The following is a 92,098-nucleotide window of genomic DNA, read 5'->3' on the forward strand; positions in this document are numbered from 1 at the left end:
CGTCGCGACCGGTCTTCATCTGGCCGTCGACCTGCACGACCACGCGATCGCGCATGCCGTTGAGCATCAGCGTCTGCTGGGTCTCGGCCAGGCCGAGCTCCCAGGGCGTGCCCGCGTGCTTGAGCGAGTTCACCGGGCTCGCGCCGGTGCCGCCGTCGTGACCCGAGACGAGGATCACGTCGGCGAGGGCCTTCGCGGTGCCGGCGGCGACCGCTCCGATGCCCGACTGGCTGACCAGCTTCGCGTGGATGCGCGCCGACGGGTTCGCCCGCTTGAGGTCGAAGATCAGCTGCTTGAGGTCCTCGATCGAGTAGATGTCGTGGTGCGGCGGCGGCGAGATCAGGCCGACGCCGGCGGTCGCGTGCCGGGTGCGCGCGATCCACGGGTACACCTTCGTCGGCGGCAGCTGACCGCCCTCGCCGGGCTTGGCGCCCTGGGCGAGCTTGATCTGGATGTCGTCGGCGTGGGTGAGGTACATGCTCGTGACGCCGAAGCGGCCCGAGGCGACCTGCTTGATCGCGGAGCGGCGCTCCGGGTCGAGCAGCCGCTCGGTGTCCTCGCCGCCCTCGCCCGTGTTCGACTTGGCGCCGAGGCGGTTCATCGCGATGGCGAGCGTCTCGTGCGCCTCCGGCGAGATGGAGCCGTAGCTCATCGCGCCCGTCGAGAAGCGCTTGACGATCGCCTCGACCGGCTCGACCTCGTCGATCGGGATCGGCGTGCGCCCCGCGGTGTCGAGCTTGAACATGCCGCGGAGGGTCATCAGCGAGCTCGCCTGGTCGTCGACCATCTTCGTGTACTCGCGGAAGACGTCGTAGCGGCGGTTGCGCGTCGAGTGCTGCAGGCGGAACACCGTGTCCGGGTTGAACAGGTGCGGGGCGCCGTCGCGGCGCCACTGGTACTCGCCGCCGACCGCCAGGCGCTCGTGCGCGACGATCGCGCCGTCCTCGGGGTACGCGGCGCGGTGACGCGCGGCGTTCTCCTCGGCGACGACGTCGATGCCGATGCCGCCGAGCTTCGAGACGGTGCCGGTGAAGTACTGGTCGACGAACGCCTGGCTGAGGCCGACGGCCTCGAAGGTCTGCGCCCCTGCGTAGCTCGACACGGTGGAGATGCCCATCTTGGACATGATCTTCAGCACGCCCTTGCCGAGCGCCTTGATCACGTTCTTCACGGCCTTCTCCGGCGAGACGTCCGACAGCATGCCGCTGCGGACGAGGTCCTCGCAGGTCTCCATCGCCAGGTACGGGTTGACCGCGGAGGCGCCGTAGCCGATGAGCGTCGCCACATGGTGCACCTCGCGGACGTCGCCCGCCTCGACCACGAGCCCCACTCGCATCCGGTTCTCGGTGCGGATGAGGTGGTGGTGCACGGCGGCGAGCATCAGCAGCGAGGGGATCGGCGCGAGGTCCTTGGTGGAGTCGCGGTCCGAGAGCACCAGGAACTGCGCTCCCGCGGCGATGGCCTCGTCGGCCTCATCGCACATCTCGTCGATGCGGTCCTGCATCGCGCGGGGTCCCGCGTCGACGCGGTAGAGGCCGCGGATCGTCGTGGTGATGTGGCTCAGCGGGCGCGGCGCGATGTGCTGGATCTTCGCGAGCTCGTCGTTGTCGATGACCGGGAAGTCGAGGACGACCTGGCGCGCGTGCTCGGCACCGGCGGTCAGCAGGTTGCGCTCGGGGCCGAGGCCCAGACGGAGCGAGGTCACGACCTCCTCGCGGATCGAGTCCAGCGGCGGGTTCGTCACCTGCGCGAAGGCCTGCGTGAAGTAGTCGAAGAGCAGGCGGGGGCGCTTGGACAGGACGGCCACGGGGGTGTCCGAGCCCATCGCTCCGAGCGGCTCCGCACCGGCGCGCGCCATCGGCAGCAGGAGGAGGCGGACCTCCTCCTCGGTGTAGCCGAAGGTGCGCTGGCGGCGGTTGACCGAGGCGGGCGTGTGCACGATGTGCTCGCGCTCGGGGAGGTCCTTGAGGTTGATGCGGCCCTTCTCGAGCCACTCCTCGAACGGACCGGAGGCGGCGAGCTGCCCCTTGATCTCCTCGTCCTCGACGATGCGGCCCTGCTCGGTGTCGACCAGGAACATGCGGCCGGGCTGCAGGCGTCCCTTGCGGACCACCTTCGCGGGGTCGATGTCGAGCACGCCGATCTCGCTGGCGAGCACCACGAGCCCGTCGTCGGTGACGACGTAGCGGCCGGGTCGGAGCCCGTTGCGGTCGAGGGTGGCGCCGACGAGCTCGCCGTCGGTGAAGACGATCGCGGCCGGGCCGTCCCACGGCTCCATGAGCATCGAGTGGTACTCGTAGAACGCGCGGCGCTTCGGGTCGAGCGCGCCGTCCTGGTTCTCCCAGGCCTCCGGCACCATCATCATGATCGCGTGCGGGAGCGACCGGCCGGCCAGATTGAGCAGCTCGACGGTCTCGTCGAACGAGGCGGAGTCGCTGCGGCCGGGCGAGACGATCGGGAACAGCGGGGCCAGGTCGCCCAGCTCGCGGCTCTTCAGCTGCGACTGGCGCGCGCGCATCCAGTTGCGGTTGCCCTGCACCGTGTTGATCTCGCCGTTGTGCGCGATCATCCGGAACGGCTGAGCGAGCGGCCACGAGGGGAAGGTGTTGGTGGAGTACCGGGAGTGCACCAGCGCGAGCTTCGACGCGAAGCGCTCGTCGGACAGGTCCGGGTAGAACGGCTCCAGCTGGAGCGTCGTCACCATCCCCTTGTAGACGAGCGTGCGGCTCGAGAGCGACATGAAGTAGACCTCGAGCTCGCGCTCGACGCGCTTGCGCAGGCGGAAGGTCAGGCGGTCGAGGCGCACGGAGGAGAGGGGCGTGCCGCTCTCGTCGGTCAGCTCGCTCCGGATGAACAGCTGCTCGATCGCCGGCATGGCGGCCCGGGCGAGCGTGCCGATCTCGTCGGGCTGCACGGGCACGGAGCGCCAGCCGACCACGGCGAGGTTCTCCTCGCGGGCGATGTCGGCGATCGTCGACTTGACCCGCTCGCGCTCGAACACGTCCACCGGGAGGAAGGCGTTGCCCACCGCGTACTGGCCCAGCGGCGGGAGCTCGAAGGGAGCGACCGCGCGGAGGAACTCGTCCGGGATCTGCGTGATGATCCCCGCGCCGTCGCCCGTTCCCGCGTCGGAGCCGACGGCGCCGCGGTGCTCGAGGTTGCGCAGCGCGTTCAGCGCGGCGTCGATGATGTCGTGGCCGGCGGTGCCGCGCATGGTGGCGACCATCGCGAGACCGCACGCGTCCTTCTCGGCGGCCGGGTCGTACATCCCCTGCGCCGGCGGCATGCCCAGGAAGGGCACGGCGCGGGCCGGGGTCGAGGGCTGGGCGGAGGCCATGGGAACCGTCCTCACGGGGGTGATGGCTGATCGGGACGTCGCTGGCCCGCGGTGGTGGAGGAGGAGCGGCTCCCCGATCGGGAGGGCCGCAGGGTTCTGCCGTGGCGCGAGCGTCGCGCGCCGCCGGCGGTGCCTGCACGACGACCCGCCCGCGGCAGCGCTCGTGGCTGCGCCGCGATGGGGCGGTCGTGGAGGTGTCGGGCACCCGGGAGGCGGTCGCGGAGGCTCCGCGACCTCCGTCAGGTGCGGGAGACCGTCGGCTTCTCGGCGTCGGTGCCGGAAGCAGGGGTGGTGGTGTCGTCGGAGTCGGACTCGACGTCCTCGAATTCTACCGCAGCCGGGGCGGGCGTCCACTCGCGACCCGGCCGGTAGGCCGAGGGCTCGGCGCCCGGGTGCTCGCGCTTCTGGATCACCACGAGGACCAGGCCGATGACCACGGCGATGAGCGCGGCCCAGACGTTGGTGCGGATGCCCCAGAAGAACTCGCTCGGGTCGATCCGGATGGACTCGAACCAGACGCGGCCGATCCCGTACCAGATCAGGTAGGCGGCGAAGACGGTGCCCCACTGCAGCTTGAGACGGCGCTCGAGCAGGAGGATGACCGCGATGCCGACGACGTTCCAGAGGATCTCGTAGAGGAAGGTCGGGTGGAAGAGCGTGCCCGCCGGGAGGCCGACGGGGAAGGCCGGGTTGGTGGTCTCGATCTCGAGGCCCCAGGGCAGGGTCGTGGGCAGGCCGAAGAGCTCGTGGTTGAACCAGTTGCCCAGACGCCCGAGCGCCTGCGCGGCGAGCATGCCGGGGGCGAGGGCGTCGGCGAAGGTCCAGAACCGCACTCCTGTCCAGCGGCAGCCGATGAACGCGCCGACCGCGCCTCCGATCAGCCCGCCGAAGATGGCGTTGCCGCCGTTCCAGATGCGGACGACCTCCCACGGGTCGGCGCCGTCGTAGAAGTAGTCGCCGGGGTGGGTGAGCACGTGGTAGGCGCGGGCGCCGACGATGCCGAGCGGCACAGCCCAGATGATGATGTCGAGCACGACCCACGGCTCCGCGCCGCGGCGCTTGAGCCGCTGGTTCGTCATGATCGTCGCCACGATGATCCCCGCGAGGATGCAGAGCGCGTAGGTGTGGATCGCGAGCGTGAAGGTGCCGATCGTGAGGTCGTACTGACTCCACGCGTCGGGGGGGCTCGGAATGCTCAGCGGTACGGACACCGGTACTCGACCTTTCGAAGGAGGGGGTCCCCCGGGCGCGGCTCGGCCGCGCCCCGGTGGGCATCCCGATTGTAGCGGGAGGGTGTCAGCGCGCGGAGCGCAGGCGGGTGCCCTCGGCGAGGCCGCGGGAGGTCTCGGCGACCGCGTCGACCCCGCCGGACGCCAGCGCCCGCACCAGGGCGGATCCGACGATGGCGCCGTCCGCGTAGGCGAGGATCTCGGCGACCTGCTCGCCGGTCGAGATGCCCAGGCCGACGCACGCGCTCTCGGAGCCGGCGGCGCGGAGGCGGTCGACCAGGGTGCGGGCCGCGGAGTCGACATCGGTGCGCGCGCCGGTGATGCCCATCGTTGAGACCGCGTAGACGAATCCACGGCTCGAGTCGACGGCCTGGCGCAGGCGCGTGTCCGTCGAGGACGGTGCCGCGAGGAACACGCGGTCGAGTCCGAGCCGCTCGGAGACGGCGAGCCACTCGGCGCCCTCGTCCGGGATCAGGTCGGGCGTGATGAGGCCGGACCCGCCGGCCTCGGCCAGATCGGTGGCGAAGCGCTCGACCCCGTACTGCAGGACGGGGTTGTAGTAGGTCATCACCAGGACCGGCACGTCGACGCGCGCCCGGATCTCGCGGACGGCCTCGAAGCCGTGGCGGAGGCGGAAGCCGCCCGCGATGGCGGCCTGGGTCGCCTCCTGGATGACGGGCCCGTCCATCACCGGATCGGAGTAGGGCAGACCGAGCTCGATCGCGTCGACGCCGTTCTCCGCCATGGCCACGGCGGCGTCGATGCTGGTCGGCAGGTCGGGGAAGCCGACGGGGAGGTAGCCGATCAGGGCGCCCGCCGCCTCCTCGTTCCGGCGCCGGACGGTCTCGGCGACGCTCGGTCCGCGGCCGCTCACGACTGCACCGCGCCCTGGTCCATGAGGCCGAAGTAGTGCGCAGCGGTCGTCATGTCCTTGTCGCCGCGGCCCGAGAGGTTGACCAGGATGGTGGCCTCGGGGCCGAGCTCGCGCCCGAGCTCCAGCGTGCCGGCCAGCGCGTGCGCGGACTCGATCGCCGGGATGATCCCCTCGGTGCGGCTGAGCAGCATGAGCGCGTCCATCGCGGCCGAGTCGGTGACCGCGCGGTAGTCGGCGCGGCCGATGCTCGAGAGCCATGCGTGCTCCGGGCCGATGCCCGGGTAGTCGAGGCCGGCCGAGATCGAGTGCGACTCGACGGTCTGGCCGTCCTCGTCCTGGAGGAGGAAGCTGCGGGCGCCGTGCAGGACGCCGGGGCGGCCCTTGCTGATGGTCGCCGCGTGGCGGGGGGTCTCGATCCCGTCGCCGCCGGCCTCGAAGCCGACGAGGCGGACCTCGGGGTCGTCGAGGAAGGCGTGGAAGATCCCCATCGCGTTGGAGCCGCCGCCGACGCAGGCGGTGACCGCGGTGGGCAGCGAGCCGGTGAGCTCGAGGACCTGCTCGCGCGCCTCCTCGCCGATGATCTTCTGGAAGTCGCGGACGAGGGCCGGGAACGGGTGCGGGCCCGCGACGGTGCCGAAGATGTAGTTCGTGGTGCCCACGTTCGTCACCCAGTCGCGCATCGCGTCGTTGATCGCGTCCTTGAGGGTGCGCGAGCCGGTCGTCACGGGGATCACCTCGGCGCCGAGCAGGCGCATGCGGGCGACGTTGAGGGCCTGGCGCTCGGTGTCGACCTCGCCCATGTAGACCACGCAGTCGAGGCCGAACAGGGCGGCGGCCGTGGCGGTCGCGACGCCGTGCTGGCCCGCTCCCGTCTCGGCGATGACGCGGGTCTTGCCGATCCGCTTGGTGAGCAGCGCCTGGCCCAGCACGTTGTTGATCTTGTGCGAGCCGGTGTGGTTGAGGTCCTCGCGCTTGAGGATGATCCGCGCACCGCCGGCGTGCTCGGCGAACCGCGGCACCTCGGTGATGATCGACGGACGACCGGTGTAGCTGCGGTGCAGCTCCATCAGCTCGGCCGCGAACGCGGGGTCGACCTTCGTGCGCTCGTACTCGGCGCTCAGCTCGTCGAGGGCCTCGACGAGGGACTCGGGGACGTAGCGTCCGCCGAACTCGCCGAAGTAGGGGCCGAGTTCATCCCGGAGTGCCATGGGGGTACCGCCTATCGGTGTGGTCAGTGCGCCAGGAAGCCGGCGAGGGTGGAGACGGGGTCGCCGCCGGTGACGAGAGCCTCGCCCACGAGGACGACGTCGGCTCCGGAGCCGCGGTAGTGCGCGACGTCGTCGGCGGTGAGGACGGCCGATTCGGCCACCTTCACCGCGTCGTCGGGGAAGCGCTCGGAGAGGCGGCCGAAGAGGTCGCGGTCGAGCTGGAAGGTGGAGAGGTCGCGGGCGTTCACGCCGATGAGCCGCGCGCCGAGGTCGGCGGCCCGCTCGAGCTCGTCGGCCGAGTGCGTCTCGACGAGCGGGGTCATCCCCAGCTCGAGGACGAGGGCGTGCAGCTCGGCGAGCAGGGGCTGCTCGAGCGCGGCGACGATGAGGAGGACCAGGTCGGCTCCGGCCGCGCGGGCCTCGAGGACCTGGTACGGCTCGGCGACGAAGTCCTTGCGCAGGACGGGGATCGACACGCGCTCGCGGACCGCCTCGAGGTCCGCGAGGGACCCCTTGAAGCGGCGCTCCTCGGTGAGGACGCTGATCGCGCTCGCTCCCCCGAGCTCGTACTGTCCGGCCAGCTCGGCGGGGACGGGGATGTCGGCGAGGGCTCCGCGCGACGGGCTGGCGCGCTTCACCTCGGCGATGATCCTGACGCGCTCGGCGGGGGCCAGAGCGGCCAGGGCGTCGAGGGCGGGCGCCTGGGCGAGCGCGCGGCGCTCGACGGCTTCGAGCGGGGCACTCTCGCGGCGCCGGGCCGCGTCGGCCAGGGCGCCGGCGGTGAGGTCGGCGAGCACCTAGGCGCGCGCCTTCGGGTTCGCCTTCGCACCGTTGACGCCGTAGCCCGCCTTGGCCATGCCCATGCCCACGAGCAGACCCACCACGACCAGGCCGGCCGAGAGCCAGACCACCAGGGGCACGTCGAACCAGAACGCGATCGTGCCGATCGTGAATCCGACCAGCATGATGACGACGGCCGTCCACGCTGCGGGCGAGTGGCCGTGGTTGTCGTCGTCGTGCTCGGTGCTCATGGGTCTCCTCCTGGGGGTGCATCGGGACCAGAGCAGTCTAGCGTGAGGCGCCTGAGCGCCCGGCCCCGGACTCGCCTGCGCAGCCGCCTGCAGGAGGCGGGGATGCCGGACCGCCGGACACGACCGCGGCCGGTGTCAGCGGCCCGAGGTGGGGTCGTCGCCGCGCGAGAGCTCGTCCCACGAGACGACCGGATCGATGTCGCCGTCGTCCGTCTGCACGGTCGACGCGCCGTGGCCGTAGCCGTCGGCGGGCTCGAAGCGGGAGGCGCGCTTCCGCGCCGCTCCCGGCCAGCGGCGCGAGGTCGCGAGGACGCCGATCCCGAGCAGCGCGGTGAGCACGCCGCAGACCAGGGCGACGACGGGCCAGGCCGTCGCGGAGGACGAGGCCACGAGCGCCGCGACGGACTGCTCCCCCGCGATGGCGGTCGCCTCGGTGACGAGCGAAGCGCCGGCGCGCACGGGGTCGCCCAGTGCCGTCGCGGCCGCGAGCACCACCGAGGCGCCGAGGACGGCCTGGAGCACACCGAGCACGATCCGGAAGACGGGGCCGGCGATGGCGAGGGCCGCGGCGAGGGCGAGGCCCGCGAGCGCCAGGGCGGAGAGCGCGGGCGCGGCGACGGTCCCGGCCACGTCGATCCGCTGGCCCTCCCCCTCGATCGCGGCCAGGGTCAGCGTGGACCAGGTCTGGGTGGAGGAGGTCAGCTCGAGCGCGGCGAGCAGCACGACCCCGAGGATCGCCGTGTACTTCAGCCGCCGTCCGCTCATGCTCACTCCGCCGGACCGAGGCCGGTGAACGGCACGAGGGGGTCGACGTCGAAGCAGGCGTGCTCGCCCGTGTGGCAGGCTGCGCCGATCTGCTCGACCTGGACCAGCAGGGTGTCGGCGTCGCAGTCGAGGGCGGCACCCCGCACGTACTGCGCGTGCCCGGACGTGTCGCCTTTGCGCCAGTACTCCTGGCGCGAGCGCGACCAGAAGGTGACGCGGCCCTCGGTGAGGGTGCGCCGGAGAGCCTCGCGGTCCATCCAGCCCATCATGAGCACCTCGCGGGTGTCGTGCTGCTGGATGATCGCGGGCAGGAGCCCGGTCGGATCGAAGGCGGCGCGATCCAGGACGGCGTCGAGCTCGGCGGGGGTCATCGGATCTCGATCCCGGAGGCGGCGAGCGAGCGCTTGACGTCGCCGATCGTCAGCTCGCGATTGTGGAAGACGGAGGCGGCGAGCACGGCGTCGGCCCCCGCGTCGACGGCCGGAGCGAAGTGCTCGACGGCGCCGGCGCCTCCAGAGGCGATGACGGGCACGGAGCTCAGCTCGCGCATCGCGGCGATCAGCTCGAGGTCGAAGCCCTGCTTGGTGCCGTCGGCGTCGATGGAGTTGACCAGGAGCTCCCCGGCGCCGCGCTCGACGGCCTCGGCCGCCCAGGCCAGGGCGTCGAGCTCGGTCTCGCGGCGTCCGCCGTGAGTGGTGACGACGAAGCCGGACGCCGTGGCGTCGCTCCGCTTGACGTCGAGCGAGAGCACGAGCACCTGCGCGCCGAAGACGTCGGCGATCTCGCCGAGGAGCTCGGGCCGGGCGATCGCGGCGGAGTTGACGCCCACCTTGTCGGCGCCGTGCGCGAGCAGTCGCGAGACGTCCTCGGCGCTGCGCACGCCTCCGCCGACCGTGAGCGGGATGAAGACCTGCTCGGCGGTCGCCCGCACCACGTCGTAGGTGGTCGAGCGGTCGTCGACCGTGGCGGTGACGTCGAGGAAGGTCAGCTCGTCGGCGCCCTGCTCGAAGTAGAGGCGGGCGAGCTCGACGGGGTCGCCCGCATCGCGCAGGTTCTGGAAGTTGACGCCCTTCACGACGCGGCCGGCGGCGACGTCGAGGCAGGGGATGACGCGGACGGCGAGACTCATCGGCTCCCCCTCTACAGGCGCGCGGCGTGGATGGAGGTGACCAGGATCGCGCGGGCGCCCAGGTCGTACAGGCGGTCCATCACCTGGTTCATGTCCGAGCGCGGCACCATCACGCGGACGGCCACCCACTCGGCGTCGTGCAGCGGCGAGACCGTCGGCGACTCGAAGCCCGGGGCGATCGCCGTGGCGCTCTCCAGGAGCGCGACGGGGCAGTCGTAGTCGAGCAGCACGTACTCGCGGGCGACCAGCACGCCCTGCAGGCGGCGCAGCAGCACCGGGATGCCCTCGGGCTCCCCCGCGGCGGAGACCAGGACGGCGGTCGAGTCCAGGATGACCGGCCCGAAGATCTCGAGGCCGGCCTTGCGGAGCGTGGTGCCGGTCTCGACGACATCGGCGATGACGTCGGCGACGCCGAGCTGGATCGCGGACTCGACCGCGCCGTCGAGGCGGATCAGCGTCACCTCGACGCCGTGCTCCCGGAGGAAGCGGCCCACGAGGCCCGGGTAGCTGGTCGCCACGCGGAGGCCGTCGATCTGCGCGAGCTCGTCGTAGCGGCCTGCGGGCCCGGCGAAGCGGAAGGTGGAGTTGGCGAAGCCGAGGCTCGCGATCTCGCGCGCCTCGGAGCCGGAGTCGATCAGGAGGTCGCGGCCGGTGACCCCGACGTCGAGAGCGCCGGAGCCGACGTAGGTGGCGATGTCGCGCGGGCGCAGGTAGAAGAACTCCACCCCGTTGCGCTCGTCGACGACGTGCAGCTCCTTCGGGTCGCGGCGGCCGGTGTAGCCGGCCTCCGCGAGCATCTGACCGGCGGTCTCCGAGAGGGAGCCCTTGTTGGGGACGGCGACGCGCAGGAGCGCCGGGGCGGGGGTGGTGGTCACGGGACGTCCTTCATGACTCGACGGCTGTTCAGGGGGCGGCACGGCTCCTCGGGGAGCGTGCGGGCGCGACGGCGCGGAGCGGAGGCGCACCCCGGCGAGCGGGGCGGGGCTCACAGATGCCGGTAGACGTCGGCCGTCGTCAGTCCCTTGGCGAGCATGAGCACCTGCAGGTGGTAGAGCAGCTGCGAGATCTCCTCGGCGGTGCGCTCGTCGCCCTCGTGCTCGGCGGCCATCCACACCTCGGCGGCCTCCTCGACGATCTTCTTGCCGATGAAGTGCACGCCGGCGTCGAGCTCGCGGACGGTGCCCGAACCCTCGGGACGGGCGGCGGCCTTCTCGCCCAGCTCAGCGAAGAGGTCGTCGAAAGTTTTCACCGGGGAAGTCTATACGGCGGCCGGGCGCGGGCCGCCTCAGTGCCGGTGCAGGTGAGCGGTCGCCGTCTCGCGCAGCGACGCGATCGCGGCCTCCGGGTCGTCCGCGCCGAAGACCGCGGAGCCCGCGACGAAGGTGTCGGCTCCCGCCTCCGCTGCGATCTCGATCGTGCCGGGAGCGATCCCGCCGTCGACCTGGAGCCAGACGTCGAGCCCGGTGCGGTCCACCACGTTCCGGAGGGTGCGCAGCTTGGGCATCGTCTCCTCCATGAAGGACTGGCCCCCGAAGCCGGGCTCGACCGTCATCACGAGGACCTGGTCGAACTCGGGCAGGAGGTCGAGGTAGTCGTCCACCATCGTGCCCGGCTTGAGCGCGATCCCCGCCCGCGAGCCGATCTCGCGCAGGCGCCGCGCGAGGGCCACGGCGTCGCGCGCGGCCTCGGCGTGGAAGGTCACGGAGTAGGCGCCGGTCTCGGCGTAGTCGGGGGCCCACCGGTCGGGGTCGTCGATCATCAGGTGCAGGTCGAGTGGCCGGGGCGAGACGTCCTGGAGGCGCTGGACCATGGTCAGCCCGAACGTGAGGTTCGGCACGAAGTGGTTGTCCATCACGTCGACGTGCACCAGGTCGGCTCCGGCGATGCGCTGCAGCTCGGCCTCGAAGTTCACGAAGTCGGCGGAGAGGATGCTGGGGTTGATCCGTGCGGGCATGCGTCCAGCCTAGATCGGAGCGTCCTCCGCGTCCGCCCGGCCGAGCGCGTTCCCGCTCCGGAGGGTTCAGGCGTCTCCGGACGCCGCCTCGAGGGGCCGGCGGCGGAGGAGCTGGACGAACATGGCGTCGGTGCCGTGCCGGTGCGGCCAGAGCTGCACGTGGAGGGGGCCGTCCGGCAGCGGGAGCGGGTCCGCCGTCACCGCGCGCAGCACGGCCGGCGTGTCGACGAGCTCGAGCTCGTGCCGCTCCTGCGCGAGGGCGAGCACGCGCCGGGTCTCGCCGAGGTGCGGCGAGCAGGTCACGTAGGCCAGCAGACCGTCGGGAGCGAGAGCCCTCACCGCGGAGTCGAGCAGCTCGCCCTGGAGTGCGGCCAGCGGCTCCACGTCGGCCGCGGACTTGCGCCAGCGCGCCTCCGGCCGCCGCCGCAGCGCACCGAGACCGGTGCACGGCGCGTCGAGGAGGATGCGGTCGAACGATCCCGGCTGCTCGTCGCCCAGGTCGCGCCCGTCGCCGGTGCGCACCTCGACCGACGGGTCGACGGCGGCCAGCGCCTGCCGCACCAGGCCCGCGCGGCCCGGGACCACCTCGTTGGCGAGCAGCGCCGCCCCTCCTGCGCGCGCCTCCGCCGCGAGCAGCGCCGCCTTGCCGCCGGGTCCCGCGCACAGGTCGAGCCAGCGCTCGCCCGGGCGGACCGGCCGTGCCCGGGAGAGCGCCAGAGCGGCGAGCTGGGAGCCCTCGTCCTGCACGCGCACGCGGCCCTCGTGCACCGCGGGGAACGCCTCCGGGTCGCCGCCGGTGCTGGTCATGCCGACCGGCGAGAACCGGTCGGGTTCGGCGTCGGCGATCTCGCCGGGAGACGCCAGGCCCGGCAGAGCCACCAGGTTCACCCGCGGAGCCGCGTTGTCGGCGGCGAGCAGCGCGTCGAGCTCGTCGGCCGCCCCCTCCGCCGCCAGCGCCCGTCGCAGGGCGCGCACGATCCACACGGGGTGGGAGCTCAGCGCGGCGATCCGGTCGTCGCCGGAGACCGCGGCCGCGGAGACCCGCTCGCGCCACTCGCCGGCGCTCGAGCGCGAGACCGCGCGCAGCACGGCGTTGGCGAAGGCCACCGCTCCCCGCGAGGAGCCGGCCGCGACGAGCGCGACGCTCTCGTTCACCGCGGCGTGCGGGGCCACGCGGGTCGCGAGCAGCTGGTGCACGCCCAGGCGCAGCGCGTCGAGCACCGGCGCATCGATGCTCTCGACGGACCGGCCGGCCGCGAGGGCGATCACGCGGTCGTAGTAGCCGGACATCCGCAGAGTGCCGTAGCAGAGCTCGGTGGCCAGTCCCGCGTCGGCGGGCGAGAGGCCGGCGGCGCTGATCCGCGCGGGCAGGACCAGGTTGGCGTAGGCGTCCGACCCGCTCACCGCGAGCAGGACGTCGTAGGCGACCCGGCGGGCGGGAGCGGCCTCGCGCCGGGCGCTCACGCGAGCACCGTGCTCTCGCGCAGGCCGCGGGCCCAGGCGGCGCCGGCCATCGGGGTCCTGCCGGCGGGCTGGACGGTGACCAGCTCCACCGCTCCGTCCGCGGTGCCGACGAGGGCGCGCCCCGAGTCGAGGCGGACGACGCCGGGAGCGAGGTCCCCCTCGGCCGCGCGGACCGCGAGCACCTTGAGGCGCGCGTCCCCCACCGCGGTCGAGGCTCCGGGCTCGGGAGTCGTTCCGCGCACGAGCGCGAGGACCCGCGCGGTCGGGAGGCTCCAGTCGATCCGGCCGTCGGCGGCGTCGAGCTTGGGAGCGGGGGTCGCCTCTCCGGTCTGCGGAGTCGCGACGGCCGTGCCCTCCTCCAGCGCGTCGACCACGCCGAGGGTGAGGCCGGCGCCGCTCCCGGCCAGCTCCGTCAGCAGCTCGCCCGCGGTGCGCTCCCCCGCGTCGACGGCGAGCTCGGCGTACACGTCACCGGCGTCGAGCTCGGCGACCAGCTGGAAGACGCTCGCGCCGATCCGCGTGTCGCCCGCCATCAGCGCCCGCTGGACGGGAGCCGCCCCGCGCCAGCGCGGCAGCAGGGAGAAGTGCAGGTTGATCCAGCCCAGGCGCGGCACCGCCAGCAGGCGCTGCCGGACGAGGCCGCCGTAGGCCACGATCACGCCGAGGTCGGGGGCGAGCTCCGCGATCCGGTCGGTCACGTCCTCGTCGAGGCGGTTCGCCCGGATCACCGGGATCCCCAGCTCCTCGGCCGCGACGGCGACCGGCGAGGGGGTGAGCACGCGCTTGCGGCCCACCGGGGCGTCCTCCCGGGTGACCACGGCCACGACCTCGTGCGCGGAGGCGGCGAGGTCGCGGAGGGTCGGAACGGCGGCGGCGGGCGTGCCGGCGAAGACGAGGCGCACGGGGGTCTCCTGGGGAGTCAGAGGATGTCGGGGTCGTCGAGACGGACCCGGAGCCGGGGGGCCGGCCGGAAGCGGCCGGGCGTGGTCGGCGGGCGACGACGGCGCGTGGCGTTGCGGATCACGGCGGAGCGGAGGCGCGCGGCCACATCCGCACCGCGAGCGTAGTCGAACCGGACGATCGCCCGGACGGAGCCGTCCTCGAGCCCGACAGGACCGAGGACCTCGTGCCGGTCGTCCTCGTCGAGCGCGTCGAGCGCCTCCTCCACCGCGTGCGCGTCGCCGCTCACCGTGGCCAGGCGCACCGCGGGCGGGAAGCGCAGAGCGCGCCGCTCCTGGAGCTCGGCCCGGAGGTACTCGGCCTGCCGCCAGGTCGCCAGGGCGGTCGCGAGCCGGCCGCCGACCCCGACCAGGAGGACCGGCGCGCCCGGGCGGGCCAGCGCCGCGGCGTTCGACCAGGTGCGGAGCGCGTCGTCGGCGACCCGCAGGCTCTCGCGGGCCAGCATCCGCTCGCCGTCCAGCAGCAGGACGGCGTGGTAGCCGCCGTCGGCCCGCGGCTCCGCCCCGCGCGTGGCCACGACGAGCGCGGGCTCGTCGGGGAGGGTGAGCACGGGGCGCTGCCCGTCGGCGACGATCACCTTGGCACCCGGGAAGGCGCGTCCGAGCTCCTCCGCGGTGCGGCCCGCGCCGAGGGAGACGAGGCGCAGAGCCGTCGCCTCGCAGACGGAGCAGGTCCAGTCGGCCGCGATCAGGCCGCACCAGCCGCAGCTCGGCCGCCCGCCCTCGGAGTGCACGCCGAGCGGACCCTGGCAGCGGTTGCAGCGTGCGACGGTCCGGCAGCGGGCGCAGGCGACCACCGGCGCGTAGCCGGGGCGCGCGACCTGGACGAGCACGGGACCGGAGTCGAGGGCCTTCCGCGCCTCCCGCCAGGCGGAGGAGGGGATGCGCGCTGCCGCGTCGTGCTCGTCGGCCGCCCTTTGCTGGGCGGTCGGCACGACGTGCGGGCGGCGGCTCGGCCGCGGCTCCACCTCGGTCGCGAAGCCGATCTCGACGAGCCGCTCGACCTCGACCGTGCGCGTGTTGCCGAGCAGGACGAGGCCGGCGCCGCTCTGCTCCTGCCGCACCAGGGCGACGTCGCGGGCGTGCGCGTAGGGCGCGAGCGGCTCGGCGAAGAGCGGATCACCGTCGTCCCAGAGCGCGATCAGGCCGAGGGCGGAGGAGGGCGCGTAGAGGACGGAGCGGTTGCCGACGACGACCCGCGGCCCGGGATCGAGGCAGCGGACGAAGGCGGAGTAGCGCTCGGCGCCCTTCTGCCGCGCATCGAGGCGCACCACCGCCTCCGCGGGGACGAGGGCGGCGAGAGCGAGCTCCAGCTGCTCCTGGTCGCGGTAGTCGGGGACGGCCAGGATCGCGTCGCGGCCCGCGGCGAGCGTGTCCCGGGCGAGCTCGGCGAGCGTGACGGCCCAGCCGCCGACCCACGCGCCCGAGTCGAGCCTCACCGGAGCCGGCACGGCGCCGACCGCCAGCCGGGCCCCTTCGGCGAGTCCCGCGAAGGAGGCGTCGGGGTAGCCCGTCACGCCGCCCACCTCGACCGCGGGCGCCGCAGGAGCGGGACCCGCGGCGAGTCGCGCCTTCTCGACGCGGACGTGGCGGCGCGGCACGGCCAGGCGCAGCACGTCGCTCGCGCCTCCGGAGGCGCGGTCGGCCACCCGGCGGGCGAGGGCCCAGACCTCCGGGGTCAGCACGACGAGCGGCGAGACCAGCTCCTCGATGCCGCTGAGCGCTCCGGCGTGCTCGGTCCCCTCCCCCGTCTCGACGACGAACGCGTCGGCGATCCGGCCTCCGGTCCGCAACGGCACCCGCACGCGCACGCCGGGGACCACCTCGCCGCGCAGCGCCTCCGGCACCGCGTAGTCCAGGAGCCGGTCGAGCTGCGGGAGGGGCGAGTCCAGGAGCACGCGCGCGACGGCTCCGCTCGTCGCCATCGCCGCCGCGCCCGCTACGAGAGGCCCGCGGCGGAGCGCAGGTCGTCGACCCGGTCGAGGCGCTCCCAGGTGAAGTCGGGGAGCTCCCGGCCGAAGTGGCCGTAGGCCGCGGTCTGCGCGTAGATCGGGCGGAGCAGGTCGAGTGCGTGGATGATCGCGGCCGGGCGCAGGTCGAAGACCGAGCGGATCGCCTCGGTGATCGTCTCGTCGGAGACGGTGCCGGTGCCGAAGGTCTCGACGTAGAGGCCGACCGGGGCCGCCTTGCCGATGGCGTAGGCGACCTGCACCTCCAGCCGCGAGGCGAGCCCCGCGGCGACCGCGTTCTTGGCGACCCACCGCATGGCGTAGGCGGCCGAGCGGTCCACCTTCGACGGGTCCTTGCCCGAGAACGCGCCGCCGCCGTGGCGGGACGCTCCGCCGTAGGTGTCGACGATGATCTTGCGGCCGGTGAGCCCGGCGTCGCCCTGAGGGCCGCCGATCTCGAAGCGGCCCGTCGGGTTGATCAGCAGGCGCACGGCGGAGGAGTCGAGGTCGACCGTCTCGAGGACGGGGCGGATGACGTGCGCCGCGATGTCCGCGTGGATCGTCTCGGTGCTGACGTGCTCGGCGTGCTGGGTGGACAGGACGACGGTGTCGATGGTGGACGGCGTCGTGCCGTCGTAGCCGATGGTGACCTGGGTCTTGCCGTCGGGTCGGAGGTAGTCGAGCTCGCCCGACTTGCGGACGGCGGCCAGGCGCTCCGCGAGGCGGTGCGAGAGCCAGCTCGGCAGCGGCATGTACTCGGGGGTCTCGTCGGTCGCGAAGCCGAACATCAGGCCCTGGTCGCCCGCGCCCTGGCGGTCGAAGGCGTCCTCGCCCGCCTCGGAGGAGCGGACCTCGAGCGCCGTGTCCACGCCCGCCGCGATCTCGGGCGACTGCTGGCCGATCGAGACCGAGACGCCGCAGGAGCGGCCGTCGAAGCCCTTATCCGAGGAGTCGTAGCCGATCTCGACGATCGTGTCGCGCACGATCTTGGGGATCTCGACGTAGCCGCTCGTGGAGACCTCGCCCGCGACGTGCACGAGCCCCGTCGTGACCAGCGTCTCGACGGCGACCCGGCTGTGCGGGTCCTCGCGGAGCAGGGCGTCGAGGATGCGGTCCGAGATCTGGTCGCAGATCTTGTCCGGGTGGCCCTCGGTGACGGACTCGGAGGTGAACAGGCGGAGGGGACCGGAGGTCATGCTTCTCTTCTCGTCCCGGCTCGTGCGGACCGGGGTCGTTCGTACCGGGAGTGGCCTGGCGGGCGCGATGCCGGGCGGCAGGCGATCGGCGCCTGGGCGGGCGGACCGGCGGGGCTAGCGCACGACCGCGTCGAGGACGCGATCGGCCACCTCCGCCTTGCTGCCCGAGGCCTCGCCAACTATATCGCCGGCCCGATCGAGGACCACGACGGCGTTGCTATCGCTCTGGAAACCCTCGGCCCAGCCCACCCTGTTGAGGACGAGCAGGTCGCAGCCCTTCCGGGCGATCTTGGCGCGGCCGAGGGCGAGCATCGCGTCCCGGTCCGGCTCGGTCTCCGCGGCGAAGCCGACGACGATCTGCCCCTCCCGCCGGGAGGCGGAGATCTCGGCGAGGACGTCCGGGTTCTTGACGAGCTCGAGGACGAGACGGTCGCCCTGCTGCTCCTTCTTGATCTTCGCGTCGGCGACCGCGGCGGGCCGGTAGTCGGCGACGGCCGCGGCCATGATCACCACGTCCGCGCCGGGGGCCGCGGCGAGGGCGGCCTCGCGCAGCTCGAGCGCGGTGCCCACCGGGAGGACCGTGACGCCCTCCGGCGCCGGCACGTCGAGGTTCGCGGCGAGGAGGGTGACCTCCGCGCCCCGGGCCGCAGCGGCCAGCGCGAGCGCGACGCCCTGCCTGCCGCTGGAGCGGTTGCCGACGAAGCGCACCGGGTCGAGGGGCTCGCGGGTGCCGCCGGCGGTCACGAGGACGCGCACGCCCGCGAGGTCGCGGCGGGCGGAGGCTGAGCGGGCGTGGACGGCGAGGGCCTCCGCCACGATCGTCTCGGGCTCCTCCATACGGCCGGGGCCCGAGTCGGCGCCGGTGAGGCGGCCGACCGCGGGGCCGACGACGTGCACGCCGCGGGAGCGGAGCACCGCCGTGTTCGCGACGGTGGCGGCGTTCGCCCACATCTCGGTGTGCATCGCGGGGGCGACCACGAGCGGGGCGGTGCTCGCGAGCACCGTGTTGCCGAGCAGGTCGTCGGCGAGGCCGGCAGCGAGTTTGGCGAGCGTGTGCGCCGTCGCGGGCGCGATCACGATGAGGTCGGCGGCCTGGCCGATGGCCACGTGCCGGACCTCGGCGACGCCCTCGTAGAGCTCGGTGTGCACCGGGTTCCGCGAGATGGCCTCGAGGGTGGGCTTCCCGACGAAGCGCAGCGCGGCCTCGGTCGCGACGACGTGCACGTCGTGCTCCGCGAGGACCAGCGCGCGGACGACTCCGACGGCCTTGTACGCGGCGATGCCGCCGGTGATGCCGACGACGACGTTGAGCCGTCGGCCGGCCTCGAGAGAGGAGCCCACCCGGAGGGGACTACTCGGCGAGGGGCTTGGCGACGAGCTTGTCCTCGTTGATCTCGTGCAGTGCGACCGAGAGGGGCTTGTCGTCGATGGTGGAGTCGACCAGCGGGCCGACGTTGTCGAACAGGCTGCCCTCGTGGAGGTCGGCGTAGTAGTCGTTGATCTGGCGGGCGCGCTTGGAGGCGAAGATCACCAGCGCGTACTTGGAGTCGACCTTCGAGAGGAGCTCGTCGATGGGCGGGTCGATGATGCCGAGGTTGTTGGCCATGGGTGTCTCCTTGCAGGCGCATCAGCGCCGATCTGCGGCTCCGGAGCAACACGGCGCGCGGGCTCCGAGGGGCGTGTGCCCGGTGGGACCCGGGGCGTCGGCCCGGAGGTGGTCGGTGGCCCGGTGTCAGCGGCCCGGGTCAGCGGGCGCGCCGTCGGCACGAGGCGACATCAATTCTACGACCTCGCGGGCCGCTTCGGGCACGGTGCTGTTGACGACGGCGAAATCGAACTCGTCCTGCGCGGCCAGCTCCACCTTCGCGGTGGCCAGGCGGCGCTCCTGCTCCTCCGCGCTCTCGGTGCCGCGGCCGACCAGCCGGCGGACCAGCTCGTCCCAGGTCGGCGGCAGGAGGAAGACCAGCCGCGCGTCCGGCATCCGCTCGCGCACCTGGCGGGCACCCTGGATGTCGATCTCGAGCATCACCTGCCGGCCCTGCTCCAGCGCGGCGTCGATGGGGCCGCGGGGCGTCCCGTAGCGGTGCGCGTTGTGGACGACGGCGTACTCGAGGAACTCCCCCGCCGCGACCATCCGGTCGAACTCGGCGTCGTCGACGAAGTAGTAGCTGACGCCGTCCACCTCGCCCGGACGCGGGGCCCGGGTGGTGGCCGAGACCGAGAGCAGGACGTCCGGGTAGTTCTCGCGGATGTAGGTCGACACGGTGCCCTTGCCGACCGCGGTCGGACCGGCGAGGACGAGCAGGCGGTTGCGGCCGGGGCGGCGCTGCCGCGACTCCCGCTCCTCGAGGAACGACGCCAGGCCCTCGACCTGGCGCCGGCCGAGCCCGCCGAGGCGCTTCGACTCGGCGATCCGCAGCTGGTCCATCACCCGGGGCGTCTTCACCACGCCGAGTGCGGGCACGGCGCGGAGCAGCTCGCTGACGCGCATCCGCCCCTCGACTCCGAGCGGCTCGGCCTGGGCCGCCGCGAGCACGGCGGTCGCGGGGCGGCGTCCGGCGGCGACGGCCTTCTTGACGGCGGCGCGGGCACGGCGCGCCGCGATCGCGGCCTCGGAGGCGGCGCGCCGGTCGACCTCAGGCGGCGAGGGACGGCGCACGGCCTCCGGGCGCGAGGAGGCGCCGGGATCGGGGCTGACGGTTTCAGCGGACAAGGGTCTCCTGGATGTCGGTCGCGCGGCGGGTGATCTCGGCCGCGATCCCCGAGGGGCCGGCGCCGAGCACGCTGCGCGACTCGCTGACGATGGTGGCGGCGCTCAGCGCGCCGAACAGCCGCGGCGCGTCCGCGACGGCTGCGCCCTGGTGGCCGAAGCCGGGCGCGAGCACCGGAAGTGCGGGGTGCAGCGGCTCGTCGATGCCGATGCCGAAGTCGCCCAGGGCGACAGTGGCGCCGAGCACCACGCCGACCGAGCCGATCGACGCGCGAGCGTGAGCGTCGTTCCAGGATGCCACGTCCGCCACGACCGCGCGTGCCACGGTGGATCCCGCCCGGCCGCCGTCCTGCACGAGGGCGCGCTGCACGGGGCGGGCCTCGGGGTTGGAGGTGGCTGCGAGGACGAACACGCCCTTGCCCGCCTCCTCGGCGAGGGTCAGCATCCCCTCGAGGGAGCCGAGCCCCTGGTAGGCCGCCGCGGTCATGGCGTCCGCCTCGAGCGGCGAGCCGGGCCGGAGCCACGCCTCGGCGTAGGCGGTGACGCTCGTGCCGATGTCGCCGCGCTTGACGTCGGCGATCACCAGCAGTCCGGCCTCGCGGGCGTCGGCGAGCACGCGCTCGAGCGCGGCGTAGCCCGCCGAGCCGTGCCGCTCGAAGAACGCGATCTGCGGCTTCACCACGCCCGCACGGCCGGCCGCCGCCTCGACGACCGTTCGGCCGAAGCTCTCGAGCCCGGCCGCGTCGTCGGCGAGGCCCCACGCGTCGAGCAGGTACGCGTGCGGGTCGATCCCGACGCAGAGCCGGCCGTGCGCGGCGAACGCCGCCTCGAGGCGCGAGCCGAAGGAGGCGGTGCCCGCCGCGCCGCCGCTCACGCGGTGCGCTCCGCGCGGCGCAGGGCGTAGTCCTGCAGGCTCGTCACCTCGAAGGGCTCGTTCGCCGCGTCGAGCGAGGCGACCGCCGCCGCGAGCTGGGCGATCGTGGTGAACAGCGGCTTGTCCGCGGCGACCGCGGCGGCGCGGATCTCGTAGCCGTCGGCGCGGGTCGCTCCTCCGCTGGGCGTGTTGATCACCACGTCGACCTCGTCGCGGGCGATCAGCTCGACGATGGAGGGCGCGTCGCCCTCGGCGGTCTCGCTGTACTTGCGGACCACGCGGGCCTGGATCCCGTTGCGGTTCAGCACCTCGGCCGTGCCCTCGGTCGCGAGGATGTCGAAGCCGAGCTGACGCAGGCGCAGCGCGGGCAGGACGATCGAGCGCTTGTCGCGGTCGGCGACCGAGATGAAGACGGTCCCGCTCGCCGGCATGCCGCCGTACGCGGCGTCCTGGCTCTTCGCGAAGGCGCGCGGGAAGTCGCGGTCGATCCCCATGACCTCGCCAGTGGAGCGCATCTCGGGCCCGAGCAGCGAGTCGACGATCTGGCCCTCCTTGGTGCGGAAGCGCTTGAACGGCAGGACCGCCTCCTTCACCGCGATGGGAGAGTCCATCGGGACGTCGGAGCCGTCGCGCTCGGGCAGCAGGCCCTCGGCCTTCAGCGCGGCGATGGTCTCGCCCACCATCAGGCGCGACGCGGCCTTCGCGAGCGGGATGCCCAGCGCCTTCGACACGAACGGCACGGTGCGCGAGGCCCGGGGGTTCGCCTCGAGCACGTAGAGCACGCCCTGGCCGATCGCGAACTGGACGTTCAGCAGTCCTCGGACGCCGACGCCCTGCGCGATCGCGAGGGTCGCCTCCCGCACCTGGTCGATCTGGCGGCGGCCGAGCGTCACCGGCGGGAGCGTGCACGCCGAGTCGCCGGAGTGGATGCCGGCCTCCTCGATGTGCTCCATCACTCCTCCGATGTAGAGCTGCTCGCCGTCGAAGAGCGCGTCGACGTCGATCTCGATCGCGTCGTCGAGGAAGCGGTCCACCAGCAGCGGGTGCGCCTCGTCGATGATCCCCTCGCCGGCCATCCGCTCGAAGTAGTCCTCGAGCTGGGGCGTGCCGTAGACGATCTCCATGCCGCGCCCGCCGAGGACGAACGACGGACGGACGAGGACCGGGTAGCCGATCTCCACCGCGACCTCACGGGCGCCGTCGAGGTCGGTCGCGGTGCCGTTGCGCGGAGCGAGAAGCCCCGCCTCGTCGAGGATCCGCGAGAACGCGCCGCGCTCCTCCGCGAGGTCGATGTTCGCGGGGGTGGTGCCGAGGATGGGCACGCCGGCCGCCTCGAGGCCCGCGGCGAGCCCGAGCGCCGTCTGGCCGCCCAGCTGCACGACGACGCCGACGAGCTCGCCGGACTGCGACTCCGCGTGGATGACCTCGAGCACGTCCTCGAGAGTCAGCGGCTCGAAGTAGAGGCGGTCCGAGGTGTCGTAGTCGGTCGAGACCGTCTCGGGGTTGCAGTTGATCATGATCGTCTCGAAGCCCGCGTCCGAGAGCGCGAACGAGGCGTGCACGCAGGAGTAGTCGAACTCGACCCCCTGGCCGATGCGGTTGGGGCCGGAGCCCAGGATGACGACCTTGCGGCGGTCGGCGGCGACGACCTCCGTCTCCTCGTCGTACGAGGAGTAGTGGTACGGCGTGAGCGCCGGGAACTCGCCCGCGCAGGTGTCGACGGTCTTGTAGACCGGGCGCACGTCCAGCGCGTAGCGGGTGCGGCGGACCTCCGCCTCGTCGAGCCCGCGGAGCTCGGCGATCTGCGCGTCCGAGAAGCCGTGGTCCTTCGCCAGGCGGAGGAGTCCGGCGTCGAGGCCGTCGTGCTCGCGCACCAGGTCGGCGATCTCGTTGATCAGCACGATCTGGTCGAGGAACCAGGGGTCGATCTTCGTGGACTCGAACGCTTGCTCGACCGTGGCTCCCAGGCGCAGCGCCTGCTGCACGGTGACGATGCGGCCGTCGGTCGGGGTCCTCGCGATCTCGAGGAGCTCCTCGACCGAGCGCTCCTGCGCGCCCCAGTGGAACGACGAGCCGCGCTTCTCGAGCGAGCGGAGCGCCTTCTGCAGCGCCTGCGCGTAGTTGCGGCCGATCGCCATCGCCTCGCCCACCGACTTCATGGTCGTGGTCAGCGTCTTGTCGGCGGCCGGGAACTTCTCGAACGCGAACCGCGGGACCTTCACGACCACGTAGTCCAGCGTCGGCTCGAAGCTCGCCGGCGTCACCTTGGTGATGTCGTTCGGGATCTCGTCCAGGCGGTAGCCGATGGCGAGCTTCGCGGCGATCTTGGCGATCGGGAAGCCGGTCGCCTTGGAGGCGAGGGCGGAGGAGCGGGAGACGCGCGGGTTCATCTCGATCACGATGATCCGGCCGTCCGCCGGGTCGATCGCGAACTGGATGTTGCAGCCGCCGGTGTCCACGCCCACGTCGCGGATGATCCGGATGCCGATGTCGCGCAGCTTCTGGTACTCGCGGTCGGTGAGGGTCAGCGCCGGTGCGACGGTGATCGAGTCGCCCGTGTGCACGCCGACGGGGTCGACGTTCTCGATCGAGCAGACGACGACCGTGTTGTCGGCCGTGTCGCGCATGAGCTCGAGCTCGTACTCCTTCCAGCCGAGGATCGACTCCTCCAGGAGCACCTCGGTGGTGGGGCTCTGGTGCAGGCCGTCGCCGACCATCCGCACCAGCTCCTCGCGGGTGTAGGCGAAGCCGGAGCCCAGGCCGCCCATGGTGAACGACGGGCGGATGACGAGGGGGTAGCCCAGGTCCTCGGCGTACTCGATCGCCTCGTCGACGGTGTGCGCGATGTAGGACTTCGCGACGTCGGCGCCCGCGTCCAGCACCAGCTGCTTGAAGATCTGGCGGTCCTCGCCGCGGTTGATCGCCTCGAAGCTCGCGCCGATGAGCTCGACGCCGTACTTCTCGAGGATCCCGAGGTCGTGCAGCTGGATGGCCGCGTTCAGGGCCGTCTGCCCGCCGAGGGTCGGCAGGATGGCGTCCGGCTTCTCCTTGGCGATGATCGCCTCGATCGCCTTGGGCGTGATCGGCTCCACGTAGGTGGCGTCGGCGAAGTCGGGATCGGTCATGATCGTCGCCGGGTTGGAGTTGACGAGGATCACGCGCACCCCCTCGGCGCGCAGCACGCGGCAGGCCTGGGTGCCGGAGTAGTCGAACTCGACGGCCTGTCCGATGACGATCGGGCCGGAGCCGATGACCAGGACGCTCTGGATGTCTTCCCTGCGCGGCATTACTTCTGCTCTCCGATGCTGCTGATCGTGGGGATGTCGGTGGGCTCCGAGGCCCCGCGCCCGGCCGTGCGCTGCACGACCATCTCGCGGAAGCGGTCGAAGAGGTGGTTGGAGTCGTGCGGGCCGGCCGCCGCCTCCGGGTGGTACTGCACCGAGAAGGCGGGGATGTCGAGGCAGCGCAGGCCCTCCACGACCGAGTCGTTGAGGGAGTAGTGGCTGACCTCGACGCGGCCGAAGCCCTCGGGCGAGTCCAGCTCGCCCTCGATCGGCGCGTCCACGGCGAACCCGTGGTTCTGCGAGGTGATCTCCACGCGGCCGGTGAGCTTGTCGAGCACGGGCTGGTTGATCCCGCGGTGGCCGAACGGGAGCTTGTAGGTGCCGAAGCCGAGAGCGCGCCCCAGCAGCTGGTTGCCGAAGCAGATGCCGAAGAACGGCAGGTCGGCGCGCAGGGTGGTGCGCAGCAGCTCGACGTGGCGGTCCGAGGCCTCGGGGTCGCCGGGGCCGTTGGAGAAGAAGAGCGCGGACGGGTCGAGCGCGAGCACCTGCTCGGCGGTCACCGACTCGGGCAGCACGTGGACGTCGAAGCCGCGCTCCGCGAGGTAGTTGACCGTCGAGGTCTTCACCCCCAGGTCGATGACCGCGACCGAGCCGACGCGCTCGCCGCGGGCAGGCACCGTGTACTGCTCGTCGGTCGAGACCGAGGAGGAGAGGTTGAGCCCCTGCATCTGCCGGCCGCCGAGGACCAGCGCGAGCTGCTCCTCCTCGGGGAGGGCGAGGTCCTCGCCGGAGAACACGCCGGCGCGCATCGAGCCGGCCGAGCGGATGTGGCGGGTGATCGCCCGGGTGTCGACGCCGGAGATCCCGACGATGCCGTCGGTCTCCAGGTCGTCGCCGAGGGAGCGCTGCGCGCGGAAGTTGGAGACGACGCGGGAGGGGTCGCGGACGACGTAGCCGGCGACCCAGATGCGGCGCGACTCCTTGTCCTCGTCGTTGGTCCCGGTGTTGCCGATGTGGGGCGCGGTCTGCACGACGATCTGGCCGGCGTAGCTCGGGTCGGTCAGCGTCTCCTGGTAGCCGGTCATGCCGGTGGCGAAGACGATCTCGCCCAGGGTGCGGCCTCGGGCGCCGTAGGCCTGTCCCCGGAATCGTCGTCCGTCCTCGAGGACGAGGACGGCGGTGGGTTCGGTGCTGAGGCGTGTCGTTGGCACGGACTAGGAGCCCTTCTGGGTCGTGTCGGGGCCGCCGTCGGCGGCTCCGGGGTGGGAGGGGGAGGAACGGGGGCCGGCGAGGCGCTGCAGCTCGGCGACCAGGTGCGCCCGGAGGGCGGGCTCGGCCACGCGGAGGTAGCTGTCGACGGTCTCGTCGCCGCGGGGCGACCAGGAGATCACGAGCAGGCCGCCCTCCTCGACGACGCGGTCGATCACGTAGCTGCCCTGGCCCGCTCCGCGCAGGAGGGAGGCCGGGATCACCGTCTCGCGCTCGCCGACGGGGGCGATCACGACGCCGCGCTCGTGGAGGCGCAGCACAGCGTTGCCGCGGAAGCCGAGCCCCGGCAGCACGACGCGCTCGAGCGGCTGCTCGAAGCGGGTCGTGGCCACGTACGGGAGGTCGACGCGCTCGACCTCGGCGCCCAGCGAGGACGCGGGCACGGGCTCCGGCGCGAGGGCGGCCGAGCGGCGGCGCCGCGCGCGCCAGGAGAGCAGCATGCCGACGAAGACGAGGACGACGACCGCGGCGATGACGATCGTGATCGCGGCCCTATCCACGGGAGGCCTTCGCGGAGGCGGCGACGACCGCCGCGTCGACGAGCTCGCCGTCCAGCACGGTCGGGAAGCCCCGGTGGAGGGTGGCGACGACGCGGCCCGGCAGCTCGCGACCGAGGTACGGGGAGTTGCCGCTGCGGCCGCGCAGGTCCTCGACGGAGAAGCGGCGTCGCGCCTCCGGGTCGTAGAGCACGACGTTCGCGGCGGCCCCGACGGCGAGGCCGCGGTCGTAGCCGTCGAGCCGGCCGATGCGGGCGGGGGCGGAGGAGAGCACGCGCGCGACGTCGGACCAGCTCATCCGCCCGTCCTCGACGACGGCGGCGTGCACCACGCTCAGCGCGCTCTCGAGGCCGACCATGCCGAACGCCGCGGCGTCCCACTCGCAGTCCTTCGCCTCGACCGGGTGCGGCGCGTGGTCGGTGGCGACGATGTCGATGGTGCCGTCGGCGAGGGCCTCGCGGAGGGCGAGCACGTCCTCGTCGCGGCGCAGCGGCGGGTTCACCTTGAAGCGGGCGTCGTAGCTCGGCCCGTCCTGGCCGGCGACGGCCTGCTCGGTGAGGAGCAGGTGGTGGGGGGTGACCTCGGCGGTCACGTCGATCCCCCGGGCCTTCGCCCAGCGGATGACGTCGACCGAGCCCGCGGTCGAGACGTGGCAGACGTGCAGGCGGGAGCCCACGTGCTCGGCGAGGAGCACGTCGCGGGCGATGATCGCCTCCTCGGCCACGGCGGGCCAGCCCTGCAGGCCGAGGGCGCTGGAGACGGCGCCCTCGTTCATCTGCGCGCCGACGGTGAGCCGCGGCTCCTGCGCGTGCTGGGCGACGACTCCGTCGAACGCCTTGACGTACTCGAGAGCGCGGCGCATCAGCAGCGCGTCCGAGACGCACTTCCCGTCGTCCGAGAAGACCCGCACGGCCGCGCGGCTGCGGGCCATCGCGCCGAGCTCGGCGAGCGACTCCCCCGCCAGACCCACGGTCACCGCGCCGATCGGGCGGACCGTCGCGTAGCCGGCGTCCTCGCCCAGGCTCTGCACCTGCTCGACCACGCCCGCGGTGTCCTGCACCGGCGAGGTGTTCGCCATCGCGAAGACGGCGGTGAAGCCTCCGGCGGCCGCAGCTCGCGTGCCGGTGAGGATCGTCTCGCTCTGCTCGAACCCCGGCTCGCGCAGGTGCGTGTGCAGGTCGACCAGGCCGGGCAGCGCCAGCAGGCCGTCGGCGTCGATCACGCGGGCCCCGCGCGAGTCGAGGTCGGCGCCGATCTCGACGATCACGCCCCCATCGATCAGCAGGTCGGCGGTCGACTCGTCGGCGAGCGTCGCTCCCGAGATCAGGATCCGCTCCGGCGCCGTGCTCTGAAGCGGCTGGGCAGTGCTCATCAGTGGACCTCCCGTTCGCCGGACAGCAGCAGGTAGAGCGCGGCCATCCGGACGGACACTCCGTTCGTGACCTGTTCGAGCACCGTGGAGCGGCTCGAATCGGCGGCCGCCGAGGAGATCTCGACGCCCCTGTTCATGGGTCCGGGGTGCATGACGATGGTATCGGGACCCAGCCGGGCGAGCCGCTCGTCGTCGAGGCCCCAGATCCGCGCGTACTCCCGGCCGTTGGGGAAGAACCCGCTCGACATCCGCTCGAGCTGGATGCGCAGGAGCATCACGACGTCGGGGAGCCCGGTGTCGATCGCCTCGTCCAGATCGAAGCGGATGGTCGCGGGCCAGTCGCGCGTGTCGACCGGCACGAGGGTCGGCGGTGCGACCAGCGTCACCTCGGCGCCCAGCGCCGTCAGCAGCCAGACGTTCGAGCGCGCCACCCGCGAGTGCAGGACGTCGCCCACGATCGTGACCGCGACGCCGTCGAGGCTCTTGCCGCGGGACGCGGAGGCGCCGTGCAGGCGCCGGCGGATGGTGAACGCATCCAGGAGCGCCTGGGTCGGGTGCTCGTGGGTCCCGTCGCCGGCGTTGAGGATCGACGCGTCGATCCAGCCGCTCGCCGCCAGAACCGCGGGGGCTCCGGAGGCGCTGTGGCGGATGACCACGCCGTCGGCGCCCATCGCGGCGAGCGTCTGCGCGGTGTCCTTCAGGCTCTCGCCCTTGGAGACGCTGGAGCCCTTCGCGCTGAAGTTGATGACGTCGGCCGAGAGCCGCTTCGCCGCCGCCTCGAACGAGATCCGCGTGCGGGTGGAGTCCTCGAAGAAGAGATTGACCACGGTCTTCCCGCGCAGGGTCGGCAGCTTCTTGACCTCGCGGTTCTGCACGTCCGCCATGTCCTCGGCGATGTCGAGGAGTGCGATCGCGCTCGCGCGGTCGAGGTCCCGGGTCGAGAGCAGGTGCTTCACGGAGCCGTCTCCTCGCCGGTGGCCTGCGACTCGATCGCGACCAGGTCCTCACCGTCCGTCTCGACGAGCCGGACGTTGATCCGCTCGCTCAGGCTGCTCGGCAGGTTCTTGCCGACGAAGTCCGCCCGGATCGGGAGCTCGCGGTGTCCGCGGTCGACCAGCGCGGCCAGCCGCACGGCTCGCGGACGGCCGATGTCGCTGAGGGCGTCCAGGGCGGCGCGGATGGTGCGGCCCGAGAAGAGGACGTCGTCGACGAGGACCACGGTCCGGCCGTCGATGCTCGCGGGGACGGCGGTGCGCGCGGGGGTGCGGACCGGGTGCCGGGAGAGGTCGTCGCGGTACATCGTCACGTCGAGGGAGCCGGCGAAGACGGGGGGCCCGTCCGGCTCGATCCGCGCGATCGTCTCGGCGATGCGCCTCGCGAGGGCGACGCCGCGCGTCGGGATGCCGAGGACGACCAGCGACTCGGGGCCGCGGTTCGACTCGAGGATCTCGTGGGCGATGCGCGTGAGCGCTCGCGTGATGTCAGCGCCGTTGAGCACGATTCGTGCCGTCACACCGACCTCCTTCCCCGCCTCACAGGACGGCTGTTAAAGGAAAAGCCGTGTCGAGTATAGGGGCCGTCGCGCGGCCCGCCGGACGGGCAGCCCGGGAACGACCGCGGCCCGCCCGATCACGGGGATCCGGCAGGCCGAGCAGGTCTCCGGGGCGGGTCAGGCCGTCGTGCGGGACTCCGCGACGGAGGCGAGGAGCCCGTTGATGAAGCCCGCCGAGTCGTCGGTCGACAGCGACGTGGCGGCCTCGACGGCCTCCGAGATGGCGACGCCGTCGGGCACCGCGTCGTTGTGCAGGATCTCCCACACCCCGATCCGGAGGATCGCGCGGTCGACCAGCGGCATGCGCGAGAGTGTCCAGCCCTGGGCGAGCCGGGCGATCAGCTCGTCGATCTCGTCGGCGTGGTCGATGACCCCGTCGACGATCTCACGGGCGTAGAGCCACGAGGCCTCACGGGCCGGCTCGTTCGCCGCCCGCTCGGCCTCGGCGCGCAGCGACTGGGCGAAGCTGATCTGCCGGACGTCGGCGTTGTAGAGGATGTCGAGGGCGCGCTTGCGCGCCTTCGTGCGAGCACTCACGGGAGGCCCGGCTCAGCTGACGCGGCCGAGGTAGTCGCCCGTGCGGGTGTCGACCTTGACCTTCGTGCCCTGCTCGAGGAACAGCGGGACCTGGATCTGGTAGCCGGTCTCGACCGTCGCGGGCTTGGTGCCGCCGGTCGAGCGGTCGCCCTGGAGGCCCGGCTCCGTGTACGTGATCTCGAGGACGACCGAGGCGGGGAGGTCGATGTAGAGCGGGTCGCCGTCGTGCAGGGCGAGGGTCACGTTCTGGTTCTCGAGCATGAAGTTCGCCGCGTCGCCGACGACCGCCTCGGGGACGGTGATCTGGTCGTAGTCGCTGGTGTCCATGAACACGAAGTCCGCGCCGTCGCGGTAGAGGTACTGGAAGTCGCGGCGGTCGACGTTGGCCGTGTCGATCTTGGCGCCCGCGTTGAAGGTCTTGTCGACGACCTTGCCCGTGAGGACGTTCTTCATCTTGGTGCGGACGAAGGCGCCGCCCTTGCCCGGCTTGACGTGCTGGAAGTCGATGACGTTCCAGAGCTGGCCGTCGATGCTGAGGACGGTGCCGTTCTTGATGTCGGTGGTAGAGGCCATGCGAAGGGGGATCCGTTTCGGTGGAAGTCTGCGCCGGCGAGCCCGGTACGCGGGCGCGGCGATATCGGCCGGTCCGGCTGACCCGTCGAGTGTAGTCGACGCGGCCCCGTCGGCAGAGGAGTCTGGACGCCGCGTGCGAATCGCCCCACCGGTCCGCGGGAGCGCGAGACGGTGGAGGACCGACCCCGAGGAGGAGCACAGGGACGCCGTTCCCGCCGACACCGTCGTGCCGCCCTGGTACTCGATCGCGTTCATCGCCGTGCCGATCGTCATCGCCGTCGTGATCGTGCTCGTCGTGGTGCTGATCGTCGTGAACGTGCGCCGGGCGCGCTCGCTCGGAGTGGATCCGCTGACCCTGCGGACCGACGTCGCGGCCCGCTTCGCGCGCGAGGGTCCCGGCTCCGCCCGCCCGCTGGCGGACCGGCTCGCCGAGCTGGAGGCGCTGCGAGCGGCGGGCACGATCACCGAGGCCGAGTACGCCCAGGCGCGGAGGGCCGCCCTGGGTGGAGGCTGACGGCGCCGCCCGGGCTCAGCCGAGCCGGACCTACGATCCGATCTCCTGATACGCCGCGAACAGCAGCGACGTCTCCGGCCCCTGCAGGATGCTCGGGCGGGCGATGTCGTCGAGGACCACGAAGCGGAGCATCCCCGCGCGGGTCTTCTTGTCGCGCTGCATCGCGGCGAGGAGCGTCTCCCATCGTCCGAGCGGGTAGCTCGTCGGCAGGGTCAGCGATTCGAGGACCCGGCGCTGGCGGTCCACGACCGCGTCGCTGAGCGATCCGGTCAGGCGCGAGAGCTCCGCCGCGAACATCATCCCGACGGAGACGGCCGCGCCGTGGCGCCACTGGTAGCGCTCGGCGTGCTCGACCGCGTGCCCGAGGGTGTGCCCGTAGTTCAGGATCTCGCGCAGGCCCTTCTCGGTGAAGTCCTCGCCGACGACCCGCGCCTTGATCCCGATCGACAGCTCGACCAGGCTGCGGAACTCCTCCGACGTCGGGTCGGTGGCCAGGTCGATGTCGGACTCGATGATGTCGAGGATGCGCGGCTCGGCGATCATCCCGTACTTCACGATCTCGCCGAAGCCGGCCAGGATCTCGTTGCGCGGGAGGCTGGTCAGCACGTCGAGGTCGGCGACGACCGCCCGCGGCGCGTGGAAGGCGCCGACGAGGTTCTTGCCCTCGGCCGTGTTGATGCCGGTCTTCCCCCCGACGGCCGCGTCGACCATCCCGAGCACGGTGGTCGGCACCTGCACCAGGTCGACCCCGCGGAGCCAGGTGGCGGCGACGAAGCCGGCCAGGTCGGTGATCGCGCCGCCGCCGAAGCCGACGACCGCGTCCGTGCGGGTGAAGTCCGACTGCCCCATCACCTGCCAGCAGAAGGCCGCCACCTCCACGCGCTTCGCGGCCTCGGCGTCCGGGACCTCGGCGAGCAGCACCTCGTAGCGCTCGAGCAGGCTCTCGCGGATCTCGGCGGCGAGGACCGCGAGGGTCGGCGGGTGCACGATGAGCACCTTCGCGGCCCGGGGGCCGATCGCGTCGGCGAGGCCGTCGAGGAGTCCGCGCCCGACGTGGATGTCGTAGCCGTTCTCTCCGGCGACGGGGATGGCGGTGGTGCCGTCGTTCATGACTGTCTTCCGCTCGGGCGGCTCGCGGCCGCCGGGTCCGATGGTGCAGGGGTGGCGGAGGGGCGCTGCGCGCGCACCCACTCCGCGATCTCGGCGGCGATCAGGGTGATCGGCCGCCGGGAGGTGTCGACCACGGTGTCCGCGAGGGACTCGTAGACCGGGCGCCGCTCGTCGAAGATGCGGACCCAGTCGCCGACCCCGCCGCGCACCAGCGGGCGGGAGCCGGAGCCGAGCCGGTCGCGGACGGCCTCGGCCGTGGTGGTGAGGAGCACGACGGGGACGTCCGCGAGGTCGGCGCGCGTCGCGGGATCGAGCACCGCTCCCCCGCCGAGGCTCAGCACCACGTCGCGGCGGACGGCGCGCTCGACGACGCGGCGCTCCTCCCGGCGGAAGGCCGGCTCGCCGTGGGCGTCGAAGTAGGGGGCGATCGGGCCGTGGGTGCGCACGAACTCCGCGTCGGAGTCGACGAACCCGGCGCTCAGCGCCTTCGCGACCCGCTTGCCGATCGTCGTCTTGCCGGCCCCCATCGGGCCGATCAGGACGAGGCGGGCGCGGGCCGCGCCGGTATCGTGACCCGCCATCAGCGGGCCGCCGAGGACGCGGCCATCAGGCGAGCCCGAGACCCGGGTCGCTCGCGGCGGCCGTGCGGAGCTCGTCGGGGATGGCGGCGAGGTAGCCCTGCAGGTTGCGGCGGGTCTCGGTGACGCTGTCGCCGCCGAACTTCTCGAGCACGGCGTTCGCGAGCACCAGGGCGACCATCGCCTCCGCGACGACACCGGACGCCGGCACCGCGCAGACGTCGGAGCGCTGGTGGTGAGCGCCGGCTGCCTCGCCGGTGGCGACGTCGACGGTGCGCAGCGCGTGCGGCACGGTCGCGATCGGCTTCATGCCGGCGCGGACCCGCAGCACGGTCCCCGTGCTCATCCCGCCCTCGGTGCCGCCGGCCCGGTCGCTGGACCGGGAGATTCCGGCGGCGGACTGGAAGAGCTCGTCGTGCGCCTCCGAGCCGCGGCGGGTGGTGGTGAGGAAGCCGTCGCCGACCTCGACGCCCTTGATCGCCTGGATCCCCATCAGGGCCGCCGCGAGCTGGGAGTCGAGACGACGGTCCCAGTGCACGTAGGACCCGAGTCCGGGCGGGAGACCGTACGCGAGGACCTCGACCACGCCGCCGAGGGTGTCGCCGTCGTCGTGGGCGCGGTCCACCTCGGCGACCATGAGGGCGCTGGTCGCGGCATCGTGGCAGCGCAGCGGATCCGCGTCCAGGGCGGCGACGTCGGCCGGGCCGGGCAGCGGCGAGCCCTCGGGCACGCGGACCGGCCCGATGGCGAGGGTGTGGCTGACGAGCGAGACGCCGAGCTCGCCGAGGAAGCGGCGGGCGACGGCGCCGAGGGCGACGCGGGCCGCGGTCTCGCGGGCGGAGGCGCGCTCGAGCACGTTGCGGGACTCGGGGAAGCCGTACTTCTGCATCCCGACGAGGTCGGCGTGGCCCGGGCGGGGCCGTGTGAGCGCGGCGCCGCGGCCCTTGGGCAGGCTCTCGGGGTCACGGGGCTCCGCCGACATGACGTCGACCCAGCGCGGCCACTCCGTGTTGCCGATGCGCAGGGCGATGGGGCTGCCCATCGTCGCTCCGTGCCGGACGCCGGAGGAGATCGTCAGCTCGTCCTGCTCGAAGTTCATCCGGGCTCCGCGGCCGTAGCCGAGCTTCCGGCGCGCCAGATCGGCGCGGATGTCGTCGAGGGAGACGGGGACGCCCGCCGGCAGTCCTTCGAGGACGGCGACGAGTTCGGGACCGTGGGATTCCCCGGCCGTGAGCCAACGGAGCATCCTCCGATTCTGGCACACGAGGTCAGTGCGCCGGACCCGCCGAGACGGCTCGGCGCATCGCCGCGAGCACCTCGTCCTCGCGATCGAGAGGCAGGACCGGGTCGCCGCCGACGAAGATCCGCACCTGCACGAGTGCCTGGTGGAGCAGCATCCCGAGCCCGGAGACGACCGGGGAGCCGCCCTGCTCCCAGCGCCGGGCGAGCGCGCTCGGCCACGGGGAGTACGCCACGTCGAACAGGGTCGAGCCCGCGACCGCCGCGTCGGGCACGTCGAGGCCGTCCGCCGCCCCGCCGGGGAGCGTCGAGATCACCAGTGGCGCTCCGGTGGACCAGTCGGCGAAGGAGCGGACCGAGAGCGGGACGCCGAGCGACTCCGCGAGCGGAGCGAGCTCGACGGCCCTCGACGCCGTCCGCAGGACGAGGTCGACCCGCGCCGCGCCGAGCTCGGCGGCGGCGGCCAGGGCGGAGGCGGCGGTCGCTCCCCCGCCGAGCACCTGGACGCGCTCCGCCGAGACGACGCCCGCCTCGGCGAGGGCGCGCACGATGCCCGCGACGTCGGTGTTGAACCCGCGGAGGCGGGGTGCCGGACCGGAGCGGTCGACCAGCACGGTGTTGACCGCGCCGGTGACCCGGGCGACCGCGTCCTCCTCCGCCAGCAGCGGGCGCACCGCGTGCTTGAGCGGCATGGTCAGCGACAGTCCGTGCCAGGGCTCACCGGACACGACCTCGGAGAGGGTCGCCTCCGTCGTCTCGACGGCGCGGTAGCTCCAGTCGAGTCCGAGCACCCGGTAGGCGGCCGCGTGCAGCGCGGGCGACTTCGAGTGCGCAATCGGCGCGCCGAGGACCGCGAGGCGGTACCCGGCGGCCGTCACTGGTACTCCGGGTGGTCCCGCATCCAGGCCTGCCACTGGTCGACGGCCGCGTTGTGCTCGGCGTCGGTGGTGGAGTAGACCGTCTCGCCCGTCTCGAGGTTCACCGTGACGAAGTACATCCAGGTGCCGTCCGCGGGGTGCATGACCGCGTCGATCGCCACATCGCCCGGGTTCGAGATCGGCGCGGGCGGCAGGCCGTCGCGCTGGTAGGTGTTGTAGACGTTGCCGGCGTCGTTCCGCTCGGCGTCCGTGGTCGAGACGCGGTCGGTCGCGCCGGTGCCGTACGCCACGGTCGCGTCCGACTGCAGGCGCCACCCCTGGTCGAGGCGGTTCTGGAACACGCGCGCGACCTTCGGGAAGTCCTCGGCGACGCGGGCCTCGCGCTGCACGAGGGACGCGAACACCACGACGCGGTAGCGGTCGTCCACCGGCACGCCGGCCTGGTCGAGCGACTGGTACATCCGGTCGACCAGCGTCTTCAGGATGTCGTGCGCCGGCGTCGACGGGTCGATGTCGTAGGTCGCGGGGAACAGGAACCCCTCGAGGCTCGTCGCCCCGGCCGGGAGCCCGAACGAGCCCCAGTCGGCGGCGGCCGCCTCGAGGTCCGTCAGCGCGACCCCGGTGCCGTCCGCGATGAGCGGCAGCGCCTCCTTGAGCGCCGTCCCCTCGGGGATGACGAAGGTGTTCGCGAGGCGCGTCGACTCGGAGTCGAGCAGCGCCGACAGTGCGGCCTTGGCGCTCATCTCGGCCTTGAGCGAGTACGCGCCGGGCTGGAAGACGGGCTCCGGGCTCTGGGCGAGGAGCAGGTCGTAGAAGGGGTCGTACGACTTGATGACCCCGTCCGAGACGAGGTTGTTGGCGATGTCGCTGCCGCCGTCGCCTTGGTGGATCGTGAACAGCACCTCGCTCGAGCCGGTGCCGGTGAAGTCGGTCGGCTCGGGCTCGGCGAACAGGCCGCGCACGGGCTCGAGGAAGATCGTCACCGCGATGGCGACGAGCGCGGCGAAGACGCCGAAGGCCAGAAGCCCGCCGATGAGCCCGCGGCGGCTGCGGCGCTTCTTCGCGCCACCCGTCGCGCGAGCCGCGCGGCGACGCTTCGGGCGCGCGTCCGGGTCGAACGCGGCCGCGTCGTCGCGGCCGCGGGGCTCGGGCACGTCGGGCCCGGTGAAGAGGCGGCCCAGAGGATCGTGCGCCTCAGTCGGCGCGGGCTGCTGCTCCGGAGTCGGGTCGGGCGGAGTCGGCTGCGCCTGCTCGGCGGCGCGGGCGTCGCGGCGGCTCGGGGGGACGTCGGTCACGGGGAGGTCCTTCGTTCGGTTCGAGCAGGACTCCGGCCGGGGTGCCGGCCGAGCGCTCGGAATCGATGGCGTGCTGCAGGATCACCACGGCGGCGACCTGGTCGATCACGGCTCGGGAGCCGCGGGTGGTGCGTCCGGAGCGGTGCAGGGCGCTCTGAGCGGTGACCGTCGACAGCCGCTCGTCGACGAGCCGCACCGGAGCGGTGGGCACCGCCTCGGCGAGCAGTCGAGCGAATCCGCGCGCGTCCTCCGTCGAGGCCGTCTCGGCCCCCGACAGCGACAACGGCAGTCCGACGATGATCGCCTGGGCATCGTACTCGGCGGCGAGGTGCGCGATCCGGGAGACGTCCGAGGATCCGCCGTCAGTGCCCGCCCGCGCGACCGTCTCGACGGGCACCGCGAGCAGGCCGTCGGCGTCGCAGCGGGCGACCCCGATGCGGGCACGGCCCACATCGATGCCGAGCCGGACGCCGAACCGGCTCATTCAGCTGGTCGCTTCCTGCACCACGGCCTCGAGCGCCGCGCCGATGGCGGAGACGTCGGAGCCGCCGCCCTGGGCGAGGTCGTCCTTGCCGCCTCCGCCGCCACCGAGGATCCCGGCGGCGCGCTTGGCGAGCGCACCCGCGCGGCGGCCCTGGTCGCGGGCGGCCTGGTTGGTGGCGACGATCACCGCGGGCTTGCCCGAGACGTCGGCGGCGAGCGCGACGACGGCCGGCTCCTGGCCGAGCCGCTCGCGGACGGAGGTCACGAGGGAGCGCAGCTCGTCGGTCGATCCCGCGGTGCCGATGCTCTCGGCGACGACGGTCGTGCCGCCCACCGTGCGACGGGTCGCGGCGAGGGCGGGCACCCGGTCGGCGAGGGCCTTGGCCTCGAACGCGGCGATCCGCTTCTCAGCGGCCTTGAGGCTCGCGACGAGCTCGCCGATCCGCTCGGGGAGCTGCTCGCGCGGGGTCTTCAGCGAGGACGAGATCGTGCTGACGAGGGCGCGCTCGGCGGCGAGCTCCTGGAAGGCCTCGCGGCCCACGAGCGACTCGACGCGGCGGTTGGTCGATCCGACCGAGGACTCGCTGACCAGGCTGATCACGCCGACCTCGGACGAGCGCCCGACGTGGGTGCCCGCGCAGAGCTCGCGCGACCAGGGCCCGCCGATGTCGACCACGCGGACGACGTCGCCGTACTTCTCGCCGAAGAGGGCCATCGCGCCGAGCGCCTTCGCCTCGTCGATCGGGAGCTCGCGCGTGACGACCTCGAGGTTGTCCCGGATCGCCGTGTTGGCGATCTCCTCGATCTCGCTGCGGGTCTCGAGCGAGAGGGCCTGGTTCCACGAGAAGTCCAGGCGCAGGTAGCCCGCCTTGTTGTAGGAGCCGGACTGGTGCGCCTGCGGACCGAGCACCTGGCGCAGCGCGGCGTGGATGAGGTGCGTGCCCGAGTGCGCCTGCGTGGCGCCCCGGCGCCAGTCGCGGTCGACGACGGAGGTGGCGGCGTCGCCCACTCCGACCTCGCCGCTGGCGACCTGGACCTTGTGGCTGATGAGCCCCTTGACGGGCTTCTGCACGTCGAGGACCTCGAGATCGAAGCCGGAGCCGACGATACGGCCGGCGTCGGCCTCCTGGCCGCCCGACTCCGCGTAGAGGCTGGTCGCCTCGAGGATCACCTCGGCGATGTCGCCCGCGACCGCCTTCGTGACGGAGTGCCCGCCGACGATGAGGCCGAGGATGCGCGTCTCGGTGTCGAGCACGTCGTAGCCGGTGAACAGCGTCTCGCCGTGGGCGCGGAAGTCGGCGTAGACCGAGAGATCGGCCAGCGCCGACTTCTTCGACTTCGCGTCGGCCTTCGCACGCGTGCGCTGCGCGGTCATGAGGGAGTCGAACGCCTCGCGGTCGACCGTCAGACCCGACTCCTCGGCGATCTCGAGGGTGAGGTCGATCGGGAACCCGAAGGTGTCGTGCAGGAGGAACGCGGTGTCGCCCGGCAGCGTCGGCGACTCGGCCTTCTTCGTCTTCAGGACCGCGAGGTCGAGGATCTCGGTGCCGGCTGCGAGGGTGCGCAGGAACGCCTCCTCCTCGCCGTAGGCGCTGGTCGAGAGGCGCTCGAACTCCGTGGACACCTCGGGGTAGGCCGACGCCATCGCGTCGCGCGAGGCGGCGAAGAGCTCGGGGAACGTCGCGGTGTCCACTCCGAGCAGGCGCATGGCGCGCACCGTGCGGCGCATCAGGCGGCGGAGGATGTAGCCGCGCCCCTCGTTGGACGGCGTCACGCCGTCCGACAGCAGCATCAGCGACGAGCGCACGTGGTCGGCGATGACGCGCATGCGGACGTCGTCCTCGTGGACGGCTCCGTAGCGGCGGCCCGAGAGCTCGGCGGCGCGATCGAGGACCGGACGGACCTGGTCGATCTCGTACATGTTCTCGACGCCCTGCTTGAGGAAGGCGACGCGCTCGAGGCCCATGCCGGTGTCGATGTTCTTGCGCGGCAGCTCGCCGAGGATGTCGAAGTCGACCTTGCTCGTGCCCTCGCCGCGGAGGTACTGCATGAAGACGAGGTTCCAGATCTCCACGTAGCGGTCGTCGTCCGTCGCCGGGCCGCCGTCGATCCCGTAGGCGGGTCCGCGGTCGAAGAAGATCTCGGAGCAGGGGCCGGCGGGGCCGGGCTGGCCGGTCGACCAGTAGTTGGTGTCCTTGTCCAGGCGCTGGATGCGCTCGTCCGGCAGTCCCGCGATCGTCTTCCAGAGCGCGATCGCCTCGTCGTCGTCCTTGTAGACGGTGACCCAGAGGTCCTTCTCGTCGAAGCCCAGTCCCCCGTCGCTCTCGGCGCCGGTGAGCAGCTCCCAGGCGTAGCCGATCGCCCCCTCCTTGAAGTAGTCGCCGAAGGAGAAGTTGCCGTTCATCTGGAAGAAGGTGCCGTGACGAGGCGTCTTGCCGACCTCCTCGATGTCGTTGGTGCGGATGCACTTCTGCACGCTGGTCGCACGCGGGTACGGCGCGGGGACCACTCCGGTGAGGTAGGGCACGAACGGCACCATGCCGGCGACGGTGAAGAGGAGGCTCGGGTCCTCGCTCACGAGGGAGGCGGAGGGGACCACGGTGTGGCCGCGGCTCCCGAAGAAGTCGAGCCAGCGGTTGCGGATGTCTGCGGTCTGCATGGGTTCCGTTACGGTTCGGTCGGTGACGACGCGGATGTCGGGCGGCGGGGCGTCAGCCCTCGCCGATGGCGGCCTTCAGTTCGGCCTCGCGCTGGTGGTAGCCCTCGGAGACGGCCTCGCCGAGCTCCTTCGCGGTGCGGTTGAGGTCGGCGAAGAGCCGGGCGCCCGCCTCGGTGCGCGAGACCTGGTGGGCGACCGCGAATCCGAGGCCGATCCCGATGACGATCAGGAGGATGTTCTTCACGGGGTGTCCTTCCACAGCGGCGGGGCGGGCGCGACGGCGCGACGACCCGTTCGATTCTAGGGCGCGGGCGCGGCGCTACTTCGAGCGCGGGCGCTTCGTGCGCTTCGCGGCGGAGCGGCCGACCGCGGCTCCGGCCTTGTCGGCCGTCCGTCCGGCGACGAGCACGGCGCGGACTCCGGCGGTGAAGCCGGCGAGCTTGATGAGCGGACCGCCGACGGTCGCGGCCGTGAGGGCGACGAGCGCGTTGACGTTGCCGGTGACCTCGGCGACGTCCTTGGTGATCGTGTCCACCCGCGCGAGCTGGTGGTTGGCCTCGCGGAGGGTGGAGGCCGACTCGTCGAGGATCGGCGTCAGGCCGTCGCTGGCCTGCTTGATGGCCTCGCTCGTGCTGTCGAAGACGCGCCCGAGCTTCCAGAGCGGGACGGCGGTGATCGCCACCAGGATCGCGAACACCCCCGCGGCGATGAGCCCTGCGATGTCTCCACCGGTCACGGTGACCTCCGTTCGATGCCGCCCAGCGCGGCACTCCAGCCTACCGACGGGCCGCGACAGGGGCGGGCGCTCGGCTCGGGCGCGACGGCCGGATCGGGCGCAGCGCGGGACTCTCGGAGCGCGGCGGGCACTCCGGATCGCGACCCCGGGAACGGGAAAGGCCCCGGTGCGCACACCGGGGCCTTTCTCTGCGGGGCTGGACTCAGCGGGCCGCGTAGTACTCGACGACGAGCTGCACTTCGCAGGTCACGGGGACCTCGGCGCGCTTCGGGCGGCGCAGGAGCGTCGCCTGCAGCTTGTCGATCTCGACCTCGAGGTAGCCCGGGGTCTTGGGGAGGACGTCGACGTGTCCACCGGCGGCGGCGACCTGGAAGGGCTCGGTGCCCTCGGAGCGGGTCTTGACGTGGATGACCTGGCCCGGCTTCACGCGGAAGGAGGGGCGGTCGACCGTCTTGCCGTCCACCATGATGTGGCGGTGGGTGACGAACTGGCGGGCCTGCGCGGTGGTACGGGCGAAGCCCGAGCGCAGGACGAGGGCGTCGAGGCGCATCTCGAGGAGCTCGACCAGGTTCTCACCGGTCAGGCCCTGGGTGCGGCGCGCCTCCTGGAAGGCGATGCGGAGCTGCTTCTCGCGGATGCCGTACTGGGCGCGCAGACGCTGCTTCTCACGCAGGCGGACCGCGTAGTCGGAGTCGGCCTTGCGCTTCGAGCGGCCGTGCTCGCCGGGAGCGTAGGGACGCTTCTCGAGGTAGCGGGCGGCCTTCGGGGTCAGGGGGATGCCGAGGGCGCGCGAGAGGCGCGTCTTCGAGCGGGTACGGGACGTGGTCGACACAGTGGTCCTTCCAAGGTCTGAGAGGTTCGGTCGCAGCTCTCGACCGCCGGCTCCGGGAGGAGGGCGGACGCCGCGGTCGTGTCCTCCGCGGGTGCGGGGGAAGGGTGACCGCAGTGGCGGGCTGCGCGATTCAGAGGGATGCGCTGCTCCGCTCGGCTACAGAGCGGTGGGCAACCTCGCAAGACTATCAGGCCACGGCCTCCCGTGCGGGTCGCGCGAGTTCGCGGTCGGCGCGGTCAGCCCCGGTCGCCGCGGATGATGCGCAGGAGCTTCGCCAGTCGTGCGGAGACGTCGCGCTCGTTGCCGTGCTCGGTGGGCCGGTAGTACCGCGCGCCCTGGAGCGGGTCCGGGAGGTACTGCTGCTCGAGGACGCCGAGGTCGGCGTCGTGCGGGTACCGGTAGCCCTTCCCGTGGCCGAGCTTCTTGGCGCCGGGGTAGTGCGCGTCGCGCAGGTGCGCCGGCACCCGACCCGCGCGGCCCGCGCGCACGTCCGCGATGGCCGCGTCGATGGCGGAGTAGGACGCGTTCGACTTCGGGGCGGTCGCCAGGTGCACGACCGCCTGGGCGAGCGGGATGCGCCCCTCCGGCATGCCGATGAACTGCACGGCGTCGGCCGCGGCGATCGCGACGACGAGCGCCTGCGGGTCGGCCATGCCGATGTCCTCGGACGCGGAGACGATGATGCGGCGGGCGATGAACCGCGGATCCTCCCCCGCCTCGATCATCCGGGCCAGGTAGTGCAGCGCCGCGTCGACGTCCGAGCCCCGGATGGACTTGATGAAGGCGCTGATGACGTCGTAGTGCTCGTCGCCGTTGCGGTCGTAGCGCAGCAGGGCGCGGTCGACGGCGCGCGCGACGACCTCGGTCGTGATCACGGGGAGCGCGGGCTCCTCGGCGGCGGCCTCGACGGGAGCGCCCTCGTCGTCCTCGTCCTCCTCGTCCGGGTCCTCCGCGGCGGCGGCGCGGGCGACCCGGTCGGCCTCGCGGGCCTCCGAGCGGGCGGAGGTGGCGGCGGCCTCGAGCGCGGTCAGCGCCCGCCGGGCGTCTCCGGAGGCGAGCCGCACGATGCTCGCCCGGGCCTCCTCCTCCAGCGTCACCGAGTCGCGCAGACCCCGCTCGTCGTGCAGGGCGCGGTCGACCAGGACGCCCAGGTCGTCGTCGCTGAGCGGCTCGAGGGTCAGCAGGAGCGAGCGCGAGAGCAGCGGCGCGATCACCGAGAACGAGGGGTTCTCGGTCGTGGCCGCGATGAGGATGACCCACCCGTTCTCGACCCCGGGCAGCAGCGCGTCCTGCTGCGCCTTGGTGAAGCGGTGGATCTCGTCGAGGAAGAGCACGGTGGACGTGCCGTAGAGGTCGCGGGTGGAGAGTGCCTCCTCCATCACCTGCCGCACGTCCTTCACGCCCGCCGTGACGGCGGAGAGCTCGACGAAGCGGCGGCCGCTGGAGTGGGCCACCGCCTGCGCGAGCGTGGTCTTGCCCGTGCCGGGAGGGCCCCAGAGGATCACGGACACCGCTCCCCGCTCCCCCGTCGTGTCGGCGGCGAGGGCGACCAGGGGCGAGCCGGGCGTCAGGAGGTGGCGCTGGCCGGCGACCTCCTCGAGGCTGCGCGGCCGCATCCGCACGGCGAGCGGAGTCGCCCCGGAGCGGAGTCCGGCCTGCTGCATGGTCATGCCCTCAGCGTAACGACGGCCTCCGACAGAGCCCCGGCCCGACTGCCCGGCGCGACGGAGCGGCGTTTGTCGCGCCTCCGGCGGTTCTCGTAGGCTCGACGCGGCCTGCGTGCGCGGGCCGCCGCGCCGAAGCCGCGCGGACGAGGACGTCGGAGGATCACGTGGCCCAGGGCAAGTCGAACGACCGCGAGGCGCGCACCCGGCTCCGGGCCTACCAGGCCCGTCAGAGCCTCCACCGCTCGAGGCAGAAGCGGCGCGTGCGCGACAACGTGATCGCGGCGATCGCCGCCGTCGTCGTGATCGGGCTCGCCGTCGTCGCACAGATCCTCTACTTCTCCGGCGGCCCCGGCACCCCGGTCGCCGAGCCGACCTCCTCCTCCGCGACCCCGACACCCGAGGCGACGGGGTCGAACACCGGCGACGTCCCCTCCTCCGACATCGCCGAGGGCCGCGACTGGACGGGCACGCTCACGATCGGGGAGGACCCGCTGGGCATCACGCTCGCCGGCGCCGCCGCCCCGCAGGCGGTGTCCTCCTTCATCTCGCTGACGCGGTCCGGCTTCTACGACGGCGTCTCCTGCCACCGCCTCACCACGGAGGGCCTCTACGTCCTCCAGTGCGGCGACCCGGACGGCGACGGCACCGGCGGACCGGGCTACAGCTACGGTCCCGTCGAGAACGCGCCCGAGGACGGCGTCTACCCGGCCGGGACCATCGCGATGGCCCGCCAGGGCGGCAACGGCTACAGCCAGGGCAGCCAGTTCTTCGTCGTCTACCAGGACACGACCCTGCCCGCCGACGCGGCCGGCGGGTACACCGTGCTCGGGCAGGTCACCTCGGGACTCGACGCCCTCGTCAGCGACGTCGTGTCGAAGGGCACGGCCGACGGATCGGGTGACGGCGCCCCCGCCGAGCCCGTGACCATCACCTCCGTCTCCGTCGAGTAGCCGCACCCGCGGCGTCGTCACGGTCCGCCCGCGCGGGGAGTGCAATAGGCTTGTCGTCACTGCCCGTTCGCGGCCGAGCGCGGTCTTCGGCCCTCCGGCCGTCGAGCCCCACCGGCCGACGACGCGACGGGCACCGAGAAGCACGACATCGAACAGCAAGGTGAGGCTCCGAGCGATGAGTGACCAGCAGCCGTGGGGACGGGTCGGCGACGACGGGACGGTCTACGTCCGCGTCGGCGACGGGGAGCGAGAGGTCGGCCAGTACCCCGATGCGACTCCCGAGGAGGCGCTCGCCTACTACGAGCGCAAGTACACGGAGCTCGCCGGGCAGGTCTCCCTGCTCGAGCAGCGCGCCAAGCGGGGCGCGCCCGCCGGAGACGTCGCCCGCACGGTGCAGTCGCTGTCCGCGGCCATCGCGCAGGCGAACGCGGTCGGCGACCTCGAGTCGCTGCAGACCCGGGTCGACGCGCTGAGCGGCTCCGTCGAGGATCTGACCGAGCAGCAGGCGGCCGAGTCGAAGGCCGCGCTGTCCGAGGCCCTCGCCTACCGCGAGGCCATCGTCGCCGAGGCCGAGGCCCTGGCGGCGGTCGACCCGGCGAAGACGCAGTGGAAGCAGGCCAGCGCCGCGATCGACGACCTCTTCGCCCGCTGGCAGAACCACCAGCAGCAGGGCCCGCGCCTTCCCAAGAACGACGCGAACGAGCTGTGGCGCCGGTTCCGCGGAGCGCGCACCACGATCGAGCAGAACCGCAAGGCGTTCTTCGCCGACCTCGACTCCGCGCACCGCGAGGCCAAGCAGGCCAAGCAGGCGCTCATCGACCAGGCCGAGGCGCTGGTGCCGCAGGGCGCCGATGCCATCCCGGACTACCGCGCGCTCCTGGAGCGCTGGCGGGTCGCAGGCCGCGCAGGCAAGCGGTTCGACGACGCGCTCTGGGCGCGCTTCAAGGCCGCCGGCGACGCGATCTACGGCGCCAAGGCCGAGATCGTCGCGCAGGAGAGCGTCGAGTACACCGAGAACCTCGACCTCAAGCTCGCCCTCCTCGAGGAGGCGGAGCCGCTCCTGCAGGAGCAGGACCGCGAGAAGGCCAAGCGGGTGCTGCTCTCGATCCAGGAGCGCTGGGACGCCGTCGGCCGCGTGCCGCGCGAGCAGGTGCGCACCGTCGAGGACCGCCTCCGCAAGGTCGAGGCGCACGTCCGCAAGCTCGACGAGGAGCACTGGAACCGCAGCAACCCGGAGCGCAAGGCCCGCTCCGAGGGTCTCGCCTCGCAGCTGACCGCCGCGATCCAGAAGCTCCAGGACGAGCTCGACGAGGCGAAGGCGCGCGGCGACCGCGACGCGATCGCCCAGGCTCAGGAGGCGCTCGACGCCCGCAAGGTCTGGCTCGACGCGATCGGCTAGACCCGCTCCGGCGGATTCCTCCACAGATCCGCTCGCGACGCTCCGGAGGGGAGGTGCATCGGCCAGCATGGCCGGATGCGCCTCCCCTCCGTGCTCCTCCCCGGGCACCTTCCTCTCGCGGAGCTGTGCGCCGCCCGCCTCGACGGCGAGCTGGTCGCGCTCGACGAGGGCTTCCTCGTCGCGGACCTGCCCCTGGGGGCGTCCGAGCGGGCCGCCTCCCTGCGCTCGCTGCTCCCCCGCGGCGCCGTCGCCGATCGTCTCTCCGCCGCATGGGTGCACGGAGCGACGCACCGTCCGCCGCCTGTGCACAGCGGCTCGATCGACCGGCGGAAGCGCCGGCAGGCGCCGTCGAACCCCCGCCTGCGCTGCCACGAGGTCCTGCTCGACGAGGACGACGTCGTCCTCCTCGGCGGCGCGCCGGTCACGTCGCCTGCTCGCACGCTGATCGACCTCGCCCGGACGGAGGACGCGAGCGCGATCCTCCGAGCGCTCTCTCGGAGCACCCGGACCGGCCTCGACGCCGTCCTCGCGAGGCTGGAGGAGGGCAGCGCCGTCGCCGGACGGAGGATCGTCGGACGACGGCTGCGGGCGGCGCTCGGCGAGGCGCCGCCCGGGGATCAGCCCCCGTTCACCCGGTAGACGTCGTAGACGGCGTCGATCCGGCGCACGGCGTTCAGCACGCGGTCCAGGTGGGTGGTGTCGCCCATCTCGAAGACGAACCGGCTGATCGCCAGCCGGTCGCTCGAGGTCGAGACCGTCGCCGACAGGATGTTGACGTGGTGCTCCGAGAGCACGCGCGTCACGTCGCTCAGCAGGCCCGAGCGGTCCAGCGCCTCGACCTGGATCTGCACGAGGAAGATGCTCTTGGAGGACGGCGCCCAATCGACATCGACGATCCGCTCCGGTTCCTTCAGCAGCTCCTGCACGTTGTGGCAGTTCGCCTGGTGCACGGAGACGCCGGCTCCCCGCGTCACGAATCCGACGATCTGATCGCCCGGAACCGGAGTGCAGCACTTCGCGAGCTTCACGAGGATGTCCGGCGCGCCCTTCACGAGGACGCCCGACTCGCTGCTCCGGCTCCGCGGCCGGGGCGAGCGCGGGAGGGTGACCTCGTTCTCGTCCGACTCCGGATCGCCCTGGATGGAGGAGACGACCTTCTCGAGCACCGACTGGGTCGAGACGTGGCCCTCGCCGACGGCCGCGTAGAGCGCCTCGACGTCGTTGTAGCGCAGCTGGCTGGCCACCTCGGTGAAGGTGTCCTGGCTCATCAGCTTCTGCAGCGGCAGGTTCTGCTTCCGCATCGCCCGGGCGATGGAGTCCTTGCCCTGCTCGATCGCCTCGTCGCGCCGCTCCTTGGTGAACCACTGCCGGATCTTGTTGCGGGCCCGGGGGCTCTGCACGAAGTGGAGCCAGTCCTGGCTCGGTCCCGAGTCGGGGTTCTTCGAGGTGAAGACCTCGACCACGTCGCCCGTCGTCAGAGCCGACTCCAGCGGCACGAGGCGCCCGTTGACCTTGGCGCCCATCGTCCTGTGCCCGACCTCGGTGTGCACCGCGTAGGCGAAGTCGACCGGGGTCGCACCGGTCGGCAGGCCGATCACGCGTCCCTTCGGGGTGAAGACGTAGACCTCCTTGGCGCCGATCTCGAAGCGGAGGGAGTCGAGGAACTCGTTCGGGTCGGTGGTCTCCGACTGCCAGTCCGAGAGATGCGCGAGCCAGGCGAGGTCGGTGTCGTTCGATCCGGAGGTGGGCACCTTGCCGGTGGCCATCTGCTCCTTGTACTTCCAGTGCGCCGCGATGCCGAACTCCGCGTGCTGGTGCATCTCGTTGGTGCGGATCTGGATCTCGACCGCGCGGCCCTTCGGCCCGACGACCGTCGTGTGCAGCGACTGGTAGAGGTTGAACTTCGGAGTGGCGATGTAGTCCTTGAACCGGCCCGGCATCGGCGTCCAGCGGGCGTGGATCGAGCCGAGCACGGCGTAGCAGTCGCGCACCGAGTTCACGAGGACGCGGATGCCGACCAGGTCGTAGATCTCGTCGAACTCGCGACCGCGGACGACCATCTTCTGGTAGATCGAGTAGTACTGCTTCGGCCGGCCGACGACGCGACCACGGATCCGCCCGGCCCGCAGGTCCTCGCTGATCAGGTCGATGACGTTCTGCACGAACTCCTCGCGCTGCGGCGTCCGCCGCTTCACCAGGCTCTCGATCTCGTTGTAGATCTTGGGGTAGAGCACCGCGAAGGACAGGTCCTCGAGCTCCCACTTGATGGCCTGGATGCCGAGGCGGTGCGCCAGCGGCGCGTAGATCTCGAGGGTCTCGGTGGCCTTGCGGGCCGCGGACTCGGCGGGGACGAAGCCCCAGGTCCGCGCGTTGTGAAGGCGGTCGGCGAGCTTGATGATCAGGACGCGGATGTCCTTCGACATCGCCACGATCATCTTGCGGACGGTCTCGGCCTGCGCGCTGTCGCCGTACTTGACCTTGTCGAGCTTGGTGACGCCGTCGACGAGCATCGCGACCTCGTCGCCGAAGTCCGCGCGGAGCTCGTCGAGCTGGTAGTCGGTGTCCTCGACGGTGTCGTGCAGCAGCGCGGCGGCGATAGTCTTCGAGCCGATGCCGAGGTCGGCGAGGATCTGCGCGACGGCCAGCGGATGCGTGATGTAGGGCTCGCCGCTGCGGCGCTTCTGGTTCGCGTGCGCCCGCTCCGCGACCGAGTACGCGCGCTCGATGAGCGCGATGTCGCTCTTGGGGTGGTGCATCCGGACGGTGCGGACGAGGGTGTCGACAGCACCGGAGGGCTGCGCGCGCGAGAAGATCCGCGGGACCAGTCTGCGCAGGGCAGCGGTCGAGGACGTCGTCGTCGTTTCCGTCACGCGAGGATCTCCATCGCCCCATTATCGCCCGTGCGGACGGTGCCGATGACCGTTCCGCCCGGGGCGGACGGCGCCGGCGTCAGCCGATGCGTCCCGGGCGCCCCTCGCCGTCGACCACGTCGCCGCCCGCCGCGGCCCAGGCGGTCATGCCGGCGTCGACGTTGGCGACCTCGTAGCCGGCGCCGTCGAGGGCCTGCGTCACCATCGCGGAGCGGACTCCGGAGTGGCAGACCACCAGGATCGCCGTGTCGGCCGGGAGCTCGTCCTGCCGGGCGCCGATCTCCCCCATCGGGATGTGGTGGGCGGCCGGAGCATGCCCCGCAACCCACTCGTGCGGCTCCCGGACATCGAGCAGCCAGACCTCGTCGCGCGCGACGAGTCCGACGGCGTCGGCCGCGGTGACCTGTGCGTAGTCGGCCACGGCTCAGCCCTGCACGGCCGGCGCGGCCGGCGAGGTCGCCTTCGCCCGGGCCGACTCCACGCGCTTGTCGTGCTTGGAGATCTCGGGCTCCCGGCTGCGCAGCTGGGCGTACAGCGGCGCCGCGACGAAGATCGTCGAGTACGTGCCGACGATGATGCCGATCAGCAGGGCGAGGGAGATGTCGCGGAGAGTGCCCGCGCCGAGGACGAACGCGCCGATCACGAGGATCGCGGCCACCGGGAGGGCGGCGACGATCGAGGTGTTGATGGAGCGCACGAGAGTCTGGTTCTCGGCCAGGTTCACCGTCTCGGAGAAGGTGCGGGTCGTGCTGCCGAGCGCCTCCACGGTGTTCTCGCGGATCTTGTCGAAGACCACGACCGTGTCGTAGAGCGAGTAGCCGAGGATCGTCAGCAGTCCGATCACCGCCGCCGGCGACACCTCGGTGCCGGTGATGCCGTAGACGCCCGCCACGATCACGAGGTCGTGCAGGAGCGCGACGATCGCCGCGAGCGACATCTTCCAGGTGCGGAAGTACGCCCACATGGCCAGGGCCGCGAGGACCACGAAGATCACCAGGCCGCGCAGGGCCTGCTGGGTCACGTCGTTGCCCCACGCCGCTCCGATGAAGGAGGAGGCGACCTGGTCGGTGGGCACGTCGTACGCCTCCGACAGGGCGTTCCGCACCGCGGTCGACTCGTCGGTCGAGAGCTGGCCGGTCTGTACGCGGATGGAGTCGTCGCCGACGATGGACACGCGCGGCACGGTCTCCGGAGCGACCGAGGTCACCGCGTCCGTCGCCGTCGCCTGCTCGAGACTCGACGGCGAGGACACCGTGAACTGCGAGCCGCCGGTGAACTCGATGCCGAAGTTGAAGCCGCCGCGGGCGACCGTACCGAGCAGCGTGATCAGGATCAGGGCGAGCGAGACGAGGTACCACGTGCGGCGCCGGCCGACGAAGTCGATCGATCGCGCACCGGTGTAGAGGTCGTTTCCGAACTGCGAGAAGCTGGCCATCACGCGTCCTTCCCGTTCGAGTCGTTGGAGTCGCGCAGGCCGGCCGCCTCGGCGGCCTTCCGCTCGGCGATGGTCTGGCGCTTGGCCGCCTCACGGGACGCGGAGGCGCGCTTGCCGGCGACCACCTGGTCCTGCGGACGGAAGGCGGCACGGCCGCGGTAGACGGCCCCGAGCGCCCGGGGATCCAGGCCCGAGGCCTTGTGCCCCTCGGCGAAGAACGGTCTCGTGGCCATCAGCTGCAGGATCGGGTGGGTGAACAGCGCCACCACGATCAGGTCGATGATCGTCGTGATCCCGAGGGTGAGCGCGAAGCCGCGGACACTGCCGACGGCGAGGAGGAAGAGGACCACCGCGGCGAGCAGGTTCACCATGTCGGACGCGAAGATCGTGCGCAGCGCGCGCCGCCAGCCGGACTCGACGGCGGACTCGAGGCCGCGTCCGTCGCGGAGCTCGTCGCGGATGCGCTCGAAGTACACGATGAACGAGTCGGCCGTGATGCCGATCGCGACGATGAGACCCGCGACTCCTGCGAGCGAGAGGCGCAGTCCCTCCCGCCAGGACAGCAGCGTGACGACGAGGTAGGTGACGATCGCCGCGACGAGCAGCGAGGCGATCGTGACGGCTCCGAGCACGCGGTACTGCGCGATGGAGTAGACGATGACGAGGATCAGGCCGATGAGGCCGGCGAGCAGGCCGCTGGCGAGCTGGGCGGAGCCGAGCGTCGCCGAGATGCTGTCCGAGCTCTGGACCTGGAAGCCGATCGGCAGCGCGCCGTACTTGAGCTGGTCGGCGAGCGTCTTCGACGACTCCTGGGTGAAGGAGCCCGAGATCTGCGCGTTGCCGTCGGTGATGGCGGCGTTCGTCGACGGGGCCGAGATGACCCGGCCGTCGAGGACGATCGCGAACTGGTTCTGCGCACCCTGCAGCGCCACGAGGCGCGAGGTCACGTCGCCGAAGGCCTGCGTGCCCTGGTCGTCGAACGAGAGGTTGACGGCCCAGGTGCCGGTGCTGGCGCCGGAGGAGGTCGTCATCAGGCCGTTCGAGGCGTCCGAGATGTCCTCGCCGGTGATCTCCACCGGGCCGAGGACGTACTTCACCGTCCCGCCGTCGTCGCAGGTGATGAGCGGCTGGTCGGCCGGGGCGAGGTTCGGGTCCTGGCCGTTGAGGAACGCGCAGTCGAACGAGGTGTACTGGGCCTCGAGCGCCGGCGTGAGGTAGGCGAGGTCGCTCGCGTTCGTCGGCGAGGCGGTCGGCTCCGTCGCGAGCGACGGGTCGACGGGCGTCGGCGTGGGCGAGGACGTCGCGTCGCCGCCGACCGAGCTGTTGGTGGCCTGGCTCGCGACGAGGACCGGGCGGAAGTCGAGCTTCGCCGAGGCCTCGATGCGCTGGAGCGTCTCGTCGTCGGGCGTGCCCGGGATCGAGACGACGATGTTGCTCGAGCCCTGGGTCGTGATCTCGGCCTCGGAGACGCCGGACGCGTCGATGCGCTGGCGGATGATCGAGACGGCCTGCGTCAGCTGCTCCGACGAGACGGTGTCGCCGTCGTTCAGCTGCGGCTGCAGGACGATCTGCGTGCCGCCCTCGAGGTCGAGGGCGAGCTTCGGCGTCCAGGAGCCGCCGCCCCAGAGGACGGCCGCCGTGTTGAGTCCGACGAGAGCGAGGATCAGGACACCGAGCCAGCTCAGGGAGCGGCGGGCCTTCCGGACGGGGGTTGATGCGGCCACCCAGGGCTCAGCTTTCTCTTCGGTCGACGGTGATCGGCCCGGGGTCGCCCGGGCGTGGAGAAGGGCGGGCGGGCGCCGATGCGCCCGGCCCGACCAGGAGACTACTGCGCGTCGGGGCGGCGGTCGCGCTCGACCGGGTCCACCAGCGGGTCGCGGTGCGCGGAGTCGCGCTCGCCGAACTCGGGCGAGCCGGTCGCGGTCAGCGGGTCGGCCTCGTCCTCGGTGTCGACGGCGACGGCGTTCTCGCTCGGGTCGATGAGGCGGGCGATCGCCTGACGGTGGATGGTCAGCAGCGTGCCGGGGGTCGACTCGATGACGATCTTGTTCGCCTCGTCGTCGATCGACACGACGGTGCCGAAGAGGCCGGAGCCGGTCATGAGCTCCACCCCCGGCTGGAGGTTGTTCTTCATGCTCTCCGCGTCGCGCTGGCGCTTCTTGTTGTTGCGGAACATGAAGATGATCATCACGGCGAGCAGCAGGACGAGCAGGATGATCGTCGGATCCATGGGTGGGCCTTCCGGAGTGGATGGGCGATCCGCCGCGCGGCCTCAGGTCGAGGCGGAGCGGATCGAGCGGCCCGTCGGGCCTAGAGAATCATAGATCATCGGGGAACAGGGGCGGCTGAGCCGCCGTCCCCCGGGGGTCGATGCCGAAGTGGCGGTAGGCGGCGGGGGTCGCCACGCGGCCGCGCGGCGTCCGGGTCAGCAATCCGATCCGCACGAGGAACGGCTCGACGACGGCCTCGACCGTCTCCGCCTCCTCCCCCACCGACACGGCGAGGGTGTTCAGGCCGACCGGCCCGCCGTCGAAGCGGGTCAGCACGATCTCCATCACCGCGCGGTCGAGCCGGTCGAGTCCGAGCGCGTCGACGTCGTAGAGCTCCAGCGCCGCGCGGACGGCGGTCACGTCGGCCCGTCCGCCGTGGACCAGGGCGAAGTCCCGCACCCGCCGGAGCAGGCGGTTGGCGATGCGCGGGGTGCCTCGGCAGCGGCCGGCGATCTCGGCGATCGCGTCCGCGTCGATGTCGAGCTCGAGCAGCCGTGCCGCCCGGGCGAGCACCTGCCGCAGCTCGTCCTCCGCGTAGAACTCGAGGTGCGCGGTGAAGCCGAAGCGGTCGCGGAGCGGATTGGGCAGCAGGCCGGAGCGGGTCGTGGCGCCGACGAGCGTGAACGGGGCGAGATCCAGCGGGACGGACGTCGCTCCCGCCCCCTTGCCGACCATGATGTCGATCCGGAAGTCCTCCATCGCGAGGTAGAGCATCTCCTCCGCGGAGCGCGCCATGCGGTGGATCTCGTCGATGAAGAGGATCTCGCCGGGCAGCAGCGAGGAGAGGACGGCGGCGAGGTCGCCCGCGTGCTGGATCGCGGGGCCGCTGGAGAGCCGCAGGGGCGAGGAGCTCTCCTCCGCCACGATCATCGCGAGGGTCGTCTTGCCGAGCCCGGGCGGGCCCGCGAGCAGGATGTGGTCGGGGGTCCGGCCCTGCATGGCCGCGGCCTTGAGCAGCAGCTCGAGCTGGCCGCGCACCTTGCGCTGGCCGACGAACTCGCTGAGGTTCCTGGGCCGCAGGGCGCCCTCGAAGGCGACCTCGGCCTCCGACGCGACCTCGGCGCCCAGCACCTCGTCGCTCACGAGCGGGCCGCCGGACCGAGGCGGGCGAGGGCGAGCCGGAGCAGCGCCTGCACGTTCGCGGCGTCGGAGGCCTGCGCGTCGAGCAGGATCTCGTCGACCACATCGGCCGCGGTGCGCTCGGGCCAGCCCAGGCCGACGAGCGCCGCGAGCACGTTCTGCGCGGCGGTGGCGGCGGGACCGGAGCCGCGGGCGGCGCGCGGACGGACGGTCACCTTGCCGGCGAGGGACAGGATGATCAGCTTGGCCGTCTTCGGGCCGATGCCGCTGACCTTCCGGAACACCCCGTCGTCCTCGTCGGCGACCGCCTGCGCGATCCGGTCCGGCTCGACCGCGCCGAGAACGCCGAGGGCGGACTTCGGGCCGACGCCGGTCACGCCGATCAGCAGCTCGAAGATCTCGAGCTGCTCCTCGTCGGGGAAGCCGTAGAGGGTGAGCGAGTCCTCGCGGACGACGAGCACGGTGCTGACCGTGGTCTCGTCGCCGACGCGCATCTCGAGCGCGTGCTGCGGGGTCACGTTCACCGCGTAGCCGACGCCGTGGACGTCGAGGACGGCGAGGCTCCCGCGGGCGGAGAGGACGGTGCCGCGGAGGGAGGAGATCACCGCGTCAGTCTAGATGCTCGAACAGGCGTTCGACTCGCGGCCTCGGCGGCGCGCCACGCCCGCTGCGCTGCTGTGCCGCCCGCCGCTCCGTCGGCACCGGCTCCCGCCGACCCGGAGGAGGGCGCGAGAGGGGCCCGCCAGGCGTGGCAGACGGCCAGGGCGAGAGCGTCGGCCGCGTCGGCCGGCCGCGGCGGGGCGTCGAGCCGGAGGACGCGCTGGATCATCGCGGTGACCTGGCGCTTGTCCGCGGCTCCGTAGCCGGTGACGGCGGCCTTCACCTCGCTCGGCGTGTGCATCCCGACCGGGAGCCCGCGACGGGCCGCCGCGACGAGGGCGACGCCGCTGATCTGCGCGATGCCCATCACGGTGCTGACGTTGTTCTGAGCGAAGACCCGCTCGATCGCGACGGCGTCGGGGCGGTGCTCGTCGAGCAGCGCCTCGAGTCCGTCGCCCAGGGCCAGCAGGCGGCGCTCCAGCGCGTCGTCGGGCGGTGTCCGGAGGACCGTCACGTGCACGAGGGTCGCGCGGCGGTCGCGCGAGACGTCGACGATGCCGACGCCGCAGCGGGTGAGCCCGGGGTCGATCCCGAGGACGCGCATCAGGCCGCCCTCCGGGATCGGGCCGGGCTCACCGCGTCACTCCTCGTTCTCGAGCTCGGCGCGCACCTCTGCCGTGATGTCGAGGTTGGTGTAGACGTTCTGCACGTCGTCCGAGTCCTCGAGCGCGTCGATCAGGCGGAAGACCTTGCGGGCCGTCTCGGCGTCGGCCTCGACCTGGAGGGAGGCGACGAACTCGATGTCGGCGGAGTCGTAGTCGATGCCCGCCTCCTGCAGGGCCGAGCGGGCCGGGACGAGCTCGCTCGGCTCGACGCGGACCTCGAAGCTCTCGCCGTGGTCGAGCACGTCGTCGACGCCGAAGTCGAGGACCGCGCCGAGCACGTCGTCCTCGGTGACGCTCTCTCCGTGGGGCACGGAGATGACGCCCTTGCGCGCGAAGTTGTAGGCGACGCTGCCCGGGTCGGCCATGGTGCCGCCGTTGCGGGTCATCGCGGTGCGGACGTCCGCCGCGGCGCGGTTCTTGTTGTCGGTGAGGCACTCGACGAGCAGGGCGATGCCGTTGGGGCCGTAGGCCTCGTACATGATCGTCGTGTAGTCGATGACCTCGCCGGTGAGGCCGGCGCCGCGCTTGATCGCGCGGTCGATGTTGTCGTTCGGCACCGAGGTCTTCTTCGCCTTCTGCACGGCGTCGACGAGCGTCGGGTTGCCGGAGAGGTCGGCGCCGCCGATCTTGGCGGCCACCTCGATGTTCTTGATCAGCTTGGCGAAGGACTTCGCGCGGCGCGAGTCCTTGATCGCCTTCTGGTGCTTGGTCGTGGCCCACTTGGAATGCCCGGACACGGTGCTCCCTCGGAAATCTCGTTGCGTGCGGCCCCCGAGGGCGCCGCTGATGGCAGGGGCCAGTCTATTCGAGAGCCGGTCCGCGCCCGTCTCGGCCCGAGCACCGAGCCTTCCGCGCCCGTCTCGCCGGCGACGAGCCGCCCTCCCCACGCGCCCCCCGCACCGCCGAACGCACGGTCCGCGTGCCAGCGGATCGCTGTAGGCGAACGCGACCCGCTCCACCCGCCCCGCCATCTCCGGAAGCCGACCGCGGCGAGCCGGGCAGGGACCGGCTCGCTATTTGATCAGCCGCGACAGCAGCCGGTCGGCGAGGATCCTGCCGTCGGTCTGGCAGGTGGGGCAGTACTGGAGCGTGGAGTCGTGGAAGACCACCTGGCGGATCGTGTCGCCGCAGACGGGGCACGCCTCTCCTGTGCGGCCGTGGACGCGCATGCCGAGCTTCTTCTCGCGCTTGAGGTCGGCCGCGTGCAGGCCCTCGGCGCGAGCGAGCGCCTCCTCGAGTGTGTAGCGGAGGGCCGCGTAGAGGCGGTCCAGCTCGTCGGCGGTGAGCGCGGCGGGCTTGAAGGGCGACATGCGCGCCACGTGGAGGATCTCGTCCGAGTAGGCGTTGCCGATGCCGGCGATGCGGGACTGGTCGCGGAGGACGCCCTTCACCTGCGCCCGGCCCGCCGTGGCGAGGATCGCGCCGAGGATCTCCTCGGTGAACTCCGGGTCCAGCGGATCGGGACCCAGCCGGGCGACGCCCGGGACGTCGAGCGGATCGGCGACGATCGAGAGCGCGAGGCTCTTCTTGGTGCCGGCCTCCGTCACGTCGAATCCCGACCCGTCGTCGAGGACGAGCCGCGCGGCGAGCGGTCCCCGGCCGGGCTTCGCCGGCGCCGTCGGCCGCTCGGGCCGCCAGCGGACCCAGCCGGCGCGGGCGAGGTGCAGGAGGACGTGGGCCTCGCCGACTGCGAGGTCGAGGAACTTGCCGTGCCGCGACACTCCGTGGACGGTCTCGCCGGAGAGAGCCGACGGCGGGATGGCCACGGTCTTGAGGGCGGAGATCGCGAACACGTCGAGCCGCTCGAGGACGCGTCCGCCCAGGCGCGCGTCGAGATCGAGAGCGAGGGCCTGGACCTCGGGGAGTTCGGGCATGCGACCACCCTGGCCCGCGGTTCCCGCACCGTCCACCCCTGGCGGAGGGGACGGCAGCGGGTCAGTCGCCGAAGCGCGTCGCCGCGACCTTCCGCAGGAACAGCTCGTGGAACCGGTAGTCGCCGGTGATCTCGGGATGGAACGCCGTCCCGAGGAGGTTGCCCTGCTCGACCGCGACCACCCGCCCGTCGGCGACGCTGGCGAGCGCGGTCGCCCGCTCGCCCAGCTCCTCCACGACCGGTGCGCGGATGAAGACCGCGTGCACCGGCGGATCGCCGATGGCCGGCACGTCGAGATCGGTCTCGAAGGAGTCGAGCTGGTTGCCGAACGCGTTCCTCCGGACCGACACGTCCAGGCCGCCGAAGCTGCTCTGGCCGTCGATGCGGTCGAGGACCCGGTCGGCGAGCATGATCAGCCCGGCGCAGGTCCCGTAGACGGGCATCCCCGCACTGATCGCCTCGACGACCGGCTCCGCGAGGCCGAAGAGGCGCGACAGCTTGTCCATCACCGTGGACTCGCCGCCCGGGATGACCAGCCCCGCGACGGTGGCGAGCTCCTCCGGGCGTCGCACCAGCACCACCTCGGCGCCCAGCTCGCGCAGGACGTGCGCGTGCTCGCGGAAGTCGCCCTGCAGCGCGAGGACCCCGACGCGGAGCCCCTCGAGGGACTCCCGCGTCGGTCCTGTGCCGGCGAGCGGCGCGTCGGCGCTACCAGCCACGCTCGGCGAGGCGGTGCGGCGCGGGCACGTCGGCCACGTTGATGCCGACCATCGCCTCGCCCAGGCCGCGCGAGGCCTCCGCGACGACCTTCGCGTCGTCGAAGAAGGTGGTCGCCTTCACGATCGCGGCCGCGCGCTTGGCGGGCTCGCCCGACTTGAAGACGCCGGAGCCGACGAACACGCCGTCGGCGCCCAGCTGCATCATCAGCGCCGCGTCGGCCGGGGTCGCGACCCCGCCGGCGGTGAAGAGGACGACGGGGAGCTTGCCGGTCCGGGCGATCTCGACGACCAGGTCGTAGGGGGCCTGCAGCTCCTTCGCGGCGACGTAGAGCTCGTCCTTGGTCATCGCCTTCAGGCGGTTGACCTCGCCGGAGATCGTGCGGATGTGCTTGGTCGCCTCGGAGACGTCGCCGGTGCCGGCCTCGCCCTTCGAGCGGATCATCGCTGCGCCCTCGGTGATGCGGCGCAGCGCCTCGCCCAGGTTGGTCGCTCCGCAGACGAAGGGGACGGTGAAGTTCCACTTGTCGATGTGGTTCACGTAGTCGGCGGGCGAGAGGACCTCGGACTCGTCGATGTAGTCGACGCCGAGCTCCTGCAGGATCTGCGCCTCGACGAAGTGGCCGATGCGCGCCTTCGCCATGACGGGGATCGACACGGCGGAGACGATGCCGTCGATCAGGTCGGGGTCGCTCATGCGTGCGACGCCGCCCTGCGAGCGGATGTCGGCGGGGACGCGCTCGAGCGCCATGACGGCGACCGCGCCGGCGTCCTCCGCGATGCGGGCCTGATCGGCGTCGACGACGTCCATGATGACGCCGCCCTTGAGCATCTCGGCGAGACCGCGCTTGACGCGGCTCGAGCCGAACTGCTCGGGAGCGGACGAGGACGGAGTGGTGGTGTCGGTCATGTTCGCGAGTCCTGTTCTGTGCGGCGACTTCCGCCGACGGCAGCTCCGAGTCTACGAGACGGCGCCCGCCGTCCGCGGCGCTGGACAGGGGGCCGGGCGGCGGTCTAGAGGCTCGGCCAGGCCGCCGCGAGGCTCGCCCGCACGTCGCCGAGCAGCTGCGGGAGCGCCTTCGTGCGGGCGATGATCGGGAAGAAGTTCGCGTCGGTCGCCCAGCGCGGAACCACGTGCTGGTGCAGGTGCGCGGCGATCCCCGCTCCCGCGACCGCGCCCTGGTTCATCCCGAGGTTGAAGCCGTCGTTGTTCGAGACCGAGCGGACGACGCGCATCGCCGTCTGCGTGAGCGCTCCGATCTCGGCCACTTCCTCGGGAGTGGCCTCGTCGTAGAGCGGGATGTGCCGGTACGGGCAGACCAGGAGGTGGCCGGAGTTGTACGGGAACAGGTTCAGCAGGACGTAGGCGTGCTCCCCGCGGGCGACGATGAGGGCCTCCTCGTCGCTCAGCGTCGGCGCCACGCAGAAGGGGCAGTCGTCGGCTCCGGGCTGCCCCTTCTGGATGTAGACCATCCGGTGCGGCGTCCACAGGCGCTGGAACTCGTCGGGAACCCCGGCGAGGTGCGCCGAGCCCTCCGCTCCCTCGGGCACGCAGCCGTCGCTCACGCTCAGACCTGCGCCTTCGAGGCGACGGCCTCGCGGATGCGCGCGACGGCATCGGCGACCGGGATCCCGTTCTCCTGCGTGCCGTCGCGGAACCGGAAGCTGACGGCTCCGGCGTCGCGGTCCTTCTCCCCCACGATCATCTGGAAGGGCACCTTCTGCAGCGTGGCGTTGCGGATCTTCTTCTGCATCCGGTCGCTGGAGTAGTCGATCTCGGCGCGGATGCCCGACCGCTTGAGCTCGCCGACGACCTCCTCGAGGTAGGGCAGGTACTCGTCGGCGATCGGGATGCCCACGACCTGGACCGGCGACAGCCAGACCGGGAACGCCCCGGCGTAGTGCTCGGTGAGGATCGCGAAGAAGCGCTCGATGGAGCCGAAGAGCGCGCGGTGGATCATCACGGGCCGCTTCTTCGAGCCGTCCGAGGCCGTGTACTCGAGCTCGAAGCGCTCGGGCTGGTTGAAGTCGAGCTGGATGGTCGACATCTGCCAGGTGCGGCCGATGGCGTCGCGCGCCTGCACCGAGATCTTCGGACCGTAGAACGCCGCTCCTCCCGGATCCGGCACCAGCTCGAGACCGGAGGCGACGGCGACCGCGCGCAGCGACTCGATCGCCTCCTCCCACTGCTCGGGCGCACCGACGAACTTCGGGTTGCCCTCCTCGTTCGTGGACAGCTCGAGGTAGAAGTCGTCGAGGCCGTAGTCGCGCAGCACCTGCAGTACGAACTCGAGGTTGCGGGTCAGCTCGGCCGACACGTCCTCCTGCGCGACGTAGATGTGGGCGTCGTCCTGGGTCAGGCCGCGCACGCGGGTGAGGCCCTGCAGGGTGCCGCTCTTCTCGTAGCGGTACACGGTGCCGAACTCGGCCAGGCGCAGCGGGAGCTCACGGTAGCTGCGGCCGCGCGAGCGGAAGATCAGGTTGTGGAACGGGCAGTTCATGGGCTTGAGGTAGTAGTCCTGGCCCTGGCGGGTGACGTTGCCGTCCTCGTCCTGCAGCTCGTCGAGGTGCATCGGGGGGAACATCCCCTCGGAGTACCACTGCAGGTGCCCGCTCGTGAGGAACAGGTCGCCCTTGGTGATGTGCGGCGTGTAGACGAGCTCGTAGTCGTGGGCGAGCAGCTGCTCGCGCATGTACTGCTCGATCTCGTAGCGGATGATCCCGCCCTTGGGGTGGAAGACCGCGAGGCCGGAGCCGATCTCGTCCGGGAAGGAGAACAGGTCGAGCTCGTGGCCGAGCTTGCGGTGGTCGCGGCGCGCCGCCTCCTCGAGGCGGGCCTGGTGCTCGCGCAGCTCGTCCTTCGTGGGCCACGCGGTGCCGTAGACGCGCTGCAGCTGCGGGTTCTTCTCCGAGCCGCGCCAGTAGGCGGCAGCGTTGCGGGTCAGGGCGTAGCCGTTGCCGATCATGCGGGTGTTGGGCAGATGCGGGCCGCGGCAGAGGTCCTTCCAGACCGTCTCGCCGGAACGCGGGTCGACGTTGTCGTAGATGGTGAGCTCGGCGCCGCCGACCTCGACGCTCTCGTCCTCGGCTCCCCCGCCCTTGATCCCGATCAGCTCGAGCTTGTAGGGCTCGCCGGCGAGCTCGGCGCGCGCCTCCTCCTCGGAGACGACGCGGCGCACGAACCGCTGGCCCTGGCGGACGATGCGGTCCATCGCCTTCTCGAGCGCCTTCATCGCCTCGGGCGTGAAGGGCTCCTCGACGTCGAAGTCGTAGTAGAAGCCGTCGGTGACGGGCGGGCCGATGCCCAGCTTCGCCTCCGGGTTGATCTGCTGCACCGCCTGCGCGAGCACGTGGGCCACGGAGTGGCGGAGGATGTTCAGCCCGTCCGGCGAGGAGATGAGCACCGGCTCGATGCGGTCGCCCGGCACGACGTCGGCGGCGAGGTCCTTGAGCTCCCCGTTGACGCGGATCGCGACCACGGCCCGGTCGGTGAAGTGCGTGAATCCCGTGCCCGCCTCGGTGACGACCGAGTGGGACTCGTTCTCTGCGGGATTCGACGGTTCGTTCGACACGTGCGGGCACTCCTCGGGCTCGGTTGACCCCTCGACTGTAGTCGGCGGCGGCCTCTACCCGAGCGCGTCGAGCACGCGGACGCCGAGCGCGCGCAGAGCGGAGGCGAGCTCGTCCCGGTCGGCGCCGGGGAGCACGAGCGAGCTGCGCTCGAGCTGGTGCAGGAGGACCTCCTCCAGGCCGGGCGGCAGGGAGTCCACGGCGAGCGCCCCCTCGAGTGCGGCGAGCACGGCAACGACGGCCACCGCGTCGCGTGCCGCGAGTCTGCGTGCGCTGATCTCCATGCGTCTCCGTCCGTGTCGTCCGACCCCGTCACCCTGCCGACAGGACGTGCCCCGGAGAGGGGCGCGGGGGCGACCGGTGCGCAATCCGTCCAGGTGGCATCCTGGTCCGATGGGTGCCGGTCCTGCGCTGCAGCGCTTCACGCGCTCCGGGGCCGACCTGGAGGAGGCGCGGCGCTTCTACTCGGACGGCTACGGCGGGTCGGGATTCCGGACGGAACCGGTCGAGCGGCCCTTCTCCTTCCGCTACGACGTCTCCGGGAGCGAGGGCGTGAGCCTGCGGACGTCGGTGTTCCGGGGCTCCGTGTCCGGGGGGCTGCGTCCGGAGGGCGAGTACGTCGTCTCGTGGTTCCTCTCCGGCACGAGCGTGGTGGACCCGGAGGGCGATCGGATCGTCCACCTGCCGGGGCGGCCGGTCGTGTTCCCCAGCGCGCGTCCGTTCGAGTTCGTCAGCCGCGACTTCCAGCAGCGGCTCGTGCACGTGGCCGCCGGCCTCCTCGAGCAGGTCGCGTCCGAGGCCGGCGACGGCGTGCCGCTGCCGCTCGTCTTCGACCACCGCTCGATCGCCTCCGCGTCGGCACTCCCGGGCTGGTGGCGGGCGGTCGACGACTTCGCGGGCGTCCTGCGGTCGGGCCGCGAGGCGACCGCGCTGCAGCTCGTGGCGGCGGAGCGCGGCGTCGCTCTGCACCTGCTCGCGACCTTCGCGCACCGGCCGGTCGTCGTTCCGGCGCAGGTGCTGCGGCCGGGGCTCGAGCACCTGCTGCGTGCCGCCGAGTTCCTGCACGCGTTCGCCGCGTCGCCCGTCACCGTGTCCGACATCGCGGCAGCGGCGGGGCTCACTCCGCGGGCGCTGCAGGCCGCGTTCCGGAGGTACTTCGGCGACACTCCGCTCGGCTACCTGCGCGGCGTGCGTCTCGACCGGGCGCGCGTCGAGCTGCGCGAGGGCGCTCCGGGCGAGGAGACCGTGCGCGCCGTCTCCGCGCGCTGGGGCTTCCTCAACCAGGGCCGCTTCTCGGGGGCGTACCACCGCCGCTTCGGCGAGTACCCGGTGGAGACCCTGCGCCACTGACGCTCAGTCGCCGGGAGCGAGATCGCGGGCGTAGCAGACCGAGTGCTCGGACCCGATGTAGGCGCCGAACGGCGGGATGGCGTGGTAGCCCTCCCGGAGGTAGAACCGCATCGCGTCGGGCTGGAGCGTCCCGGTCTCCAGCACCAGGCGCGTCGTGCCCAGAGCGGCCGCCCGCGCCTCGAGCGCGCGCAGGACGGCCGTGGCCGCTCCGGTGCCGCGGGCGGCGCGGTCGGCGAACATCCGCTTCACCTCGATCGCCCCCGGTCCGAGGACGTCGTCGTCGAGAGGCCGCAGTCCGCCGCAGGCCACCGCCGTGCCGCTCGCGTCGCGGGCGACGAGGAAGACGGGCACGTCGTCGGCCGAGGGCGGCGTGCCGGGCTCGTGGTCGTCGTTGCCGTAGCGCTCGTCGAGCTCGCACCGCTGCGCGTCGCGCAGACGCTCGGCGTCCGGGTGGGTCCACGCCACCTCGTCGATGGTCCAGCTCATGAGGGCTCCTCCCGGCCGCGCGGCGGGCACGGCCGAGGCCATTCTGCCGCGCCCGACCCCCTCCGGCCCGCCCGGTGGCAACCCCTTCCGCGCCGGGCCGCAGCGGGCGTCGACTGGAGGCCCACCGACGAAAGGACTCACCGTGCTCTCAGACTCCCCCATCGGCCCCGTTCTGCTCTCCCGCGACCTCGCCGCCTCCCGCGCCTTCTACGCCGGCTCCCTGGGACTGGAGGTCCTCGAGGAGAGCGAGTCGGCGATCGCCTACTCCTGCGGCGGCACGCGGCTCACCGTCACCTCCAGCACCACGGGCTCGAAGGACGAGCAGACCAAGGCCGCCTGGCGGGTGGCCGACCTGCGCGCCGAGCTGGACTCGCTGGCGGCTCGGGGCGTGGCTCCGGAGGACTACGACAGCGACGAGCTGCGCACCGAGAACGGCGTGGCCGACCGCGGCAGCGTCTGGGCGGCCTGGATCCTCGATCCCGACGGGAACGCGCTCGGCATCGAGCAGCCCAAGAGCTGATCGGCGCCGCTCTAGACTCGCCCCATGCCCGACGACTCCGCTCCGCTGCCCGCGCCCGGGTGGTACCCGCACCCGGCCGACCTCGGCTCGGAGCTCTACTGGGACGGCGCGGCGTGGACGGACCGGTCCCGTCCGTCCTCCTCGGCGCCCGCTCCCGCCTACGGCACGCCCCCGGGCGCTCCGGAGCAGGAGCTGTACGCCTATCCGTCCGCCCCGTCCTCCGCGGCGGGCCGCAACCCCATGGCGATCGCGAGCCTCGTGCTCGGCGTCCTGAGCCTGCTGATCAATCCGCTGCTGATCCCCTCGATCCTCGCCGTCGTCTTCTCGGCGAAGGGCCGGGCGGCCGCACCGCTCGTCGGAGGCGGTCGCGGGCTCGCGACGGCCGGACTCGTCACCGGGATCCTCGGTCTGGTGTCGGGCGTCTTCACCATCGTCGGCAACCTCTCGGCCGGGGTCCCCGGCCTGACCGGCTGACCGGGGTGCCGCGGCCCTCGACGCCCCGATGACCGCGCGCCGGAGCGCTCCCTGGCTCCTCGTCGTGGCGGTCGCCCTGGTCGCGCTGGTCCTGCGCGGTCCGATCGTCGCCGTCGCGCCCATCATCGACGCGGTGCGCGAGGACCTCGCGCTGTCCGCGGGCCAGGCGGGGATCCTCACCAGCATCCCCGTGCTCTGCTTCGCCCTGGCGACTCCGCTCGCCCTCCTGGTGATCCGCCGCGCGGGACCCGACGCCGCCGTGACCGTCACGGTGATCGGCGTCGCGCTCGGCACGATCGTCCGATCGATCGGCGACGTGGGACCGGCCGTGGCGGGCACCATCCTGATCGGCGTCTCCATCACGATCGGCAACGTCGTCCTCCCCGTCGTGATCCGGCGGGACGTCGCTCCCGAGCGCGTCGACCTCACGACGGGCGTCTACACCGCGGCCCTCAACATCGGCTCGACGATCACCTCGCTCGGCACCGCTCCGCTCGCTCTAACCCTCGGCTGGCGAGGCGCCCTGCTCGTCTGGCTCGCCCTCAACGCCCTCGCTCTGGCCGGCTGGCTCGTGGCCGTGGGGCCTCGGGCGGCCCTGCGTCCGACTCCCCGCCCGTCCCGCGCCGACCGCGCACCGGCCGCACCGGCTCCGCGGATCTTCCGCAGCGCGACCGTGCTGGCGCTCGCGCTCTGCTTCTCGAGCCAGGCGTTCTCGTACTACGGAGTGACGGCGTGGCTCCCCTCGCTGCTCGTCGACCGCAACGGCTTCTCGATCGCGACCGCGGGCGCGAGCGCCTCGGTGTTCCAGCTCGCCGCGGTCGCCGGCGCCCTCGGCGTCCCGCTCCTGGTCCGGAGGCTCGGACCCCTGGGGAGCATCGTGCTCGTCGGCCTCCTCTGGTGCACAGTGCCGGCGGGGCTGCTGCTCGCCCCGCAGCTCTGGGCGCTCTGGTGCGTGCTGGGCGGCGCGGCCCAGGGCGGAGGATTCACGGTGGTCTTCGTGCTCGTCGTGCGGCTCTCCCGCTCCGACGCCCACGCGTCGCGGCTCTCGGCCACGGTGCAGGGGATCGGCTACGCCGTGGCCGCCACCGCCCCGACCGTCATCGGGTTCGCGCACGACGCGAGCGGCGGCTGGGAGGCTCCGCTGCTGACCGTCCTCGCCGCGACCTGCTCCTTCCTCCTCTTCGGCACCCTCGCCGCTGCGCGCCAGCGCCGGGCCTGACCCGCGACACGACCGGCCGCGCCGTCAAGGGGGCCGTCCGACGACTGTCGGCCCCGTAGCGTGTCCGCATGGCCGAGCAGAGCACGACCCGCGAGAAGACAGCGCCCGATCCCGACGATTCCCGGAAGCCCGACGACGTCACCGACATCACCAAGCGCTCCTGGTTCTACGTCCTCAAGAAGACGGCCCGCGAGTTCGGCGCGGACCAGTGCACCGACCTCGCCGCCGCGCTCACCTACTACGCCGTGCTCGCGCTCTTCCCCGCCCTGCTCGCGATCGTGTCGGTGCTGGGGCTCTTCGGCCAGGCGCAGGCCACCACTGATCTGGTGCTCGACCTGATCGGGAACCTCGCGTCGAGCGAGGTCGTCGACCTGCTGCGCGACCCGATCCAGGCGCTGACCAGCTCCTCCGCCGCGGGTCTCGCCTTCGTGACCGGTGTCGTCGGAGCGATCTGGTCCGCCTCCGGCTACGTCGGCGCCTTCGGCCGCGCGATGAACCGCGTCTACCAGATCGACGAGGGGCGCCCCTTCTGGAAGCTCCGCCCGACGATGCTCGGCGTGACCGTGGTGACGGTCGTCCTGATCGTGATCGCGGCGCTCATCCTCGTGCTCAGCGGACCGGTCGCGACCGCCGTCGGCGACGTCGTGGGCCTCGGCCCCGCCGCCCTCACCGTGTGGAACATCGCGAAATGGCCGGTGCTCGTGGTCATCGCGATCGTGATCGTCGCGATCCTGTACTACTGGGCGCCCAACATCCGCCAGCCGAAGTTCCGCTGGATCAGCATCGGATCGATCGTCGCCCTGGCGATCTGGCTGATCGCCTCGACCGGCTTCGCGTTCTACGTGGCCAACTTCTCCAACTACAACAAGACCTACGGCTCGCTCGGCGCGGTGATCGTCTTCCTCCTCTGGATCTGGATCACCAACATCGCCCTGCTCTTCGGCGCGGAGTTCGACGCCGAGCTCGAGCGCGGACGCGAGCTGCAGGCGGGCATCGAGGCGGAGGAGACCATCCAGCTCCCCCCGCGCGACACCGCCGCGAGCGACAAGAAGGCGGCCGTGCACGAGAAGGACGTCCGCGACGGACGCTGGCTGCGCCTGGCGAGCGAGAACCGCAGCGACGAGGGCGCGGCCCAGGACGACGAGGCCGCGAAGAAGAAATGACTCAGGACTCGGACGACCAGAGCGCGCGGTAGTAGGCCGCGCGCTCGTCGTCCGGATCCGCTCCGTACTCCGCGAGGAGCAGCGGGGTGTGGCCGGGGCCGTAGTTCCAGCCGAGGCTGACCGCGGCGACCGCCAGATCCGCCCAGCGGTCGCCCACCCCCAGGTCGCCGACGTCGACCGTGCCGCTCCAGCGTCCGTCGTCGTCGACCAGCGTGTTCGGAGCGCACGCGTCGCCGTGCACCACGACGGGGTCCACGAGCTCCGGAGCCGCGCCGAGCGCCGACGGCCGGCGCGCGAACCAGGAGTCGCCGCGCAGCTCCTCGGGCACCGCGTCGACGGGGAGCGCGTGGACCGCCCGCAGGCCGGCCGCGATCGCGCGGACGGCCTCCTCCGGCCGGGCTGTCCACTTCGGATCGACGGCGCTCCGCCCGGGCAGCGGTGCGGTGAGGAGCCACTGCCCCTCCTCGTCCTCGCCCGCCTCCAGGATCCGGGGCGCGTCGATCCGCCCCTCCAGCCAGCGCAGACGCGCGATCTCGCGACGGAGGTCGACGCCCGTGGACCGGGGATTCCACTTCAGGTACCCGGCGTCCACGCGGAAGGTCAGCCCGTCGAGCTCGTTGCGCCAGACGAGCGCCGGATCGGTGCCGCCGTTCAGGCGCCTCGCCGGCGACGGGATCCGGACGCCCTCGAGCGAGGACTGCCGTGCGAGGTCGGGACCGCTCATGCCTCCAGGGTAGGCGCCCCGATCCTGAGAGGATCCGCATGCCGCGGACCGCGCCACCCGCCTCCTCCGAGCAGCGCGCCCTTACCCTGACGGGCGTGCCGGAGCAGCCGCCCGGCACGATCCGGTGACGAGGGAGCCCCCGTGACGCAGAGCGACGACGACCGCGGGCCCGCGCAGCCCGACTTCTCGAAGGAGCAGGAGGGCTACCGTCCCGGGCTCAAGCCCCGGCAGCTGCAGATGATCGCCATCGGCGGCGCGATCGGCACCGGCCTCTTCCTCGGCGCGGGCGGCCGACTCGCCACCGCCGGTCCCTCGCTCGTCGTCGTGTACGCGGTCTGCGGCGTCTTCGCCTACCTGATCCTCCGCGCGCTCGGCGAGCTGGTCCTGCACCGGCCGAGCTCGGGCTCCTTCATCTCCTACGCCCGCGAGTTCCTGGGCGAGAAGGCCGCCTTCGTCGCCGGATGGATGTACTTCCTGAACTGGGCGATGACCGCGATCGCCGACGTCACCGCGGTGGCCCTGTACGTGAAGTACTGGTCGCTCTTCTCCTCCGTGCCCCAGTGGCTCCTCGCACTCATCGCCCTGGTCGTCGTGCTCTCGCTGAACCTTGTCTCGGTCAAGGTCTTCGGGGAGCTGGAGTTCTGGTTCGCGCTCATCAAGGTCACGGCGCTGGTGGTCTTCCTGGTGATCGGCGTCGTCGTGCTCGCCGCGGGCTGGCCGCTGCAGTCCGGCGGCGTCGCCGTGGACCCCGGGATCAGCCTCTGGAACGACAACGGCGGCATCCTGCCCGGCGGCCTGATCGCCAGCGTCCTGGTCGTCCAGGGCGTGGTGTTCGCCTACTCCGGAGTCGAGCTGGTCGGCACGGCGGCGGGCGAGACCGCGGAGCCGGCGAAGGTCATCCCGCGCGCCATCAACTCGGTCATCCTGCGCATCGCCGTCTTCTACGTCGGCTCGGTGCTGCTGCTGACGCTGCTGCTGCCCTACACGGCCTACTCGAAGGGCGAGAGCCCGTTCGTCACGTTCTTCAGCTCGCTGGGCGACGGCTCCTCGGGCGAGATCGCCGGATCGATCATGAACTTCGTCGTGCTGACGGCCGCGCTCTCCAGCATCAACGCCGGGCTCTACTCGACCGGCCGCATCCTCCGCTCCATGGCGCTCAACGGCTCCGCCCCCGCCTTCACCGGCCGTATGAACAAGCAGGGCGTCCCCTACGGCGGCATCCTGCTCACAGCGAGCATCACCCTGATCGGGATCGTGCTGAACCTCTTCGTGCCGTCCGAGGCCTTCGAGATCGTCCTCAACGTCTCGGCGCTGGGCATCGTCACGGGCTGGGGCATGATCGTCCTCTGCCAGATGCAGCTGCAGCGCTGGGCAGCCCAGGGGCGCCTGGAGCGCCCGTCCTTCCGGATGCCCGGCGCCCCGGTGACCTCGTGGCTCACCCTGGCGTTCCTGGTGATCGTGGTAGTCCTCATCGCCGTCGACTTCCCGACCGGCACCTGGACCGTGGGGATCGTCGCGGTGGTCGGCGTGCCCGCCCTGATCGTGGGCTGGCACGTCGCGAAGCCGCGCATCCTGGCGATCGCGTCCGCCCGTGACGGCTTCACCGGCGCCCACCCCGTGATCGCCGCCCGTCCGGCCTCCGAGGCCAAGCGCGACGGGAACGAGCGGCGCCGCGAGTAGGGCGGGTCAGCGCCGGCGGAGGTAGCGCAGGAGCAGCGTGTCGCCGGCGCTGAGCACGTGCGCCAGGTGCTGCGGGCGCGGTCCGGGAACGTCGCCGCGGGCGAGCCTCCCGGAGTCCCCCGCCTCGAGCGTCGGAGCGACGGTCAGGCAGAGCTCGTCGACGGCGTCCGCGGCGAGCAGGGTCCCGAGCAGCGACGGACCGCCCTCGCAGTGGATCCTGCCGAGCCCCCGCTCCGCGAGCTGCGCCCGCATCCGCGTCGCGTCGAGCTCTGCGTCGCCGCAGACGAGCACGTCGGCGACCTCGGCGAGCTCCGCGCGGCGGCGGGCCGGCGAGGAGCCGGTGGTCACGACGGCCGGGCGCACCGGCGCCTCGGTGAAGATCCGCGAGGCGGGATCGAGGTCGAGCGACCCCGAGACGATCGCGAAGACGGGCTGCGGGGCGAGCCCGGTGCCGAGCCGCGCCCGCACGGACTCGTCGCTCAGCACCATCGGGCCGTAGCCCTCGGTCCGCACCGTGCCGGCCGCGACGAGCACGACGTCGGCGAGCCGGCGGAGCAGGTCGAACACGCGCAGGTCCGCCGCTCCCCCGAGATCGCCCGAGACGCCGTCGCGGGTGACCGCTCCGTCGACGCTCGCGACGAAGTTGCCCCGGAGCCACTCCTCGCCCGCCCCGTCCGCGTAGAGGGCCAGCAGAGCCTCGTCGGACAGGTCCTGCCCGGCCGGCGACAGGCCGTCGATGCGGGCGCTCACGCCGCCGGCTCCACGTTGTGGCGGAGGAAGGCGGGCGCCCGCCAGCCCAGCACCGCCTCCGTCATCCGCACGGCGTCCACCGCCTGGCGCACGTCGTGCATGCGCACGATCCGCGCACCGTTCAGGATGCAGATCACCGCGGCGGCGAGGGAACCCTCGAGGCGCTCCCCCTGCGGCCGGTCCAGCGCCTCGCCGATGAAGTCCTTGTTGGACACCGCGGCGAGCACCGGGAAGCCGAGCGCGGCCACCTCGCCCAGCCGGCGGGTGAGCTCGAGCGTGTGCAGGGTGTTCTTGTTCAGGTCGTGACCCGGATCGACGATGATCCTCCCGGCAGGCACTCCACCCGAGAGCGCGCGATCGACGCGGCTCCGCAGATGGTCGACCACGGTCGCCACGACGTCGTCGTACTCGGGTCTCTCCGGCTCGCTGCGGGGGGCGCCCACGCTGTGGGTGATGACGAGCTGGGCGGAGGAGGAGGCGACGACCTCGAGCATCCGGGGGTCGTGCAGCCCGCTCGTGTCGTTGATGACGGAGGCGCCCGCGGCGATGCTCGCGCGCGCGACCTCGGCGCTCGTCGTGTCCACCGAGACGACCACGTCGCTCCGCTCCGCGATGCCCGCCACGACGGGGACCACCCGGTCGAGCTCCTCCTGGAGCGTGACGGCGGGGCCGCGGCCGAACGGCACTCCGCCGATGTCGACCCAGTCGGCGCCGAGCTCCGCGGCGCGCACGGCGGCCGCGATGGCGCTGTCCAGGGCGAAGGTGGAGCCCTTGTCGTAGAAGGAGTCGGGCGTGCGGTTCACCACCGCCATCACGGCCACCTGCCGCTCGAAGTCGAACTCTCGTCCGCCGATGTGCCGCGTGGTCATGGGCGCGTCCCTCCCGCTCGGAGCGCCGGGAGAAAGCCGGCGCCGCTCACCCTAGACGAGCGGAGTCGGCGGAGGCTGGAGCGGGCCGCCCTCGAGCAGCGCCTGGAAGAGGACGTGGTCCTGCCACTCCCCGGCGATCCGCAGGTAGCGCCGCGCGACGCCGATCCGCTCGAAGCCGTTGCGCTGCAGCACGGTCTGCGATCCGACGTTGTGGAGGAGCGTCCCGGCCTGCACGCGGTGCAGCCCCAGATCCTCACGCGCGGTGCGCAGGACGGCTCCGACCGCGCGGGTCATCACGCCGCGGCCCTGCAGACCGCTGTCGAGCCAGTAGCCGAGATCGCCGCTGTCGAAGGCGCCGCGGACGATGTTCGCGAGAGTCAGCCGACCGACGATCACGCCGCCCGCGTCGAGGACGAGCGGGAGGACGCTGCCGGCCCGGTGCGCGGCGAGCGCGTCCGCGACGGCGTCGGTCTGGCCCCCCGCCTCGAAGAAGCGGGTCGAGCCTCGGCTCCCAGGGCGCGAGGTGCCGGCGGTTGCGCCGGTACGCGGCGGCGAGGGCCGGTCCGTCGTCCCGCGAGACGAGCCGCAGGAGGGTGCCCTGGTCGTCGACGGGGATCGGGGCGGGCATCCTGCGAGGGTAGCGCCGGAGCCGGGAACGACAGAACCCCCGGCCAGGGGCCGGGGGTTCTCGTGGTGGGCGATACTGGGATCGAACCAGTGACCTCTTCCGTGTCAGGGAAGCGCGCTACCGCTGCGCCAATCGCCCGTTGCTCCGTGCGGAGCGCCTCGTTCGGTGAACGATCGAGGTGGATACGGGATTCGAACCCGTGTATACGGCTTTGCAGGCCGCTGCCTCGCCTCTCGGCCAATCCACCGTGTACGGGATTCGGTGTCGGCGGCCCGAGGGCCGACCAGGTGGGAGGCACCCGAGGGTGCCGTCCCGATGACGCCGGTCCGAGGACCGGTGTTCGAGCGGATGACGAGATTCGAACTCGCGACCCTCACCTTGGCAAGGTGATGCGCTACCGCTGCGCCACATCCGCATGTAGGTCGTACTGGTGTTGCCGTTTTGCGTGTCGTGCTGTCTTGCTGTCTGTCCGGCGCTTTCGCTGCCCGGCTCGACCTAGAAGAATGTATACGACAGCGGCGCCGGAATCCAAATCGAGCGGACGCCGATCCCGCCGCTCGGAGTCCGATCCGCGTCTTTCCGCGCGAAACCGGCTCGTCGCCGTCCGTTCACCCGGGCGTGGCGGGCGTCGGCGGTGCATCCGGGCCCCGCGGATCCGCTACGATCGTCTCTCGGGTCGTCCAGCACGTCCCCCTGGGCGATTGGCGCAGTTGGTAGCGCGCTTCCTTCACACGGAAGAGGTCATCGGTTCGAGTCCGGTATCGCCCACCCTCACCCCCGGTCCGTGCTCACGCACTCGGCCGGGGGTTCTCTCGTGCCGCCGCGGTCGTCCTCGGCCTCGCAGCGCCCAGTCGAAGGAGCCGACCCGCGATGATGGGCCGCCCGCACGCCGTGTCCGGTGCGCTCGCCTGGGCCGTCGCCGCCTCCGTGCCCGCCGTCGCCGGGCCCCTCGGCCTCGCGGGTCTCCCGCTCGACCTCCGACTGGTCGGCCTCGGAGTCGCCGCCGGCTGGGCCCTTGTGCCCGACGCGGACCACGCGAGCGCGACCGTCTCCCGCTCGGCGCCGGGCGCCTCCCTGCTCACGGCGACCGCGGGCCGGATCAGCGGAGGGCACCGGCACGGGATGCACTCGCTGCTCGCGGTCGCCGTCGTCTGGTACCTGGTGCCGGTGCTCACGGCGCTGCGCTTCCCGGTGCCGGTCGTCGGCCCCGTCGCCGTGGCCGCCGTGCTCACGCTGCCCGCCCTCGCGTTCGCCGCGAAGGCCGTCCGGGCCGCCCCCTCCTGGCGCATCGCCTGGGCCGGGGCGACGGTCGTCACGGTCCTGCTCGTCGTGCTCGCCGACGGCACCTGGGCGTGGCTCCGGGTCGCCGCGACGCTGGGCTACCTCGTGCACGTGGCCGGCGACGCCCTCACGACCGGCGGGATCAACTGGCTGTGGCCGCTGCGCGTGCGCCTGCCGCGGCGCCTGCGCCGGACACCGCTGCGCCACGTCTGGACCACCGGAGGCTACGCCGCGCTGCCCGTCCTGGGCTCCTCCGGGTCCTGGCGCGAGACGGTCCTCTACTGGCTCATGTCCGCGGCGACGATCGTGCTCACCGCCTCGATGATCACGGCCGAGCTGCTGTAGCCCGGGGCGCCCTCCTCAGAAGACCTTCCCCGGGTTCATGATCCCCAGCGGGTCGAACACGGCCTTGATCCCGCGCTGGAACGCCAGCGAGTCCTCGCCCAGCTCCTCCGCCAGCCAGCGCCGCTTGAGCAGTCCCACGCCGTGCTCGCCCGTGAGCGTGCCGCCGAGGGCCAGGGCCGTGCGGAAGAGCTCCGCCGCGGCGCCCCAGACGTCCTCCCCCACGGGTCCGTCCCCCGCGGGCAGCACGAAGTTCGGATGGAGGTTCCCGTCCCCCGCGTGGGCGACGGTGGGGATGCTGAGCCCCGTCCGCTCCTCGATGCCGCGGATCGCCGCGAACATCGCCGGCAGCGCCGAGCGGGGCACGCAGACGTCCTCGATCAGCACCCGGCCCTCCGCCTCGAGCGCCGGGTGGAAGGCCCGGCGGACGGCCAGCAGAGCCTCGCCCTCGGCCGGGTCCTCGGTCGCCTCGGCGGCGCCCCCGGAGGCGGTCACGATCTCGAGGACGCGCTGCGACTCCTCCGCCGCTCCTCCGCCGTCCGTCTGGACGAGGAGGTAGGCGGCACCGCGGTCCAGGCTCGCTCCGGTGTAGCGCGAGATCGCGGCGAGCGCCGCCTCGTCCATCAGCTCCATCACCGCGGGACGGAGCCGCGCGGCGGTGATCGCGGCGGAGGCGGCGGCCGCGGCGACGACGCTCGGGAAGTACGCGCCGACCGTGACCACGCGCCCGGTCGGGATCGGGCGGAGCTTCACGGTGGCCTCCACGATGACGCCCAGCGTCCCCTCGGAGCCGGTCAGGAGCGCGGTGAGGTCGTACCCGGTGACTCCCTTCACGCTGCGGCGGCCGGTGCGGAGCAGTCGTCCGTCGGGGAGGACGACCGTCAACCCGAGCACCGCTTCCCGGGTCACGCCGTACTTGGCGCACAGCAGCCCCCCGGCGTTCGTCGCGATGTTGCCGCCGATGCTCGAGATCGCGCGGCTCGCGGGGTCGGGCGAGAAGACGAGGCCGTGCGGAGCGACGGCGTCCGACAGCGCCTGATTGATGACCCCGGGCTCGACGACCGCCAGCTCGTCCTCGAGCGACACCTCGAGGATGCGGTCCATCGCGGCGGTCGAGAGGACGAGCGCTCCCTCGCTCGCCACTCCCCCGGCAGCGAGGCCCGTTCCCGCTCCGCGCGGCACGACCGGGAGCCGGTGCTCCGTCGCTATGCGCAGCGCCGCCTGCACGTCCTCGACCGAGCGGGCAGCGACGAGCGCGAGCGCGCGACCCGGTGCGGAGAAGCCCGACTTGTCGGTGTGCACGGCCTCGAACCCGGGGCCCTCGGTCAGGACCGCGTCGCCGAGCGCGTCGCGCAGCTGTCGGAGGATCTCGTGGTCGTGCATGGTTCACTCCGTGCGGTCGCGGGCGGGTCCTGCCGATCCTTCCACGGGCGCGGGGCAGGATGGCGGGATGACCAGAGAGACGCGATGGCCGCGGTGACGAGCGCGGGGATCCTGCTGCACCGCGAGGGCCCCTCCGGCACCGAGGTGTTCCTCGGGCGGATGGGCGGCCCCTTCTGGACCCGGCGCCCCCGCGCGTGGACGATCCCGAAGGGCGTGCACACGGGCGACGAGACGCCGCTGGACGCCGCGCGCCGAGAATTCGAGGAGGAGACCGGCGCTCCTCCGCCCGTCGGGGAGCTGACCCTCCTCGGCGCGTTCCGGCAGAGCGCGGCCAAGACCGTCACCGTCTTCGCCGGGCGCGGACTCGCGGACACCGCCTTCGTCGCGAGCAACACCTTCGAGCTGGAGTGGCCGCGGGGCTCCGGCGTGCTGCGCAGCTTCCCCGAGCTGGAGGACGCCCGGTGGCACCCGCTCGGCGAGGCCCGCTCGCTGGTGGTGGCCGGGCAGGTCGCCGCCCTCGACGCGCTGGCCGAGCTGCTGGCGGATCCGGACGGCGAGGACCGGGCCGGCACCGCCCCCTAGTCGGCGGTCGCGTAGACCCGCAGGCCCAGCGGCACGATCCGCACCACGGCCTCGTCGAATCCGTCGCGGGAGCCGTCGAAGCGCTCGGTCTCGCCGTCGTGCGCCCACTCGGGGTCGTCCCCCGCGGGCCGGCGCGCGCCGACGGTGATCTCCGGCGTCGAGAACGACTCCACCACCGGTGCCCGCCAGCCGGGCACACGGCCGACCACCGGGGTCGCCGTACGGCCGAGCAGGAGCGAGAACGCTCCCCGGGTGCGCGGAGTCCGTCCTGAGTGCAGGATGCGCACGTCGAGGTGGCCGTCGTCGAGCCGACGCCGGGCGAGCGGGGCGGCCGTGCGCGGGTGCTCCTGGTTCACCCCGACGAAGTACGACCAGACGAGCTGCGTGCGCCCGTCGCGCCGGAGCTCGAACGGATCGGTGCGCCGCACGACCGAGAGGGCCGCGATCACGGCGGCGAGCGGCTTCCCGATCCGCTTCTCGCGCTTCTCGCGGGCCGCGACGAACTCCGGGTAGACGCCGATCGAGACCGTGTTGAGCACCGTGACCGGGTCTCCCCCGTCCGCGACGACCTCGGCCACGTCGACGTCGCGGCGCTCGCCGATCGTCGCCGCGTCGAGCGCGTCCTGGACGGTGAGCAGCCCCAGCGCCTTCGCGAAGTGGTTCATGGTCCCGCCCGGCAGCACGAGCAGCGTCATCCCCTCGGCGCGGGCGAGAGCGGCACCGACCGACATGGTCCCGTCCCCGCCGTAGATCCCGAGCACCCGGGGCGGAGAGTCCCCCGAGCGCGCCTCGCGCACCACGTCGGCGAGGTCCTCCCCCTCGGTCAGCCGGTGCACGCGCGCCTTCGGGAACCGGGCCCGGACCAGCGGCTCGGGATCCGGGCGGTGCGAGTCCCGGCCCGCGCCGGGGTTGAGGACCACGAGGAGGGCGGCGCCGTCCCCCAGCGGGCTGCGGTCGACGGGGGGCCGGGTCGCGCGCTCCGAGACGGGCACGTGGCGCGGCTCGGCCGGCAGGACGGCTCGGCCGACGACCGCGACCGCCGCGCCGAGCGCCGCGCCGCCGAGGACGTCCGAGAGCCAGTGGACGCCGACGTGCAGGCGGGAGAAGGCCACGGCGGCGGCGAGCGGGGCGACCGCCGCCCCCACTCGGGGCGACTCGAGCGCGACCCCGGCGGCGAAGGCAGCGGCGCTCGCCGCGTGCCCCGAGGGGAAGGACGCCGACATCGGCACCGTCGCCAGGCGCCGGCCGACCGGGACGTCGACGAGGAGCGGCCGGTCGCCGCCGAACACGCGCTTGCCGACCAGGTTCGCGAGCGCGCTGGCCGCGGCGAGCGAGGCGGTCCCCCGCAGAGCCTCGCGGGGACGGCCCGCCAGGAGCAGCAGAACGCCGACGCCGGCCCAGAGGACTCCGTGGTCCGCGGCCCGGGAGAGCCCCACGAGCGCCCCGTCGACGACGGGCGACGGGCGACGGGCGTTCAGCCGCCGGGCCGCACGAGCGTCCGCCCGGCGCACGACGCGCGGGACGGTGACGAGTCGGCGGAGCAGGACGGACGGGGGTCGGGTTCCGCGGAGGGCCATGCGCTCAGCGTAGGAGGAGGCGCCTCCGCGGTCCCTGGACCGGTCGATGGCGCGCTACACCTCGCCGAAGCCCGACTCGACCAGATCGCCGAGCCGGCCGACCGCCTCCTGTGCCTGCGGCCCCGACGCCGAGAGGACGACCTCGTCCCCGCGGTCGAGCCCCAGCGACATCACGCCGAGCAGGCTCGTGGCGTCCTTGCCGTTCGCGTCGATCCGGGCGTCGAAGGTGGCGGCGAGCGTGACGAAGTCGGCCGCGGGACGGGCGTGCAGGCCGTTCGGGTTGATGAGGCGGACGCGGCGCTGCACGCGCTCGTCACCGGGCGAGGCCTCCTCGGCGGGAGCAGCGAGCGTCTCGACCCGGGCCGACTCCGCGGCGGCGAGCACCTCGTCCAGCGACGCCCCCGTGCCCGCGGCGACGGCGGCCGCGACCGCCCCCTCCACCAGCGGGGCGTCGGCGATCCGGACCCGGGCGCGCGCGTCGTCGTCGAGGAACTCGACCGCGGTCTCCGCCGTCATGATCGCCGAGCCGAGGTCGCAGAGGACGACGACCCCCTCGCCGGAGTCCGCTTCCGCCAGGGCCGCCGTGATGCGGTCGAAGCTGGTGCCGATGCCGCCGTCGTCCGTCCCGCCCGCGGCGACCAGCGCGACCGAGGCCGCCATCTGCTCCGCGAGCTCGACCAGCCCCTCCGCCAGCTGCGCGCTGTGCGAGACCAGGACCAGCCCGACGCTCACGCCGCCGCCTCGGCTGCTGCGCGGAGCAGGAGAACGGTCGACACGCTGCCGGGATCTCGGTGCCCGATGGCGCGCTCGCCGAGGTAGCTGGCGCGTCCCTTGCGGGCGACCAGCGGGTCCGTCGACTCCGCTCCCTTCTGCGCCGCCTCCGCAGCCGCGGCGAGGACGTCGGCCGGAGCCGCTCCCTCCTCGGCGGCGGCCGCGGCCGCGTCGACCGCCGGCGTCCACGCGTCCACCATCGTCTTGTCGCCCACCTCGGCCTTGCCGCGGAGCACGATGCCGTCCCTCGCCGCGGCCAGGAGAGCTGCGACGTCAGCGCCCTCGAGCGCGTCCTCGCCCGCGACCGCGGCGGAGGCCTTCAGGAACGCCGTGCCGAACAGCGGGCCCGAGGCGCCGCCGACGGTGGAGATGAGCGTCGTCGCGACCAGCTTGAGCACGTCCGCCGGGAGCCCCTGCTCCGGCGCCCCGTCCAGCTTCGCGACCACGGCCTGGAAGCCGCGGTCCATGTTCTCGCCGTGGTCCCCGTCGCCGATCGCCCGGTCGAGCGTGATCAGCTCGACCCGGTGCTCCGCGATCGACTCGGCGGCGCGGCGGATCCACGCCGTCGCCCACGCCGCGTCGAGCCCGGCTCCCTGTGCGTCCTGCATGGTCGTCTCCTCCTCGTGGGCCGCTCCTGCGGCTGTCGTTCCGGTCATGGTGTGCGCGCGGGCGCTCAGCGTCCCCACCGCAGCGCCGCGGTCTGCACCGGGGAGTCCCACAGCTCGGTCAGGGCGTCGTCGAGCTTGAGGACGGTGAGCGAGAAGCCCTGCATCTCGAGCGACGTCGTGTAGTTGCCGACGAGGCTGCGTGCGACGGTGATCCCCTTCTCGGCCAGCGCCTCGGCTGCGCGGCGGTAGGCGAGGTACAGCTCGATCTGCGGCGTGCCGCCCATGCCGTTCACCAGGAGCAGCACCTCGTCCCCGGAGGAGAACGGCAGGTCCTCCAGGATCGGGCCGAGGATCCGGTCGACGATGCGGTCGGCCGGCTCCAGCGCGATCTTCTCCCGGCCGGGCTCGCCGTGGATGCCGATGCCGATCTCGATCTCGTCCTCGCCCAGCTCGAAGCTCGGCTCGCCCGCGTGCGGGACGATGCACGGCGTGAGGGCGACGCCCATCGAGCGCACGTTGGCGATCACCGTCTCGGCGATCGTCGCGACCTCGTCGAGGGAGTCGCCCCGCTCGGCCGCCGCGCCCGCGATCCGCTCGACCAGCACGGTGCCGGCCACGCCGCGGCGGCCCGCGGTGTAGAGCGAGTCCTTCACCGCGACGTCGTCATCGACGATCACGCTGCGCACCTCGATCCCCTCGGCGCCGGCGAGGTCGGCCGCGGTCTCGAAGTTCAGGACGTCGCCCGTGTAGTTCTTCACGATGTGCAGCACACCCGCGCCGCCGTCGACGGCCTGCGTGGCCGCGACGATCGGGTCGGGCGTGGGCGAGGTGAAGACGGGACCGGGGACGGCGGCGTCCAGCATCCCGAATCCGACGAAGCCCGCGTGCAGCGGCTCGTGCCCGCTGCCGCCTCCGCTGACGATGCCCACCTTGCCCGAGCGGGGCGCGTCGGCCCGCACCACGAACAGGGGATCCGACACCACCCGGACCAGGTCGGCGTGCGCCAGGCCGAAGCCGGCCACCGACTCCGTGACGACGTTCTTCGGGTCGTTGATGAGCTTCTTCATCGAGGTCTCCTCCAGGATCGGGCCACCACTCGGGCGTCCCGTGACCTGCGGGCGATCCGGCGCGTGGTGGATCGCCGCCCGCACCGTCGCGGACAGCAGCCCCACGTTACGCCCTGCGCTCGCGCCTACGGCAGCGGGACGACGGCGCGCTGCGTCTCGCGGACCCACTCCTCGAGCTTGGCCGTGGCGGCCCCGGAGTCGACGGCCTCCGCCGCGCGGTCCATCGACGTCCGCAGGCGCTCCAGGACGGGCGTGCGCACCAGGTCCGGGTCGCGCGCCAGGTCGAACGCCGCGAGGCCCGCGGCCGCGTTCAGAAGGACGATGTCGCGGACGGGGCCGCCGTCTCCCGCGAGCACCGAGCGCACCACGCTCGCGTTGTAGGCGGCGTCGCGGCCGCGCAGCTCGTCGATCCGGGCGCGGGGCAGGCCCAGGTCGCGCGGATCGAGGTCGTGCTCGACCACGGAGCCGCGCGACACCTCCCAGATGTGGCTGTGACCCGTGGTCGTGAGCTCGTCGAGGCCGTCGTCCCCGCGGAACACCAGAGCCGTCGCCCCGCGCGTCCGGAACACGCCGACGACCAGCGGCACCCGGTCGAGGTGCGCCACCCCGACCGCAGAGGCCTCGGGACGGGCCGGATTGCAGAGCGGGCCGAGGAAGTTGAACACCGTCGGCACGCCCAGCTCGGCGCGCACCGGACCGGCGTGCCGGAAGCCGGGGTGGAAGAGGGACGCGAAGACGAAGGCGATCCCCGTCCGCCGGAACACCTCGGCCACCCGCTCGGGGGAGAGGGAGAGGTCGACCCCGAGTGCCGCGAGCACGTCGGAGGAGCCGGAGGAGGAGGACGCGGCCTTGTTCCCGTGCTTCACGACGGGCGTGCCGGCGGCGGCCGCGATGATCGACGCGGTGGAGGAGATGTTGACGGTCCCGAAGCGGTCCCCGCCCGTCCCGACGATGTCCAGGGCCATCGGGTCCACGTCCAGCGGCACCGCGTGGTCGAGGATCGCGTCGCGGAAGCCGACGATCTCGTCGACGGTCTCGCCCTTCGCCCGGAGGGCCACCAGCAGTCCGGCGAGCTGCGCCGGAGTCGCCGCGCCCTCCATCACCTGCTCCATGGCCCACGTCGCCTCGGAGACGCTCAGATCGGAGGACTCGAGGAGTGCGCTGAGAACGTGCGGCCAGGACAGGGTTTCCGACATGGCTCCCAGATTATGCGACGAGGATCGCCTCCCGGCTAGTGCGACTTCCCTCCCCTGCCATCGGCCATAATGGTCTGTGTGACGAGCACCTCTCTCTCCCCCACGGCCACCGCGCCCGTAGTGAACCGACCCAACCCGGTCGCGGTCGGAACGATCGTCTGGCTGGGCAGCGAGGTCATGTTCTTCGCGGGCCTCTTCGCGATCTACTTCACCCTGCGCAGCACCTCGCCCGAGCTCTGGGGCGCCGAGACCCAGATCCTCAACGTCCCCTACGCGGGCGTGAACACGGTGATCCTCGTGGCCTCGTCGTTCAGCTGCCAGTTCGGCGTGTTCGCCGCCGAGCGCCTGCAGCCGCGTGCGACGGGCCTCAGCCCGTTCAAGTGGGGCATGGTCGAGTGGTTCTTCCTCACCTACGCCCTGGGCGCGGTCTTCGTCTCCGGCCAGGTGCTCGAGTACGCGACCCTCGTCTCCGAGGGCGTCACGCTCTCCAGCAACGCCTACGGCTCCGCCTTCTACCTGACGACCGGCTTCCACGCCCTGCACGTCACCGGAGGCCTCATCGCGTTCCTCCTCGTCATCGGCCGCGGCTTCGCGGTCAAGAACTTCGGCCACAAGGAGGCGACGAGCGCCATCGTCGTCTCGTACTACTGGCACTTCGTCGACGTCGTCTGGGTCGGCCTGTTCGCCGTCATCTACTTCCTCAAGTGACGCGCCCGCCGATGCCCCACTCCACTCCCGACCCCCGCAGGAAGGACGCCTCGATGGCCTCCCCGAAGACGAAGAGCCGAGCCAAGAAGGGTCGCCGCCACCCGCTCGCCACCCTGGCCCTGATCGCCATCGGCCTCGGGCTCACCGGCGGGACCTACGCCGCGGTCGGCGTCGCGACGTCCGCCTCCGCGGAGACGTCGTCCACCAGCCAGCAGACGATCGACGAGGGCTCGAAGCTCTTCGCCGCGAACTGCGCCACCTGCCACGGCCTCGACGCCGCGGGCACCGACAACGCTCCCTCCCTCATCGGAGTGGGCGCGGCGTCGGTCGACTTCCAGGTCGGCACCGGCCGCATGCCGATGCAGATGCACGGACCCCAGGCGCTCGAGAAGCCGGTGCAGTTCACCGACGAGCAGGTCGGCGAGCTCGCCGCCTACGTCGCGTCGCTGGCCCCCGGCCCCGCGATCCCCGAGGGCGAGGTCCTCGACGGACAGGGCGACGCGGCGAACGGCGCCGAGCTGTTCCGCATCAACTGCGCCATGTGCCACAACGTCGCCGGAGCCGGCGGCGCGCTCACCGAGGGCAAGTTCGCTCCCCCGCTGGGCGGCGTGACCGAGGCGCACATCTACGAGGCGATGGTCACCGGCCCGCAGAACATGCCGGTCTTCAACGACCTGAACATCTCGCCCGAGGACAAGCGCGACATCATCTCGTACCTCAAGTACATCGAGGCCAACCCGTCCCCGGGCGGATTCGCGCTCGGCTCCCTCGGGCCGGTCGCGGAGGGCCTGTTCCTCTGGATCTTCGGCCTCGGCGCGATCGTGGCCCTGACGGTGTGGATCACCGCCCGATCCAACTAGACGACTGCAGCGCCCTGACGGGCGCGACTGACCCACGGCACCGACTGGTGCCGACACGGCGTGAAAAGGAGAACCATGGCAGAGCACGATGAGGGTGGCACGGACCTCGCCACCTCGTCGGCCACCGGGCACGGAACGGCTCCGGCCGGCACCGCGGTCGTGACGCGGGACCGCGTCCAGGACCCGGGCCTCCCGCCGCACCGCCCCCGGATGACCGACCTCGACCCCAAGGTCGAGAAGCGTGCCGAGCGCACGGTGTACACGCTCTTCTACCTCTCCTTCGCGGGCTCGATCTTCGCGGTCGCCGCCTACATGGCGTTCCCGATCACCGAGGACGTCGCGTCGGTCCGGCTGAACACGCTGTTCATCGGCCTGGGCATGTCCCTCGCGCTCCTGGGCATCGGCATCGCCGCCGTCCACTGGGGCAAGCAGCTGATGTCGGACCACGAGGGCATCGACATCCGCCACCCCGTCCGCAGCGCGGAGCCCACCCGCGCCCGTGCGCTCGAGATCTTCGACCAGTCCGACAAGGAGTCCGGCTTCGGCCGCCGCTCCCTCGTCCGGAACAGCCTGATCGCCTCCCTCGTCGTGTTCCCCCTTCCCGCCGTGATCCTGTTCCGGGGCCTCGGCCCGCAGGACCAGAACCCCGTCGCCCTCCTCAAGACCACCCTGTGGGAAGAGGGCACGAGGCTCACCCTGGACCCGTCAGGAGCGCCGATCCTCGCATCGGACGTCACCCTCGGATCCGCCTTCCACGTCATCCCCGAGGGCCTCAACGACGCCGAAGGCAAGCTGGAGGAGAAGGCCAAGGCCGCCGTCCTCCTGATGCGCCTGAAGCCGGAGGACCTCATCGTCAGTGAGGGTCGCGAGACCTGGAACTACGACGGAATCGTCGCCTACTCCAAGATCTGCACGCACGTCGGCTGCCCCGTGGCGCTGTACGAGCAGCAGACCCACCACCTGCTGTGCCCGTGCCACCAGTCGCAATTCGACATCACGCGCGAGGCCGCCGTCATCTTCGGCCCGGCGAAGCGTCCGCTTCCGCAGCTCCCCATCACCGTCGACGCCGAGGGTTACCTGGTCGCCAGAAGCGACTTCACGGAGCCCGTCGGACCGTCCTTCTGGGAGCGATGACTCACATGTCCACCACCACCCCCTCACGCCCCTCCAGCTCCCCCGCGGAGCCCGAGGACGGCGTCATCCTCGGATCCGGCAAGTTCCAGAAGGGGTACGTCGGAGCGGCGTCGAACTACATCGACGAGCGCACGAGCATCTCCGCGGTCGTCAAGGAGTTCGGTCGCAAGATCTTCCCCGACCACTGGTCCTTCCTCCTCGGCGAGGTCGCGCTCTACAGCTTCGTCATCATCCTGCTGTCGGGCACGTTCCTCACCTTCTTCTTCCAGGCCTCGATGGTCGAGACGCACTACGAGGGCAGCTACCTGCCCCTCAAGGGCATCGAGATGTCGGCGGCGATGTCGTCCTCGCTCGACATCTCCTTCGACATCCGCGGCGGCCTGCTGATGCGGCAGATCCACCACTGGGCGGCGCTGCTGTTCGTGGCCTCGATCGGCCTGCACATGCTGCGCATCTTCTTCACCGGTGCGTTCCGCAAGCCCCGCGAGCTCAACTGGGTCATCGGCTTCGTCCTCTTCATCCTCGCGATGGCCGAGGGCTTCACCGGCTACTCGCTCCCCGACGACCTGCTCTCGGGCAATGGCCTCCGCATCATCGATGGCATGGTCAAGGGCATCCCGATCGTCGGCACCTGGATCTCGTTCCTGCTCTTCGGCGGCGAGTTCCCGGGCACCGACATCGTCGGCCGCCTCTACACGCTGCACATCCTGCTGCTGCCGGCGCTGGTGCTCGCGTTCATCGCCCTGCACCTCGTGTTCGTGGTCGTCCACAAGCACACCCAGTTCCCCGGTGCGGGCAAGACCGAGCAGAACGTCGTCGGCTACCCGGTGCTGCCGGTCTACGCCGCGAAGGCCGGTGGATTCTTCTTCATCGTCTTCGGCGTCGTCGTCCTCATCGCCTCGCTGTTCACGATCAACCCGATCTGGAACTACGGCCCGTACGACCCCTCGCCCGTCTCCGCGGGAACCCAGCCCGACTGGTACATCGGCTTCGCCGACGGCGCCCTGCGCCTCGTCCCGCCGGGACTCGAGTGGGCCATCCCGGGCATCGGAACCCTGTCGTTCAACATCCTGATCCCGCTCGTCGGTCTCGGACTGTTCATCGCCGTGGTCATGCTCTACCCGTTCCTCGAGGCGTGGATCACCGGTGACAAGCGCGAGCACCACCTGCTCGACCGCCCGCGCAACGCCGCGACCCGCACCGCGATCGGCGCCGCCGGAGTCAGCTTCTACGCCGTCCTCTGGGCCGCCGCCTCGTCCGACCTCATCGCGACGCACTTCCATCTCACGATGGAGGGCGTGATCCACAGCCTGCAGTTCCTGCTCATCGCGGGTCCGTTCATCGCGTACTTCATCACCAAGCGCATCTGCCTGGCGCTGCAGAAGAAGGACCGCGAGATCGCGCTGCACGGCTTCGAGTCGGGACGCATCGTCCGCCTCCCCGGCGGCGAGTTCATCGAGGTGCACCAGCAGCTCGACGAGTACGAGCGCTGGAAGCTCGTCGGTCAGGACGAGTACGAGCCCCTGATGATCCGCCCGGACTCGCGTGGCCGCATCACCGCCCCGCAGCGCGTCCGCGCCGGCCTCTCCCGCTGGTTCTTCGAGGACCGGATCACCCCCGTCACCCAGAAGGAGCTCGAGAGCTCGCGCAGCGAGCACTGATCCTCCCCCGAAGGGCCCGGAAGTTCATTCGTCCGGGCCCTTCGTCGTTCCCGCAGCGGGGCGGCGCCTGTCCTCCGGCGTGGTGGAGGTCGGCGGTGGACCGAGAGCCGGTGAGACCGGATCACAGCGCCTCGACGGCGACAAGCCGGCAGGAAGGTGGGGCGATACTCCGGACCTCGAGACCTCCGCTCCGCGGATCACGAGATGCCATCTGACCGCCGAGCTGGAGACGTCCGCCTCCCTCGGATCACCGAGTGATCCAGCCTGTCTGCATGGTCGCAGTGTCGTCGTCCGATGAGCTCCCCGTCCCCGTCCACGTCGAGACACTCGGCATCGGTTCGAGGGCACCCATTCTCAGCAGGCCTGTCAGGACTGTCCTCCCCCGCTCACGGCCGAGCCCTCTGTGATCGGCGACGGCGACGCTCGCCGGTGAGACAGAGGAGGCGACCTCCGGGCCTCGACGACCGTAGCTGCAGCGGCGTCTCAGGCTCCTTGTCCTCGCACCGACCGGCACGACCCGCTAGACGTACCGAGGAACTCTAAGAGCCGCAGGGGCGCCCGCGGCTCCGCCGGGGTGCGGGCTCCGCTGGGGTCGGAACGGTGTGCAGGAGTCCGTAGGGCGGCGCAGGCGCCAGAACAGGCGCGGCAGGCCCAGTACGGCCGCAGGCGCAGCAGTATCGGCGACCGTAGCGGCCACCACCGCCGGCACACCCACAAGCGAACAGGAGAGAGCCGCCACAGGCGTAGCCCGCTCACCCGTGACCGGAGCAGGAGCCGTCGCAGCGCTGCTCTGGAAGGGTGACGACGCGGCCCGACGCTGCTGCTCGACGCCGCCCGCTGCGCTCCCTTGCGAGCTTCCGCGTCGCGGGGAGTCGGATGTTCCCAAACGTGCGCCTCCGCGCGGAACGCCTCTGTGTCCTGCCAGCAGGACACCAAGAGAGATCCCGCTCAGCTCGTCATCCCTCACTGAGCGGCCCCGGCCCTCACTCCCGGCTCTCACCCGGATGTCCCTGCTCTCACCGGGCGGCTCGATCCCCCACTGATCGGCGAGCGACGCCCCTGCACCCAGCCGAACGGCCGAGCCGACCGGGCCCCGACCGCGCATCGCTTCCTCCTGGATAAGCGAAAAGGCCAGGTGCACGGAGCCGAAGCCCTCGTGCACCCGGCCCTCGGCCGTGCGCTGCGCCCTAGCGGGCGAAGTACCCGCGGTAGTACTCGTACACCCAGCCGGCGATGGCGACCAGGAAGAGTCCGACGGCGATGTAGGTGATCCAGAACCCCACGGCCAGGCCGAGGAATCCGAGGGCCGCGGAACCGCCCAGGATCAGCGGCCACCAGCTCCACGGGCTGAAGAAGCCCAGCTCGGGGTCTCCGTCATCGATGTCCGCATCGAGGCGGTCCTCGGGGAGCTCGGCACCCTGCGCCTTGTGGACGCGGCCGACGTAGAACGCGATGAACGCGCCCAGCACGGCCGAGAGGCCGATGCCGACGGTGCCGACCCACTCCACCTGGCCCGTGTCGAGCAGCGACCACACGATGTACGTGATGTCGGCGAGGAGGAAGAAGCCCGCGAGGAGCCAGAAGAGATTGACGTTGGCGCGCATGACCCTACTTCACCGTGCCTTCGGACTTGTCGTACGTGGGGGCGTCCGGAGCGTCCTTCGCCGGACCGATTCCGACGGGGATGCCGGCCTCGGGGTGGTTGAGGTCGAACGCCGGGGCCTCGCTGCGGATGCGCGGGATCGAGGTGAAGTTGTGGCGGGGCGGCGGGCACGAGGTGGCCCACTCGAGCGACCGGGAGAAGCCCCACGGGTCGTTCACCGTCACCTTGGGCGCCTTGCGGGCCGTGATGTACACGTTCAGGAAGAACGGGATCAGCGACACCGCGAGGATCATCGCTCCGACCGTCGACACCTGGTTCATCCAGGTGAAGCCGTCCTCGGGGAGGTAGCTGGCGTAGCGGCGCGGCATGCCGACGACGCCCAGCCAGTGCTGGATGAGGAAAGTGGTGTGGAAGCCGATGAACAGCAGCCAGAAGTGCCATTTGCCCAGCGTCTCGTTCAGCATCTTGCCGGTCCACTTGGGCCACCAGAAGTAGAAGCCCGAGAACATCGCGAAGACGACTGTTCCGAACACGACGTAGTGGAAGTGCGCCACCACGAAGTACGAGTCCGAGACGTGGAAGTCGAGCGGGGGCGACGCGAGAATGACGCCGGTGAGTCCACCGAAGGTGAAGGTGATCAGGAAGCCGATCGCCCAGATCATCGGGGTCTCGAAGGTCACCGATCCGCGCCACATGGTGCCGACCCAGTTGAAGATCTTCACGCCGGTCGGAACCGCGATGAGCATCGTCATCAGCGAGAAGAACGGCAGCAGGACCGATCCGGTGACGTACATGTGGTGCGCCCACACCGTCACGGAGAGGGCGGCGATCGCGATGGTCGCGTAGATCAGCGTCTTGTAGCCGAAGATCGGCTTGCGGCTGAAGACCGGGAAGACCTCGGACACGATGCCGAAGAACGGCAGCGCGATGATGTACACCTCGGGGTGGCCGAAGAACCAGAACAGGTGCTGCCAGAGCAGGACGCCGCCGTTGGCCGCATCGTAGATGTGTGCGTCGAACACGCGGTCGGCGCCGAGGGCGAACATCGCGGCGGCGAGCACCGGGAACGCGAGCAGCACGAGGATCGACGTCACCAGGATGTTCCAGGTGAAGATCGGCATGCGGAACATCGTCATGCCGGGAGCGCGCATCGTGATGATCGTCGTGATGAAGTTCACCGCGCCGAGGATCGTGCCGAAGCCCGAGAGCGCGAGGCCGAAGACCCAGAGATTGCCGCCGAGCCCTGGTGAGAACGTCGTACTCGACAGTGGCGCGTACGCGAACCAGCCGAAGGACGCCGCACCCTGCGGGGTGACGAATCCGGCGACCGCGATGAGCGAGCCGAAGCTGTAGAGCCAGTACGCGAAGGCGTTGAGGCGGGGGAACGCGACGTCGGGGGCGCCGATCTGCAGCGGCATCAGGACGTTGGCGAAGCCGGCGAAGAGCGGCGTCGCGAACATCAGCAGCATGATCGTGCCGTGCATCGTGAACAGCTGGTTGTACTGCTCGCGCGTCTCGACCACGTTCAGGCCGGGCTCGAACAGCTGGGCGCGGATGACCAGGGCCATCACGCCGGCGATGCAGAAGTAGATGAACGACGTGATCAGGTACATGTACCCGATGACCTTGTGGTCGGTCGACGTCATCCAGCGGACGAGGACGTTCGCCTTGCGCTGGACCGGCGGAGTGCCGGCGGTGCGCGTCGGGCGGGGTGCCGTGGCGGTGCTCATGCTCCCTTACTCCTCGTTCTCGCGGGCCGGCGCGCCGGTTCCGGGAAGGTTCGAATTGCGGTTGTACTCGGCGCCGAGCTGACCGGTCTGGCCCGCGTCGCGCAGCGACTGGATGTAGTCGTCGTACTCGCCCTGCGAGACGACCTTGACGTTGAAGAGCATCGCGGAGTGGTACTCGCCGCAGAGCTCGGCGCACTTGCCCGCGTAGGTCCCCTCCTTGAGAGGCGTGACGTACATGTAGTTCGTCTTGCCGGGGATCATGTCCTTCTTGTAGAGGAAGTCGACGACCCAGAAGGAGTGGATCACGTCGCGCGCGTCGAGCTGGATCTTGATCTTCTGTCCGACGGGCAGGTAGAGCGTGGGGATCTCGGACTCGACGAGCGAGCCGGCGGCGTCTCCGCCCTCCTGGTACTGGCCCTGGATGCCGGCGGAGTAGACGTCCTCGTCGACGTAGTTGAAGTCCCACGCCCACTGCTTGCCGTACACCTGGATGGTCTCGTCCGGGTCGTCGTAGGGCTGCTCGATGGCGGCCTGGTCGCGCGCGGTGAAGGCGAAGAAGCCGATCACGAGGATCAGCGGCACGATCGTGTAGAAGATCTCGATCGGCATGTTGTAGCGCAGCTGGACCGGCAGGCCGGTCTGCCCCTTGCGACGGCGGTAGACGACCACCGCCCAGATGGTGAGACCCCACGTGACGACGCCGACGGCGAGCAGGACGATCCAGGAGGTGACCCAGAGTCCGATGACGCGGTCGACGTGGTTCGTCGTGCCGGGTTCGGTGGGGAGCCAGCCCTGGAGCTGCTCTTGCGTGCAGCCCGCGAGGACGAGGGCGAGGGCTCCTGCGACGGGGGCAGCGACCCATCTGCGGATTCGGCGATTGAAGCGCACCGGTGACCTTTCGGAAGACTGGGGACCAGTTCACACGAAACTGTATTAGACCGGCTCCAGCCTACCCTTCCGCTCCGGCGGCCCAGTGCACAACGACCCGCTCTTGACGTCCCGGCCGAGTGGTGCAGTCATGACGAACGGCGCCCGACGGGCCACCGGAGTGGACTGTCGGACGCCGTTCGGAGGCGCTGCGGCCCGGGGCCGCGCGGCGTCAGTGGAAGCTGTCGCCGCAGGCGCAGCTGCCGCCCGCGTTGGGGTTGTCGATGGTGAAGCCCTGCTTCTGGATGGTGTCCTCGAAGTCGATCGAGGCGCCGTCGAGGTAGGGGACGCTCATCTTGTCGACGACGAGGCCGACGCCCTCGAACTCCACCGCGGCGTCGCCGTCGAGGGTGCGCTCGTCGAAGTAGAGCTGGTAGATGAGGCCGGAGCAGCCGCCGGGCTGCACCGCGACGCGCAGGCGCAGGTCGTCGCGGCCCTCCTGCTCGAGCAGGCTCTTGACCTTGGCGGCGGCGGTCGGGGTCATCGAGACGCCGTGGGCCGCGCTGGGCGGGGTGGCGAGGGGGGTCGCCGTCTGGTCGGTCAGTGTGTCTGACATGTCACTCCTCAGGGGACGGGCGGAACGGTCGTCGTGCCTTCCGGGATTCTACGGCTGCAACCCGGGTGGTCACCCGGGTATTCCACGAGCGGTGGTCAGTCGCGGTGAGCGGCGGCGCGGAGCAGGAACAGCGCCTCGGTCTGCGCGGCGCGCTTGAAGACGCCCAGGTGCAGCGACTCGTTGGGGCTGTGCGCGCGCGAGTCGGGGTCCTCCACACCGGTGACGAGGATCTGGGCCTCGGGGAACTCGCGCACGAGGTCGGCGATGAACGGGATGCTCCCGCCGATCCCGGTCTCGAGAGGCTCGCGTCCCCAGGCGTCCGCCATCGCGCCCTTCACCAGGTCCACGGCCCAGCCGGTCGCGTCGACCAGGAACGGACTGCCGGTGTCGACGTCCTCGATCGCGAGGTGGGCGCCGAACGGGGAGTTCGCCCGGAGGTGGCTCTCGATGGCGGCGAACGCCTCCTCCGCGTCCTGGCCGGGGGCGATGCGGGCGCTGATCTTCACGCGCACGGACGGGACGAGGGTGTTGGAGGCGTCGACGACGCTGGGCGCGTCGATCCCGGTGACCGTGACGGCCGGCTTCGACCACAGGCGCGAGAGGATCGCGCCGGTGCCGATCGGCGAGACCCCGTCGAGCAGCCCGGAGTCGCGGCGGAGGTCCTCCTCGGTCGTCTCGGGCACCGCTCCGTCGTGGTCGGTGAGGCCGGCGACGGCTACCGAGCCGTCCTCGTTCCAGAGCGTCGCGAGCAGGCGGACCGCCGCGAGCATCGCGTCCGGGACCGCTCCGCCGAGCATGCCCGAGTGCGAGGCGTGCGCGAGAGTGCTGACGGTGAGGGTGAAGGTGACGTTGCCGCGCAGGCCCACCGTCAGCGCGGGGGTGTCGACGTCCCAGTTGTCGCTGTCGGCGACGATGATCGCATCCGCGCGGAGGGCGTCGTGGTGCTCGCGGAGGAAGGTGGGGAACGAGCGCGACCCGAACTCCTCCTCCCCCTCGATGAAGAGGACGAGCCCGAGGTCGTGGTCCTCGCCCGCGACCTCGCGGAGTGCGCGCACCGCGGCGAGGTGGGACACGACTCCCGCCTTGTCGTCGGCGGCACCGCGCCCGTACAGGCGGTCGCCGCGCACGGTCGGCTCGAACGGAGGCGTCTCCCACGCCGACTCGGCGCCCTGCGGCTGAACGTCGTGGTGGGCGTAGAGGAGGACGGTCGGCGCTCCGTTGCGGGCGGCGCGGGTGGCCAGGACGGCAGGCTGGCCGAGCACGTCGGTGCCGTCGATCGTGGCGCTGTGGATCGCGACGTCGTCGAAGACGCCCGTCTCGCGCGCGAGCTCGGCGATGGCCTCGGCGCTGGCGGCCACGCGGGTGGCGTCGAAGCCGTCCCACGAGACGGACGGGATCCGCACGAGCTGCCCGAGCTGGGCGAGCGAGCGCGGCAGATCGTCGCGGACGGCGGCGAGGACGGCCTCCTCGTCGGAGGAGAGTGCGGGCGGAGTCGGAGCGTCGTGAGCCATGGAGGTAATCTTAAGAGACCCCCGATTCCAAGGACGTTCCCCGTGGCCAAGCACCCGATCGCAACCGACACGCCCGACGACGCCGGCTCGCCCGGCTCCGGGAAAGGCCGGCCGACGCCGACCCGGCGCGAGCAGGAGCTGGCCCGCAAGCGTCCGCTGGTCGTCACCGACCGCAAGCAGGCCGCCCGCGACGCCCGCGAGAAGGCCGCCGTGTCACGCGAGCAGGCCCGCATCGGCCTGGCCGCCGGTGACCAGCGCTACCTGCCGCTGCGCGACAAGGGTCCTCAGCGCAAGTTCGTGCGCGACTGGGTCGACGCACGCTTCAGCCTCGGCGAGTTCCTCATCCCGGTGATGGTCGTCGTCCTGCTGCTGAGCTTCTTCCCGCAGCCGGAGCTGCAGTACGCGACGCTCGTCATCCTCTGGGTGTTCTTCCTCCTCGCGGTGATCGACTGCATCCTCCTCGGCATGCGGATGCGCCGGAAGCTCGCCGAGCGCTACGGCGCCGACAAGGTCGAGAAGGGCATCCGCTGGTACGCCGCGATGCGCGCCCTCCAGCTGCGCGTCATGCGCCTGCCGAAGCCCCAGGTCAAGCGCCGCGCCTTCCCCGAGTAGTCGGACGGCGGACCACGAAGGGCCCCTGCGGTCGCGCCTCGCGCGGCTCCGGGGGCCCTTCGTGGTGCACGGCGGGTCAGGAGGCGCGGGCCAGTCCCCGGTTGATGTCCCGAGCCCACAGGGGCCCGCGGTAGATGAAGGCGGTGTAGCCCTGGACGAGGGTGGCGCCCGCGTCGAGGCGCTCGCGCACGTCCTCGGCCGTCTCGACTCCTCCGACGGAGATCACGCAGAAGGCCGCGGGGACGACGCCGCGGATCACGCGGAGCACCTCGAGCGAGCGCGCGGCCAGCGGGGCACCGGAGAGGCCGCCGGCGCCGGCCGCCTCGACCACGGCGCGGTCGGTCGAGAGGCCCTCCCGGGAGAGTGTGGTGTTGGTCGCGATGATCCCGTCCAGACCCAGGCGGACGGCGAGCTCGGCGACCCGGCCGACCTCGTCGTCGGAGAGGTCCGGGGCGATCTTGACCAGCAGGGGCGTCGTGTCGGCGGCGTCCTTGACGGCCGCGAGGAGCGGCTCGAGGCGGTCGATCTCCTGCAGGCCGCGGAGCCCGGGGGTGTTCGGCGAGCTGACGTTCACGACGAGGTAGTCGGCGAGCGGCGCGAGCAGGCGCGTGCTGATCAGGTAGTCCTCGATCGCGTCGTCCACCTCGACCACCCGGCTCTTGCCGATGTTCACGCCGATCACGGGGCGGCGGCGCGCGCTGCGCAGCCGGATCAGCCGTTGCGCCGCGGCCTCGGCGCCGTGATTGTTGAAGCCCATCCTGTTGACGACGGCGCGGTCCGCGATCAGCCGGAAGAGGCGCGGCCGGTCGTTGCCCGGCTGCGCCCGAGCGGTCAGGGTCCCGACCTCGACGTGTCCGAAGCCGAGCGCGCCGAAGCCCAGGACCGCGGTGGCGTCCTTGTCGAAGCCGGCCGCGACGCCGAACGGGGTCTCGAAGCGGAGGCCGAGCGTCTCGACCGCGGGCGTTCCGCGCGGGACGGTGGTCCGGCGCAGGACCGGAGCGAGGGCTCCGAGGGCCCGGATCACCGGGAAGCTCAGGTGGTGCGCCCGCTCCGGGTCGAGGCGGCGCAGGACGGTGCGGAACAGGAGCGGGTACACCCGGGCCTCAGATCTCGTCGGCGCTGTGGGGCACGGAGGTGCGCTCGGCGCGGAGCAGGGTGATCGCAGACTCGAAGTCGTCCAGCGAGTCGAACGCCTGGTAGACGCTCGCGAAGCGGAGGTAGGCGACCTCGTCGAGCTCGCGCAGCGGCGGCAGGATGGCGAGGCCGATGTCGTTCGCGTCGATCTGCGACGCGCCCGTGGAGCGGATGCTCTCCTCCACCCGCTGCGCGAGGACGGCGAGATCGGTGTCGGTGACGGGCCGGCCCTGGCAGGCCTTCCGGACGCCGCTGACGATCTTCTCGCGGCTGAACGGCTCCACGACTCCGCTGCGCTTGATCACGACGAGGCTCGCGGTCTCGGTCGTCGAGAAGCGCCGGCCGCACGACGGGCACTGCCGGCGGCGGCGGATCGAGAGGCCGTCGTCGCTCGTGCGCGAGTCGATCACTCGGGAGTCGGGGTGCCGGCAGAAGGGGCAGAACATCGAGGGCCTCTCGGTCTCAGGCGAAGCGGGCGTCGACGGCGTCGCCGTGGGCGGGCAGCGCCTCGGCGTCGCTGAGAGCGCGGATGTGCGGGGCGACGCGCTCGAGCGCACCGCGGTCGTACGAGATCAGCTGCTGCGGCCGGAGGAAGGTGTAGGCGCCGAGCCCGGAGGAGAAGCGCGCCTGCCCCAGCGTCGGGAGCACGTGGTTGGAGCCGGCGAGGTAGTCGCCCAGGCTCACCGGGGTGGTCGGACCGAGGAAGATCGCGCCGGCGTCGTGGATCCGCTCGGCCGTCGCGACGGGGTCGGCCGTGTGCAGCTCGAGGTGCTCGGGGCCGTAGGCGTCGCTGAACGCGCAGGCGAGCTCGAGGTCGTCGACGATCACGAGCGCGGACTGCGGGCCGTCGAGTGCGATGGCCACGCGCTCCGCGTGGTGGGTGGCAGCGGCCTGGGCGGCGACCTCGCGCTCGACGGCGGCGGCGAGCTCGGCGCTGTCGGTGACCAGGACCGCGGAGGCGGCCTCGTCGTGCTCGGCCTGGCTGACCAGGTCGGCGGCGACAAGGCGCGGGTCGGCGGAGTCGTCGGCGATCACGAGGATCTCGGTCGGGCCCGCCTCGGAGTCGATGCCGACCTGGCCGAGCACCTGGCGCTTCGCGGTGGTGACCCAGACGTTGCCCGGCCCGGTGATGATGCTGACGGGATCCAGCCCGATCGAGTCGACGCCGTAGGCCAGTGCGGCGACGGCTCCGGCGCCCCCGACCGCGTAGACCTCGTCGATGCCGAGCAGAGCGGCCGCCGCGAGGATCGTGGGGTGGACGGAGCCGCCGAACGCCTTCTGCGGCGGCGAGACCAGGGCGATGGAGGCGACTCCGGCGGCCTGCGCGGGCACGGCGTTCATGACGACGCTCGACGGGTAGACCGCCTTGCCGCCGGGGACGTACAGCCCGGCGCGGGCGACGGGTTGCCAGCGCTGGGTGACCGTGGCGCCGTCGTCGAGCTCGGTGGTGCGGGGCGGGGGGATCTGTGCGGCGCTGGCGCGGCGGACGCGCGCGATCGCCTCCTCGAGTGCGCTGCGAATGGCCGGGTCGAGGCGGTCGAGCGCCTCGGCGATCTGCTCGGCGGGCACGCGGAGGTGCGGGGGGCGCACGCCGTCCAGCCGCTCCGCCTGGTCGAGGAGCGCTTCCGCGCCGCGTTCTCGGACGTCGGCGATCAGCTCGGCGACGACGGGCCCGACGGAGGCGGACGTGCCCGGATTGCGGGGCACGAGGGCGAGGAGCTCGGCGGAGGAGGGACGACGGCCGCGGAGGTCGAGAGTCTGGATCATGGCCGCCCCAGTCTACGCGCCGCCCTCCCCCGCTCCCTCGCCG

89 protein-coding genes, 4 tRNA genes and 1 pseudogene (1 of these 94 running past the window's edge) are annotated in these 92,098 nt (G+C 72.3%); 18 read left to right on the forward strand and 76 right to left on the reverse strand.

Annotated elements, in window-relative coordinates; all coding sequences use genetic code 11:
- From gltB to efp, 28 genes are all read right to left on the reverse strand, one after another.
- On the reverse strand, positions 1-3,337 hold the 5' portion of the coding sequence (gltB, locus tag C5C71_RS03160; RefSeq protein ID WP_104221865.1) for a glutamate synthase large subunit. It extends 1,259 nt beyond the left edge of the window; 3,337 of the gene's 4,596 nt are visible here — the first part of the coding sequence; it begins with the start codon at positions 3,335-3,337; its stop codon lies off the left edge, out of view.
- Positions 3,338-3,576: 239 nt separating this feature from the next.
- Entirely contained in the window at positions 3,577-4,548 is a 972-nt protein-coding gene (gene lgt / locus C5C71_RS03165; protein ID WP_258059820.1) for a prolipoprotein diacylglyceryl transferase, read from the reverse strand.
- Positions 4,549-4,633: 85 nt separating this feature from the next.
- Positions 4,634-5,440, reverse strand: a complete 807-nt coding sequence (gene trpA / locus C5C71_RS03170) for a tryptophan synthase subunit alpha (RefSeq protein ID WP_104232657.1) — start codon at positions 5,438-5,440, stop codon at positions 4,634-4,636.
- A complete protein-coding gene (trpB, locus tag C5C71_RS17735) occupies positions 5,437-6,648 on the reverse strand; it encodes a tryptophan synthase subunit beta (protein ID WP_104225310.1) in 1,212 nt (403 codons plus the stop codon). Before trpB ends, trpA begins: the two co-directional genes overlap by 4 nt.
- 23 nt (positions 6,649-6,671) lie before the next feature.
- Positions 6,672-7,445, reverse strand: a complete 774-nt coding sequence (trpC, locus tag C5C71_RS03175) for an indole-3-glycerol phosphate synthase TrpC (RefSeq protein WP_104221862.1) — start codon at positions 7,443-7,445, stop codon at positions 6,672-6,674.
- On the reverse strand, positions 7,446-7,679 hold the full coding sequence (locus tag C5C71_RS03180) for a DUF6704 family protein (RefSeq protein WP_104221860.1): 234 nt from the start codon (positions 7,677-7,679) through the stop codon (positions 7,446-7,448). It abuts the gene before it with no gap.
- Positions 7,680-7,814: 135 nt separating this feature from the next.
- Entirely contained in the window at positions 7,815-8,444 is a 630-nt protein-coding gene (locus tag C5C71_RS03185; RefSeq protein ID WP_104221858.1) for a Trp biosynthesis-associated membrane protein, read from the reverse strand.
- A gap of 2 nt (positions 8,445-8,446) precedes the next feature.
- Positions 8,447-8,815 carry a phosphoribosyl-AMP cyclohydrolase gene (gene hisI, locus C5C71_RS03190; protein WP_104221855.1) on the reverse strand — a complete coding sequence of 123 codons (369 nt, stop codon included), beginning with the start codon at positions 8,813-8,815 and terminating at the stop codon, positions 8,447-8,449.
- On the reverse strand, positions 8,812-9,573 hold the full coding sequence (hisF, locus tag C5C71_RS03195; protein WP_104246786.1) for an imidazole glycerol phosphate synthase subunit HisF: 762 nt from the start codon (positions 9,571-9,573) through the stop codon (positions 8,812-8,814). The genes hisI and hisF overlap by 4 nt, the downstream gene beginning before the upstream one ends.
- Before the next feature lie 11 nt (positions 9,574-9,584).
- Positions 9,585-10,448, reverse strand: coding sequence for an ATP phosphoribosyltransferase (gene hisG, locus C5C71_RS03200; RefSeq protein WP_104221851.1), 864 nt, complete (start codon positions 10,446-10,448; stop codon positions 9,585-9,587).
- A gap of 110 nt (positions 10,449-10,558) precedes the next feature.
- On the reverse strand, positions 10,559-10,822 hold the full coding sequence (locus C5C71_RS03205) for a phosphoribosyl-ATP diphosphatase (protein WP_104337136.1): 264 nt from the start codon (positions 10,820-10,822) through the stop codon (positions 10,559-10,561).
- 36 nt (positions 10,823-10,858) lie between these two features.
- The gene (gene rpe, locus C5C71_RS03210; protein WP_104232661.1) at positions 10,859-11,527 is read right to left on the reverse strand and encodes a ribulose-phosphate 3-epimerase; all 669 of its coding nucleotides are present in this window, start codon (positions 11,525-11,527) and stop codon (positions 10,859-10,861) included.
- A gap of 66 nt (positions 11,528-11,593) precedes the next feature.
- Complete coding sequence (locus C5C71_RS03215; RefSeq protein WP_104255377.1) at positions 11,594-12,991, reverse strand: RsmB/NOP family class I SAM-dependent RNA methyltransferase; 1,398 nt, start codon at positions 12,989-12,991, stop codon at positions 11,594-11,596.
- Positions 12,988-13,893 carry a methionyl-tRNA formyltransferase gene (locus C5C71_RS17455; RefSeq protein ID WP_104250384.1) on the reverse strand — a complete coding sequence of 302 codons (906 nt, stop codon included), beginning with the start codon at positions 13,891-13,893 and terminating at the stop codon, positions 12,988-12,990. The genes C5C71_RS03215 and C5C71_RS17455 overlap by 4 nt, the downstream gene beginning before the upstream one ends.
- A gap of 17 nt (positions 13,894-13,910) precedes the next feature.
- A complete protein-coding gene (locus C5C71_RS03225; protein WP_104337138.1) occupies positions 13,911-15,875 on the reverse strand; it encodes a hypothetical protein in 1,965 nt (654 codons plus the stop codon).
- A 14-nt stretch (positions 15,876-15,889) separates the two neighbouring features.
- Positions 15,890-17,095 (reverse strand): methionine adenosyltransferase, encoded by a 1,206-nt coding sequence (gene metK / locus C5C71_RS03230; protein WP_104337139.1) that lies wholly within the window; start codon positions 17,093-17,095, stop codon positions 15,890-15,892.
- Positions 17,096-17,209: 114 nt separating this feature from the next.
- Positions 17,210-18,436, reverse strand: coding sequence for a bifunctional phosphopantothenoylcysteine decarboxylase/phosphopantothenate--cysteine ligase CoaBC (gene coaBC / locus C5C71_RS03235; RefSeq protein WP_104237507.1), 1,227 nt, complete (start codon positions 18,434-18,436; stop codon positions 17,210-17,212).
- Positions 18,437-18,446: 10 nt separating this feature from the next.
- On the reverse strand, positions 18,447-18,701 hold the full coding sequence (gene rpoZ / locus C5C71_RS03240) for a DNA-directed RNA polymerase subunit omega (protein ID WP_104221835.1): 255 nt from the start codon (positions 18,699-18,701) through the stop codon (positions 18,447-18,449).
- A gap of 126 nt (positions 18,702-18,827) precedes the next feature.
- Entirely contained in the window at positions 18,828-19,754 is a 927-nt protein-coding gene (gene gmk, locus C5C71_RS03245) for a guanylate kinase (RefSeq protein ID WP_104348685.1), read from the reverse strand.
- A gap of 43 nt (positions 19,755-19,797) precedes the next feature.
- Positions 19,798-20,679: an orotidine-5'-phosphate decarboxylase gene (gene pyrF, locus C5C71_RS03250; protein WP_104337140.1), complete on the reverse strand. Its 882-nt coding sequence runs from the start codon at positions 20,677-20,679 to the stop codon at positions 19,798-19,800.
- Positions 20,676-23,966 (reverse strand): carbamoyl-phosphate synthase large subunit, encoded by a 3,291-nt coding sequence (gene carB, locus C5C71_RS03255; RefSeq protein WP_104221829.1) that lies wholly within the window; start codon positions 23,964-23,966, stop codon positions 20,676-20,678. The genes pyrF and carB overlap by 4 nt, the downstream gene beginning before the upstream one ends.
- Positions 23,966-25,174, reverse strand: coding sequence for a glutamine-hydrolyzing carbamoyl-phosphate synthase small subunit (carA, locus tag C5C71_RS03260; RefSeq protein ID WP_104337141.1), 1,209 nt, complete (start codon positions 25,172-25,174; stop codon positions 23,966-23,968). The genes carB and carA overlap by 1 nt, the downstream gene beginning before the upstream one ends.
- 3 nt (positions 25,175-25,177) lie before the next feature.
- Positions 25,178-25,732 carry a hypothetical protein gene (locus C5C71_RS03265; protein ID WP_104255383.1) on the reverse strand — a complete coding sequence of 185 codons (555 nt, stop codon included), beginning with the start codon at positions 25,730-25,732 and terminating at the stop codon, positions 25,178-25,180.
- Entirely contained in the window at positions 25,725-27,101 is a 1,377-nt protein-coding gene (locus tag C5C71_RS03270) for a dihydroorotase (protein ID WP_104224748.1), read from the reverse strand. Before C5C71_RS03270 ends, C5C71_RS03265 begins: the two co-directional genes overlap by 8 nt.
- The gene (locus tag C5C71_RS03275; RefSeq protein ID WP_104224749.1) at positions 27,101-28,057 is read right to left on the reverse strand and encodes an aspartate carbamoyltransferase catalytic subunit; all 957 of its coding nucleotides are present in this window, start codon (positions 28,055-28,057) and stop codon (positions 27,101-27,103) included. Before C5C71_RS03275 ends, C5C71_RS03270 begins: the two co-directional genes overlap by 1 nt.
- On the reverse strand, positions 28,054-28,614 hold the full coding sequence (gene pyrR / locus C5C71_RS03280) for a bifunctional pyr operon transcriptional regulator/uracil phosphoribosyltransferase PyrR (RefSeq protein ID WP_104224750.1): 561 nt from the start codon (positions 28,612-28,614) through the stop codon (positions 28,054-28,056). Before pyrR ends, C5C71_RS03275 begins: the two co-directional genes overlap by 4 nt.
- Before the next feature lie 156 nt (positions 28,615-28,770).
- Positions 28,771-29,190, reverse strand: a complete 420-nt coding sequence (gene nusB, locus C5C71_RS03285; protein WP_104224751.1) for a transcription antitermination factor NusB — start codon at positions 29,188-29,190, stop codon at positions 28,771-28,773.
- A gap of 12 nt (positions 29,191-29,202) precedes the next feature.
- A complete protein-coding gene (efp, locus tag C5C71_RS03290; protein ID WP_068210208.1) occupies positions 29,203-29,763 on the reverse strand; it encodes an elongation factor P in 561 nt (186 codons plus the stop codon).
- Between the two features lie 133 nt (positions 29,764-29,896).
- On the opposite strand from efp, the gene C5C71_RS03295 reads away from it, so the two are divergent.
- Positions 29,897-30,277, forward strand: a complete 381-nt coding sequence (locus C5C71_RS03295; protein ID WP_146084415.1) for an SHOCT domain-containing protein — start codon at positions 29,897-29,899, stop codon at positions 30,275-30,277.
- Positions 30,278-30,307: 30 nt separating this feature from the next.
- Here C5C71_RS03295 and aroB read toward each other — a convergent pair whose 3' ends face one another.
- From aroB to C5C71_RS03350, 11 genes and pseudogenes are all read right to left on the reverse strand, one after another.
- Complete coding sequence (gene aroB / locus C5C71_RS03300) at positions 30,308-31,387, reverse strand: 3-dehydroquinate synthase (protein WP_104225324.1); 1,080 nt, start codon at positions 31,385-31,387, stop codon at positions 30,308-30,310.
- Positions 31,384-31,968, reverse strand: coding sequence for a shikimate kinase (locus tag C5C71_RS03305; RefSeq protein WP_104327533.1), 585 nt, complete (start codon positions 31,966-31,968; stop codon positions 31,384-31,386). Before C5C71_RS03305 ends, aroB begins: the two co-directional genes overlap by 4 nt.
- Positions 31,969-31,993: 25 nt before the next feature.
- Entirely contained in the window at positions 31,994-33,211 is a 1,218-nt protein-coding gene (aroC, locus tag C5C71_RS03310; RefSeq protein WP_104246778.1) for a chorismate synthase, read from the reverse strand.
- 22 nt (positions 33,212-33,233) lie between these two features.
- Positions 33,234-34,082: a shikimate dehydrogenase gene (locus tag C5C71_RS03315; RefSeq protein ID WP_258059240.1), complete on the reverse strand. Its 849-nt coding sequence runs from the start codon at positions 34,080-34,082 to the stop codon at positions 33,234-33,236.
- Positions 34,079-35,377, reverse strand: coding sequence for an endolytic transglycosylase MltG (mltG, locus tag C5C71_RS03320; protein WP_104313171.1), 1,299 nt, complete (start codon positions 35,375-35,377; stop codon positions 34,079-34,081). The genes C5C71_RS03315 and mltG overlap by 4 nt, the downstream gene beginning before the upstream one ends.
- Before the next feature lie 10 nt (positions 35,378-35,387).
- Positions 35,388-35,861: pseudogene (gene ruvX / locus C5C71_RS03325) on the reverse strand (Holliday junction resolvase RuvX); the annotation flags it as partial.
- Positions 35,862-38,519, reverse strand: a complete 2,658-nt coding sequence (gene alaS, locus C5C71_RS03330; RefSeq protein ID WP_104296193.1) for an alanine--tRNA ligase — start codon at positions 38,517-38,519, stop codon at positions 35,862-35,864.
- Between the two features lie 52 nt (positions 38,520-38,571).
- Positions 38,572-38,763, reverse strand: a complete 192-nt coding sequence (locus C5C71_RS03335) for a hypothetical protein (RefSeq protein ID WP_104224758.1) — start codon at positions 38,761-38,763, stop codon at positions 38,572-38,574.
- Between the two features lie 75 nt (positions 38,764-38,838).
- Positions 38,839-39,255, reverse strand: a complete 417-nt coding sequence (locus C5C71_RS03340) for a DUF948 domain-containing protein (RefSeq protein ID WP_104224759.1) — start codon at positions 39,253-39,255, stop codon at positions 38,839-38,841.
- A 202-nt stretch (positions 39,256-39,457) separates the two neighbouring features.
- Complete coding sequence (gene rpsD, locus C5C71_RS03345; RefSeq protein ID WP_068210518.1) at positions 39,458-40,087, reverse strand: 30S ribosomal protein S4; 630 nt, start codon at positions 40,085-40,087, stop codon at positions 39,458-39,460.
- A 236-nt stretch (positions 40,088-40,323) separates the two neighbouring features.
- Positions 40,324-41,757: a replication-associated recombination protein A gene (locus C5C71_RS03350; RefSeq protein WP_104225330.1), complete on the reverse strand. Its 1,434-nt coding sequence runs from the start codon at positions 41,755-41,757 to the stop codon at positions 40,324-40,326.
- Between the two features lie 161 nt (positions 41,758-41,918).
- Between C5C71_RS03350 and C5C71_RS03355 the strand changes: the two genes are divergently transcribed.
- The 3 genes from C5C71_RS03355 to C5C71_RS03365 all read left to right on the forward strand — a co-directional run bounded on the left by C5C71_RS03355 (position 41,919) and on the right by C5C71_RS03365 (position 44,742).
- Positions 41,919-42,704 carry a peptidylprolyl isomerase gene (locus tag C5C71_RS03355; protein ID WP_104318975.1) on the forward strand — a complete coding sequence of 262 codons (786 nt, stop codon included), beginning with the start codon at positions 41,919-41,921 and terminating at the stop codon, positions 42,702-42,704.
- Positions 42,705-42,879: 175 nt separating this feature from the next.
- Positions 42,880-44,103: a DUF349 domain-containing protein gene (locus tag C5C71_RS03360; protein ID WP_104224762.1), complete on the forward strand. Its 1,224-nt coding sequence runs from the start codon at positions 42,880-42,882 to the stop codon at positions 44,101-44,103.
- Positions 44,104-44,178: 75 nt separating this feature from the next.
- Positions 44,179-44,742 (forward strand): type IV toxin-antitoxin system AbiEi family antitoxin, encoded by a 564-nt coding sequence (locus C5C71_RS03365; protein WP_104337143.1) that lies wholly within the window; start codon positions 44,179-44,181, stop codon positions 44,740-44,742.
- Here the strand turns inward: C5C71_RS03365 and C5C71_RS03370 are convergent.
- The 15 genes from C5C71_RS03370 to C5C71_RS03440 form a co-directional block, all read right to left on the reverse strand.
- A complete protein-coding gene (locus C5C71_RS03370; RefSeq protein WP_104337144.1) occupies positions 44,721-46,973 on the reverse strand; it encodes a bifunctional (p)ppGpp synthetase/guanosine-3',5'-bis(diphosphate) 3'-pyrophosphohydrolase in 2,253 nt (750 codons plus the stop codon). The two genes, C5C71_RS03365 and C5C71_RS03370, sit on opposite strands and share 22 nt — an antisense overlap.
- Before the next feature lie 79 nt (positions 46,974-47,052).
- Entirely contained in the window at positions 47,053-47,394 is a 342-nt protein-coding gene (locus C5C71_RS03375; RefSeq protein ID WP_104336155.1) for a rhodanese-like domain-containing protein, read from the reverse strand.
- A 3-nt stretch (positions 47,395-47,397) separates the two neighbouring features.
- Positions 47,398-48,408: a protein translocase subunit SecF gene (secF, locus tag C5C71_RS03380; protein ID WP_104337145.1), complete on the reverse strand. Its 1,011-nt coding sequence runs from the start codon at positions 48,406-48,408 to the stop codon at positions 47,398-47,400.
- Positions 48,408-50,132 carry a protein translocase subunit SecD gene (secD, locus tag C5C71_RS03385; RefSeq protein ID WP_104337146.1) on the reverse strand — a complete coding sequence of 575 codons (1,725 nt, stop codon included), beginning with the start codon at positions 50,130-50,132 and terminating at the stop codon, positions 48,408-48,410. The genes secF and secD overlap by 1 nt, the downstream gene beginning before the upstream one ends.
- Positions 50,133-50,233: 101 nt before the next feature.
- Positions 50,234-50,638, reverse strand: a complete 405-nt coding sequence (gene yajC, locus C5C71_RS03390; RefSeq protein ID WP_104224768.1) for a preprotein translocase subunit YajC — start codon at positions 50,636-50,638, stop codon at positions 50,234-50,236.
- Positions 50,639-50,726: 88 nt separating this feature from the next.
- Positions 50,727-51,761, reverse strand: a complete 1,035-nt coding sequence (ruvB, locus tag C5C71_RS03395) for a Holliday junction branch migration DNA helicase RuvB (protein ID WP_104224769.1) — start codon at positions 51,759-51,761, stop codon at positions 50,727-50,729.
- The gene (gene ruvA / locus C5C71_RS03400) at positions 51,758-52,363 is read right to left on the reverse strand and encodes a Holliday junction branch migration protein RuvA (RefSeq protein ID WP_104225337.1); all 606 of its coding nucleotides are present in this window, start codon (positions 52,361-52,363) and stop codon (positions 51,758-51,760) included. Before ruvA ends, ruvB begins: the two co-directional genes overlap by 4 nt.
- A complete protein-coding gene (gene ruvC / locus C5C71_RS03405) occupies positions 52,360-52,962 on the reverse strand; it encodes a crossover junction endodeoxyribonuclease RuvC (protein ID WP_104225338.1) in 603 nt (200 codons plus the stop codon). The genes ruvA and ruvC overlap by 4 nt, the downstream gene beginning before the upstream one ends.
- Positions 52,963-52,998: 36 nt before the next feature.
- Positions 52,999-53,760, reverse strand: a complete 762-nt coding sequence (locus C5C71_RS03410) for a YebC/PmpR family DNA-binding transcriptional regulator (protein ID WP_104224772.1) — start codon at positions 53,758-53,760, stop codon at positions 52,999-53,001.
- A 276-nt stretch (positions 53,761-54,036) separates the two neighbouring features.
- Entirely contained in the window at positions 54,037-54,897 is an 861-nt protein-coding gene (locus C5C71_RS03415) for an Fpg/Nei family DNA glycosylase (RefSeq protein WP_104225339.1), read from the reverse strand.
- A gap of 61 nt (positions 54,898-54,958) precedes the next feature.
- Positions 54,959-55,531 carry a pyridoxal 5'-phosphate synthase glutaminase subunit PdxT gene (pdxT, locus tag C5C71_RS03420; protein ID WP_244229657.1) on the reverse strand — a complete coding sequence of 191 codons (573 nt, stop codon included), beginning with the start codon at positions 55,529-55,531 and terminating at the stop codon, positions 54,959-54,961.
- 73 nt (positions 55,532-55,604) lie between these two features.
- Positions 55,605-56,522 (reverse strand): pyridoxal 5'-phosphate synthase lyase subunit PdxS, encoded by a 918-nt coding sequence (pdxS, locus tag C5C71_RS03425; protein WP_104224629.1) that lies wholly within the window; start codon positions 56,520-56,522, stop codon positions 55,605-55,607.
- A 104-nt stretch (positions 56,523-56,626) separates the two neighbouring features.
- Positions 56,627-57,178: an HIT domain-containing protein gene (locus C5C71_RS03430; RefSeq protein ID WP_244230646.1), complete on the reverse strand. Its 552-nt coding sequence runs from the start codon at positions 57,176-57,178 to the stop codon at positions 56,627-56,629.
- Between the two features lie 2 nt (positions 57,179-57,180).
- Positions 57,181-59,091 carry a threonine--tRNA ligase gene (thrS, locus tag C5C71_RS03435; RefSeq protein WP_258068632.1) on the reverse strand — a complete coding sequence of 637 codons (1,911 nt, stop codon included), beginning with the start codon at positions 59,089-59,091 and terminating at the stop codon, positions 57,181-57,183.
- Between the two features lie 147 nt (positions 59,092-59,238).
- A complete protein-coding gene (locus tag C5C71_RS03440; RefSeq protein WP_104224631.1) occupies positions 59,239-59,466 on the reverse strand; it encodes a hypothetical protein in 228 nt (75 codons plus the stop codon).
- A 109-nt stretch (positions 59,467-59,575) separates the two neighbouring features.
- Between C5C71_RS03440 and C5C71_RS17460 the strand changes: the two genes are divergently transcribed.
- Positions 59,576-60,532 (forward strand): AraC family transcriptional regulator, encoded by a 957-nt coding sequence (locus C5C71_RS17460; protein ID WP_219814148.1) that lies wholly within the window; start codon positions 59,576-59,578, stop codon positions 60,530-60,532.
- A 3-nt stretch (positions 60,533-60,535) separates the two neighbouring features.
- Here the strand turns inward: C5C71_RS17460 and C5C71_RS03450 are convergent, their stop codons facing one another.
- Entirely contained in the window at positions 60,536-61,018 is a 483-nt protein-coding gene (locus tag C5C71_RS03450) for a GNAT family N-acetyltransferase (protein ID WP_104317648.1), read from the reverse strand.
- A 142-nt stretch (positions 61,019-61,160) separates the two neighbouring features.
- Between C5C71_RS03450 and C5C71_RS03455 the strand changes: the two genes are divergently transcribed.
- The 4 genes from C5C71_RS03455 (at position 61,161) to C5C71_RS03470 (ending at position 64,394) form a co-directional block, all read left to right on the forward strand.
- Positions 61,161-61,538, forward strand: a complete 378-nt coding sequence (locus tag C5C71_RS03455; RefSeq protein ID WP_104261678.1) for a VOC family protein — start codon at positions 61,161-61,163, stop codon at positions 61,536-61,538.
- A 24-nt stretch (positions 61,539-61,562) separates the two neighbouring features.
- A complete protein-coding gene (locus tag C5C71_RS03460; protein WP_104267377.1) occupies positions 61,563-62,012 on the forward strand; it encodes a DUF2510 domain-containing protein in 450 nt (149 codons plus the stop codon).
- A 28-nt stretch (positions 62,013-62,040) separates the two neighbouring features.
- Complete coding sequence (locus C5C71_RS03465) at positions 62,041-63,231, forward strand: CynX/NimT family MFS transporter (protein ID WP_104269504.1); 1,191 nt, start codon at positions 62,041-62,043, stop codon at positions 63,229-63,231.
- A 68-nt stretch (positions 63,232-63,299) separates the two neighbouring features.
- A complete protein-coding gene (locus tag C5C71_RS03470; RefSeq protein WP_104239455.1) occupies positions 63,300-64,394 on the forward strand; it encodes a YihY/virulence factor BrkB family protein in 1,095 nt (364 codons plus the stop codon).
- A gap of 1 nt (position 64,395) precedes the next feature.
- Here the strand turns inward: C5C71_RS03470 and C5C71_RS03475 are convergent, their stop codons facing one another.
- On the reverse strand, positions 64,396-65,118 hold the full coding sequence (locus C5C71_RS03475; protein ID WP_104256166.1) for an aminoglycoside 3'-phosphotransferase: 723 nt from the start codon (positions 65,116-65,118) through the stop codon (positions 64,396-64,398).
- Between the two features lie 141 nt (positions 65,119-65,259).
- Between C5C71_RS03475 and C5C71_RS03480 the strand changes: the two genes are divergently transcribed.
- The gene (locus C5C71_RS03480; RefSeq protein WP_258065531.1) at positions 65,260-66,798 is read left to right on the forward strand and encodes an amino acid permease; all 1,539 of its coding nucleotides are present in this window, start codon (positions 65,260-65,262) and stop codon (positions 66,796-66,798) included.
- A gap of 6 nt (positions 66,799-66,804) precedes the next feature.
- Here C5C71_RS03480 and C5C71_RS03485 read toward each other — a convergent pair whose 3' ends face one another.
- The 6 genes from C5C71_RS03485 to C5C71_RS03510 all read right to left on the reverse strand — a co-directional run bounded on the left by C5C71_RS03485 (position 66,805) and on the right by C5C71_RS03510 (position 69,460).
- Positions 66,805-67,548 (reverse strand): pyrimidine reductase family protein, encoded by a 744-nt coding sequence (locus tag C5C71_RS03485; protein ID WP_104337149.1) that lies wholly within the window; start codon positions 67,546-67,548, stop codon positions 66,805-66,807.
- Complete coding sequence (folP, locus tag C5C71_RS03490; protein ID WP_104224638.1) at positions 67,545-68,417, reverse strand: dihydropteroate synthase; 873 nt, start codon at positions 68,415-68,417, stop codon at positions 67,545-67,547. The genes C5C71_RS03485 and folP overlap by 4 nt, the downstream gene beginning before the upstream one ends.
- 51 nt (positions 68,418-68,468) lie before the next feature.
- Entirely contained in the window at positions 68,469-68,813 is a 345-nt protein-coding gene (locus C5C71_RS18050) for a GNAT family protein (RefSeq protein ID WP_308471737.1), read from the reverse strand.
- 295 nt (positions 68,814-69,108) lie between these two features.
- Positions 69,109-69,183 (reverse strand) — tRNA-Val (locus C5C71_RS03500).
- Between the two features lie 38 nt (positions 69,184-69,221).
- A tRNA-Cys gene (locus C5C71_RS03505) sits at positions 69,222-69,292 on the reverse strand.
- Positions 69,293-69,388: 96 nt separating this feature from the next.
- A tRNA-Gly gene (locus tag C5C71_RS03510) sits at positions 69,389-69,460 on the reverse strand.
- A gap of 280 nt (positions 69,461-69,740) precedes the next feature.
- On the opposite strand from C5C71_RS03510, the gene C5C71_RS03515 reads away from it, so the two are divergent.
- A tRNA-Val gene (locus C5C71_RS03515) sits at positions 69,741-69,813 on the forward strand.
- A gap of 102 nt (positions 69,814-69,915) precedes the next feature.
- On the forward strand, positions 69,916-70,671 hold the full coding sequence (locus tag C5C71_RS03520; protein ID WP_104337150.1) for a metal-dependent hydrolase: 756 nt from the start codon (positions 69,916-69,918) through the stop codon (positions 70,669-70,671).
- A gap of 15 nt (positions 70,672-70,686) precedes the next feature.
- On the opposite strand, the gene C5C71_RS03525 is transcribed toward C5C71_RS03520, so the two are convergent.
- Positions 70,687-72,051 carry an FAD-binding oxidoreductase gene (locus tag C5C71_RS03525; RefSeq protein ID WP_104337151.1) on the reverse strand — a complete coding sequence of 455 codons (1,365 nt, stop codon included), beginning with the start codon at positions 72,049-72,051 and terminating at the stop codon, positions 70,687-70,689.
- Between the two features lie 84 nt (positions 72,052-72,135).
- Here C5C71_RS03525 and C5C71_RS03530 point away from each other — a divergent pair, with 84 nt between their 5' ends.
- A complete protein-coding gene (locus tag C5C71_RS03530; RefSeq protein ID WP_104337152.1) occupies positions 72,136-72,633 on the forward strand; it encodes an NUDIX domain-containing protein in 498 nt (165 codons plus the stop codon).
- On the opposite strand, the gene C5C71_RS03535 is transcribed toward C5C71_RS03530, so the two are convergent.
- The 5 genes from C5C71_RS03535 to trpD all read right to left on the reverse strand — a co-directional run bounded on the left by C5C71_RS03535 (position 72,630) and on the right by trpD (position 77,852).
- Positions 72,630-74,210, reverse strand: coding sequence for a bifunctional phosphatase PAP2/diacylglycerol kinase family protein (locus C5C71_RS03535; protein WP_104337153.1), 1,581 nt, complete (start codon positions 74,208-74,210; stop codon positions 72,630-72,632). The genes C5C71_RS03530 and C5C71_RS03535 overlap by 4 nt on opposite strands.
- 54 nt (positions 74,211-74,264) lie before the next feature.
- Positions 74,265-74,942: a dihydroxyacetone kinase phosphoryl donor subunit DhaM gene (gene dhaM / locus C5C71_RS03540; RefSeq protein ID WP_104318963.1), complete on the reverse strand. Its 678-nt coding sequence runs from the start codon at positions 74,940-74,942 to the stop codon at positions 74,265-74,267.
- The gene (dhaL, locus tag C5C71_RS03545) at positions 74,939-75,589 is read right to left on the reverse strand and encodes a dihydroxyacetone kinase subunit DhaL (protein WP_104261619.1); all 651 of its coding nucleotides are present in this window, start codon (positions 75,587-75,589) and stop codon (positions 74,939-74,941) included. Before dhaL ends, dhaM begins: the two co-directional genes overlap by 4 nt.
- 65 nt (positions 75,590-75,654) lie before the next feature.
- Positions 75,655-76,656 carry a dihydroxyacetone kinase subunit DhaK gene (gene dhaK, locus C5C71_RS03550; protein ID WP_104224645.1) on the reverse strand — a complete coding sequence of 334 codons (1,002 nt, stop codon included), beginning with the start codon at positions 76,654-76,656 and terminating at the stop codon, positions 75,655-75,657.
- A 125-nt stretch (positions 76,657-76,781) separates the two neighbouring features.
- Entirely contained in the window at positions 76,782-77,852 is a 1,071-nt protein-coding gene (trpD, locus tag C5C71_RS03555; RefSeq protein WP_104225357.1) for an anthranilate phosphoribosyltransferase, read from the reverse strand.
- 69 nt (positions 77,853-77,921) lie between these two features.
- On the opposite strand from trpD, the gene C5C71_RS03560 reads away from it, so the two are divergent.
- The 4 genes from C5C71_RS03560 (at position 77,922) to C5C71_RS03575 (ending at position 82,215) form a co-directional block, all read left to right on the forward strand.
- Positions 77,922-78,560 (forward strand): heme-copper oxidase subunit III, encoded by a 639-nt coding sequence (locus C5C71_RS03560; protein WP_104224647.1) that lies wholly within the window; start codon positions 77,922-77,924, stop codon positions 78,558-78,560.
- A 53-nt stretch (positions 78,561-78,613) separates the two neighbouring features.
- Entirely contained in the window at positions 78,614-79,420 is an 807-nt protein-coding gene (locus C5C71_RS03565) for a c-type cytochrome (RefSeq protein ID WP_104224648.1), read from the forward strand.
- A 75-nt stretch (positions 79,421-79,495) separates the two neighbouring features.
- A complete protein-coding gene (locus C5C71_RS03570; protein ID WP_104225358.1) occupies positions 79,496-80,554 on the forward strand; it encodes a ubiquinol-cytochrome c reductase iron-sulfur subunit in 1,059 nt (352 codons plus the stop codon).
- A gap of 5 nt (positions 80,555-80,559) precedes the next feature.
- Positions 80,560-82,215, forward strand: a complete 1,656-nt coding sequence (locus C5C71_RS03575; RefSeq protein WP_104337154.1) for a ubiquinol-cytochrome c reductase cytochrome b subunit — start codon at positions 80,560-80,562, stop codon at positions 82,213-82,215.
- 1,187 nt (positions 82,216-83,402) lie between these two features.
- Here C5C71_RS03575 and C5C71_RS03580 read toward each other — a convergent pair.
- From C5C71_RS03580 to C5C71_RS03600, 5 genes are all read right to left on the reverse strand, one after another.
- On the reverse strand, positions 83,403-83,819 hold the full coding sequence (locus C5C71_RS03580; protein WP_104224651.1) for a cytochrome c oxidase subunit 4: 417 nt from the start codon (positions 83,817-83,819) through the stop codon (positions 83,403-83,405).
- 4 nt (positions 83,820-83,823) lie between these two features.
- The gene (gene ctaD / locus C5C71_RS03585) at positions 83,824-85,548 is read right to left on the reverse strand and encodes a cytochrome c oxidase subunit I (protein ID WP_104224652.1); all 1,725 of its coding nucleotides are present in this window, start codon (positions 85,546-85,548) and stop codon (positions 83,824-83,826) included.
- Between the two features lie 6 nt (positions 85,549-85,554).
- Positions 85,555-86,436 (reverse strand): cytochrome c oxidase subunit II, encoded by an 882-nt coding sequence (gene coxB, locus C5C71_RS03590; RefSeq protein WP_104224653.1) that lies wholly within the window; start codon positions 86,434-86,436, stop codon positions 85,555-85,557.
- A 211-nt stretch (positions 86,437-86,647) separates the two neighbouring features.
- A complete protein-coding gene (erpA, locus tag C5C71_RS03595; RefSeq protein ID WP_104224654.1) occupies positions 86,648-87,031 on the reverse strand; it encodes an iron-sulfur cluster insertion protein ErpA in 384 nt (127 codons plus the stop codon).
- A 95-nt stretch (positions 87,032-87,126) separates the two neighbouring features.
- Positions 87,127-88,542 carry a dipeptidase gene (locus tag C5C71_RS03600; protein ID WP_104337155.1) on the reverse strand — a complete coding sequence of 472 codons (1,416 nt, stop codon included), beginning with the start codon at positions 88,540-88,542 and terminating at the stop codon, positions 87,127-87,129.
- Between the two features lie 42 nt (positions 88,543-88,584).
- On the opposite strand from C5C71_RS03600, the gene C5C71_RS03605 reads away from it, so the two are divergent.
- A complete protein-coding gene (locus tag C5C71_RS03605) occupies positions 88,585-89,154 on the forward strand; it encodes a DUF3043 domain-containing protein (protein WP_181027102.1) in 570 nt (189 codons plus the stop codon).
- A 76-nt stretch (positions 89,155-89,230) separates the two neighbouring features.
- Here the strand turns inward: C5C71_RS03605 and C5C71_RS03610 are convergent, their stop codons facing one another.
- From C5C71_RS03610 to hisD, 3 genes are read right to left on the reverse strand one after another with little or no spacing between them, the layout of a single operon-like run.
- The gene (locus tag C5C71_RS03610; RefSeq protein ID WP_104224656.1) at positions 89,231-90,250 is read right to left on the reverse strand and encodes a quinone-dependent dihydroorotate dehydrogenase; all 1,020 of its coding nucleotides are present in this window, start codon (positions 90,248-90,250) and stop codon (positions 89,231-89,233) included.
- A 7-nt stretch (positions 90,251-90,257) separates the two neighbouring features.
- Positions 90,258-90,734 (reverse strand): transcriptional regulator NrdR, encoded by a 477-nt coding sequence (nrdR, locus tag C5C71_RS03615; RefSeq protein ID WP_104224657.1) that lies wholly within the window; start codon positions 90,732-90,734, stop codon positions 90,258-90,260.
- A gap of 16 nt (positions 90,735-90,750) precedes the next feature.
- Entirely contained in the window at positions 90,751-92,055 is a 1,305-nt protein-coding gene (gene hisD / locus C5C71_RS03620) for a histidinol dehydrogenase (RefSeq protein WP_104246755.1), read from the reverse strand.
- Between the last annotated feature and the right edge of the window lie 43 nt (positions 92,056-92,098).

This window comes from Rathayibacter sp. AY1C1, from assembly GCF_002932105.1.
GTDB lineage: Bacteria > Actinomycetota > Actinomycetes > Actinomycetales > Microbacteriaceae > Rathayibacter.

Bases quoted from the DNA above. Each gene is read 5' to 3' on its own strand.
- C5C71_RS03185 (WP_104221858.1), bottom strand. From the start codon at position 8,444: ATGAGCGGACGGCGGCTGAAGTACACGGCGATCCTCGGGGTCGTGCTG.
- C5C71_RS03305 (WP_104327533.1), bottom strand. From the start codon at position 31,968: ATGGCGGGTCACGATACCGGCGCGGCCCGCGCCCGCCTCGTCCTGATC.
- C5C71_RS03570 (WP_104225358.1), top strand. From the start codon at position 79,496: ATGGCAGAGCACGATGAGGGTGGCACGGACCTCGCCACCTCGTCGGCC.
- C5C71_RS03470 (WP_104239455.1), top strand. From the start codon at position 63,300: ATGGCCGAGCAGAGCACGACCCGCGAGAAGACAGCGCCCGATCCCGAC.
- folP (WP_104224638.1), bottom strand. From the start codon at position 68,417: ATGACCACGCGGCACATCGGCGGACGAGAGTTCGACTTCGAGCGGCAG.
- C5C71_RS03270 (WP_104224748.1), bottom strand. From the start codon at position 27,101: ATGAGCACTGCCCAGCCGCTTCAGAGCACGGCGCCGGAGCGGATCCTG.
- C5C71_RS03440 (WP_104224631.1), bottom strand. From the start codon at position 59,466: ATGGAGATCAGCGCACGCAGACTCGCGGCACGCGACGCGGTGGCCGTC.
- ruvC (WP_104225338.1), bottom strand. From the start codon at position 52,962: ATGCGCGTCCTCGGGATCGACCCCGGGCTCACCCGCTGCGGCGTCGGC.
- hisI (WP_104221855.1), bottom strand. From the start codon at position 8,815: ATGACCCCCGCCGAGCTCGACGCCGTCCTGGATCGCGCCGCCTTCGAT.
- secF (WP_104337145.1), bottom strand. From the start codon at position 48,408: ATGGCCAGCTTCTCGCAGTTCGGAAACGACCTCTACACCGGTGCGCGA.
- yajC (WP_104224768.1), bottom strand. From the start codon at position 50,638: ATGGATCCGACGATCATCCTGCTCGTCCTGCTGCTCGCCGTGATGATC.
- C5C71_RS03535 (WP_104337153.1), bottom strand. From the start codon at position 74,210: ATGGCCCTCCGCGGAACCCGACCCCCGTCCGTCCTGCTCCGCCGACTC.
- C5C71_RS03415 (WP_104225339.1), bottom strand. From the start codon at position 54,897: ATGCCCGAACTCCCCGAGGTCCAGGCCCTCGCTCTCGATCTCGACGCG.
- C5C71_RS03525 (WP_104337151.1), bottom strand. From the start codon at position 72,051: ATGCACGACCACGAGATCCTCCGACAGCTGCGCGACGCGCTCGGCGAC.
- C5C71_RS03365 (WP_104337143.1), top strand. From the start codon at position 44,179: ATGCGCCTCCCCTCCGTGCTCCTCCCCGGGCACCTTCCTCTCGCGGAG.
- C5C71_RS03450 (WP_104317648.1), bottom strand. From the start codon at position 61,018: ATGAGCTGGACCATCGACGAGGTGGCGTGGACCCACCCGGACGCCGAG.
- C5C71_RS03460 (WP_104267377.1), top strand. From the start codon at position 61,563: ATGCCCGACGACTCCGCTCCGCTGCCCGCGCCCGGGTGGTACCCGCAC.
- efp (WP_068210208.1), bottom strand. From the start codon at position 29,763: ATGGCCTCTACCACCGACATCAAGAACGGCACCGTCCTCAGCATCGAC.
- C5C71_RS03530 (WP_104337152.1), top strand. From the start codon at position 72,136: ATGGCCGCGGTGACGAGCGCGGGGATCCTGCTGCACCGCGAGGGCCCC.
- aroB (WP_104225324.1), bottom strand. From the start codon at position 31,387: ATGAACGACGGCACCACCGCCATCCCCGTCGCCGGAGAGAACGGCTAC.
- C5C71_RS03350 (WP_104225330.1), bottom strand. From the start codon at position 41,757: ATGACCATGCAGCAGGCCGGACTCCGCTCCGGGGCGACTCCGCTCGCC.
- ctaD (WP_104224652.1), bottom strand. From the start codon at position 85,548: ATGAGCACCGCCACGGCACCCCGCCCGACGCGCACCGCCGGCACTCCG.
- C5C71_RS03575 (WP_104337154.1), top strand. From the start codon at position 80,560: ATGTCCACCACCACCCCCTCACGCCCCTCCAGCTCCCCCGCGGAGCCC.
- dhaL (WP_104261619.1), bottom strand. From the start codon at position 75,589: ATGCAGGACGCACAGGGAGCCGGGCTCGACGCGGCGTGGGCGACGGCG.
- nrdR (WP_104224657.1), bottom strand. From the start codon at position 90,734: ATGTTCTGCCCCTTCTGCCGGCACCCCGACTCCCGAGTGATCGACTCG.
- alaS (WP_104296193.1), bottom strand. From the start codon at position 38,519: ATGCAGACCGCAGACATCCGCAACCGCTGGCTCGACTTCTTCGGGAGC.
- C5C71_RS03475 (WP_104256166.1), bottom strand. From the start codon at position 65,118: ATGAGCGGTCCCGACCTCGCACGGCAGTCCTCGCTCGAGGGCGTCCGG.
- C5C71_RS03580 (WP_104224651.1), bottom strand. From the start codon at position 83,819: ATGCGCGCCAACGTCAATCTCTTCTGGCTCCTCGCGGGCTTCTTCCTC.
- C5C71_RS17460 (WP_219814148.1), top strand. From the start codon at position 59,576: ATGGGTGCCGGTCCTGCGCTGCAGCGCTTCACGCGCTCCGGGGCCGAC.
- aroC (WP_104246778.1), bottom strand. From the start codon at position 33,211: ATGCTCCGTTGGCTCACGGCCGGGGAATCCCACGGTCCCGAACTCGTC.
- hisF (WP_104246786.1), bottom strand. From the start codon at position 9,573: ATGAGTCTCGCCGTCCGCGTCATCCCCTGCCTCGACGTCGCCGCCGGC.
- metK (WP_104337139.1), bottom strand. From the start codon at position 17,095: ATGACCTCCGGTCCCCTCCGCCTGTTCACCTCCGAGTCCGTCACCGAG.
- C5C71_RS03600 (WP_104337155.1), bottom strand. From the start codon at position 88,542: ATGGCTCACGACGCTCCGACTCCGCCCGCACTCTCCTCCGACGAGGAG.
- C5C71_RS03360 (WP_104224762.1), top strand. From the start codon at position 42,880: ATGAGTGACCAGCAGCCGTGGGGACGGGTCGGCGACGACGGGACGGTC.
- C5C71_RS03465 (WP_104269504.1), top strand. From the start codon at position 62,041: ATGACCGCGCGCCGGAGCGCTCCCTGGCTCCTCGTCGTGGCGGTCGCC.
- dhaK (WP_104224645.1), bottom strand. From the start codon at position 76,656: ATGAAGAAGCTCATCAACGACCCGAAGAACGTCGTCACGGAGTCGGTG.
- pdxS (WP_104224629.1), bottom strand. From the start codon at position 56,522: ATGACCGACACCACCACTCCGTCCTCGTCCGCTCCCGAGCAGTTCGGC.
- erpA (WP_104224654.1), bottom strand. From the start codon at position 87,031: ATGTCAGACACACTGACCGACCAGACGGCGACCCCCCTCGCCACCCCG.
- hisD (WP_104246755.1), bottom strand. From the start codon at position 92,055: ATGATCCAGACTCTCGACCTCCGCGGCCGTCGTCCCTCCTCCGCCGAG.
- C5C71_RS03225 (WP_104337138.1), bottom strand. From the start codon at position 15,875: ATGGCGACGAGCGGAGCCGTCGCGCGCGTGCTCCTGGACTCGCCCCTC.
- C5C71_RS03180 (WP_104221860.1), bottom strand. From the start codon at position 7,679: ATGAGCACCGAGCACGACGACGACAACCACGGCCACTCGCCCGCAGCG.
- C5C71_RS03520 (WP_104337150.1), top strand. From the start codon at position 69,916: ATGATGGGCCGCCCGCACGCCGTGTCCGGTGCGCTCGCCTGGGCCGTC.
- rpe (WP_104232661.1), bottom strand. From the start codon at position 11,527: ATGCCCGCACGGATCAACCCCAGCATCCTCTCCGCCGACTTCGTGAAC.
- C5C71_RS03560 (WP_104224647.1), top strand. From the start codon at position 77,922: ATGGTCTGTGTGACGAGCACCTCTCTCTCCCCCACGGCCACCGCGCCC.
- rpoZ (WP_104221835.1), bottom strand. From the start codon at position 18,701: ATGGCCAACAACCTCGGCATCATCGACCCGCCCATCGACGAGCTCCTC.
- C5C71_RS03565 (WP_104224648.1), top strand. From the start codon at position 78,614: ATGGCCTCCCCGAAGACGAAGAGCCGAGCCAAGAAGGGTCGCCGCCAC.
- trpD (WP_104225357.1), bottom strand. From the start codon at position 77,852: ATGTCGGAAACCCTGTCCTGGCCGCACGTTCTCAGCGCACTCCTCGAG.
- carB (WP_104221829.1), bottom strand. From the start codon at position 23,966: ATGCCGCGCAGGGAAGACATCCAGAGCGTCCTGGTCATCGGCTCCGGC.
- trpB (WP_104225310.1), bottom strand. From the start codon at position 6,648: ATGGCACTCCGGGATGAACTCGGCCCCTACTTCGGCGAGTTCGGCGGA.